A 112,921-nucleotide genomic window follows, 5' to 3' on the forward strand; every position below is an offset into this window, starting at 1 on the left:
CACCCGTGATCGACGTCGTGTAACCGTTCGATGTGGCGGTGGTCTTCAGATCGGATCCGGTGAGGGTATCGGTCACCGGCACGAGTCCCGCAGCGCCGGAGTACAAGATCATCGCTCGGCTCACTGGGTAGCCGTCGGGTAGGCGCCAGTGGACGATCAACTTCGAGTGCAGCAGACCGAGAAGCGACCCCTCGCCAGTGCACTGCGCCGTCGCGACCGGCGCCGGCACCGTGAGCGCGGCGAAGGAGGCCGTACCCCGTTCGGCGTCGCTCCATCCGGCCTCGGTCGCGGCCGGCCTCGGCGCGACGAGCACTGTGAACAGTGCCGCAGCCGCGAGCAGCACCGCGACTCTGCGCCAGCGGGCACCGCGAGGGGCACCGTCTGCGGCGCGGATGCCGCCTGCACCGCGAGCACTGCGGGCACTGGTGGCACCACGGATACCGCGACCATGGGCGGCCCCGCCCCCGCGGTTCCCATCACTGCCGCGCCGAATCCACGGCACCTCATGATCCGGCGCGCTCATCCCGTCGCCTCCGCACCGGCGCCGTCGTTCCGCCCTCGCCCGACCGCGCCCGCGCGGAACCGGCGCGCACCGGCGGCCGCGATCCCGAGCAGCACCGCCCCCGCACCGAGCAGCACGGCCCTTCCCGGCCCGGATCCACCGGTGCCGGGCAGCGGAGCGACCGGGTCGGGCCCGACCGCGATCTCCTCGCCCTGAGCCGTCGCCCGCACCACGAGTTCCACCTCGCCGGCCGCCTTCTCGGGCACGGTCGCGCTGATGCGCAGCCAGAGCTCCCGCTCCATGGAGACCAGCGGCGCGAAGCCGCCGCCCACGTCGACCGGTCCCTGTCCCGAAACCGCCCTCTCCGTTCCGGCGCACGCTCCGCCGACCCAGCGCACGGAGCAGGCCCGCATCTCGAGCTCCAGCCCGAGTTCGGCCGCGCCGGCTGCGGAGAGCGCCATCTCGACCTCACCGGGCTCCGCTCCCTCCAGAGTGGCCCCCAGCTGCCACAGGACCGGTTCGCCCGGCACCATTGTCCGCATCGCCTCGGTGTCGCGAATCGACACGAGCCGCAGGTGCTCACCGCGCACGACCTCCTCACTCGGCGCAGCGTGCGCCGGCGGACCGGTCGGCGCCGTCAGTCCGACCGTCGCGATCGCGATGATGAGCGTGGCTCCGCTGCGTCGCCCGGAAGCTCCATGCCGCGCAGCCGGTCGCTCGGAGCGCTCCGAACGGCCAGGCCGCTCCGAGCGTTCCGAGCGCAACGTCCTCGCAGGTCGTTCCGCACGCGTCTCACGAGGCCAGAACGCCCAGGTTACGAGCGCTGAGGTCGCCAGGGTGAGCGCACCGAGCACCCCGGGGTGGGAGAACCAGACGACGACACTGGCCAGGCCGGGAATCGCAAAGATCACCCGGCGCACGTCGACGATCGTGTAGGGCGAGGGATCCTCGTAGTCATTGGCGTCGCCCTGCATCGTGATCGTCCGGGTGTCACCGGTGCCGCTCACCGAGGTGACCCGGTGGGTAACGGGCAGCGAGCCCGGGCGATCGACGGTGAGCACGTCGCCGACGGAGACGGCGGCGGCCGGGATCTCCCGCACGACGGCGAGGGATCCGGCGGGAATGGTCGGCGACATCGAGCCCGTCTTGAACATGATGAGCGAGATGTTCGCGGTGAAGGCGAGGATTACGAGGACGATGCACAGCAGCCCGCCGAGCGCGGCGAGCGTGAGCAGTGCGTCGCCGACCGCCCCGCCCCGCGTCCGCCTGTGCTCCGCGCTGTTCTTCACGCGCCGTCTCCCGAGTCCCTACGAGTTCGACGTCGCCGTGAACGTCCAGGTCGCGGTGGCGACCTTGCCCTGGGCGTCGTTCGGAGTGCCGGCCGGCAACGTCACCGCGAAGCAGTAGCCGACCGGCGAAGCGCCGGCGACGGCGAGGCTCTGGCCGGAGGCCGCGCCGGCGGTGAGCGGGCTGTTCGCCGCGACCACCAGCGTGCCCGCGCCGTACGTCGTCGCGTTACAGGCGCTCGTGGCCGGGATCGTGCGCACGCCGTAGCGCAGGTGCGTGCCGAGCCCGGTGCCCGTCACGGAGGCCCCTCCCAGTTGCACGGTGCCGGCCACGTCGGTCGTGTTGGTCGTCCGCACTACGAATCGCGCGTAGACCGTACTACCGGGCGATAATGCATTCGGGGACATCGAGAATGCCAGCGCTGCCGGTGTCGTCGGATGCTCGGCGAAGCTTGTTCCGTCGGTCGAGCCGACGATGCCGAAGGTGCTCGCCCTGAAGTCACCGCTCGCGACCTCCTGATCGGTCCAGGACGCGAGCGTGACCGCCGTGCCGACACCCAGCACGAGACCGCCGGCGAGCAGCGCCCGGACCCGCTTGAGTCTCGGCTGTGCGCCGACCTTGCGCTGGGCGCGATGCGCGCCACTGCGGGAGCGCATGAACGCCTACAGCGTGTCGGTCGAGGTCGCCTCGAACTGCCAGACGATCTCGCCGCTCTGCCCGGGCTGCAGGGTCGGCCCCGCGCTCACCCTGAAACAGAGGTAGGCAGGATCCTGCACAGCAGTCAGTGAGAACTCATCGAGGTTCTCGTCGTTTCCGGCGGCGTACGCGTCAGCGTCGCAGGTCTCGGTCGTCGTGTAGCGGTAGCTCGCCGTGGTGCCGGGGATCGCGGCGCTCGCATCCTGCGTCACCTGCACATCGGCCGCGTAGTCGCTCCCGGCGATCAGCTGCACCGCGAAGCCGCCGTAGACCTCGTCGCCGGGAGTCAATGCATCCGCTTCGCCGGTGCCGAGTGCGAACGAAAGGTCCGCGGCCTGCGTATCGGTCGGGTGTTCCCCGAAGGCCCCACCGTTCGCCGACCCCTCGATGCCGAACGTTCCGCTGCCGAAAACTCCGCTCACCCATTCCTGGTCGGTCCAGGCTGCGAGCGTGATTGCCGCGCCGACTCCCAACACCAGGCCTCCTGCGAGTACCGCCCGAGCTTTGGTCCAACCTCGGCGCTTCAAGTTCGAGTCCGCAGTGCGATCGACGTCCTGTTTCTGAGTCATGGCCCCCCCTAATCCACGCGCTCCCCCAAGATGCATGCACTACCGCATTACGCGTCAGGTATAGCATAACTCAAAAAATCGACACTTAACGAAAACTTAGGCGATGCGCTGCGCAACGACCAGGGTGTCGCGCAGCACGGTCTCCGTTCCTGCCAGATCAGTGCCGTCAGGGCCTACCACGGACCGATCGTGCACCTCAGCGATACGCACGCGCCAACGGTTCGGGTCCAGGGCGAGCGTGCTCAGTTCCTGCTCCGGGGTCGGGAAGTCGCCCGGGTGACCCTTCGCCCATGCCGGCGGAGCAGCGTGTGAGACCACCACGAGCAGGCCACCCACTGCGACGCGGGAAGCCGCCGTGCGCAGAATCCGTTCCCGCGGCAGTTCCACCGGAGACTGCAAGAAACTCGCGGTCACCAGGTCGTAGGGCTCGAAGCGCACATCAATCACTGCGGGGCGCAAAACCCAGTCGCCCAGATCTGCGGCGATGAAACGCGTGCGGGTCAGCCCACGAGATCGCGCCTCCTCGCGGGCGCGTGCCACCGCAGTGCGCGAGAGCTCGATGCCGGTCGCTTCCCACCCCTGCTCGGCGAGCCAGAGCACGTCACCGCCCTCGCCGCTGCCGAGGTCGAGCGAGCGCCCGGGCTCGAGCTCTTCCACGACCGACGCGAGTGCCGAATTCACCTGCCCTGACCAGACTCGATCAGACCCCGAATACCGACGCTCCCAGAACTCGAGCGGCTGCTCGCCGGGCCGAGCCCCGAGGTCGTTCGCCCCACTGTGCTCGTGTTCGACACCCTGCTCATGCCTGTGACCGTGCTCGTGTTCATGCACGTGCCCAGGCCTCTCCTCGGGTTCAGGCTGGGCGTCTGTCATCCTCCTATTTTCGCCGAAGCGGAGCGCGGCGTCTAGCGGTGCACCCCGGTCATTGCGCGGGACCCCGCAAGGCGCGCTCACTCGGCCGCGGCGGCTTCGTCGTTTGCGCGCTGATCCGCCAACGCGGCAGCGTCCTCGCCCTCCGGTGCGGCAGGGGCGCCGAGGCTCAGCATGAGCCGGTTCGCCCAGGCGAAGAAAGCCGTGGCCTGGATCACATCCGAGATATCCGCGTCACTGAGACCCGCATCGCGCAATGCCGCCACGTGGTGCGCACCGAAGGCGCTCGGGCTCGCAGTCAGCGCAGCAGCGGCATCCACGATCGCGCGGGTACGGCTCTCGAGTTCCGCCTCCGGCCCCTCGAGGAGCAGCCGCTCCATGGCTTCGGCGTCCCGGGTGTAGGCGACGGTGAAGCGCGCGTGCACGCTTGCGCAGAGTTCGCAGCCGTTCACCCGAGAAGCGACCGTGGCCGCCAGTTCCCGGTCGCCACGGGAGAGCCCCTGGCGGGTGAGGAAGATCGCGCGATCGAGGCGGGTGCGCGCCGACAGCGAGTCGGGGTGCCAGGCCAGCAACCGGAAGTACGGGGAATTCGGCCAGACGCTTGTCTCATAGGCTTCGCGCTGACGCGGGCTCGCGGTCTCCGGGCCGGCCGGCTCGACCCACGCATGCCAGGCCCGCTCCTCCATCGTGAAGTGCCCGCTCATGCCGATGCCTCCTGCAGTACTGCGAGACCCGCGACCACCCGGGTCTGGTAACTGGTGAATGCGATGACCTGCGAGAGCACGACCGTCTCGGTCACGCTCCAGCCCGCTGCGGCGAGCGCGTCGAGATCGTCGGAGGTCGCTGCGGCAGGTCGCTGCACGAGCAGATCGGTGTGACGCAGCAGGGCGCGAATCGACCGATCCGCCGCGCTCGCGACAGGACCATCCGCCCCTTCCAGGGCAAGCGCACGTAGCCGTTCAATGTCGAGGCCGGTTGCCGTGTCGACGCCGTCGACCTCCTCCTCGAGCATTTCGAGGTAGAGGTCGGCGACCGCCGGAGCGCCGTCTGCGTGAGCAGCGCGCGCCGCGGCGAGCAGCCGGTGCTGGCGGCTGAGCCCGGAAGCCTCGTCACCCTCCGGCACGTCGAAGAGCGCGTGCAGGCTCTCCTCTGCCGCCTCGACCGCGTCGGGCCGGTGCCCTCTGATGCGCGCAGAGCTCGCGGCGTCGAGCCCCGCGAGCGCTCCGATCGTGTCCAGCTGAGTCATGCGGTGTGCCCTCCCTGCTCTGAGCCGCGGTCGCAGTTGATGCGTCTCGGCGACCTCTGCGAGCCTATCGCGGATCAGGTTGTGGGCTCGCCGAGCGACAGCATCAATCGATTCGCCCAGTTGAAGAACGCCCCTGCGTAGACGGCATCGAGCATCTCGAGCGCGTCGAATCCTGCTTCCTGCAGTCCAAGAATCTCGGGCTCCCCGAAGCGCGGCGGCGTCTCCGTCAGCGCCGAAGTTGCGTCGATGAGCGCGTTCCATGCGGCACTGAACCGCGCCGACACTCCCGCGTCGAGCAGGCGCTGCACGTCGTCGGAGTCGGCGCCGTACCGGGTGGCGGCAGCAGAATGGACGGAGGCGCAGAACACGCAGCCGTTGAGTCGGGAAGCGGCGGTGGCACCGAGTTCCCGTTCAGCACGACCGAGACCGGCGTCGGGGTTCTGGAAGATGTCGAGGTCGGTGAGGGTGCGCTCGAGCAGTGCCTCAGGATCGCGCGCCAGCAGGCGGAAATAGGGCATGTGCACGCGCTCGCGTTCCACCAAGGCCTCGTAGTGGCGTTCGGTGAAATCGGCCGCGGTCAGCGGCTCCAACCATGGCTTCCACCCCAGTGCGTCTTGGGTGAAGCGCGGCGGCGGAGAAACCCGTGGCGGGCCCGGCAGGGTCTCTGCGCTCGGCGATACGGGCTCCGACTGCCCCGATCGCGCGGTCGCGGCGCGCGCGGTTTCGGCCGCGAGTGCCTGGATCTCGGCCACTCGCCCGCTCGTCTCGGTCCCGCCGATGGCGCCGAGCCCCTGGACCACCCGCAGCTGGAATGCGAGAAACGAGATCAGCTGTGACAGCGTGACGATCCCGGTCGTGCTCCATCCCGATTCGAGTAGGCGCTGCAGGTGCTCGCGGGAGGCGTCGCGCGGGTGCAGCACGAGCATGTGGGCGTGCTCGAGCGCGGCGGCGAGACGGTCGCCCAGCGCGTACGCAGCAGCGACGGTCGACACCTCGTAGACCGGGCCCTCGATGCGATCACGCTGCGCATCGAAGGGCTGCGGGGCGCTGTCGCCGTGGAAGCGCCCGTAAGGGCCTGTTCCCGCAGCCGCGGCCGCTTCGGCGACGATGAGCGGTTCGAGGCCTGCTCCCCCGCCGGTCTCGCGAAGGAGCGCACCGTAGAACTCCACTGCGGCGGGGAGGCCGTGCAGACGGGCGACGAAGAGCGCGACCGCCGCCCGCTCCGGGAGCAAGACCTCTGAGGCATCGATCGGTACGAGCAGTGCTTCGAAGCTGCCTTGGGCGTGCTCACGCGCCTCGGGCCTGCGCGCCCGTGCGGTATCGAGGGAATCGCCCGCGGCAACCCCCGCGAGTACGTCGATGGTGTCTGAGAGCGGCATGGCGTCTTCCTTCGTGGTCGAGATGGATGGTGAAGCGCGGTCGAAATGGATGGTCAGGAGTGGTTGAGGATCTGCGCCCGTGGGTTCAGATGACCCACTGCCCCGAGGTGAGCGATGCACCGGGAATCGCATCGATGAGACGCTGCGTGTACGGATGCTGTGCATCGCCGAAGACCGCTTCGGCCACCCCGTGTTCGACGAGCCGACCGCGCTGCAGCACTGAGACGGTGTCTGAGATCTGGCGCACCACCGCGAGGTCGTGCGAGATGAACACGTAGGTGAGTCCGAGATCTGTCTGCAGCCCAGCGAGCAGACGGAGAATCTGAGCCTGCACGGTCACATCGAGCGCCGACACCGCTTCGTCGAGCACGACGAGTTCGGGTTCGACGATCAGGGCTCGCGCGATCGCGACCCGCTGCCGCTGGCCGCCCGAGAGCTCGCGCGGCCTGCGGTGCGCGAAGTCGGCGGGCAGCGCCACGAGCTCAAGCGCGGCGGCGACGCGATCGGCGCGTTCCGCACGAGACCCGATTTTGAAGTTCTCGAGCGGTTCGGCGAGGGTCTGCCCGATTGAGAGCCGCGGGTCGAGCGAAGCGTAGGGGTTCTGGTAGACCATCTGCACGCTGCGGCGGAACTCCCGGAGGGACTTGCCACGCAGGCCGGCCAGGTCGATTCCGCAGGCCCGCACACTGCCCGAAGCGGGCTTCGCAAAGCCCGCGATAATGCGACCGGTGGTCGTCTTTCCCGAGCCGGATTCGCCCACGATCGCGTGGGTGGTGCCCCGTGCGACGGTGAAGGAGATGTCGTCGACCGCCACGAACTCGTTCGCGCCCCGGCCGAAGACCTGGCGCAGTCCGCTGACTTCGAGGAGGGGCTCCGCACGATCTGACGAGGCAGCCGGCTCGCGCGCAGCCGCGGGCGATGCGATGGTGATGGTCTCGCCTGTGGCGGGCTCCGCCACTTCGTCACCGCCCCGATCCACCAGCCTCCCGAACGCGGGGGCATCGGCCATGAGCTGCTGCGTGTACTCGGATGCAGGATCGGCCAGCACATGTGCCGCGGACCCTTGTTCCTGCACCTCGCCGCCGCGCATCACGACCACGCTCTCGGCTCGATCCGCCGCCACTGCGAGGTCGTGCGTGATGAACAGCACGCCGGTGCCCATCTCCTCGCGAAGCCGGTCGAGCAGGTCCAGTACCGTACGCTGCACGGTGACGTCGAGCGCGCTCGTCGGTTCGTCGGCGATGATCAGCTCGGGGTCGTTCGCGATGGCCGCGGCGATGAGTACGCGCTGCCGCATGCCTCCCGAGAACTCGTGCGGGTACTGCTTCGCGCGCTTGATCGGGTTGTCGATGCCGACTTGTTCGAGCAGTGCGTGTACGCGATCGCGCACCTCTTCACGGCTGCTGCTGCCGTGCACTCGCAGCGATTCGCTGACGCTCTTGCCGATGCTCTGCACCGGGTTCAGCGAGTTGCCGGGATCCTGAGGGATCAGTCCGATGCAGCGTCCGCGAAGATCCTGCCACCGCCGCTCCGAGAGACCCACGAGCTCGGTCTCACCGAGACGGCGTTCGGCGAGGGTGATGCTGCCTGACGAGATGCGGCCGTTCGAGGCGAGCAGGCCGATGACCGACTGGGCCACGGTCGTCTTGCCCGATCCTGATTCACCCACCACGGCGGTCACCTTGCCCGGTGCGACGTCGAAGCTGACGCCGCGCACTGCTCGAACCGGGCCGCGACTCGTCTCGTACTCCACCGCGAGGTCGCGGATGCTGAGCAGACGCTCGGTCATGATTCTCCTCCTGCGCCGATCGCCTGGCTGAGGCGGTTGGTGGCGACCACGACGGCGACCACGACAAGGCCTGGCAGCGTCGTCAGCCACCAGGCGGTAGCGATGTAGTTGCGCCCCTCGGCGATGAGCTGCCCCCATTCGGGCGTGGGTGGCGGTGCACCGTACCCGAGGAAGCCGAGCGTCGCGATCTGCAGGATCGCGGATCCCAGCTGGAGTGCTGCGAGGGCGATCACCGGGGTCAGCGAATTCGGCAGCACGTGCCGGCGCAGCACTCCGAAGAAGCTGCCTCCCGAGCCGTATGCGGCCTCGACGAATTCGCTCGCGCGAACACTCAGCACTTGCGAACGCGAGAGTCTCGCGAACACGGCAACCGATGTCGCACCTACCGCGATCGCGGCGTTCGCGGTTCCGAAACCGAGCAGGATCACGATGCTGAGCGAGAGCAGCAGCGTCGGGATCGCGAGCAGCACATCGACGACGCGCATGAGGATCTCGTCGACTGTGCCGCCGATCGCTCCAGCGGTGACGCCGATGAGCAGCCCGAAGACGAGTCCGACGAGCACAGCAAGCAGTGCGGCCCCGATCGACTCCCGTGCCCCGAAGACGACGCGCGAGAAGAGGTCGCGTCCTGTGGCATCGGTGCCGAACCAGTGGGACGCACTGGGTGCCTGCAAGGCTTCGCCGGCCGAGGACACAGGGTTGTACGAGGTGAACAGCCCGGGAGCCAGCACCCAGGCGAGCGCAATCAGCAGTACGAGCACTGAGACGAGTGCGCCGGGGCGCAGCAGCGTGCGGCGCAGCGCGTCGGCGAGGCGCGCCCCTCGGCCCCGCACGGGAGTGGTGGTGTGGATCGCGGTCATCGTGCGTCCTCCTCGGTCTCGGTGCTCGGCGGAGCGATCACGGCGCTCGCAGCGGACCCGGCCGATGCCTCCGACGGCGCGCTTGAACGAGCCCCACGCCGACCTCGTCCGCCGCGATCACGCAATCTCGGATCGAGTACGGGGTACAGCAGATCGACGATGAGGTTGATGGTGACGAATACGACCGCCGCGATGATGACGACCGCGAGCAGCACCGGGGTATCCCGATGCGAGACCGCCTGAGCGGTGAGGCTGCCGATGCCCTGACGGCCGAAGACGGCCTCCGTCACGATCGCACCGCCCACGAGCTCACCGAAGAGCAGGCCCGCCATGGTGAGCACGGGCAGCAGAGCATTCGGTGCGACGTTTCGCCACAGCAACCAGCTCGTCTTCGCGCCGCGGGCCTTCACGACCGATACGAACGGCAGACCACGAACCTCATCGATGCTGCGCAGGAACACCTGCGCGAGCGGAGCCGCGATGGGCACCATCAGGGTGAGCACCGGCAGGATCAGCGACTGCGCTTCGCTCGCGCCGACCGCCGGCACGAGTCCGAGTTGGAAGGAGAAGATCTGGATGAAGACGATGCCGACCCAGAACACCGGAAGCGAGATGAAGAACGGCGGGATGTTCCGAAAGAAGCCGCGCAGCCACCCGAACGGACCGTAACTCGCCGTGAACGCGATGATGACGGCGAGCACGATCGCCCCGACCAGTGCGACGGCGGCGAGCAGCAACGTGGACGGCAGGGCTTCCGCGATCAAGTCGGAGACCGCCGCGCCGCTCTGCACCGAGTACCCGAGATCGCCTCGGAGGAAGGCACCGATCGAATCGAAGTAGCGGACGATCATCGGCCGATCCGCCCCGTATGAGGCGCGGATCGCCTCGATCTGCTCAGGGCTGAGCCCCAGCTCCGGGTTGCCGTATCGTGCCAGCACCGCATCGCCGGGCAGCGCGGCCAGCAGAATGTAGGCGAAGGTATAGGCCAGCCAGAGCACGAGAATGGCCTGGGCGATCCTCCGCAGCAGCGCTCCCCGACTCACTGCTCAACACTCCCTTCGGGATGGAGATCGAACGCGCTTGCCGCTGCGCAGCAGGCATATGCTCTGCTTCGCAGCGGCAGCGAGCCGATCCGAGTTGGGCGGCTTCGATTCATGGAATCCCTCAGCCGTTCAGCGTGACGCCGTAGAAGACCGGGCGGCCGATCGACTCGGTGCGGAAGCCCTGCAGCTCGGACCGCAGGCCGTACACCTGCGGCTCTTCGAAGATCGGCAGCACATAGGCGTTCTCGGCGAGGTACTGCTGCGCAGCCTCGGACGCCGCCTGCCGCTCCTCAGAAGTCGGCACCGATGCGATCTGCGCGAGCAGGTCGTCGATCTTCTGGTCGGCGATCTCACCGCTCTCGTAGTCGAGGTTCGAGAGCGCGTTGCGGTTCTCGGAATGCAGCTGCGACTTCAGCACATCGAAATCAGCGCGTCCGACCATCGAGTGGTAGACCTGGATGGTGCGCTGGTCGCGCTGCGCCTCATCCTGTGCAGCCTGATCGCCGGCGAACAGCTCCACGCCGACACCGATCTCGCCGAGCTGCTCCTGGATGATCGTGACGACATCCTTCGAGCGCGGCTGCGGCAGTGCTTCGTTGAAGGTCAGTACGAGCTTCTCACCATCCTTCTCACGGATGCCGTCCGACCCGACCTTCCAGCCGGCGTCGTCGAGCAGCGACTCAGCCTTGTCCGGATCGTATTCGTAGTACTCGGAGGTGTCGAGGTAGCCGAGCGCGGTCTTGGCGAGTACGCCCGTGGCGAGCGGGTAGCTGTCGGTGAAGAGCGTGTCGACGATCGCCTCACGGTCGATGCCCGCGATGAGCGCCTGACGCACGCGGATGTCTTCGAGCAGCGGGTGGTTGAAGCGGAAGTTCAGCCCGTTGTTGACACCGTTCGTGGCCGCCGCGTAGAGCTCCAGGCCATCGGCGGCGAACTGCTCCTCGTCAGGAGCGGGAATCGTGCGGGCGATATCGGCCTGCCCCGAAGCGACAGTGCCCACGCGCACGCTCGCCTCAGACGTCACGATGAAATCGACGCCGTCGATCTTCGCCGGCCCCTGCTGCTCCAGCGACGGCGGCGCCCAGTCATAGTCCTCGCGGGTGACGAGGTTCGTCTCGGTACCGATCTCCTCATCTTCGATCACGAACGGACCGCTGCCGATGATCTCGGTCGCGTTGCCCGGGCCGAACTCGTCGCCCGTGCGGTCGAGCGTGTCGTTCGACAGCAGACCCGAGTTGATCGTCGACACGGCCTGCGCGAAACCCGGAGACGGAGCATCGAACGTGAACTTCACCGTGTGATCATCGATCACCTCGCCGCCCTGGTAATTGTTGATGGCTTCCGACACCGGGAGCGCCCGATCTGCGTCACCGAGGCCGTAGAGATCGAAGTTCTTCACCACGTTCTCGGCGTCGAGCGGAGTGCCGTCCGAGTAGGTGACTCCCTCGCGCAGCTTGAACGTGTACTCGGTGGCATCCTCGTTGACCTCCGGGAGCTCCTCCGCGATCCACGGCTCGAGCTCGAGCGTCTCCGGATCCTGATAGAGCAAACGATCAGCGATCTGGTTGATCACACCGCCGTTCGGGTAGAAGCCACCCGACGGCGGATACAGGGTCAGCCAGGCCTGGGGCTCAAGGTAGGTGACGGTACCGCCCTCGGCGGAGTCTCCGCCGCCGCTGTTGGCGGAGCAGCCGGTCATCGCGACGACAACGGCGGTCAATGCTCCGAGCCAGGCGATGTGGCGCTTCTTCATGGGTTCTCCTCGGGGTCAAGATGCAAGGCGCTGATCCGCTTTCGCGCGGGGGCGCAACCTCGCCTATTATTTATGCCTGCCATAAGAAATAGGAAATCGACGCTGTAACATATCACCCTCGGCCGTCACATGCGGTCATCTGATTTCCTCGAACGCAGCCCATCCACCTGAGAATGGAGTCCATGCTCGCCTCGCCCACTCCGACCGGCTCCGCAATCGCACTCATCGGAGCAGGGCCCCGCGGTACCTCGCTGATCGAACGGATCGGCGCGAACCTCGATGATCCTGCTGCTCCATGGCACGGTCACTCACTCGATGTGCACGTGATCGACGACGCCCCCTCGGGGGCCGGATCCATCTGGCGCACCGATCAGACGCGCGAGCTCTGCATGAACACCCTCTCCCATGCCGTGACGCTCTTCACCGAGGCCTCGAGCACCGTCGCAGGTCCCGTCCGCCCGGGTCCTACACTCTACGAATGGAGCGTGCTCGCACTGCACGCCGCCTTCCCCTCCGACGCGACCACCACCGCGATCGCCGGCATTCCGGCGGAACATCAGGAGGATTTCACCCGATTCCCTGCGCGAGCAGGCTTCGCGACCGACTACCGTGCGGAGCTCGAGCAGACAGTACCGGAATCGCACCCGAGCCGCGCCCTGTACGGGGAGTACCTCGCCTGGGCGTACGAACGAGCCGTCGCCGCGCTGCCGAGCTACGTGCGCGTCGTTCGGCATCGCACCCGAGCCCTCGACATCACTCGCCGAGGCGAGCGCGAGCACCTCCTCCTGGCCGACGGCACCAGCGTCCAAGTCGACGCGGTGATCCTCGCGACGGGTTGGATGCCCCGCGCTGCAACCGCATCCGAACGAGAACTGACGACGGCCGTGAGCGAGCGGTCCGAGCTCACCTGGGTACGCCCGGAAAGCCCCGTGAAGCAGGATCTCGAAGCCGTCGCGCCCGGATCCGACATCATCGTGCGCGGACTCGGCATGGGCTTCTTCGACACCATGGCGCTGCTCACCATCGGTCGCGGCGGTGAATTCCTCCCCGACCCGACGACCGTCTCGGGCCTGCGCTATGTTCCCTCCGGACGAGAGCCGATCCTGCACGCAACGTCTCACCGCGGTGTCCCGTTCCGCGCAAAATCGCTCTACCGTTCGCTCCCGCCGAAACCTGCGCAGCGCCTCCTGCGCGCCGTCGATTGGCAGTCGATGCCCCGGCCCATCGACTTCAACCGCGCACTCTGGCCGCGCATCGTCGCCGATGCGCACCTCGACTATCTCGAGACACTGCACCGCATGCGTCCCGACGCTCTGCCCGGAGGCGTCGACGCGGCCCGTCGCGTCGTCATCGACACGCTCGACGCGATCCTCACCGATCCATCGTTCGACGCCGATGACCTCGACACTGCCCCGTCCCGACTCGCCGCCGCCGTCGCACCACTCGTGCCTGACGCTACCGACCGTTTCGACCTCATCGGCGAGATGCACCCGGCGCAACGCACCTTCGCATCGCCCGAGGAATACGACGCCTGGGTCTTCGATCGCACGGCCACCGACCTCAGAGAGGCGGAACTCGCCCGCGACAGCCCCGTGAAGGCCGGGCTCTGGTCGATCAGTGCCGCCCGCGCGGTCGCCTCGACGATCGGAACGAACGGCGGCTTCGACTACGACTCGCGAGCCACCGGCTACCGGCTGCTCATGTCGCTCGGCGGCATGGTGGGCTCGGGCCCGCCCGCCTTCCGCAACCGCCAGCTGCTCGCACTCGCAGACGCCGGACTCGTCCACTTCATCGGCCCCGCCGCAGACCTCACTATCGAGCAAGACGGGTTCTCCGCAGTATCCGACCGCGTCGCGGGTTCCCGCATCACCTCGACCACCCTCATCGACGCATGGATGCACGCCCACGACATCACGGCGACTGATGACCCGCTCGCCCACTCGCTGCTCGCGGCCGGCCGCGCGCGGCCCTTCAACGTCGTCGCTCGTGACGGCGCCGAGCGCCCGACCGCCAGCTTCGATATCGACGCGGCCACCGGAATCCTGCTCCACTCCGACGGCACCGCCGACCCGGCGGTGCACGTGGCCGGCATCCCCGTCGATGACCTCCTGCACGGCACCATCATCAGTCCGATGCCGGGAACCGACCCGCCCATGCTGCGCGAGACCGATCGCGTGGCCCGCAGCGCCCTGACCATTGCCACCCGAGCGGTGGCAGCGAAAGCGGACGGTGCTCATCCTGATGAGCACCGTGCTGATGAACACCGTACCGAAGGGGCCCTCCATGACTGACCGACCCATCGCAATCGTCACCGGCGCTTCCGGCGGGATGGGTGGCGAAATCGTGCGCGAGCTCTCACGCACCCATCGCGTCATCGCAATCGGTCGCAATCAGGATCGTCTCGGCGCGCTCGCAAGCGAGACCGACGGCGAAACCTGGCGTCTCGATGTGACTGACGAGGCCGGTTTCGTCGAGCACCTGGCGCCCCTGGAACGTCTCGACGTGCTCGTGCACGCGGCCGCAGTCTCGACGCCGCAGCGCATCGACTCCGCGACCGCCGAGGCGTGGCAGGCCCAGTTCGCCACGAATGTGATCGCGCCGGTGCTCCTGACACGCCACGCGCTGCCGAAACTGCGCGAGGCCCAGGGCACCGTCATCTTCATCGGTTCGGGCGCATCGACTCGCCCGGTTCCCGGCAATGCCGTCTACACCGCATCCAAACACGCACTGCGGGGTGCCGCTGATGTGCTTCGCATCGACGAAGCACCGCATCGTCTGCGTGTCGCCACGATCGCGCCAGGCCAGACCGACACGGCGATGCTGCGCAGCATGATCTCCGACTCCGAATACGAGCCGGAGCGCTACATCCGCCCCGCATCCGTCGCCGGAGCAGTGCGATTCGTCGTGGATGCGCCGACTGACGTGCACATCACCGATATCGCCGTTCGCCCACGTCAGGAGATCTCGCGCCTCTAACGGCTCGGGCGATCTCCGATCAGAGGATCGCGTCGACCGCGGCGCGCGACACCGAGTACCGCTTCACAACGGCCCCCGCCGCGACATGATCGGGATGCACCGCGTACGCTGCGAGCGCCTCGGCATCGTCATGCTCGCTGAGCAGGGTGACGTCCCAGTTCGCGTCGTGATTCAGCGCATTCCGGAAGACTTCGAGCGTGCGCAACCCCGGAATCGTCTCGAGAAGCGGCGTCAGCGCCGCTTCGATCTCGACGAACTGGGCATCGCGCTCGGCGACACTCTCGCCGCTCAGCTTCCAAGTGACGATGTGTCGGACGGTCATGACGCTCTCCTCGTAAGTCGGAACGGGTTCTTCGATCTCGGGGCCTGCTTCGCCACCCGTTTCGCCGACGCTCGCTCGATCGCGGCGGTCAGACGTTCGGGATCGACCCGCCAGATCGCATGCCGACGCCCCTCGATCCGCACAACCGGAACATCTTCCGAGTGTCGCTTCGCGAGCTCGGTGTCGTCGAGGATGTCAAGCTCTTCGAGCTCAGTCGCGATGCCGCGGGATGCGAGGTCTGCACGCACCGTCTCGATCACGGCGCGCGCGTCAGCGCACAAATGGCAGCCGGTTTTGCCGATGAGAGTCACAGATACTGCGGTCACAGTGACCAGTCTACGTCTCCGACGGTGTTTTCAGGCACGTGAAAGGCGCCGTCCACGATATGGGGACGACGCCGGGCGAAGTGGCGCGAGGCCTACTTCTTGTTGCGACGCTGGTGACGCGTCTTACGAAGCAGTTTGCGGTGCTTCTTCTTCGACATGCGCTTGCGTCGCTTCTTGATGACTGAACCCACGGTTACCTCACAACGTTTTCAGGGGCGCACGTCGCGTGGCCCACAAGACGAACAGTCTAGACGTTCAGGGGTTTCGATGCGAAACCGAACCCCGGCACCGAATCAGGCGCGCAGCTTGAAGCGGGCGACGAGTTCCTTGACACGGTGTTCTGCGCGAGCCGCTGCGCGTCCGAGCTTCACCGCCGTCTCCGTCGCCTCTTCCGAGAGCACCTCGTCCTCGAGTCCGTCTTCGATTCCCTCTGGGCCGGGGAGGCGGCTCCCGTCCTCCGACAGGTACTCGACGGTGACCTCGGTGTCGAAACCCGCCGAGAGGAAGGGGATCACGAAGTCCTCCACCATTTCCAGCGGCTCGGGGTCGAGTGAATAGTAACGGTGCTGGCCCTCCTCGCGCACGCTCACGAGTTCGGCGTCGCGCAGCACCTTCAGGTGCTTCGACACCGTCGGCTGACTCGTCTCCAGCTGCGCCACGATCTCGGACACGCTCATCTCAGTATTCTGCAGATGGCGCTCCAGCAGCACCCGCAGGATGTCTCTCCTCGTCGCGTCGGCGATCACCCCGAAAATGTCTGGCATAGCCTCCAGAGTAGTCGCCCGCCTGTGTAGCATGACAATCGCGTCCGGGATCCGCCCCGGAAACAGCGTTGACGCACGGTGCACGGGCACCGGAAAGAAGGCGAAGTGAGGGCACGCCCCAGCAGAGCACCTGGTGCTTCCGCTCGCCCGGCACCATCGCAGCCCGGCGGGCATTCGTGGTGGCGCGCATTTCTGCATTCCTCGCCGCCGCGCCTCGCGATTCTCGTCTTCAGTTCGCTCATCATCGTCTGGACTGCGCTGCTGTCGTTGCCGATCGCCTCATCGAAAGGAGAATCGACTCCGCTCGTCGATGCCTTCTTCACTGCGGTCTCAGCAATCTGCGTCACCGGGCTCTCAACCGTCGACATGGGTGACCACTGGTCGATTTTCGGCGATCTCGTGATTCTTGTCGGGTTCCAGATCGGCGGCATCGGCGTCCTCACCCTGGCAAGCATCCTCGGCCTCACCGTCATGCGCCGACTCGGGCTGCGTCAACGCCTCCTCGCGGCCGGCGACTCGAATCCTGCTGCGGCTCGCAGGCTCAGCGAGGGCGAGACCGTCGGTCTCGGGAACATCAGCGGCCTGCTCGGTGCGGTCGCGATCAGCCTGCTCGTCATCGAGGGCACGCTCACCCTGCTCATCGCACCACGGCTCATGATCGACGGGGCACCGTTCCATGTCGCCCTGTTGAATGCGTTCTATCTCTCTGCCTCCGCGTTCACCAACACCGGCTTCGTGCCCATGCACGAAGGGCTCGCGCCGTACGCGACCGATACGTATCTGCTCAGCATGCTCGCGATCGGCGTCTTTCTCGGCGCGATCGGCTTCCCGGTACTGCTCGCACTGTTCCGCGTCGTGGCGCGCAAGGGGCTGCGTTCGAACCGTCGTCTCGGCCTGCACTCCCGACTCACCCTCGCGACGACACTTCTGCTCGTCATCCTGGGTTGGCTCGCCATCGCTGGACTCGAGGCGAACAACACCTCCACACTCGGGCACCATCCGGCATGGGAGACGATTCTGAGCGCGGGCTACACCTCCGTCATGACGAGATCCGGCGGGCTCGCGATCATCGACCCCTCCACGATGAACAGCTCAACACTGCTCGTCATGGACATGCTCATGTTCGTCGGGGGCGGATCAGCCTCCACCGCTGGCGGAATCAAGGTCACAACACTCGCGGTGCTGTTCCTCGCCGCCTACGCGGAAGCTCGGGGGTATCGCGACATCCAGGCCTTCGGCCGCCGGATACCCGACAGTGTGCTGCGCATCGCGGTCTCGGTGCTCATCTGGGGCACCACCATCGTCATCGCGGCAAGCGTTGCGCTCCTCCATCTCACGGGAGAATCCCTCGATCACGTACTCTTCGAGGTGATCTCCGCCTTCGGCACCTGCGGGCTCTCCACGGGGCTCTCGCCGAACCTCCCAGACGCCGGCAAGTACATCCTCGCCGCGGTCATGTGGTCAGGTCGGGTCGGTACCATCACACTCGCCGCGGCCGTCGCCTCGACGAACACCACCCGCTTCTACCGTCTCCCCGAAGAAAGGCCGATCGTTGGTTGACATCCGCAGTGACGAACCCGTACTCATCGTCGGACTCGGGCGCTTCGGCGCCTCGACCGCCGGGCAACTCGATCGCCAAGACCGCGAGGTGCTCGTCGTCGATACCGATCAGCAACTCGTGCAGAAGTGGGCTGACCGGGTCACTCATGCGGTGCAGGCCGATGCGCGCTCGATCGAGGCGCTGGAGCAGATCGGCGCGGCCGACTTCCAGATCGCGGTAGTCGCCGTCGGCTCGTCGATCGAGTCGAGCGTGCTCGTGGCGGCGAACCTCGTCGACCTCGGTGTCCCCCAGATCTGGGCCAAGGCCATCTCGCAATCGCACGGCAAGATTCTCGAGCGCATCGGCGTGAACCACGTCATCTACCCCGAGCGAGAGGCCGGCGAACGCGTCGCCCACCTGCTCTCCGGCAGCATGCTCGATTTCATCCAGTTCGATGACAACTACGTCATCGCGAAGATGTACCCGCCCAGGTCGATCCGGGGCAACGCGCTCAAAGACAGCGGCGTGCGCACGCGCTATCGAGTCACCGTCGTCGGAGTGAAGACGCCGGGCCAGCCGTTCACGCATGCCACCGAGCAGACCGTGATCTCACCGCACGACCTCATCATCGTGTCGGGAACGGCGGCCGATGTGGAGCGTTTCGCGTCGATCGCCTGATCCGAGCCTCACGGAGCGTTCTCCACCCGTTCGGAGCTCTCGCGTCTAGGCTTCGCCGGTAAGATGGTTTCCACTCGAGCCGAGCCGGCTCAACGACATCTCCGGAGGCAACGTCCCATGAGCGCAAGCCGCGCCGAGCGCACCGTCGCAGCGGAAGACATCGAGCTGATCGAGGCCGCGCTGCTCGCGAACTCGAATGTCGAGCGGATCATCCGCATGAAGGTGATTCGCACCTCTCCTGACGAGCTCGTCGTGGCCGCGAAGATCGGCGTCGATCCTGGCCTCAGCATGCACCAGCTCTCGGCAGTGCTGCATCTCGCGAACCGCAGAGTCGGAAAGGCCGTGCCGCAAGCCCAGCACATCTACATCGAGCCAGACGTCTATCTCGACCCCGATATCAGTGCGCCGTCGACCAGTTCGATCGTGATGCTCTCGAGCGACTGACCTCCCCGGCCGAGCTGATCGAATGCTCGCAGCGCTCGGACCCAGGGCTCCGTCTCATCGGCGCTGCTCGAAGAAATCCCGCAGCAGCGCGGCGCACTCGTCGGCGCGCACGCCCGACACCACTTCGGGCACGGCGTGCGGCAATCTGCCATCGCGCAGCAGGTCGTAGACGCTTCCGACCGTGCCGGCCTTCTCATCCCAGGCGCCGAATACGACACGACCGACTCGGGCCGCAAGAATCGTGCCTGCGCACATCGCACACGGCTCGAGCGTGACCACGAGCGTGCAATCGGCGAGCACACGGTCTCCGCGGCTCGCGGTCGCCTCGCGAATGGCGAGCACCTCGGCATGCGCCGTCGGATCCTGCCTCTGCTCTCGCGCGTTTCGCCCGCGCCCGAGCACTGCACCCGCGGCGTCGAGTACGACCGCCCCGACCGGAATCTCGCCCTGTGCCGCGGCACAGCGGGCCTGACCGAGTGCAAGCCCCATGGCCGTTCGCTCTTCGGCCGACGGCGGGATCGTCGTCACACCCATGCGACCCCTTCCGCGGAACCGTGCGCTGCAACCGACACGCACCCGTACAATTGAGATCATGCGAGTCTTCGTTGCCGATCACCCTCTGATCACCCACAAGCTTACGGTTCTGCGCGACGAGAAGACCTCGCAGCCGACCTTCCGCCTGCTCATCGAAGAGCTCATGACGTTGCTCGCCTACGAGGCGACCCGCGAGGTGCGCGTCGAGCAGGTCGATATCCGTACTCCTGTCGCGCCGACCACCGGTGTCCGGCTCAGCCATCCGCTGCCGTTGATCGTTCCGATCCTGCGCGCGGGGCTCGGCATGCTCGAGGGCATGGTGAAGTTGGTTCCGACTGCCGAGGTCGGGTTTCTCGGCATGGTGCGCGATGAAACGACGCTTGAGCCGACCACCTACGCGGAGCGTCTGCCCGATTCGCTCGCAGGCAGACAGTGCTTCGTTCTCGATCCGATGCTCGCCACGGGCGGCTCCCTCGCCGCCGCAATCGACTTCCTGTTTGCACGCGGCGCCGACGACATCACTGCGATCTGCGTGCTCGGAACGCCGGAAGGCGTCGAGGCGATCCGCACGGCCGCGGGAGACCGCAATGTAACGCTCGTACTCGGCTCTCTCGACGAGGGGTTAGACGAGAACGCGTACATCGTGCCGGGTCTTGGCGACGCGGGCGACCGTCTGTACGGGACTGCTGAATAACGGTTCACTTGACACATTCGGCAAAGTTCTATTAACTATTGCCATGCATGACACTCTGACGACCCAGTCCGCCTTCGAGGTGAACATTGGGCGTACCGGCATGATGATGGCCGGGTCTGTCATGCACTGTCGAATGTGCGCGTAACGAGCTCACACCGCTGATCACAGCGGCAGCGCGCCGATCTTCTGCATCGAGCGCCTCTCTCGAACACCGCGAACTGGCCTCATCTGACCGGGCCCGTCGCAACGAACCCGCATCAAAGGACTTCATCATCATGACCACCACCATTGCCACCGCCCCGCAGAACGACACCCTCCAGGCCCTCCGTGCCGCTCGCCCCGACCTCGCCGGCGATCTGCCCGAACAGGCGCCGTCGCAGCCCGCTGCCGGACGCCGAGTGCCCGAGGGCACCGAGGTTCGTGGCTTCGCGCTCTACATCGGCCTCAGCGAGGAGAAGATCGCCGAGGGCGATCCGCAGCTCGGCGCGATCGTCGCTCAGCTCAAGAGTCTCGTCTCGCAACTGGCGCCCGCCGCCGACACCTACGCGGCAGTGGCCCTCGCCCCCGAAGGAGCGGGGGGACGCGACGTCGACGTCGTGCGCCTGGCGCTCGGTGACCCCGCAGCTCAGGCCCGCCAGTCGCAGCAGAACCACACTGAGGAAGATGAGCAGGATCGCGCCGCCGGAGGCGTCACGATCGATCTTTCGCGCAAGCGCGTGCTGCTCGACAATGTTCCTGCCGTGCTCACGTTCCGCGAATTCGAGCTGCTGCAGTTCCTAGTCTTGCGCGAAGGCCGGACCGTGAGCCGCGAGGAGCTCATCTCATCACTGTGGGCAGACGCTCCTGCCAGCGAGACTCCGAGCGAACGCACCATCGATGTTCACGTACGACGTCTGCGGGTGAAGCTCGCCCAGTACCAGGACATCGTGCGCACCGTACGCGGAGTCGGGTACCGTTTCGACCGTCACGCCGACGTCGCGATTCTCCACTCCTCGTCACCGAGCCCTGACATCTTCTGAGACCGGTGCCCCCGGGAAGATCCGCTGGTTCTGCCTCTCGGATCTACCCGGCGGCGCCTCAACGCGGTAGTGTCTGAGGAAGCCCTGACTGCAAGGAGGCGCATCATGTCCGCACAGATCCCCGACCCTTCCGGCGAAGGCCGCGGCGAGGACACTACCGCGCAAGGCCGGCCCATGCCACCTCAGCCGCCCATGACAACTCACAACTATGAGCAAGCCGCCGCAGATGGCGCGTACCAGCACGGGCTCGGCGACACGCAGCAACCTGCCGGATCCCATACCGCTCCGCAGGGTGGAGAGCAGGCCGCTCCCGTAGACGCAACGCCCGCGGGAGCGCCGCATGATCCGCCGCCCGCTGGTGGCTACGCGCCCCCTGCCGGCGGGTACGCGTCGCCTCCCGGCGCCACGGCAGCGACCGGCGATCACAGCAGTACGGTCACGCTGAACTACTGGCTGTCGGTATTCTTCGTGTGGATTCCGGCGCTGATCTTCTACCTCATGGAGAAGGACAAGGGCGACCAGCTGGCGAACGCGTACCACCGCGACAACCTGAACTTCTCGCTCGTACGCACCGGCGTGTATGTGCTCACGTGGATCGTGATGCCGATCGACCTGATCGGTTTCTTCCTCGGCAGCCTGCTCGGCCTCGCATCGCTCGTGCTGTTCATCTTCCACATCATCGCCGCAGTCAAGGCGATGGAAGGTTACCGTCGAGGCGCGCAGCCGGAGTTCATCTTCAACATCCCAATGGTCAAGTAGCGTCCCGTTCTGCCTGCTTCCGGGCCCGGCGCAAGCGCCACCACTCCCAGAAGCGGGCGAACGCGCGGCGCAGCCATGCGGTGAGCCGCCTCGCCCAGTGATACTCGGAGCCGAGCACGGTCATACCGATGAAGACGATGAGCCATCCGGGGCCGGGCAGCGGCACGAGGACCAACCCGAGGATGATAATCGCACCGCCGATGACGGTGACGAGTACTTTGTAGACGACGTTCAGCCACGGATAGCGGCGGATGAGTCCGCGCCAGCGCTCCATCAATCGGCCGACCGGGCGGCCGATCCTGTGCGCCCGCTCGAGGTCGTCGGGCGTCGGCTCAGACATGCCTCCAGGCTAGAACGCAAAGCTGGGGCATCGCCTCAAAAGCTGTGGGCCTGAGCGCTCCTCGCTCGTGTTCTCTACACTTGAGCCGTGACCGAACGCTGGAGAACCATCGCCGCAGCAGCGGGCTTGCGTGCCCCCGACGGCGCCGTACGACCGACGATCTTCGCCGAGATGTCCGCGCTCGCTGCGGCGCACGGTGCTGCCAATTTGGGGCAGGGGTTCCCTGATTCCGATGGACCCGAGTGGATTCGACGGGCCGCGGCCGAGGCCATCATGACTGGGGCCAATCAGTATCCGCCCGGCCGTGGCATCCCCGAGCTCCGGAACGCCGTCGCCGAGCATCGCTCGCGCCACTACGGGCTTGACACCGACCCTGACACCGAGGTGCTCATCACTGCGGGCGCGACCGAGGCGCTCACCGCCGCCATCCTCGCCTTCGCCGGCCCGGGAGACGAGGTCGTCACCCTCGAGCCTTTCTACGACTCTCATGCGGCGGCGATCGCGATGGCCGGCGCTACGCACGTGACCGTGCCGTTGCATCCTGGCGAGTACGGGTTCCGGCTCGATCCTGCCGACCTTGACCGCGCTGTCGGAGAGCGCACGCGCATGATCCTCGTCAACACTCCGCACAACCCGACGGGCACTGTCTTGAAGCGTGACGAACTCGAGGCCATCGGGCGCGCCGCCGAGCGGGCCGATGCGATTGTAGTCACCGACGAGGTTTACGAGCACCTCGTCTTCGACGGGCAACAGCACATTCCGATCGAGTCTCTGCCCGGGATGCGCGACCGTACGCTCACCGTCTCGTCATCGGGCAAGACGTTCTCGCTGACTGGTTGGAAGATCGGCTGGGTGACCGGGCCTGCCGAACTCATCGAAGCAGTCGTCGCCGTCAAGCAGTTTCTGACCTACGTGAACGGCGCACCGTTCCAGCCGGCAATCGCGAGAGCCCTCACCGAGGGCGACACCGATATTGCGGAGCTGCGGGAGTCGCTCGCAACCCGACGCGACCTACTCGTCGACGGGCTTCGCGCAGCCGGGTTCAGTCTCATCGTGCCCGACGGTACCTACTTCGTCTGCGCTGATGCATCGCCCTTCATCGCGGGGGTTGCCAGTGGTGGCAGTGCCGGTGATGCGGACCTCGGTTTGGATGCGACCGACGGCGCCTCGTTCGCCCGAGCACTTCCCGAGCGGCTCGGAGTCGCCTGCGTTCCCATCTCAGCATTCTGCGCAGAAGGATCGGCGACCGCCGATGCGCTCCGCAACTGGGTGCGGTTCACTTTTGTGAAGGACACGGAGACCTTGCACCGTGCAATCGCCGCACTCCAGGGCCTACGTGACTGAAACTTGCCATGGGGACTCGGCGAACCGCGGAAACACGCGGAAGACGAGCCTCGCCAATCCCGGGTGATTTCGACAGTGGAGGGATCTTCCCCTAAGATGGTTCACGGAGATATGCCGGAGCGGCCGAACGGACTTCACTGCTAATGAAGGGTCGGGGTTAAACTCGACCGGGGGTTCAAATCCCCCTATCTCCGCCAGAAAACCCCCGCTCACGCGGGGGTTTTCCCGTTTTCAGAGCGCCCTACTCGCTAGAAGACCGTGCGCCCGCCAGAGCACGTCTCATTGCCTGCGAGCTGTCCGGTCACACTCTCCGGCAGCTTGACGCGATCGCCGCCTTCAGTAGCAGGCTCTTCGGTGGCCGCTCCGTCAGTCGACGGCTCAGTGGTTTCCGCGGGAGCCTCCTCGGTCGGAGGCGTCTGCGCACCCTCGTCCTCAGCACCCGCTTCGACACCCTCGCCAACGCTTCCGGGCTCGAAGGGCACGCCCGACTTGACCACGTCGAGCATCACTTGTGCATCGTCGTAGTTCGGTGTGAGACGTCCCTCCTCGTACGGGTGGTTGAACGTCGGGTATTGGATGAAGCCGATGCGATCCACGTCGATGTCCTTGACCGTGCCGGCCACTGCCTGCAGGAACGGCACCGACGCCATGTTCTTCGAGAACAACGCATTCTCAACGCCGGCCTTTGCGAGACTGTACACCTTGCGCGGGTCTGAAAGCGTCTCGGAACTCTGCAGCTGGCGCACGAGCGCCGACATGAATACCTGCTGGTTGCTGATGCGGCTGGTATCGCCGCCATCGCCGACGCCATGGCGCGTGCGGAGGAACTGCAGGGCATCCTTGCCGACGAGAGTGTTCATGCCGGCAGGCAGATCAAGATCGGCCTTCGGGTCGACGATCGGCTGTGCGAGGCACACGTCGACGCCACCGATCGCGTTCGAGACGCCGATGACACCATCGAAGGTGATGAGGCCGGCGTAGGGGATGTCCATGCCGGTGAGCTCAGAGACCGTCTTCACCACGCACGGCAATCCGCCGTAGCCGATTGCGGTGTTGAGCTGCTGCTCGCTCATCGCTGGGTAGTAGTTCGGTTCGCCGTTAGGCCCCGGGCAGCTCGGGATCGGCACCATCAGGTCGCGCGGAAAGCTGATGACCGTCGCGCTCTCATGATCCGCCGACACGTGCAGCAGCAGGTTGACGTCGTTGAGTTCGCCTTCTTCACCGTCATTGATCGACTGCCCGTTCCGAGAGTCAGACCCGACCAGCAGAATCGTCAGCTCACCATCGATGCTCTGCAGACCGGCACCCACTGTGTCGGCCTCGCCCTCGAGCTCGACCGTTTCGACCTTCTGCTGGAGAGCCAGCACCGCGTAGGCAGCGACCGACACCGTACTGAACACTGCGACGAGAGCGGCAGTGAGCGCAACGCGCGCGATATTCGCCCAGGTGTTAGAGCGGCGCAGCCGCGCATGCCGCGCACTGCTCCAGCTCGCGGAATCCTCCGCCATGTCTTCTGCCATGTATTCGTTCCCCGGTGTCGAGTGCAAGCACAACGCCTCGTGCTCGCAGATATCCTTCGAACCTACCCGACTCCGCTGGAAGGGGCCTTAAGCCCCCCCAACACGCCTAGTGAGCGGAGCGGTAGGCCTCGATCACGGCGCCGGGAATGCGGCCGCGGTCGCTCACGGCGTGGCCGTTGTCGCGAGCCCAGGCACGGATTGCCTGCAGCTCTTCCTTGCGTGCCCCCGATGCTGCGCCACTACGACGGCGAGGCTTCGCAGCGGATCCCTCAGCTCGCCTGGCCTTCGCAATGTACGGGCTGAGCGCGTTGCGCAGCTCGCTCAGGTTCTCCTCGCTGAGCTCGATCTCGTAGTCGGCCCCCTCGAGCCCGAACGAGACCGTGCGCGCATTCGGTGCGCCGTCAATGTCGTCGATGAGTTCGGTGATGATGCGCTTCGCCATGGTGATCCTTCGGGTCTATTCGATGCTGTGAATCGATATCGAATTCGAAGGTTCGAATTCGATTCATCTGCACACAGAATAGCGCCCCACTATCTCCGTGCCTGAGAAGAAACAAAACAAATACAGGCAAGGTCGGTACGAGAATAGAGGATCGCCGCAGCTGGATTCGCATGCAGGCTCCCGTCCTGCTGCTATAGTCGCCTATGAGCAGGGGAGTATCCCGAACTCTTCGCGATCGTCATCACGTTCGGCACTGAGACCGGACCGGCGCGAAGGCCCTCTGGGCGGGAGAGACTTGTGCGGTTTGGCGAACGCACCAGGAGGACCCTTTGGAAATCAATGCTCTGACATGGACGCTCACGATCGCTGTGATCGTTGCGCTCCTCCTCTTCGACTACTTCGCACACGTGCGAAAAGCACACGCGCCATCAATATCTGAAGCGGCGGTTTGGTCAGCCATATATGTCGGCGTCGCCCTACTGTTCGGATTGGTGTTCTTCGCCTTCGGCGACACTTCTCATGCGATCGAATACTACGCCGGATATATCACTGAGAAGGCGCTCAGCGTCGACAACCTCTTCGTCTTCCTGGTGATCATGTCGTCTTTTCAGGTGCCTCGCGAATATCAGCAGAAGGTACTTCTCTTTGGCATTACCTTTGCGCTCATCTCGCGTACCGCCTTTATCTTGCTCGGCGCCGCGATCATCGAAGCATGGTCCGATGTCTTCTACCTCTTCGGGCTCGCGCTGCTGCTCGTCGCCGGTCAGCAGCTCAAGGGCGAGCTGACAGGCGGTCCAGACAACTCCGATGATGCAGACAACGTCATGGTGCGGCTCGCGAAGCGCTTCCTCCCGGCTTCTGATCGATTCGACGGTGATCGACTGTTCACCCGAGAGAACGGTCGCCGAGTGATCACTCCGATGCTGCTCGTGATGATCGCCATCGGCGCCACCGACCTCCTGTTTGCTTTCGACTCGATTCCTGCGATCTTTGGTCTGACCCAGGATGCCTACATCGTCTTCACCGCAACGGCCTTCTCACTCATGGGGCTGCGACAGCTCTACTTCCTCATCGACGGCCTGCTGGATCGGCTCGTGTACCTCTCGTACGGCCTTGCGGCGATTCTCGGGTTCATCGGAGTGAAACTGATCCTCCACGCCCTGCATGAGAACAATCTCTTCTTCATCAATGACGGTGCGAATGTTCCGGTCGTGGAGATTCCAACCCCGCTGTCGCTGCTCGTGATCATGGCCGTGCTGACCGTGACCGTGGTCGCATCGCTCCTGAGCCCCAAGGGGCGCGCGCTCCGAGCGCTGCAGAATGCGGAACGCTACGCGCACCGATACACAGAGCTTGATGAGCAGGTGCCGGCCAAGACCCGCGACGCTGCGGCGACGCTCATGGATACGTGGACCTCACGTGCCGAATCCGTGCCGCAGAAGTTCCGTGACGAGCTGATTCCGCACAAGGACCACTATTCGCGAATCATCCGTACGGCGCATGAAACCCGTCTCGCCGATGCTCGCCGCGAGGGCCTACCCGCTCCTGTCTCCGAAGAGATCATCGACAACGATGGCCCAGCAGTCTGAGACCGGGTGCGCGAGCACGTCAGTGATTCTCAATACTCGCCTCAAGGCCTCTTCCGCAACCCCCTATTCCATACTGCACGCGCCTGGCAGGCTTGCTCTCGCAATCGTCCATGGATGAGAGGAGTCGATATGAGTGCATCGGACAAGCTTGAAGCCGGTATGGATAAGCTGAAGGGCAACGTCAAGGAGGCCGCTGGCAAGGCCACTGATAACACGCGCCTCGAGGCCGAAGGAAAGGTCGATCAGGCGAAGGGTGAGGCCAAGCAGGCTGCAGAGAAGGCCAAGGACAGCGTGAAGGACGCATTCGGGGGTTAACTTCGCAGCGCGCCTTTCAGGCCGCAAGAACGTAAGTAGAAAGCCCGGTCAGATCTCAGGATCTGACCGGGCTTTCTCGTGGCGGAGGGTAAGGGATTCGAACCCTTGAGACGGAGTTACCGCCCACTTGTTTTCAAGACAAGCTCCTTCGGCCGCTCGGACAACCCTCCGCCGAAGAGCTTAGCGGATCGTCAGCCGAGCTCGCGCGCTGCCACTCACCCGAGCAGTTCAGGGAAGCGCTCACGCAGCGCTTGGAGTAGCCCGTTCTCTTCGATCGTGCCGGTCACACGATTCGCCGCAGCCCGCACATCCCGATTCGCCTGCCCCATGGCCACCGAATCTCCTGCTCGTCCGGCCCAACGCAGCATAGCGATATCGTTCTGCCCATCGCCCGCGGCGAAGACCCGGCTCCCGGCGATACCGCACCGCGATGCCACGACCTCGAGCGCGCTCTCCTTCGAGACCCCGTCGGGAGCGATATCGAGCCAGATCGTGTCGCCGACCGCGTAGGTCACGTTGCTGAGCCCAACCGACATGGCGGCGTCGATGAAGTCTTCGAGGCGGTGCGAGGGCGACATGACGAGCACGCGCGACACCTGCTTACCGAGCAACTCGTCGAAGGACACCAACCGCTGTTCTACGGGCAGCGTGCCTGACGGAATTGCGTCGGTGTAGAGGAAGGATCCGTCGGCGAGCTCCGCCCCGTAGCGAGCTCCTGCGAGCACCGGCCGCACACGCCGCAGAATCTCGGTCGCGTCAAAAGCCTCGACATACTCGCGCCGGTACCCGCGATCGCCGAGCGCGGTGCGCCGCAGGGTGACGGCGCCGTTCGCGCACACCACCCATTCCGGACGGATGCCGAGCGCTTCGATAATCGGCAGCGTCGCATCGACCGAGCGTCCCGTGGCGATGACGACTTCGTGCCCGGCATTGTGCAGGGTACGGATCGCCTCAGCGAGATCCGGGTCGATGGGAGCGGATGCCGCGAAACCGGTCCCGCCGTCACCGCTCGGCGCACGCTCGCCCACGTGACCGTGATTGAGTACGGTCCCGTCGAGATCGAGGGCGACCAGGTAGCGTGCCGCAGGGTTCATTCGAGCCGTCGTCATTGCGCTCAGCTCTGCTTCGAGGAGTCGCGCTCAGGTTCGAGCACCTCGAGGCCGCCAAGGTACGGTCGTAATCCCTCGGGCACGACCACGCTGCCATCCTCGCGCTGGTGGGTTTCGAGGATCGCCACCAGCCAGCGAGTGGTCGCCAGGGTGCCGTTCAACGTTGCTGCAGGAGCCGTCTTTCCACTCTCCGTGCGGTAGCGCGTGGCGAGACGCCGCGCCTGGTAGGTCGTGCAGTTCGAGGTCGAGGTGAGCTCGCGATAGGTGCCCTGGGTCGGGATCCACGCCTCAATGTCGAACTTGCGTGCCGCACTCGACCCCAGGTCGCCCGCTGCAACGTCGATCACCCGGTAGTGCAAGCCGAGTAGCTGCAGCATCTCTTCCTGCCAGGCGACGAGGCGATCGTGCTCGGCCTCGGCCTCGTTCGGGTCTGCATAGACGAACATCTCGAGTTTGTTGAACTGGTGCACTCGCAGGATCCCGCGCGTGTCTTTGCCGTGCGAGCCGGCCTCGCTGCGATAGCACGTGGACCACCCGGCGTAGCGCAGTGGCCCGTCACTGAGATCGATGATCTCGTCGGAGTGGTACCCGGCGAGTGCGACCTCACTGGTACCGGTGAGGTAGAGATTCTGATCCTGCAGATGGTAGACCTCGTCGGCGTGCTCGCCGAGGAAGCCGGTGCCCTGCATCACTTCTGGCTTGACGAGTGTCGGCGTGATCAGGGGCGTGAAGCCGTTGGCCAGCGCGCGGTCGAGCGCGAGGTTCATGAGCGCGATCTCGAGGCGGGCGCCGACGCCGCGCAAGAAGTAGAACCGTGCGCCCGACACCTTGGCTCCGCGCTCCATGTCGATCGCCCCGAGCAGCTCGCCGAGCTCGAGGTGATCGCGTGGCTCGAAGTCGAACTCGGGCAGATCGCCGTGAGTGCGGAGGGTGACGAAGTTCTCCTCACCGCCCTCGGGCACACCATCGATCACGAGATTCTCGATCGCGAGCGAGAGCCCCGTGAACTCCTCCTCGGCTACCTTCGCACGAGCGTCCGCAGCCTTCACTGCGGCTGCGAGCTCCTGCGCCTTGGCGATGAGCGCCGGCTTCTCCTCCTTCGAGGCGGCCTTCACCTGCTTGCCGAACTGGTTCTGCTCGGCCCGCAGCGTCTCATACTCGGTGAGTGCGGCCCTGCGCGCCGCGTCGGCGGCGAGCGCCCGATCCACGACACTCTCATCGTTGCCTCGGGCGCGCTGGGAACGCTTGACGGTCTCGGGATCATTGCGAAGCAGAACTGGATCGATCACCCCGCCAGTCTACTGAGTGCCGCTTCGGAACACCCTGGCGCTACTCTGGTGGTCATGGCTCCACGCTCCGCGCCTGCTCTGCCGAGCGCTGCCGTCGTCTATCACCCCTTGAAGACCGACATCACGGCACTCCGCTCTGCGATCGCGTCAGAGCAGCAGCGTGCCGGATGGGCGAAGACGCGCTGGTACGCAACCGATGCCGACGACGCCGGCATCTCGGCCACGATGCAGGCCCTCGCCGACGGAGCCTCGCTGATCATCGCGTCGGGCGGTGACGGAACGATCCGCGCGGTCGCCGAGACGCTGAGGGGCACCGGTGTTCCGCTCACGATCGCGCCGCAGGGCACCGGCAATCTGCTCGCACGCAACCTCGGAGTGCCACTGGGTGATGTGTCTGCCGTCGCTCGCGCTGCGTTCCGCGGCACCAATCGTCCGATCGACCTCGGTGTCGTCTCGATCGTGCGGGCCGACGAGTCCGAAGACGAGCACGTCTTCCTCGTACTCGCGGGCATGGGCCTCGACGCTCGCACGATCGGCGCGACCCGATCCACCCTGAAGAAGCGCTTGGGATGGCTCGCATACGTCGATGCCGGGGTGCGCACCATGCTGAAGGATCGGCCGCTCGAAATCCACTACGCAGTCGACGGGTCGGATGTGAAGCCGCTGTCGGTCTACACGGTCATGATCGGCAACTGCGGGCTCATGCCAGGAGGGGTGCTGCTGATTCCCGACGCCGAGATCGACGACGGGCAGCTCGATGTCGTCGCCCTGCGCCCGCTCGGGCCGTTCTCATGGCTGCGGATCTGGAACAAGATCGGGTGGGAGAATGGTGTGCTGCGCAAGTCGAAGGCGGGTCGTCGAATTATCGATCTCGTCAACGACACCCGGAGCGTTTCCTACGTGCGCGCGACAGAGTACGCGCTCGCCGTGACGAAGCCGGAGCCGATCCAGCTCGATGGCGACGATTTCGGTCTCGCGCTGTCGGTGCACGGCACCGTCGACCCCGGCGCGCTCACGGTGCGCGTGCTCAGCGAGTGGCGTCGGGCGAATTGACTCGGCGCCGCGCGCTGACTCAGCGCCGCGCACCGGCGCTGAGTTTTCACACGCACCGGGCTGATTTCTCACGCACATACCGGCGCTGATTTCTCAGGGCAGGATCAGCACTTCGATATGGGATCAGCGCGTAGATATGCCCACTTTCGGTGATTTTGGCATATCTACGTGCTGATCCCATATTGAAGCGCTGCTGCACGAGGCGTTACTGCGCGAGGCGTTACTGCACGAGACGCCGTTGGATCCGAAGAAGCCCAGGGCTCACCGCTCTCAGTCGGTGCCGGTGCTCACCACCGTCAGTCGGTGCCGGTGAGAATCATCCGTAACCAGTCGCGCGCCTCTCGGAACGTCTCGTCGTCGTGCACCGCCTGCGTGACGGGCGCCACCCGGTCGGCGCGCGGGTAGGAGCCGAGGAAGACGACGCGCGGGCTGAAGCGCTTGAGTCCGAGCAGGGCATCGGCGACGCGCTCATCGGTGACGTGTCCCTCGGCGTCGATGACGAAGCGATAGCGCCCCATGCGGTCACCGATGGGGCGCGAGGCGAGCAGCGTCAGGTTCACCCCGCGGGTGGCGAACTGCTCGAGCATCTCGAGCAGGGCACCGGGCCGGTCTGCGGGGAGCTCCGCGATGAGACTCGTCTTGTCGGCTCCGGTGGCACGACCGATCGGCCCGGGGCGACCGACCAACACGAAGCGGGTCTGAGCATCGGGGTTCTCTGCGATTCCGGATGCGAGCACCTCGACATCGTGGTGCGCCTCGATACCGGGAGGTGCGATCGCAGCGTCGATGTCGGCGTCGGACTCGAAGAGATCGACCACCGCCTGCACATTCGAGGCCGCCGGCAAATGCTGGTGACGCGGCACCTGGTCGTCGAGCCACGCGCGGCACTGCCCGTATGCGACCGGGTGGGCGCTCACCACACGAATGTCTTCGAGCTTCGTGCCGGGGCGAACGACCAATACGAAGTTCACCGGAACGAGATACTCGCCAGTGATCCGCAAACCGGGGATCGTCGCCAGCGCGTCCTGTGCGACGGTGACCCCGCCGTCGATCGAGTTCTCGATCGCGATCATCGCCGCATCACTGTCGCCGCTGACGACATCGCCGAGAGCCTCGCCGAGGTTGGCAACCGGGTTCCACTCTTGCCCGACGGCCTCGGGCACCTGCTTGAGTGCGGCCTCGGTAAACGTCCCCGCCGGCCCCAGGTAGGAGTAACGGCGGAGGGTCTCGGGGCGCGCTGTCATGGGTACCAGAGTACCGCGACCGATCTACACGGGCACCGCGGCCGAATTACGCGAGCACCCCGAACGATCTACGCGAGTGCTGCGGTAACGAGCGCCTGCGCCGCCGCCTGCACGAGGGCGAGATGCTCGGGTCCGCGGAAGGACTCGGCGTAGATCTTCATGACGTCTTCGGTGCCGGACGGGCGTGCCGCGAACCAGGCGTGCTCCGTCTCGACCTTCAGTCCTCCGATTGCGGCCCCGTTACCGGGCGCTTCCGTGGAAATCGAAGTGATCGGGTCGCCGGCGAGCTCGGTGTCGGCGACGTCATCGGCGCTGAGCGCACGCAGCCTGGCCTTCTGCTCGGGGGTCGCCGGCGCATCGATGCGCGCGTAGGCCGGGTCCCCGAAACGCTCGGCGAGGGCCCGGTACCGCTCTGAAGGCGCCTGTCCGGTGACCGCTCGGATCTCGGCTGCGAGCAGGCACAGCAGGATCCCGTCCTTGTCGGTGCTCCACGGTGTCCCGTCGAAGCGGAGGAACGAGGCCCCGGCGCTCTCCTCCCCGCCGAACACGACCGAGCCGTCTGAGAGGCCGGGCACGAACCACTTGAACCCCACGGGCACCTCGAGCAGCCGGCGCCCGTGCGCGGCCACGACGCGGTCGATCATCGCGGAGGATACGAGCGTCTTGCCGATCCCCGCGTCGACCGGCCAGTCGGGTCGGTACTCGAGCAGGTAGTCGATCGCGACCGCGAGGAAGTGGTTCGGGTTCATCAACCCCGCGTCGCGTGTGACGATGCCGTGACGGTCGGCATCGGCATCGTTCGCGACGACGAGTTCGAAGTCCTGGCGGTACTCGGCGACGGTCTCCATGACGTGCGCGGATGAGGGATCCATGCGGATCCTCCCATCCCAGTCGAGTCGCATGAAGCCCCACTGCGGGTCGATGCCAGGGCCGAGCACGGTGAGGTCGAGTGCGTAGCGGTCTCGGATCGCCGCCCAGTACGCGGTCGCCGAACCACCGAGGGGATGCGCAGCAAATCGGACCCCGGCATCGCGGATCGCCTCGAGGTCGATGACCTCCCCCAGACCCTCCACGTAGGTTCCAAGAAAGTCGTAATGACCGATGGGCGCGGCCTCATGAGTGGCTGCGGATCTCAAGGATTCCTCGCCGCCGAGCTGCAGGATCTCGTTCGCCCGATCTGCGATCCAATTGGTCGCGTCGGTGTCGGCGGGCCCACCGTGCGGAGGGTTGTACTTGATACCGCCATCGGTGGGCGGGTTGTGACTCGGGGTGATGACGATCCCATCGGCGCGATCCGGGTCGGGTACTTCGCCGGTGCCCACTTCGTCGCCGGCACGTACTTCTTCGGCGGTGCCCGCGGCACGGTCGCGATTGTGGGTGAGGATCGCATGACTCACCGAGGGAGTCGGCACGAAGGCCTCGTCACCGGTGCCAGCGGTGGCGAGCACCCGAACCCCCGCCGCTGACAGCACGGTGCGCGCGGTCGCTTCGGCGGGCCCTGAGAGTGCGTGGGTGTCGGCCCCGAGGAAGAGGGGGCCGCGGATTCCCTGCGCGGCACGGTACTCGGCGATGGCACGACTGATCGCCGCGATGTGCGCCTCGGTGAACGAAGCGGTCAGCGCCGAGCCGCGATGCCCTGAGGTGCCGAAAACGACTCGCTGTGCAGGTACGGCCGGGTCCGGAACCATCTCCGCATACGCCGTCAGCAGCGCATCGACGTCGATCAGATCCTGCGCCTCGGCGGGCATCCCGGCTCTCTCATGCATGCTCACAGTCTGCCATTCGGCCCTGCAGGCTCCCCGTTCCGTGAAACCGTGCGTTCACACAGTGCGGCTACTCTGGCGATATGACCGAGAAGCAGAAACCCGCCCCGGCACCGACGACCGAGGCACTCCTTGCACCCACCCGCGACGGTGTCGAGTACTGGCTCACCGACATGGACGGCGTACTCGTCCACGAGAACCGCGCGATTCCTGGCGCCGCCGAACTGCTGCAGCGCTGGCGCGACACCGAGCAGCCGTACCTCGTACTCACCAACAACTCGATCTTCACGGCGCGCGACCTCAGCGCGAGACTCGCCTCATCGGGTATCGAGGTGCCCGAAGACCGCATCTGGACGAGCGCGCTCGCGACGGCGGCCTTCCTGAAGCAACAGCAGCCCGGCGGCACCGCCTACGTGCTCGGCGAAGCCGGCATGTTCACTGCGCTGCATGACGCGGGCTACATCATGACCGAGACGGACCCTGACTTCGTCGTTGTCGGCGAGACCCGGCGCTACTCGTTCGATGCGATCACGAAAGCGATCCGGCTCATCGATCGTGGCGCCCGATTCATCTCGACCAACCCCGACGCGACCGGGCCCAGCCCTGAGGGCCCGTTGCCCGCCACCGGCGCGATCAACGCGCTCATCACCAAGGCCACCGGCAAGGTGCCCTACATCGTGGGCAAGCCGAACCCGATGATGTTCCGCTCGGCAATGAACCGGATCGGCGCGCACTCGCACAACACCGCGATGATCGGCGACCGCATGGACACCGATATCGTCGCGGGCATGGAGGCCGGTCTGCACACGATCCTCGTCATGACCGGCATCTCGGATCGGGCGGAGATCGAGCGCTTCCCGTTCCGCCCGAACGAGGTGTTGCACTCGGTGGCGGATCTCCTGTAGCCGGGGCGCGGAGCGCGCCGCGCTACGCCCTGCCGGAGCGCAGCTTCCTGAAGAGCATCTGCCCCAGGATGAAGATCAGGTACGCGGAGAACGCGACATTTCCCCAGAACGGGTCGATCCAAGTGGCGATCAGCGTTCCGATCGGCACGAAGATGCAGGCCCCGATGCCGACGACCACGGCTGCCCGAACGTCGATATTCTTGCGCGCCAAGTTGCCAAAGGTTGCGGAGATGGACCCAGGGATCATCATGAGCAGCGAGGTGCCCTTGGCCTCGAGATCATTCGCCCCGAAGAAGAACATCAATGCGGGGACCACGACGATTCCACCGCCGACTCCCAGCACTCCCGAGAGAATGCCGGTGACGAAACCGACCAACATCAACAGCACACTGGTCAGCACATCGATCTGGAGGTGATCGGCGCGCGACGGCACCACGAACCAGAGGCTCACGATCACTCCGGCCAGAAACACCATGAATCCCCACTGAATTGCTGATGTGGGGAGCTTCGCCAGCAGCAATGTGCCCACCTGAGCGCCGGCCACGATCCCGATCGCGAGGAAAAGCCCGGCCATCCACACGACATTCCCCTGGAGCGCATAGCTCGTAGCTCCGACGATGGCGGTCGGGAGAATCGCGGTCACCGAGGTCCCAGCCGAGAGCTTGTGGGGCATGCTCAACCAGAGGACCAGAGCAGGAACGATGATGGTTCCGCCACCGATACCGAATAGACCCGAAAGCAAGCCGCCGGCGATACCGACGAGAAGTAAGGAAAGGATCCCCGGCCTGGATTTGGGTTGATTCTTCATAGTTCTTCCTATCTCAAGGCGTGGCTGAGGAGAACAACGGAATCTCGACCCGTCGTCCGCCGAAGGGCTTCGTTCCGGGATGTTCAGGACTCCAAGACATCGGGAGCAGTGGGTGCCAAGCCGGTCTCAGAACCCGTTGCTCTGGGCCACGTGCGCATCTGCACCTGTCAGAGGTGTGCTCGCGTTGCTCAGGTTTCAGGTAGGTGGTTCGATGCTGACGATGCAGGCTGATCGCGGCCTTTCGGATTTCATGGAGTTCGCTCTCTATCGAGGGAAAGCACCGAATGCGGGATCTGTTCGCGTTGAATCTTCGCCGAGGTCTGCCCCACATGCTCCGCCATCAACGCTGCACTTCGCTCTCCGTCTCGCGCACACAGGGCCTCGTAGATTCCCTCGTGCTCTTGCCAGGAGGAGGGTGCCCTGCGCACCACTACCGACGAGAAGTACCACCGTATCCGCCGACGAAGTCCGACCATCAATCGCTCCATGATCGGATTATTCGCAGCAGCGATGATCACACCATGAAAGCGGTCATTCAGTTCCAAGAGCTGGCGAGTGTCTTCCTCTGCCACGGCTTCTCGTCCCACTTCCAGTAACCTTCGCAGCTCCTCCAGACCGTCCTCAGAGATTCTCGCGGCTGCCAACCGAGCGCAGTCGCTCTCCAAGAGAGTGCGCACGTGGAAGATGTCATCGATCTCCTGCACACTCGGGGAGTGCACGAAGGCGCCTCGCCCGCGCTGATGCTGGACAAAGCCTTCCTGTGCGAGCCGCAGAAGCGCCTGCCGAACAGGATTGCGGCTCACACCGAGTCGACGTGCCAAGTCTTCCTCGATCAAATGAGTCCCAGGAGTCAGAACTCCATCCACAATCGATTGCTCGATGGATTCATACACTCGTTCTGGAAGGGACTTGTCCGGCGTGATCTTCTCGATATCCGCTTGCTGTTCGGCCTGCGATCCTTGAAGCAATGACATTTGACTTACCCTTTTCACAATCGACCTGGCTGAGCAGAAGCGGACCGCCTACACCTATCTGCCGACAGCATAGCCCTGGGCTCCTCTCGGATTGGCTGCAGCCCTGAACCAGTCGCCATCTCGGGCGACAGCGCTCAGGCGCCCCTCCGACCAGGCATTGCGTTCGACCACTCGATGCCCGCGGCGCCGCAGTTCCGAAAGCACCCGGTCACCGAAGCGGCTTTCCATATGGACCTCCCCCGGGTACGCATCGCGCGGATAAAAGGAACTCGGCATGTGGGTCGAATGGAAGGCAGGCGCATCAATCGCTTCCTGCAGATTCATCCCTCCATGCACGACGTTCAAGAAGAACTGGAGCTGCCATTGGTCCTGCGAATCGCCGCCGGGCGTTCCGAAAGCGAGCCAGGGTTCTCCGTTGCGCAACGCGAATGACGGCGTGAGCGTGGTTCGCGGGCGCGCGGAGGGGCGGAGAGAGTTCGGGAGTCCTTCCTCCAACCAGAACATCTGACCTCGCGTGCTTAGGCAGAAGCCGAGGCCCGGAACAGTCGGCGACGCTTGGAACCAGCCTCCGCTCGGCGTCGCCGAGATCATCATCCCCGAACTGTCGACTACGTCGACGTGGCAGGTGTCCCCGCGCGAATCTCGACTCACGCCGACTGTGGGCTCACCGATGCCGCTGGATGACAACCCCGCGCTCGATTCGGTCGGATACCTCGGAAGCCGAGCGGCTCGTCCCCCTGGGTTCCCTGGCTGAAGTTCCAGTGAGGCGGTGTCGGTGACGAGACGTCGTCGTTCATCGTTGTATGCATCACTCAATAGATCATTCAGCGGAATATCGCTGAAATCGGGATCCCCGTACCAGGCTTCACGATCCGCATATGCCAGCTTTCCGCACTCCAGGAGCGTGTGCACCCAGTCTGCGGAGCCAGGGCCCATCCCCTCGAGATCGAATCCTTTCAAGAGCGCAAGTTGCTGCAGCAGCACAGGACCCTGCCCCCAAGGACCCGTCTTGCAGACCGTATACTCTCCGTACTCGATCGTGGCCGGCGCCTCGACGGTCGGCTCCCAAGCAGCCAGATCGTCTCCGGTCAGTTGTCCATGATGCTTCTCACCAGAAGTGTCCATGACTGCGTGGTTGCGGCAGAAATCATCAATTGCCTCCGCGACGAACCCTCGGTACCACACATCTCGGGCAACCTGGAGTCGCTGCTCACGGCTTCCCCCTGCGGCTTCTGATTCTTGGATGATCCTCCGATAGGTGGCCGCCAGAGCCGGACGCCTGAATTTCTCTCCACCCTTCGGGACCTTCCCCTCAGGCAACCATGTTTCCGCAGAAGTCGGCCAGTGCTCCCTGAACATGTCTGCAACAGATCCGAGCGCTTCCGACGCCGTTGCAAGCAGAGGCTGCCCTCGTTCCATGTAATGCAATGCCGGCGCCAACACTTCGGGCAACGATAAGGAGCCGTGCCGTTCGAGCAACAGCGTCCAGGCTCCGAACGCCCCCGGCACCACCACCGGAAGCAGCCCTGTTCCGGGCATCAGGTCAAGATCCAAGCCCGTAAGGCTCTCCACCGTCGCTGTCGCAGCAGACACTCCCTGCCCGCAGATCGAAGACACCTCTTGATCGCGCTCAGACCAGACCAGGATAGGCACCTCACCGCCGGGGCCGTTCAAATGCGGCTCCACGACTTGGAGCACGAATCCGGCAGCGGCAGCAGCGTCTGCCGCGTTGCCTCCTCGTTCCAAGATCGACATACCCGCTGCGGAAGCGAGCCAGTGAGTGCTTGACACCATTCCGAAGTTTCCGACGAGTTCCGGTCGTGTGGTGAACATGTTTCCTCCGCCTCGTTTGGTCTTCATACGGCAGCACCGACCTGCTGGACCGCTTCGGTCACCACTCGTGCGCCTGCCTCGGACGCGACCAGTGGAAGGAGACCCTGCGTCGAAATCACGATCCGCACGTGCTCCCCGGGTTCGGCTTGCGCGTCACCAATCGGTTGATCGATCTGCAGCGCCCGCCCGTTCGGCGCATGCACCTCGCAGTTGTAACGGAAGCTCGTCCCCAGATAGGCACGCGTCATCACTTCGGCTTCCAACACCAGGGCAGCGCTCGAGGGACCTCTCGGCTCCTCGGAAGCGGAGAGTCTGGCATGAGCAGGCCGAAAGCCGATATGGGAGATATCCGTTCTATCCACCGGAACCGGGACGCCCTGATTTCGGCTGCCGTCGGCGATGCTCACGCCCACTCGGCCGTGCTCCACCGCCAAGATGTTCTCAACTCCCATGAAATCCGCGACATAGGTGGTTTCCGGTCGTTCCCACAGATCTTCAGGAGTCCCGTACTGCTCCAGCCAGCCTCGATTCAGCACTGCGATGTAATCGGAGATGACGAGCGCTTCCTCCTGATCATGGGTCACGAACACCGCAGTCTGGCCCAGTTCCTGCTGAAGTTTGCGTATCTCCAGTCGGATCTCCTGACGAAGCTTCGCGTCGAGATTCGAGAGCGGCTCGTCGAGCAGCAGCAGCGAGGGCTGAACGGCTATCGCACGAGCCAGTGCGACGCGCTGTTGCTGACCGCCCGAAAGCTCACCGGGGTATCGCTTGCCCAGTACCCCGATGTCGAGCAGCTCCATCATCCGGTGAGTCCGGGCCGCAATTTCTTTGGCAGGCATTCTCCGAGCTTTCAAGCCGTAGCTGATGTTGTCGGCGACGGTCATGTGCGGGAAGAGCGCGTAGTTCTGAAACACGATGGCCGTATCGCGCCGGTTCGGCGGAGCCGATGTGATGTCTTCCCCTGCGAGCAGAATTCGCCCGGAATCAGGCTCATGGAAGCCTGCGATCATGTTGAGCGTCGTGGTCTTTCCGCAACCGCTCGGTCCGAGCAGGCTCAGCAGTTTGCCGCGCTCGACTTCGAGCGACAGATCATGCAACACCGTGTTCTTGCCGTATGATTTGCGCAGGTGCTGCAGGCTCAAGCCCACATCTTCCCCACTGTACGAACCCATAGGTTTCGTATTCATTGCTTCAATCCTCCGGTAAAGGTTCGGCCAAAACCGAACAACTTGTTTGCAAGCGCGAGCAGCACAACGATCAATACGAGTTGCACGACCGCCACCGCAGCGACCGTGGGATCAAGACGCGTCGCAACGTACTGCATCATGGCTACTGGCAGGGTGGTCTCGCCCGGGGCGATCAAGAAGAGACTGATCTCGAGGTTGCCGAACGAGAAGATGAACGCGAGCACGGCCGACGAGAAGATCGCTGGCTTCAGCAGTGGAAGCGACACTCTCCAGAAGGTCTGGAATCGAGTACGGCCGAGATCCATGGACGCACGCTCAAGATCCTCACTCAACCCAAGCACCCCCGCAGAGATCAGTCGGAAGGTCCAGGGCAGGGTGATCAGCACATGCCCCGCAAGAAGCGTGTAGAAGCTTCCAGCCAGATTCAGCCCCAGCATCTGTCCGAGCCTGAACAGGAAGAGGTACAGGGCCATGCTGAGCACGATGTTCGGCACCGTCAGAGGAAGCGTCATCAGATTCTCGATCAACCCGGTCCGCTTGATGCGCCCATACTTGATCGCCAATGCCGCGAGCACGCCCAGGAGCGTGGCGACGACTGCCGTGACCAGCGCGAGCAGCAGGCTGTAAGCAAGCCCTCCGAAGAGTTCACGCTGCTGCGGAAGCTGCAAGTACCAGTCCAGGGTGTAGCCGCCCGCCGGGGGGACCACCAGATAGGACTGTTTGAAGAGGGAAAACCATACGAGCACAGGCACTGGGAGCAGCGATATGGCGAACACGAATACAGTGATCGACCCCAGGATGGGGCGTTGGATCTTCATGATTTCACCCTCCACTTATCGAAGCGCTGCGACATGAACTTGCCGTACAGACCCGAGATCACGAAGCTCAGTGCCACCACCAGCAGCGCCAGTGCAGTGCCTTGCGTCCAATCGTTGTTCCTGGTCACGATCGAATAGATCTCGGGTGACGCCATGGCGACACGAGAACCACCGATAAGCACGGGAGTGGGGTAGGCATTCACCGTGAGCACAAAGGCCAGAGTCGTACCGGCAACGATGCCGGGCATGATCTGAGGGATCGTCACGGTGCGAAACGCTCGCAGCCGTGATGACCCCAGCGACTGGGCCGCGCGCTCAGTCGAGTCCCCGATGGAATCGAGCGAGCTCAGGATCGAGAGCACGATCATCGGGAGGTCGATCAGCGCCATCACCACGACAATGGTCTGCGGGGTCTGCATGAATTCCAATGGCCGATCGCTGAGCCCCCAGGCCTGCGCCCACTGGCTGATGATTCCTGACGGGCTCAGAATGCCGACCCAGCCGATCGACTGCACGACACCTCCTGCGAGGAGCGGGAACAGCACCAGGATCATGAGGAATCCCTTGAGCTTCGGCCTGCTTCTGGAGATGAAGTAGGTCACGGGAAGCGCCAAGATCAGGGCCAGTATCGTCGTCACGACCGCAATCGCGAAGGTGCGAACGAGCACCCCTCGAAGATAGTCATCCGTGAAGATGTTGAGGTAGTTCTCAAACGAGAATCCGCCATCTGAGAAGCCCGTCGCGCTCGGCTTCCCGAAGCTGAACGGCACGATGCCGATCAGAGGAATGATCAGCATCACGACCAGCAGAAGTACACCCGGCGCCAACAGGAGCCACGAGTACCTCCTCGAATGCGTCCTCCCTGGTGTCATGAACGCGCTGCCTCATCCCACATGCGGCTCTCCTCAGCGAGATTCGCAGTCAGCTCAGGGATGTCTGGCGTATAGATTCGCTCAGACTCGTCATCCGAGAGCGTGATCGCCTCTTGCAGTTCTGGATCGAGTTCTGCATTCGTCACGGCCGGCGCGTAGTACATGTTCTCCGCAAACCCCACTTGGGCCGAAGGATCGAGTACCCCGTTCAGGTACTCGTATGCCGCATCCGGGTTCTGAGAGTTCGCCGGGATGCAGGCGTAAGCGATGTACTCTCGCGTTCCTTCTTCAGGGACCACCGAGACGAACTCGCTTCCGGCCTCCGCACTCCACTGGGCAGCATTGGCCCGCGTATTCACCAGCGCTGCGATTTCTCCGGCGATCAGGCCGGACTTGATCTGCGTGCTGGTGCCATAGGCCTTCATCTTCGGTGCAGCTTCAAGCGCCGTATCGTAGCCCGGTGCGAGGTCAGTGCCCGGGTCCCCTCCCGCAGCAGCAGCTGCCGCTCCGTAGAACACGTAGTCACTCCACCGGTCCCATTGACCGGCCTGCCCCGCATCCGCGATGTCGAAGAAATCGTTCCAGGAAGTCACGTCCTGGTCGACCATTTCAGGGTTGTACGTAATGCCGATCGCGGAATGGAAATGGGGGACGCAGTAGTCATCGACCAGTGATTCATCGATGTTCTCCCAGTTCGAGATCTTGTCAGGATCCAGCTCCATCAACACATCTGCTTCTTTCATGGCCGCAAGGTCTTTATCCGAGAGCATTACGGCATCGAATGTCCCGCTTGCGCTGTTGGCCTCTGCAACGAGCTTGGACTTCAATGTCGCGGTGTCTCCGCTCGAGTACAGGATCTCGGTATCAGGAGTGGCATCGCGCACAAGCGGATCGACGAACTGCTTCAGAAAGACATCGGTGTCGCCACCATACGAACCGACGACCAAGCGATCACTCGCATCCCCACCTCCAGAGGAGCACGCAGTCAGTGCCACGGCACCGCTCATCGCAACGGCAACCATGATGCTTCTCTTCTTCATAACTGATCCCATCTCGTCAACGCCAATGTCGATCGATCTCTGAGTGGTTCGGGGCCATCGCAGGTGTTTCGCACTGCGTCTGCATCCGACCCCAGGAACTCCGCACCTTCGAGGAAGCACCTTTTGAGAACACTATCCAATACTGTATACAATCTCAATGACTTCTTCTGATTCGGGTTCAAGATGCTGCTTCGAAGCTACGCTCTGCCCGAGCGCAGCTTCCTGTAGAGCATCTGCGCCAGGATGAAGAGCAGGAAGATCGAGAACGCGGCGTTGCCCCAGAACGGGTCCAAGCCGACGGCCAGCAGTGTGCCGAACGGCGCCGATGCGCTCGCCGCTATGCCCACCGCGAGCGCGGCACGCAGGTCGACCTTCTGCCGCCGCAGATTGCCGAGGGTGCCCGAGATCGAACCGGGGATCATCATGACGAGTGACGTGCCCTTCGCGATCAAGTCGCTCGCTCCGAAGAAGAACATGAGCACCGGCACAACGACGACGCCACCGCCCACGCCGACGAGGCCCGAGAGCACTCCGGTGGCGAAGCCGGTCAGCACCAGCAGTCCCCCGGTGAGAAGGGTCAGCGCAATGGCGTCGTCGCGAGACGGCACCACGAACCACAGGCTGACGATCACGATCAGCAAGAAGCCCATGAAGCCCCACTGGATCGCCGATACTGGCAGCCTCGACAGCAGGAAACTGCCGAGCTGAGCGCCGGCGACGATGCCGACCGCGAGGCAGAGCGCCGCTGCCCAATCAACGTGCCCCTGCAGTGCGTAGCTGATCGCGCCGACGATCGCTGAGGGCAGGATCGCGGCGACCGACGTGCCGGCCGCCATCTTCTGCGGCATTCCGACCCAGATCACCAAAGCCGGGACGATGATCGTTCCGCCGCCGACACCGAAGAGACCGGAGAGCGCTCCGGCGAACACCCCGACCAGAATGAGCGGGAGAAGTGGGTATCGGCGTTCCCGGGGATGGGGCGCTGAAGAGTCCGTCACGGCCCCGAGCCTACTCCCGTCGGCGAGATACGCTTCCGACGAGAACCCGGGCGCCTGTGCTCACGCGCTACTGCGGATCGAGCCCCAGGTCGGAGAGACCGATCGCATAGCGGTACTCGTATCCGGCTTCTTCGATGCGTGCCTTGGCCGGGGCCTGGCGATCCACCACGACCGCGACGCCCGCGATCTGGGCGCCGACCTTCTCCAGCGCCTCAATGGCTTTGAGCGGCGAACCGCCGGTCGTAGACGTGTCCTCAACCACGATGACACGCTTGCCCTCGAGGTCAGGGCCCTCGACCTGGCGTCCACGCCCGTGATCCTTGGGCTCCTTACGCACCACGAACGAGTCGTAGGTCTTGCCACGCGCCACGCCCTGGTGCATGATCGCCGAAGCGATCGGGTCTGCACCCATGGTGAGACCGCCGACCGCAACCACGCCGTCGACGTCGTCGATGAGGTCGAGCATCACCTGACCGATGAGTGGCGCCGCCCGATGATCGAGCGACAGCTTGCGCAGATCGATGTAGTAGCTCGCCTTCTTGCCGCTCGTGAGCGTGAAGTCGCCGTGGAAGACGGCTTCTTTCGTGATGAGTTCGATGAGCTGGTCGCGCGCAGAGGTCATGTCACCGATCCTATCCGCGTTCAGCTTCGAAGTTCGGGCACCGGGAGCGACGGCGCCAGGAGGCGAAAGCGGAAGGCGGTAGCGTGTCTCTGAGGGACGACAGGAGGAGTCATGACGCAGATGCTCACAGGCCAAGACGGCACTGACGCGCTCGCTGCGCTCTTCGCCGATGCGCCGGTCGCAGTGCTCACCGGAGCCGGGATCAGCACCGACTCCGGGATCCCCGACTACCGAGGCGCGGGTTCTCCCCCGCGCACGCCCATGAGCATCTCACAGTTTCTCGAAGACCACGCCTACAGGCAGCGCTTCTGGGCCGGTGCCAGCATCGGAGCGCTGCGCACGGCGGGTATCGCACCGAACTCAGGACACCGCGCTCTCGCCGAGCTCGAGGCGGCGGGCCGCACCGAGGGCGTCATCACCCAGAACGTCGACGGGTTGCACCGTACGGCCGGATCTCGCACCGTCGTCGAGCTGCACGGCGCCGGCGACACGATTCGCTGTGTGAACTGCGGCCATCGCACCACGCGCCGCCAGGTGTTGGGCGTCTTCGACGAGCTCAACCCCGGTTTCGTCGATGCCAACGCCGACGCCGAGGTCGCGCCCGACGGCGACGCCGTGATCGGTGATTTCCGCGGGGTCACGGTGCCGGTATGTCCGGTCTGCGGAGGCACGCTGCGACCCGACGTCGTGTACTTCGGTGAGACTGTGCCACCGGTGGTTTTCGCCGAGGCCGAGCGACTCGTCGCTCACGCGAGTGCGCTCCTGCTCGCGGGCACCTCGCTCGCGGTGAACACCGGCATGCGCCTGGTGCATCGAGCTGAACGTCGCGCGATTCCGATCGCAGTGATCAATCGCGGGCCAACCGCCGTCGACCACCGTGACTCGGTGCGGGTGCGCATCGACGGCGGCACCTCAGAAACACTGGACGCGCTCGTACATCAGCTCGATTGATAGAGCGCGGGCGCTTGCGGATGGAACCTCGTGAACCTTATTCAGGCGTGTTCCACATGAAGTGCCATAGACTGAAGATCTTGGCACGCGTGGTCGACAAGCGTTGTCGGCTGTGCTCACCCGGGGTGCGAAACCGCAGGATCCCGGACGATCGACAGCCGCCCGTCGTGTCATCTCAATGGGGAAGGAACAGCGACAGTGTCCAATGGAGCGCTCCACCGCCGGATCATGGCCGCAGTCGTCGCGAGCGGCATCACCGCCCTCTCGCTGACTGCCTGTTCGCCGGGTGGTGCGACGGACTCCACGGTCGCCGAAGACGGCTGCACCGCCATCACCGTCGCCACATCGTCCGAGAAAGTCAACCTGATGGCGGACCTCGGCGAGAGGTTCAAGGAATCTTCGGAGCACGATGGCCTGGAAGAGTGCGCGACGGTGCGCCCCGTCAACGTCGCCTCCGGCAAAGCCGCCGAGTACCTGTCGGACTCCACGAAGGAATGGGCGCTCGGCGCTGACACCGCGCCATCGGTGTGGTCGCCCGCCTCGACGGTGTGGACCGACCGCGTCGCCTCGATCGCAGGCGAGAAGGTCGTCGCGGGAGCTGAGAGCTTCGCGAAGACGCCCATCGTGTTCGGGATGCCGGAATCGATGGCGAAAGCACTCGGCTATCCGGGTAAAGACGTCAGCATCACGCAGATTCACGACCTCATCGAGGATCCGGAAGGCTGGGGCGCGGTGGGCAAGTCGATCTGGGGGTCTTTCAAGATCGCCAAGACCAACCCCAATAGTTCGACCACCGGCCTCTCGACGCTGCTCATGCAGGCCTATGCGGCGTCGGGTAAGGAGAAGGACCTGAGCGCCGACGACGTCGCATCCGCCGAGAAATTCTCGAGCGGCTTCGAGTCAGGTGCCATCCACTACGGTGACACCACCGGCAAGGTCCTGCAGAACCTCGCAGACAAGAGTTCTGGCAGCGGATCCTCCTATGTCAGTGCGATCGCACTCGAGGAAACTTCGCTCTACAACTACAACATCGGCAATCCCGACTCACACACCGTGCAGCCCGGCGAGACGCTCACCCCGCCCGATGAGAAGCTCGTCGCGGTGTATCCGAGCGAGGGGTCGATGTGGAGTGACAATCCTGCGGTCGCACTGAGCGCCGACTGGGTGACGCCCGAGCAGAAGGATGCGGCGGCGGCCTTCGTGAAGTTCCTGCACACCGATGCGGCCCAAAAGACCTTGCCGGAGTACGGTTTCCGCCCCCTCGATGACAGCATCGATGTGAGCGGTACTCTGAACAGCGACGTCGGCATCGATCCCGAGCAGCCGAAGACTTCACTTCCACAGCCGGCCCCCGAGGTGGTGTCCACCGCTATCGACCAGTGGGCGCAGATCCGCAAGCCCTCGGCGATCTTGCAACTCATCGACATCTCGGGGTCGATGGATGAGGGCATCGGTGGCGGTAAGAGTCGCCTCGACGGCGCCATCGAGGGGTCGACGACCACGCTCGGCGAGGTGCGCTCGACCGATGAGATCGGCGTCTGGGCCTTCACCACGGGCCTCACCTCGAACATCGATGACGAACAGGTCGACGGCATCGGCGTCGTCCGCCCATACGGCCAACTCGGCGGAGACAAGGAGGGCCTGCAGGGCGATATCCAGGATCTCGCCAATGCTCCGCGCTCGGGCACGCCGCTCTACGACGCGATCAACACCGCCTACGACTACATGCAGCAGCACGCCGAGACCGGCCGTATCAATGCGATCGTGGTGCTCTCAGACGGCGAGGACACGGATTCGATCACGCAGCTCGATTCGCTGATTCAGAAGATCAATGCAGATCAGCAGGAAGGCGGCAACGACAAGCCGGTACGCATCTTCGCGATCGCGTACTCGTCAGCCGCCGACCTCGACTCGCTTGAGAAGCTCGCTCGGGCATCCGGCGGACAGGTCTTCGACGCGACCGATCCGACGAAGATCACCGAGACCTTCCAGTCGGTGATGAACAACTTCTAGTCGGGAGATTCCACCGGGTTCCGCACGGATCCCGGTCAACCACAACGAGACTTCGAGGAGGCGCGGGTGTCCGATATCGATACGATCATCGAGACGTGCGGCAATCAGCCCGTGTGCCTGTACGACGGCGCCTCGATCTCGAACGCCGCCGAGTTGCAAGGAGCGCTTCCCGACGGAGTGCAGGTAGTCGTGATCCCGCAGCCGGATCAGGCCGAGAGCGTTCAGTCCAGCGCCATCGCGAGCGGAGTGCAGCAGGCGACCGGATCCGACACCGTCATCGTGATCGAGGATCGGGCGCAGGATCGCTTCGCGGTCTCCTCCGATCAGGACGCCGCAGCGATCAGCGAATCGCTCTACTCCCAGGGAGAAGCCGACGGAGGCGTCGCGGTCGCCTCCGTGGCGGCGACGCTCAATCCCTCCGGCGGATCCGGTGACGGAGGCGACGGGCTCCCAGTCGGCGGGATCCTATTCGGGATCATCGGCGTTCTCGCTGTCGCGGGCGCGATCACCGGCCTCGCGCTCGGCCTGCGCAAACGGTCGAGAAACCGCGCTGGAAAGGCCCTCGCCGCGAACCGGAAGCTGCAGAAGGAACTCTCCGACGCACTCGACGGAGAAGACGGCGAGTTCGTGGAGGACGCGATCGAGAGGCTCGTCGATCGGGCCGAGGCACTACCCGACCTGGCTCCGCGCATCCTGGGACTCCAGGGGCACGTTTCGGAGCTGTTCGTGCGCGTTCGCAAGCGTGGCACGAACCAGCAGGTGCGACTCCTGCAGGCGCAGTACAAGGATACGCTCTCAAAGCTGCTGAAGGCGCTCGACGACGACTACTACGGCGACATCCTCGCGAACCCCCAATACTGGAGCCACCCGGAAGCACGGCTCACCGAGGTGCAGCGCGCCGTCGATTCGGTCGACCAGCAGGCGGTCGAGAACATCCGGCAGGTCAACGAGTCCCGCGACCTCGAATTCCAGGTCGCACTCGACTCGCTCATCAAGACCGTCGACGAGGCCAAGCTGTCCGATGTCTACAGCGATCGCGGCGAGGGCGGCTCAGCCGGGCCCAAGCGGCAACCGTGACGAGTAACCCGAGATCCAGTCCACGCACCCAGGAGGAAACCGATGTCAGAGGAGACCGTAGCGGTCGATTTCGCCGCGCTCATGGAGCCGGCCGACACGCAGAGCGACGAGGTGCAGGGCACCGCCCTCGAAAGCGCGATCGCCGATGTGGCGAGCACCGATGTCGAAGCGGCACGACCAGAGGATGCGGCGTTCAAGTTCCGTAGTCTGCTCACCGAGAAGCAGCGAGCCGATCTCGAGCAGGGGGCACCCGGTCTTGCGAAGAAGTTCGTAGCCGATGTGAACCAAGTGGTCTCGTTCGGCGGCGGCGTGATGCAGAAGATGAACTCCGCCTCCACGCAGTTGCTCGAAGCGCAGAGGCAGATCAAGGTGCCCGAAGCAGATCAGATCGTCAACGACATGCTGCGCGAGATGGACGGCTTCGAGAAGAAGTGGCGCTCCGTGAAGCTCGAGAATGCGGTCGAGTCGGTCAAGGGCTGGTTCAAGAAGAGCAAGTACACGCTGAAGACGATGGTGCGCGAGTCGAAGCCGATCGTAGACAAGATCGACCTCGCAGAGGTGAAACTGCAGGAGATGGAGTCGGCGCTCGCCGACAATATCTCGCGCGGGCAGCTGCTGCACAAGCAGACCCTGTCGCACATGGACGATGTCGTCGCCGTGCTCGCCGCGCTCGAGCAGGTCATCGAGGAGTTGCGCAAGGAGTTCGAGGGCGCCGACTCGGCGCTGCGAGCTGCAGAAGCGTCGGGATCGGATTCCGTCGACTACAACGGCGAGACGATCTCGACGAGCGAGTTGCGCGAGATCCACGCGAACCTCTCATTCGTGCTCTCGGAGACCGAGAAGACGTGGTCGGACTGGCGTTCGCAGTTCTTCCTCGGCTTCGCGCATGCTCCCGCAACCCGCAATCTCGTCGTCACGACGTTCGCACTGCGCCGAAGGCTCGCCGCCTTCCGCACCATGGGTCTTCCTTCGGCCAGGCAGTCGCTGGCGCTGTGGCAGCAGGCGGCCTTCGCGAAGGAAGGGGCTCAGCTCGGCGAGTCCGTGCAATCCGGCACGAACAAGCTCATCCAGGGCGCCTTCAGCGAGACTGCGAAATCAGTCGAGGCGGTTGCCAACGCGGCGCAGGCGCCGATCATCACGGAAGAGACGATCTGGACGGTCATCGACTCCGTGAAGTCGCAGTGCAACGCAATCGTGCAGGCGGACAAGACAGGTCGTGCGCTGCGCGCGCGCAATCTGCAGGCGCTCGAGAAGGGCGAGAGTCAGATCGAGGACGCCGTGATCGCGTCGCAGCGCGCCATCGCCGACGCGAGTCGCAACGGGTCAGTCGCGGGGGCGGCCGTCACCGGCGCATCCGGTTCGGAATCGGCGCCCGCTGGATCGGGGTCTTCCGATCCCGGCGACGACCTGCTGAACAAACTCACAAACTGAATCCCGGAGGCCTTCCGACTATCTCAGGTCCGCTGAGATCTGCCGCGCGGCGCGCATGCCGCTTTCGATCGCCCCGTCGAAGAAGCACGGCCAGAGGTTCGCCGTGTCTGCGCTCGCAAAATAGAGCGCACCTTCGTTGCGCTGCAGCTCGGCCTGGCTCGACGAGTACATGCCCGGCCGATGCATCATCCAGGTCTCGCGCGCGTAGGGGTCATCAAGCCAGCGGTGCGCGGCTACTTCCAGCACCTCGAGGTCATCACGCCAGAGCTTGAGTGCCTCGTCGACGTCTTCAACGCTGTCGACGTCAATACGAGACCCGTCGGCACCGAATGCGACGACCACGGTGTCCTCGTCACCGACGAACTCCGTGCGGATCGCGGCGATCGGATGGTGTTGCGTCGCATACGCGCTGAATGGGGCAACCCTGCCCTTCAGACGAATCCAGAGCTTCATCCCCTTCGACGCGCTCCCCTGGCGACTGGCCGCAAGCTTCACCGGATGCAGTGGGGGTTCGACTGGCAGCTCGTGCAGAATATTCAGCGAGAGCGTTGAGATCACGCGTGCCGCCCGGTGCACGGTGCCGTCGGCAGTGTCGACCTCCGCCCAATCCTCTCCGTGGCGAACAGCGACTACGGGCGATTCCAGCCGGATCTCGCCTGGCCTCGCAGCACCGCCGTTCGCCCCGGTGAAGTCGGCCGCCATCGCTTCAAGCAGCTGATGGTTACCGCCCTGAATCCGATAGGTGCCGCTCGCGGCATGCATGGCACGCCACTGCCCTTCAACTGCCGCGGCCCAGCGCAGGGCGGCAGTGTAGGCCACATCCTGGAGCAGACCGTTGCAGTGCCCCACCCACACCGACTCGCTGAGATCACGAACCTCGTCATCGAGGTCCAACTCATCGAGCACTTCTTGCAAAGATCGCTGGTCGGCCGCCGTCCAGGCCTCGCTCGTCTCGATCCGGTCAGGCCGAGGAAGCAGTGTTGCTGCGTCCCGCAATAGTGCATGCATACCCGGGGCAATACGGTCCATGTATTCGGAGGGTGTGCAGCTTCGTGTTGCTTCCCCGACCTTCCAGAACACGCGCTCATTCTGCGGGCCTCGGTCGACGGGCAGGCCATACCGGGTGATCTCGGCCCACACATGCGGCTGCATCCAGTGCACCCAGTTGCCGCCGAGCTCGAGCTGCTGGCCGAGACCGGGCGCGGTGTAGACCCGGCCGCCGAGACGGCCTCGGGCCTCAAGCACCAGGACCCTGTATCCCTCCCGCCCGAGTTCGCGGGCGGCAGTGACGCCCGCGAGGCCGGCGCCGATCACGATCACGTCGTGCTGCGTCATCGCATGACCTCGCAGCGCAGCGGCTCGCCGAGCACTGCGCGCGCCGCCTCCTCGGCTGCGAAGAGTCGCATGTTGCTCAGGGAACGCTCTGAGTAGAACGCCGCGTGAGGTGTGAACAGCGTCCGAGGCGCGGTACGGATCGGGTGCCCGGCTTCGAGCGGCTCGGTCTCGAACACGTCGAGACCGAGCCCTCCGAGGTGTCCCTCATGCAGGAACTCCGCCGCCGCGACCGTGTCCAGCAATGGGCCCCGAGCTGTGTTCACCAGCGTGACTCCAGGCTTCATCGTGGCCAGCTGCTCACGACCGATGATGTGACGCGTTTCAGTCGTGAGCGGAGCGTGCAAGGAGATGATGTCGGCCTGCTGCACAAGCTCGTCAATACTGACGAGCTTGATTCCGAGCTCCGCCATCGTCGCGGAATCGACATATGGATCACTCGCGATCACCGTCGCGCCGAAGGCCTGCATACGCTTCGCCACGTGTCGGGCGATCTGACCCGACCCCACGAGGCCGTAGACCGCGTCGCCGAGATCGATCACGGGGCCGAAGTCGATGGCATGCGCCCAACCATCCTCGGCACTCGTGATCGCACGGTGGTGCTCGAGAGCCTTGCGGTGCACGGCGAGCGCAAGCATCACCGTATGGTCGGCGACCGTGCTCGCCCCATAATCAGGCACGTTGCACGCACGCACGCCCTGCTCTCGCACGGCCGGCACATCGATGTTGTCGTACCCGATGCCCGTGCGAATCACCACGGCTCCCGGGGCGAGGCCTGCCGCAACTTCACCGTCGATCGGCGCGTAGTCGATGACGACGGCGTCGGCACCACGGGTGGCTTCGATCACCGCAGCCTTGTCGGTGACATTGTGCACCTCGAGTACCGCTCCGACCTCGGCGGCGATGCGTTCGAACTCCTCGAGGGTGTCGAACTCGTGGTCCGTGATGACGATTCGCTTGGTCATGCGCGTAGGGAGTGCCTTTCTAGGAAGAGATGAACGCCATCGACAGCCACGGGATGAAGCTGACGACCAGTGCGACACCGATGAGCAGGAGAAGGCCGGGCACGATCGCTATCACGACTTCCTCGCTGCGTACCTTCGCGGTGTTCGACGCGATGAACACGTTCGGCCCGAACGGCGGAGTGATGAAGCCGATCGCGAGCTGCACGGTGATGATGACGCCGATGTGGATCGGGTCGAGGCCGACCTCCATGAGTACGGGGACGAGCACGGGCGAGGTGAGCAGGATCGCGGGGATCGTGTCCATGAAGGTGCCGATGATCAACAGCATCAGGTTCGCCAGGAGGATGATGATGATCGGGTTGCTACTCAGCCCGCTCATCGCTGCCACGATCGCCTCTGGCACCTCTTCGATAGTGAGGAAGTATCCGAAGGCCACGGCTGCCGCGACGATCACCATGAGGCCACTCGTCGAGATCGCAGCCCGACCGAAGGTGGAGAGAATGTCTCGGAGCGATGCTTCCCGGTAGAACACCAGACTGACGACCATGCCGTACACCACCGCGACAACCGCTGCCTCGGTCGGCGTGAACACACCACCGTAGATGCCGCCCAGAATGATGATGGGCATGAGCAGTCCACCGATTGAGCCGATGAAGGCCTGCACGCGCTCACGACCGGTGCTTCGGGTGCTCGCCTGAATATGATTGCGCCTGGCGTGCACGATCACCCAACCCATGAGTGCGAGGCCCATCAGAATGCCCGGCATGATGGCCGCGATGAAGAGGTCGCCGATGCTGGTGCCGGTGACGACACCGTAGAGGACGAGCGGAATGCTCGGCGGAATCACGATGCCGATGGTGCCGGCGGCCGCGATGAGCGCAGCCGAGTACTTCTTGGTGTATCCGACCTTCACCATCTCAGGGATCATGATGTTGCCGACAGCTGCCACCGTGGCGAGGCCCGATCCCGAGATCGCAGAGAAGAACATTGCCGTAAGCACCGCCGCGACTCCGATACCGCCGGGCAAGTGCCCCACGAGTGCGTTCGCGAGAGCGAAGAGTCGCTTCGAAATGCCGCCGCGGCCCATGATGAGGCCCGCGAGAATGAAGAACGGCACCGCCATGAGCGGGAACGAGTCCACCGCCGTGGTCAGTGACTGTGCGACGAAGGTGAACGAGACGCCGGTGTCAGCGACGAGGATCGTCACCGCGCATGCCAGCAAGAAGGCGTAGACGATCGGAATACCGAAGGCGAGGCCGACCAGCAGAGCCAGTGTGAGGATGAGCGCAGCCATGATCAGGCCTCCGCTTCTTCGTCGAAGGGATCGGTTTCGGGGTGCGGACGCCAGATGGCGACACTCGCCTGGACCGCCCGCACCGAGGCGAGCAGCAGTCCGACGGGGACTGCCGCGTACACGACCCACATCGGGATCTGCAGCGCCGGCGAAAGCGCGCCGAGCTGCGCGACTCTCGCCACGAGGATCGTGCCGTACACGACCAGCACGATGTTGAGTGCCAGGATGACGAGCTGGATGCCCTGCTCCCACCCCTGCTTCATGCGTCCCTTGAGACGGGAGACCAGAGCGTCAACGGTCACGTGCTGGGCCTTCAGCACGACGGCGCCGAGTGTGATGTAGATGAGCCAGATGGCGCAGTACCGCGCAAGCTCCTCACTCCAGGAGAACGCATCTCCGAAGACGTATCGAGCGACGATCTGCAGGAAGATCGCGACGACCATGACGCCGAGCAAGGCGCCTCCGAGGTATTCCTCGATCGATCCACGCTTCCACCAGACCTTCGGCTGGCTGAGACTGATGAGCGTCGTCTTCTCGGTCATTGCCGTTCCTCCTCGATCGCGGCTTGGAGGCCGTCAACGGGCTCGTCACCGACCATCTTGCGGAGATACGGCAAGGCAGCGTCCTGCATCGTCTCCCTGAACGCTTCTCGTCCCTCGGCAGAGGGTTCGACGACCTCGACGCCGGCATCCTCGATGACCTGCGCCGAGTCGAGCTCGGACTGCGCCCCCAGCTCGCGGTTGAACTCGATGCTGTCGAGCGCGGCGTCGGTGACGACCTCTTGGAGATCGCTGGGCAGACCGTCGTAGAACTTCTTCGACATGATGAGAGGTACCGCCGAGTACGCGTGCCCGGTCAACGTGACACGGTCCTGCACCTCGTAGAAGCGCGCGTCGACGATTACGGAGAGCGGATTCTCCTGGGCATCGATGGTGCCCTGCTGCAAACCCGTGTAGACCTCGCCGTAGGCCATCGGAGTCGGATTCGCACTCGTGGCATTCCAAGCCTGCAGCTGCAGCGGGTTCGGCTGCACGCGAAGCTTCACCCGATCAAGGTCATCGGGCCCGTCGATCTCGACGCCCTTCGATGTGATGTGGCGCATGCCGTTCTCCCAATAGCCGAAGCCGATGAGATCGACCTTCTCGAGATCCTCGAGCAGACCCTGGCCGTACTCGCCGTCGAGCACGCGGTGCGCGTGATCGACATCATCGAACAGATACGGCGTGTCCCAAACGTTCATGTCGCGCGAGAACTGCGCGAGCACACTCGTCGTAGGGGAGGTCATCTGGATGCTGTTGAGCTGCACAGACGTAATGAGCGAGGTCATGTCGCCGAAGAGCTCGTTCGGCACGACCTTGACGCCGATCCGCCCATCCGATTCCGCCTCGACCTGCTCCTTGAAACGCAAGTAGGTCTCATGGTTGTAGTGGGCGGTCTGATCTTCGTGTCCGATCACGATCGAATACTCGGGGCCACCGATAGCCGCGGCTCCATTGGAGCACGAGGCGAGCAGTGGCAAGATCATGCCGATTCCGAGTGCGGCGAACAGTCGCCGCCTGGTCTTTCGCTGGTATGTCATAGACGCCCTTGTCCGAGAAGTGCTGATTTCTAAATTAGTCAACGGTTAACCGTTTGGAGTGCGATCATAGTCAACCATTCCCCGCACCCTCCGTCAACCCTGAGTCGTTCTCAAGAGATGAAGCTGTTCCGAGGCACCGGATCCTTCGCAAAGACCCGTTGATACTTCACGGCATCCTCGATCACCATGCCTCCATCGTGCTGCCCGACGGTGGCGCGATGGATCTCTTGCCAGGGTGTCTGCGACGGCGGATACCCGTACCCGCCGTTGCGCTCGAACGCTTCGCGCCGCCGCACGATCTCGTCGTCTGAAAGCAGCACATCGACTCTTCGTCGACGCAGATCGACACGGATCCTGTCTCCGTCTTGCAGAAGCGCCAGAGCGCCACCGACAGCCGCTTCGGGTGCGACGTTCAGAATCGAGGGAGTTCCTGAGGTTCCTGACTGCCGTCCATCTCCGATGCACGGGAGCGACTGGATGCCCGCCTCGATGAGCCTGGCGGGAGGATCCATGTTGACGACCTCAGCCGAACCGGGATAGCCCACCGGGCCGGTGCCCCGCATGACGAGGATGCTGTGCTCATCGATCGGCAGCTCGGGGTCATTGATACGGTCGAGATAGTCCTCCGGCCCATCGAAAACGAAGGAAGAACCGACGAACGCGTCAGGATCGTCGGGGTTCGACAGGAAGCGGCGACGGAAGTCGTCGGAGATCGCGGAGACCTTCATGATGCCGGATTCGAACAGGTTCCCCGTCAACACACGGAACCCGGCGCGTTCGAGCAGCGGCCGCTCGAACGGCCGGATGACCTCGCCGTCGGCCTCTCGCGCGTACTCGTCCAGATTCTCACGCATCGTGCGCCCGTTCACCGTCAGCGCCTCACCGTGCAGGAGCCCTGCCGAGAGCAACTCATGCAGCACCGCCGGGACTCCCCCGGCGCGATGGAAGTCCTCACCCAGGTACTTACCTGCTGGCTGCATATTCAGCAGCAACGGCACGTCCTCTCCGATGCGCTGCCAATCCTCAATCGAGATGTCAATGCCCGCATGACGCGCCATTGCCGCGAGGTGAATCGGGGCGTTCGTCGATCCGCCGAGCGCAGACACCAGCATGATCGCGTTTTCGAACGCCTCGCGCGTGAGAAGATCCGAGGGCTTTCGATCCGCGTGCACCAGCTCCACTGCTCGGCGACCCGTCTCGTATGCGATGGACGATCGTTCCCGGTATGCGGCGGGAATCGCCGCGCAGCCGGGCAGACTCATGCCGAGCCCCTCTGCGATCGAGTTCATGGTCGTCGCAGTACCCATGGTGTTGCAATGACCGACCGACGGAGCACCGCGCACAACGGTGTCGAAATACTCATCCTCCGTGATCTGACCGGAGACGAACTTCTCCCGGGCCTTGAAGAAGACCGTGCCGGTACCGACGCGCTCCCCATCGAGCCAACCGTTCAACATGGGCCCGCCCGAAAGCACGATGGCAGGGATGTCAACCGTCGCTGCCGCCATGATCGCCGCGGGCGTCGTCTTATCGCAGCCCGTTGTGAGCACGACACCGTCGAGCGGATAGCCGTGCAATATCTCGACCAACCCCAAATAGGCGAGGTTGCGATCGAGCGCGGCCCCGGGGCGGCGACACGACTCCTGGATCGGGTGCATCGGGAACTCGAACGCGATGCCGCCCGCTTCACGGATACCCTCACGCAGACGTTTCGCAAGATCAAGGTGGTGCCGATTGCACGGCGAGAGATCCGAGCCCGTCTGTGCAATGCCGATAATCGGCCTCCCCGACTGCAACTCCTCACGGGTGAGCCCGTAGTTCAGAATGCTCTCCAGATACAGCACGTTCATGCCGGGCTGATCGGGGTTATTGAACCAGTGCTCCGAGCGAAGTCGCCTGTTTTCCGCACCACTGCCATTGGGTTGCATCGTTCGCCGTCCTCCAGGTCGTCGTCGACCAGAGCGCGCGGGTCCGAGCCATGGGCTTGCACGCTCCCCAGCAAACGGTTGACCGTTTACCGTTAGAGGTATCCAAGCAGGCCGCATCCAACGAAGTCAAGGCGACCGCCGATTGGAAGCGCGGACGAGTCTCCGCCGGGCCTACTCCCCGGAAGAACCCTCGCGGCCCCAGTGACCGCCGAAGCGTGACAGCAGCCCCTCGTAGCCCTCGTTGAGAGACTGGCGGAGCAGTTCAGGCCACCGTGGGTCGCCGGCTTCGATGGCACCCAGCAATTGTTCGTGCTCGACCGCAGTGCTCAAGAGACCATTCCTATCGAGATCGGGATTCATCTCGAGCAGGATGGCGAGCGTGCGCTGCAGCGAACGATACGTCTCCAGGAGACGTCGTTGCGGAGTAGCCTCCAGCAGCCCGTTGTGGAAAGCAAGATCCGCTTCCGCGAACGCCTGCAGATCATCACGCTCGACCGCCGCGAACATCTGCTTCACCGCCGCTCTCGAATGCGACCAGTCAGGGTTTCGCTTCAAGGCGCGTTCAACCGCGAGCGTTTCGAGCGCCAATCGAATCTCGACGAACTCGACGATGTCCTCCGCCATCACGGCGCGCACACGGTAGCTGCGTCCGTTCTGCTCGATGAACCCTTCCTGATTGATCTGGTTCAACGCGTCGCGCACCGGCCCCCTACTGAGCCCGTACTCCTCGGACAGAGCCTTCTCGATCAGCAGCTCACCTGCCGCCCGAGTCCCCGTCAAAATATCGCGTCGGAGCTCTCGAGCAACCTGATCGCCGAGGGGTTCGTTCTTGATCACCATGTGGGTTCGGGCTCCTCCGATGCGCATTGTCTGAGATAGAGCCTACTTTCTCCTCGGGGCGCCACGGCAGGATGCGGTCTCGGCGCGTGGTTTACCCGCAAATTCCCGCATCGATCCTTGCGGTGATTTCGCCGCCGACTCCCGCGTCGGGGCATTGTGTCGGGCCTGCCGGAGCAATAGCATCGGCTGAGCGGCCTGTGCCCACCGGCCCCGACACATCTTCAAAGGAGCATCTTCCATGTCTCAGACCATCAGCCTCGTTCGCGGTGCCGAAGCGGAACAGGGTTCGCGCGGCGAACTCGACCTCGTCAGCTGCGATTCGTACTCGCTGCACTTCTGGCAGCTGCGCGACTTCAAGGGCGACGTGCACAGCAACAACTACGATCTCGCTCTCTACGTCACCGCGGGCACGCTCTCGGTGTTCGATGCCGACGGAAACGAGAACCTGGTTCACGCCGGCGACAGCATCATCATTCCGGCTGGTACGAGCTACTCGATGGCCGCCGAGTCGTTCGATGCGGTCGAGACTCGCAACCCCAAGAACTAGCCCCAAGGCAATGCAATAGGGCGCGTATGGTCGTTATCCCTCAGGGGTGACGACCATACGCGCCCTATTGCATTGCGCCAGGAAGAATCTGCATTGCGCCCGAAGGAATGCCGCGCCCGGAGCGGCCCTGCGCAGTAGAGAAGTTACTCCCCGCGGGAGATGCGCGTCATGTCGTCGCGCGGCACGACCTTGACTCGCGTGCGCCCCTCGCTCTCTCCGAGGGAGAGCTCGTGCTCGTCCAGACGGTGCCACCCCTCGATCGTGGTGTACGGCACGTCACGGTCGCTCAGCAGCGCAGGGATCGCATCGCTGTCGGGGTCGGCGGGCTGCCACCAGGTCTCGGCGTCAGCCATGAGGCACTCGAGGGTCTCCATCGCGTCAGACTTCGTGTGGCCGATCAGCCCGACCGGGCCGCGCTTGATCCAGCCCGTCGCGTAGATGCCCGGCATGCGCTCTCCGGCCTCGTCGAGTACGCGCCCGGCTTCGTTCGGAATGACGCCGCGCATCTCGTCGAACGGAATGCGGTCGAGCGGTGAGCCGTAGTAGCCGACGGCGCGGTAGAGCGCCTGCATCGGGATGACTTCGAACTCACCGGTCTCGATGACCCCACCACGGCCGTCAGGCGCGGTGCGGGCGACCTTGAGCCCGGCGACGCGCCCATCCTCCACGACGACCTCGACGGGCTTCGACCAGAAGTGCATGAACAGGCGGCGCGACGACGGCTCCACCTCACCGGCCTCCCGGGCCTTCTGCTCATCACGCCACTTGTTCATGATGCGGGTCATCACGACGACCTGCTTGTTCTTCGACAGGTTCTCATCGACGTACGGGTCGTCGAGGTCGAAATCGCGCTCGTCGAGCACCATGTCGACATCGCGCACCTCGCCGAGCTCACGCAGCTCGAGCGGAGTGAACTTCACGTACGCGGGCCCCCGGCGCCCGAAGATATGCACTTCTTCGATCGGGTTCGCCTTGAGTCCCTCGTACACGTTCTGAGGAATCTCGGTCGGCAGCAGGTCGTCTGCGTGCTTGATGAGCATGCGCGAAATATCGAGCGCCACATTGCCATTGCCGACGACGCCGACCTGCGCGGCCTCGAGCGGCCAGGTGCGCGGTACATCGGGGTGACCGTCGAACCAGCTCACGAAATCGGCAGCACCGTACGACGACTCGGCGTCGATACCCGGGATCTCGAGCGCCGCATCGCGCACCGCTCCGGTCGAGAAGATGACGGCGTTGTAGTGCCGCTTCAGGTCGTCGAGCGTGATGTCTTCGCCGTAGCGCACATTGCCGAAGTAGCGGATGCGCCCGCTATCGAGCACCTCTCGCAGTGCCGTGATGATGCCCTTGATGCGGGGATGATCGGGCGAGACGCCGTACCGCACGAGACCATAGGGGGCGGGCAGCTGCTCGAACAGATCGATCTCGACTTCGAAGTCTCGTTCGGCTTTCAGCAGCAGGTCCGCTGCGTAGATTCCCGCGGGGCCCGCGCCAACGATCGCCAGTCGCATCTTGCTCATGTGGTTCTGCTCAACCTTCCCTGTTCACGATCGATTCGGCCATGCGTTCAAGACCGCGCTTCACGACCGAACGCGGCAGCACATCGAGTACGTCGACGGCATCGGCCGCCCACCGGCGCGCGGTGGCTTCGGTCTCGCGGGTGACCTCGTGGTTCCTGAGCGCTTCGACCTCAGGATCCAGCAGCGAGTCGTCCTCACCCTCGGAGATACGTGCGACACCCGCCTCAATACGCGCCAGCAGCTCGGCGTCGGCGGATGATCCTCCCTGCGCGACCCTGGCTTGCAACAGCAGCAGCGGCAGTGTGGCGACGCCTGCGCGCAAGTCGGTGCCGGCACGCTTGCCGGTGCGCTCCGCTTGCGGCGAGAGGTCGATCACGTCATCGATGAGTTGGAAGGCGACGCCGATGCGCTCGCCGTACTCCATGACGGCGTCCGCGTACTCGACCGGCGCGTTCCCGAACATGGCACCCATACGGGCAGCCGAGGCGATGAGGGCACCGGTCTTATCCGCGAGCACCTGGATGTAGTGCGCGATGCGGTCGTCGTCGGGCTGGGGGCCGACAGTTTCGTGCAGCTGCCCGAGGCAGAGGCGCTCGAAGGTGCGGGCCTGCAGCTGAATGGCTTCCTCGCCCATGCCCGCGACGAGGCTCGAGGCGCGGGCGAACAGCAGATCACCGGCGAGGATCGCCACCGAATTCGACCAGACCTTCTGCGCGGAGGGGACGCCTCTGCGCAGATGCGCCTCGTCCATGACGTCGTCGTGGTACAGAGACGCAAGGTGCGTGAGCTCGACCGACTGCGCGGCGCGTCGCACGAGGTCGCTCGGCCCGTCACCGAGTTCGCTCGTGAGCAGGGTGAGCATCGGGCGGATCCGCTTCCCACCTGCTTCCATGAGGTAGCGGGCCGGAGCGTCCGCGACCGCCGAGGCGAACCGCAGATGCTCGAGCAACTCGGTCTCGATGATCTCGAGTTGCTGCTGCATGCGTCTCGCCTGACGTACGTCGCCGGGGCCTCGGAAGAGCCTGAGCGGAAGTGCTTGCGTCGCGGTGTCTTCGGCGATCGGCCGACTCATGCGGTTCCTCCGGAAGAACGGGAGGGATCACCGCAGCCCACGGAGGGCGCGGTGACGAACCCTCGGTGCAGCGCAACGATCCCGAAGGTCAGGTTGCGATAGGCGACCCGTTCGAACCCGGCGTCGACGAGCCAGGCGGCGAGTTCGCGCTGATCGGGCCAGGCCTCGATCGAATCGTTGAGGTAGCGATAGGCCTCTGCAGCGCTGCGGTTGATGATGCCCGCGATGCGCGGCAGACAGTGGCGACCGTACCAGCGGTAGGGGGCGCGAATCAGCTGCGACGGCGGCGTCGAGAATTCTGCGATGACGACGCGACCACCCGGACGCACGACACGGTGCATCTCTGCGAGCGCGCGCTGCGGATCCTGCACGTTACGCAGCCCATACGAGATGGTCGCAGCATCGAAGCTGTCGTCATCGAACGGGAGATTGGTGGCATCGGCCCAGACGAAGTCGATGAGGTCGTTGTCGGCGTGCCGCCTACGTCCCTCTGCGAGCATGCCGTCAGAGAAGTCAGCCGCGGTCACGTGAGCTCCGTGCTTCGCGATCGCGGCGGAGGAGGTGCCTGTGCCGGCCGCGAGGTCGAGCACGCGCATACCGGGACGCGGTTCGATCGCGCGGATCGTAGCGATACGCCACAGGCGATCATTACCGACGGTCAGCACGTCGTTGATGAGGTCGTACCTGGGCGACACCTCATCGAACATCGTCGAGACCTCGGCGGCCTGCTTGGTAGCGGTATCGGGTCGAGTCACACCCCCATGCTAGTCGTTCGTTCCCTACTGCCCGCCGGGAGTGCGCGGGCGTCCGAGTCTCCAGCCCGAACGGGTACATTGTCTTGAGTGACGACTGCCCTGCCCCGACTGCGTGCGATGACTCGGCGCCTTGCAGAGGTGCCCGACATCCTGGCACTGGTCGACCCGGTCGATCCGCTGCTGTGGACGAGAGAAGATCGCGGATGCGTCGGGATCGGCCACGTTCTGCGCCTCGAGTTTCGAGGCCCCGACAGGTTCCAGGAGGCCGCACGCACCTGGCGGGAGATTGCGGCGCTCGCCATTGTCGACGATGAGGTTCGTCTGCCCGGCACGGGACTGCTCGCGCTCGGCACCTTCGCGTTCGCCGATGACAGCGCGTCTTCGAGCGTGCTGATCGTGCCCCGCACCGTGGTCGCGCGGCACCGGGGCACGGCCTGGATCACAGAGATCTCGGAGATCGCCGAGTTCGCGGGCGATTCCGGGATTGCAGGAGACTCGGAAGTCACGGAAACCACGGAGAGCGGAGGACACCCCGTAGCTTCGGCCGCTCCAGAGGCCCCCACTCCTGCGCCCTCCGGCACTTGGGCGGGCTTGGATCTCGATCCGGCCGCCGATCTCTCTTCCGAGGATCCTGGCACGCTCGCCTATCTCGACGGCGTACGCGAGGCCAGCACTCGCATCGCACGGGGCGATGTCGAGAAGGTGGTGCTCGCTCGACAGGTGCGCGGTGAGATCGCAGAGGAAGCGGATCTGCGCGTGCCACTCGGCCGTTTGGCCGACGATTATCTCGACTGCTGGACGTTCGCGATCGACGGCCTCGTGGGGGCAAGCCCCGAGACGCTCATCCGCTCGACCGATGGCGCGGTGTCGGCGCGCGTGCTCGCGGGCACTCGCGCCCGTCGCGACGAGCCCGCAGCTGATCTGCGCGCTCGCGATGAGCTGCTGACGAGCGCGAAAGATCAGCATGAACACGCCTTCGCGGTGCAGAGCGTGGTTACCGCGCTCTCGCCCTATCTTCCGGATCTGCGCACGAGTGAGGAGCCATTCGCTCTTCGCCTTCCGAACGTGTGGCACCTCGGCACCGACCTCGGCGCCACGATCGGAACACCGCGCGCTGCGGCACCCGAGCAGGCGCCGGAAGCCGCGAACGACCAGCCCTTCTCACCGACATCAGCAGGTGGACCCTCGACCGTCAACGCGATCGAACTCGTCGGCGCCCTGCACCCCACCGCCGCGGTGGCCGGCACGCCGACCGCCGACGCCGTCGCCACGATCGGCGAGCTCGAGCCCTTCGATCGCGGCCGCTACGCAGGTGCCGTCGGCTGGATCGACGCCGACGGTGACGGTGAATGGGTCATCGCCCTGCGCTGCGCTCAGGTGGAACGAGCGGAGGGCGGTCGACGTCTCGTCACGGCCACCGCCGGCGGCGGCATCGTTGCTGGATCCGATGCGGCGCACGAACTCGCCGAGACCGTGATCAAGCTGCGCCCCATCACCGAGGCATTCGCCTAGGCCGGTGGTGTCAGTGCGACCTTGATTCGCCCCTTGCGAGGTGCCGCATAGCTGCGGAACGCCTCATCAACGCGGTCCACCGGAAAGACATCAGTGACGTAGTCGCGTACGAGCTCCGGGTGGTCGAACAGATAGGCCTGCGCTTCGCGGAGGTACTTCTGCCAGTCGCGAGTGGTCCCGGCCCACAACGTGAGGTTCTTTCGGAAGAACTTTCGCATCGGGAAGACGTAGTGATCCTCCGGCAATCCGAAGAGGATCAACTGGCCTCCGTCACGAACTGCCTCAACCGCATCGACGACGTACTCCTGGCGATGCCCGATCGCCTCGATGACCAGATCCGGAGCCTCCGTCGGGTCGAGGTTCTCCGCCCACGACCGAACATCGCTGCGCACGACCTCGTCGATTCCGAAGCGCTCGGCAACGTCCGAGCGATCGACCCGATCCACCCCGATCACATGCGCGGCACCGAGTGCCTTCGCCACATGCGTGAACAGCAACCCCAAAGGCCCGAGACCGAGCACCGCCACCCGAGCACCCTGGAGCTTCGTCGCGTGGGAGAGAGTGCTCAGCACGGTCGAGACGGGCTGAATCACCGTTGCAGCAACGTCATCCAGCCGGTCGTCGACTGGCACGAGCATCCATCCCGGGTTGCGAATCACCTCGCTGAGCCCGCGAGACCCCTTGATGATCCCGACCACACGCTGCCCCGGCTGCAAGGCGTCGTCTCGACTCGACTCGATGATGCCGACCGCCTCGTGTAATGGGGCGCCCGGATGTCCGGTATCGAGATTGTCGGAGTCGATATGCCCCAGGTACTTCGGTACATCACTGCCGCAGATCGCACCCGCCCTGAAACGGATCAGCACCTCACCCTCAACCAGTTCGCTCGGCTGAGGAGCCTCGGTCTCGATCCGAGCGAACTCGGTGGGTGCCGGCTGGTAGTACTGCCACATCTCCTGTTGTTCTCCAAATAGTTCGATACTCGGATCAGCGAGGATCCGGCATCAGCGTTTCGCCGAGCAGGGTCCCATCGATCTCAGCGATCGAGGCGATACCGCAGAGCGCCATTGTTTGTTCGAGTTCACTTCGCAGCGTACTCAGCACGGTCTCGACCCCGTCGGCGCCATCGGCACCCAGACCCCACAGCACGGGCCTCCCGATGAGTACAGCCTGGGCCCCGTGAGCGAGTGCGACGAGAATGTCGGTGCCGCTCCGGATTCCCCCGTCCACCATCACGAGCCCTGAGTCACCGACTGCGTCGGCGATCCCTCGCAACTGCTCAAGCGGCGCGGGCAACCCGTCGAAGTTGCGACCCCCATGGTTGGAGACGATCACGCCGGCGAGCCCCGCATCCAACGCACGTCTTGCATCAGTTGGCCGCAAGACCCCCTTGCCGAGCACCGGAACGCTGGTCAAGCCAGCGATCCTCTCCACATCATCCCAGGTCAACCCATCCCAGGTATAGGCTCCCCACGAACCGTCTCCTGGAGGCATCATGGGACGCTCGAGATGATCGGGGAACGTCGGCATGGCGACTCGTTGCCGATAGCGCGTTCCCGGAACCGGGGTGTCGAGCGTCAGGACGATCGCCCGTGCACCGGAATCCTCGGCAGCTCGGACCAGCTCCTCGACGACCGACTGATCGCGTTGAGGCGAGATCTGGCACCAATGCCGCTCGGCACCGACCTCTCCCCAAGCGATCGTCGATTCCATGCTGAGTGTCAGCGGAGTTCCCGTCCGCCGAGCACCCTCGGCGGTACCGCGCTCGCCTGCCGGATGGAACAGCCGATGGCTTGCCATCGGCGCGACGACGAACGGGTGCGGGATCTCCTCGCCGAGCAACGTCGTTCGAGTCGATACTCCGCTGACATTCCGGCATAAGAAGGGCAGAAGCGTCGCCCGCTCATATGCCAACCTGCTTCTGAGCGCAGAGCGCCCGTCTCCGGCCGAGGCCATGAGATAGGCCCAGGCCGCCGGAGCGATCCGCTGCTCCGCGCGAGCTCTGAGGATCTCGAGAGGAAGCGCTTCGGCCTCGAGATTCCGCAGCTCAGGGGTCAGCATCATGGTCAGTCTCCAACCCCGACCAATCCGTGGTTGCGCAGAGTTCGACGCAGTGCCTCGAGCTCCTCTCCCTCAACGGGCTTGCGCGGGAATCGCGGGTAGCCGCCCGGCTGGCCGAGCAAATTGACGATCGCCTTCAGCTGGCCGGGAATGCCCCCGAACAATCCGTTGCCGTCGACGTCGTTGAGCGCCTCCTGCAGAGAAACCAGGCGGTCAATGAGCTCACGCGCATCGTCGGGTCGACCAGCAGCTGCCGCGTCGAATGCTGCAGCGAGTTCACGGCCGAAGAGCATTCCGCTGCCGATGTAGCCGTCTGCGCCCCAGTCACTCGCGATCAGCCCGAGGCCTGGCCTGTTCATCAGGTTGCCGAAGATCCTGAGCCGGTCGCCCGCAAGCCGGCAGGTCTCATAGAGCTGGCGGTCGTCACGAGTGCTCTCCTTGACGGCAACCACTCGGTCGATGTCCGCGAGTTCACTGATCAAGCTCGGCGACATGTCCGTCGCGACGTCTGACGGGATGTTGTAGAGCATCATCGGAATGTCTGCGGCTGCGGTCTGGCGCCGGTAATAGTCGACGATCTCTTCGTGGGTCAGTCGCCACCCTGGTGGAGGCGACAGCATGACTCCGTCAGCCCCGATCTCCGCCGCATGACGGATCAAGCGAGAAGTGACCTCGTGCTCGATACTCGATACTCCGATGATGACCGGAAGCTCACCGTTCGCTTCCTCGACGGCGACCGCCGCCACGCGCTCGCGTTCCTCGGGCTGCTGCGCGTACCATTCGCCGCTGCTGCCGTTGACCACAAGTCCGTGAGCCCGCTCTCCGATGTAATAGCGGACCACGCCCCTCAAGGAGTCGAGGTCGACCTCCCCATCAGCGGAGAAGGGAGTGGGAATGGCTGCGAAGTAGCCTCTCCATGACACATCTGTGTCTCGCATTGCGTGTTTCCTTTCGAGTTCCGGCAGGCACCACACCTGCCGGAGGTTGAGATGACTAGGCTTTCGCCGCGTGCTCGACCCAGCGCAGCGGCCGCTTGAACAGCCACGCCAGCAGTCGGTCGCTCAGGAAGCCCAGCGCACCGAGGCTGATCATGCACGCGACGACGTAGTCGAAGCGGAACTGGTTATAGGCGTCCATCAGTACGTATCCGAGGCCGGAGCGCGCACCGAGGATCTCCGCCACGACAACGGTGGTCCAGGCAAGCGCGAGGGCCACTCGCATACCGGTCGCGATCGACGGCAGCGTCGCCGGGAGCGTCACCCGGATCAGCATCTGCCACTTGTTCGCGCCGAGCATGGATGCTGCTCGCAGCAGACGCCCCTCCGCCGACATCGCACCGATCAAGGTGTTCACGTACACCGGGAAGAAGGTCGCCATGCTCGTGAGGAAGATGGCCGGTGCGTTGCCGATCCCGAAGAAGATCAGCGCGAGGGGAATCCACGCGGTGATCGAGATCGGACGCAGTGCATCGATCATCGGGTTCACGAGCTGCCGCACGACCCGGGAGTACCCTGACAGCAGACCGAGGACCACTCCGAGGGCCGAGCCAATCAAGTATCCCGAGAGGATGCGCTGCGAGGAGTCGAGTACCGAGGTCCCCCAGTCACCGGAGTACGGTGCACTCTGCTCCGCGGTTGCGAAGAGGAAGTCTCCGAACGCGGCGACCGAGGCCGTGAAGCTCGGGAACAGGCCATCGGCGATCATCCTCTGGCTACCGGTGTATTGCCAGATCGCAATGACGATCAGCGGGAGGATGATCGGTAGGAGCACCTTGCCGGTGGTCGACCCGTTCCCGTGATTGTTCTTGCGCTTCTTGGTCCCCCGCTGGGTCGGTACAGCGACGGCTCGAGTCGCCTCACCGATCCCGCCCTGGGCTGCAGTGGTATCTGTCATGCGTCTAGTTCCCGCTCGACTTGCCGAGTTCCTCGGGCGACTTACCCGTCGCCTTCGAGAGGAAGTCGTAGTTGATGCGTTCGAGCAGCTCGGAGCTCACGTCATCGGACACGGTGCCGAATTCGGCCATGGCCTTGGCCATCGTGCCGATCTTGTCCTGTTCCATGTAGTACCAGGGCTCGTCGTTCTCGATCGCGGAGAGCAGCAGGTCGCGGTCGCCGGCCTGGTACTCGAGTGCCGTATCAACCCAGACGTCCTTGTCCTCGAACTTCTCGGTTTCGGCAACAAAGGTGTCGACGACTGCCTGCACGGCATCCGGGTCGTTCTCGATGATGTCGTCGCTCGCGTACACACCGGTCGGCACGCTCGCCCATTCGGTGAGCTCGGCGTTCATCTCTTCCGGCATCACGGCGATGCCGTCGGCAACCGCCTGGGCCGTGTAGGGCTGGTAGGTGACGGAAGCATCGATGTCACCGTTACGCAGCGCGAGCAGCAGGTCGGCTGAGGCCTGCAGCGTCGTCACCTCGGTCTCGGATTCCATGTCGATACCGGCGTTGGCCAAGGCAATCTTGAAGATCAGCTCATCCGTTGAACCGCGGATCACGCCCAGGTTCTTCCCCTTGAGGTCGTCCCAGCTCTCGATACCTGAATCCTCCGCAACGATGAGCTGCGATCGACCCGGCGAGATTCCCGCAACCATCTGCATCGGCACGTCGGGGTTCTCGGCAAGGCCGTTGACCATGACGTTCATGCCCATGGATGCAATGTCCAGGTCACCGCTGCGCATTGCGATGAACACGTCGGCAGAGGATTTGAACTGCACGACCTTGGCATCGACGTCACCGTCGCCCTCTTCGAGCGCAGTATTGGTTGCCGACCATGCGGCCCAGTAGAGCGCCGGCACGTTGCCGAGCGTCACCGACCCGCCACCGCCGTCACCACCGCTCCCGCCGCTGCTACTGCAACCGGTCAGTCCGAGTGCGAGTGCCGCGACCCCCGCAGCAAAGAGGGTCATTCCTTTTTTGATATTCATCGGTTCTCTCCTTCGAGTGATGGTCTCGACCGCTTCATTCGGCGTCGCGACTGTTGTGCTGTGAAAAACTGGTGCGCGGTTCAGGCGCTGGCGATGCCTTCGGCCTTTTCAGACTCGCTATGGAGCTCTGCGAGCAGGTGGCGTCGCATGGCGAGGAAGTTCTCGTTCTCGGTGACCTCGAAGGTGCGGGGCCGCGGCAGGTCGACCTCGAGCACTTCCTTGACCTTTCCGGGGCTCGCAGACATGACGACTACACGGTCGCCGAGCAGCAAGGCTTCGTCGATGTCGTGCGTAACGAAGATGACGGTCTTGCGGTCGCGCTCCCAGAGCTCGAGCAGCAGCTCCTGCATCAGAATGCGGGTCTGGGCATCGAGTGCGCCAAAAGGTTCGTCCATGAGCAGAACCGACGGATCGTTGATCAGCGTGCGAGCCAGACCCACACGCTGACGCATACCGCCGGAGAGCTCGAGCGGGAGGTGCTGTTCGAAGCCCGTCAGCCCGACGCGTTCGATGAGCTCCGCGGTGCGTTCGCGCAGATTCGGTGAGTTGCGCTTCAGCTTGGGCCCGAACTGAATGTTCTTCTCGACCGTGAGCCACGGGAAGATGTTGGCGTCCTGAAACACGACACCGCGTTCCGGAGCCGGACCCTTGATCGGCTTGCCATCGACGAGCATCGTGCCGCCCGTCGGCTCCAGGAAGCCGGCGACCACGTTCAGGGCGGTCGACTTGCCGCATCCGCTCGGCCCCAGGAGGCAGACGAACTCCTGATCGGCGATCCGCAAGTTCATATCGCTCACCGCAAGACGGGGCGGGCGCCCGCGCGGGCCCGGGAACTCGACACTCATGTCTTCGAAAAGCACTTCTGGCATACAAACTCCATCGTTCGACATAGCCGAACGTCATTCGGCCTGAAGAAAAACCTATGCACATATCGAAAACAAGTCAACCAATTTTCGAAATTAACGTATGCTGTTCGGTATGAACGAACTATTGGGCGATAAGCCGGTACAGCGAGCCGGTCAGGTACAGAGCGTTGCCCGCGCATTGAGCATTCTGAACATGCTGGGCGACCCGCAGCACTCCTCAGGCCTTGGTCTTACACAGATCGCCCAAGAGCTCGGCGTCTCCAAGAGCACCGCCCATGCACTGCTGCAGACACTCAAGCAGTATGGATTCGTCACCCGGATTGAGCCAGGCCCGCGCTTCCTGCTGGGCATGTCGCTCATGCGACTCGGCGAGAAAGCTCGCAAGCGCATGCCCATTATTGATGCGGCCCAGCCAGTGCTGCAGTCGCTTGCCTCCGCCACCCGCACCACCTCCCGGCTAGCCGTCGTCGACCACGGATACCCGCTGTATGTTTCCTTCGTTGAGCAGCCAGGCAATATCCAGTTCACCGCCCAGATCGGCAAGCGCGAACGCCCCCACACGACTGGCGTCGGCAAGGTGATCCTCGCGTCGATGAGCGACGACGAGGCTCTTGCGCATGTTCTGAAGAGCGGCCTCGACCCCATCACCCCGCACACCATTACCGACCCCGATGAGCTCGTCGCCGAGCTCCATCGGATCCGCGACAGGGGCTTCGCCGTGGATCAAGAGGAGGAATCAATCGGCATCAAATGCGTTGCCGCCGGATTCTCGGACCCCGCGGGCCACTGCATTGGCGCTATCAGCGTCTCGGGCCTCGCCGTGCACATGACCCCCGAGCGTATCGAGGAGGTCGCAGTGATTGTGAAGGATCACGCAGAACGGCTCTCTGCCTCGCTCATGTGAACAACGCAGAGAGCCGTTCGGTGAATGGGATGTCCCGCCGCTCAGCCGTTCTTGGCGGCGAGTTCCCGGGTAATTGCGGCCGTACGTTCGGCACTCGCTGTGACACCAGCGCGCACCGCATCACCCATGTCGCGCGCATCGAACACGTCGAACGCGGCCGCAGTCGTGCCACCGGGAAGCACCATCTCCTCGCGCAGGGCCGCAGCAGCGCCCGCGTCGTGCTCGATCTCCTGCTGCACGATGGTCGCAGCCCCCAGTAGCGTGTCGATCGTGAGCTGCGCAGCGACCTCGGGTTCGAAGCCCAGCTCGACGCCGGCGGCGGTCATGTGCTGGGCCACGTAGTAGAGGTAGCCCGGCCCCGATCCGGCAAGGCCGCAGAACGCATCCATCATCGACTCGTCGATGACGTGCACCCGGCCGCCCGGCGAGAAGAGCTCGCGCAGCATCTCCACCTGTGCATCGGTGACACTCTTGCCTCGAGACAGGCCGATGGATCCTGACCCCACCGCCAACGGCGTGTTCGGCATCGTCCGCACCGCCGGCTGGCCGTCGCGCAGTGCGCCCTCAAGAGTCGCAACGGTCACGCCGGCAGCCACCGACACAACTACCGCATTCTGAGCGACCGCATCCGCGATCTCCGCACACACGCTGCCGACGAGCGGCGGCAGCACTCCGACGAACACGACGTCTGCGCCTTCGACTGCGACCACGTTGGCGTTCGCGTTCTCCTCTGACGACAGCACCCGGATGCCCAACGCATCAGCCTTGGCTGCCGCCGACTTCGCACTGTTCGTCGTGCCGATCACGTTCTCCGGGCGCACGCCGGCGGTGAACAGACCCCGCAGAATCGCGGCGTTCATCGACCCCAGACCCAGCATCGCAACCCGCAGGTCTCCGAAGCTCTGTCCACTCGCACCCTGATCGCTCACCGCGCACTCCGTTCTGCGCGCTTCGCAACGCCGCGCGCTTCAGCCGCGACCCGCCGAAGCGGGCCCGGTCACTGCCGTTTCCACACATCACCCTAGCGGGCGAGCGGCACTTCGACGATACTCGGCCCCGTCACCGGCGCGGTGAACAGGCGCTCGAGTTCCACCCGGGTTTCGACCCGTCGGTATTCCCAGCCGTAGGCCGAGGCCAGGCTCTCGATCTCGACCGACTGCGGTGTGTACATGACCCGCTCGAACGCCGCACGGTCGGCCGAAGCCGCCACTTCCAGACCATCGAAGATGGTCCCGCCGCCATCGTTGCCGACGACGAGCTGAATGCGGGGTCGTTCCTCGCCATCCGCAAGCAACAGTGATCCGACATCGTGCAGCAGCGCCAGATCGCCGACGAGCACGCGAGTCGTGCCGGCCGCGAGCGCAGGCTCGTCATCCGACTGACTCGCGACGGCGATACCGAGCGCCGTCGCAATCGTGCCATCGATGCCCGCGAGCCCTCGATTGGCGCGCACCTCGAGCCGCCGCGTCGGCGCAAGCCCATCGAGCACCCGCACGAGGCGCGAGGCCGCGAGCACGAGACGGTCGTGCGGCCAAGTCGCGCGCCACACGCTCTCCGCGAGCAGCTCCCGCGTCACCGGTTCGCGCATCGCCGCGACTTCGGCGCGCGCGTATGCGTTGCGCTCCTTGTACCCGGTCGCGAGCGCTGCCTCGAAATCGGGCTCGTGCACGGTGGTGCGAGCGGCGCGCAACTCGCGGTCCGGAACGACCCAGGCGCCGAGCCACCGGCGCATGACACGAGGGTCGTAACCGTCTGCCGTCCTCACCGATGCGACGACCCGCGCTCCGCCGGTCGGGTCATAGTGGTCCACAGCCGCGCCGACGTAGGGGTCGACGACGATCACCTCGACATCCTGTCGCCGGAGGAGGCTCGGCACCTGCCTGGTGAGCGTCGGATGCCCGAACACGATCGCGCGTTCCACGAGCCCCCCGACCTGCGGGTCGTCGATGAGGGTGGCATAGGCCGTGATCGCCTCGCGCCCGAAACGCGCTCCGCTCACGACTTCGGCGAGGAGCGGGAGGCCTGCAGCATGGGCGAAGGCCTCAGCCTCGGGGCCGGCGCCCTCCCCCGCGATGACAACGGTCAGCGCGTCGTCATCGTGCACGTACCCCTCGCCCGAACCGGTGCCCGCATTCTCAGCCGCAGCCTTTGCTGTTCCGCCATCGGCATCGCGAGCTTCGACGCAGCGTGCGAAGAACTCTTCGATCTCCGCGTCGCCTCGTGCGGCTGCGCCGGCGTCAGGGTTGGCGTCCGGGTCCGTCGCAGCATCTGCCGCTGTCACAGGCGCTGCCTCCGTCACCGCCTCGGTGAACCCCGAAAGCGGTTCGCGGAATGCCACGTTCAGCTGGACCGGCCCAGGCGCACCGCCCCCGTACGCACCTCGCGCAGCAGCAACGGCCGAAGCGGCCTGCTCCTCAATATGGACCTCGACGACGTCCTGAGGCGTCGCCTCGTCGCCAGCTGCGGCAATATCCAGGGAGAGGCGCGCGATCGATCCGAGAATCCCCGCCTGCCGGGTGGTCTGATTGCTGCGGATGCCCCGAAGTTCGGCCGGGCGGTCCGCGGTGAGCAGGATCATCGGCGCCCGCCCCTCGTGCGCCTCGAATGCGGCGGGCACCAGGTTCGCAACCGCGGTGCCGCTGGTCACCACGATCGGGGCCGGCATACCGGTTTCACGTGCAACACCGAGCGCGAAGAAGCCTGCGCTGCGCTCGTCGATCCTCACATGCACGCGCAGCGCACCAGCGCGTTCCGCCGCCGCGGCGGCGAGCGCCAGAGCCTGCGATCGTGACCCCGGGCACACCACGACATCGCGCACACCGAGCCTGATGAATTCGGCGAGCAGTCGCACAGCCCGCTCAGTCGACGCGACCAGACCGGCCGGCACCGGGTTCTCGTCAATCACGGTCGGTCGGTATTGCTCGGCCCAGAATTACTGGAGCCGGTGCCGTTCGTGTCGGCGTCCTTCGGGTCGGCATCGACGTCAGCACCATCCACATCGGCAGCGTCGGACGCCTCCGAGGCATCAGAAGCCGCTGACGGGGGCGTATCTGCCCTACCGCCGGCATTCGAGGCACCGCTCTCGCCCTGCGCGCTGCTCTCGCCCGGGAACACCTCGTCGTCGAGTTCGCGCAGACGATCCTCGAGGTCACGCATGTGGGCGTCGAGGTCGGCTTCCGAGAGCCTGGTGCCGGAGAAGCGCGGGTCGTCGTCGGGTGCACGAGCCGGTCGTGCCGGGGCAGGCGAGCCCTTGCCGATCATGAACCACAGCACACCGCCGATCACCGGCAGTACGACGACCAACACGACCCAGACGGGCTTCGGAACACCGCGCGCCCGCGACGCATCGCTCATCGCCGCATCCACCAACGCGTAGAGAGTGAACGCCACGGCGATGACGATTCCGATGATCACCAGTCGCACCATGCCTCAATGCTACCCGGCGGGCGCTGAGGGGGTCATGCGTACCGTGCGCTCAGCGCGACGCAAGGACCTCCTCACCCGCTCCCACGAGCTCGGATGACGCATCGGCCCGGCGTTCAAAACGGACCATGACCGCCTTGAACCCCGGAGTGTTCGACTCCCTGGCAACCAGGTCCTCGTGCACGAGCGGATTCGCCTCGGGGTAGTAGGCGGCAACGCACCCGCGGGGAGTCGAGTACGGCACCAGCTTGAAGTTCTCGGCTCGTCGTTCCGCTCCCTTGTGCACCGAGACGACGTCGACGTACTCCTCCCCGCTGAACCCGCTTTCGGCAAGATCCTCGGGGTGAATGAGGATCACCCGGCGCCCGCCCGACACACCGCGATAGCGGTCGTCCAACCCGTAATAGGTCGTGTTGTACTGATCGTGCGACCGCATGGTCTGCAGCACCAGGTACCCCTTGGGCGGCTCGAGATACTCGAGAGCGCGCACCGTGAACTGAGCCTTACCCTGCTCGGTCTCGAACTGCCGCCGATCGCGGGGCGCGTTCGGCAGCACGAAGCCGTACCGGGTTCTCACACGCTCGTTGAAGTCCTCGGTTCCGGGAATCACACGCGAGCAGTGATCGCGAATCACGTCGTAGTCGTCGGCCATGGCCTGCCAGTCGACCACGTGCTCCGGGCCGAAGATCGCCTGCGCCATCCCCGCAAGAATCGTGGGCTCGCTCCGCAAGAGGTCCGAAACCGGCTTCAGCCTGCCCTGCGTACGGCTCACCACCGACATCGAGTTCTCGACGGTGAGGAATTGGATGCCGTCAGGGTGCTGATCATCGCGGTCGGTGCGTCCGAGGGTGGGCAGGATCAACGAGGTGCCGCCGTGCACCACGTGCGATCGGTTCGGCTTCGTCGAGATATGCACCGTCAGGCCGGTGCGCTTGAGGCCCGCCTCCATCATCGCCGTATCGGAGTTGGCCGAGGCGAGGTTGCCACCGAGCGACACGAACACATCGACGTCGCCCTCGGCCATCGCCCGCATCGCCTCGGTCGAGTCGTACCCGTGCTCCCGCGGCGAATCGATGCCGAACTCGGCGTCGAGCTTCTGCAGGAAGTCTTCGCGCGGCTTCTCCCAGATGCCGAACGTCCGGTCGCCCTGAACGTTCGAGTGACCGCGCACCGGGCAGGCGCCGGCACCGGGCTTCCCGAAGTTCCCCTGCGCAAGCAGCACGTTCACGATCTCTTTGATCGTGTCGACCGAGTGCGGCTGCTGCGTGATGCCCAGCGCCCAGCAGATGATCGTGGACTTCGAGGAGGCCAGCATGTCGCCGATGTGCTCGATCTCCGCACGCAGCAGGCCCGTGGCCCGCTCGACCTCATCCCAATCGATCTCGGCGCGGGCGGCCGCATACGCTTCGAAGCCTTCGGTCACCGACGCGATGAAGTCGTGGTCGAGCACGCTGCCCGGATCCTCAGCGTCCTTCTGCAGGAGCAGATGCCCCAGCGCCTGGAACAGTGCCTGGTCACCGCCGACCCTGATCTGCAGATACTCGTCGCTCACCCGCTCACCATCGCTCAGCAGCCCCTTCGGCGTCTGCGGATCCTTGAAGCGCAGCAGACCGGCCTCGGGCAGCGGGTTCACCGCAACGACCTTTCCACCGTTCTTGCGGCACTCGACGAGCGAGCCGAGCATGCGCGGATGGTTGGTTCCCGGGTTCTGCCCGACGACGAAGACGAGCTCGGCTTCCTCAATATCTTCGAGCGACACGGTGCCCTTGCCGACGCCGATCGTCGGCAGCAGAGCAACGCCCGAAGACTCGTGGCACATGTTCGAGCAGTCGGGCAGGTTGTTCGTGCCGAGCGACCGCGCCAGCAGCTGGTACATGAACGCGGTCTCGTTCGGGGTGCGTCCCGACGTGTAGAACACGCAACGATCGGCGGTCGTGGCCCGCACATGCTCGCCGACGAGCTCGTAGGCCTCGGCCCAGCTGATCGGCTCGTAGTGAGTGCCGCCCTCGCGGATCACCATCGGGTGCGTGATCCGCCCCGATTGACCGAGCCAGTAGTCCGTCTTGCCCTCGAGCTCAGAGATGGGATGATCGGCCCACCACTGCGGCGAAGCCACACGAGTCGTGTTCTCTTCGGCGAGCGCTTTCGCACCGTTCTCGCAGAACTCGATCCGCTTCCGATCGCCGGTGATCGATTCGGGCCATGCGCAACCGGGGCAGTCGACACCGTTCGGCTGATTCACCCGGTACATCGAACGCACCGTGCGCGACGCGCCACCCTGTTCGAGGCCGCGCTCGAACGCGACCGCCACCGCCTTCAAGCCTGCCGCCGCGCGCTTCGGCTTCGAGACTTCCAGATTCTTCTCGTCGATGTCTTCGAACTCGACTCGGCGTCCGCGTACGTGTGCCATCGTGAACACCCTCGTCCTTCTCATGCCGGTGCTGCAATGCCTGAACAGTACCAATCATGACGGTGTCGACTCAATGAGAAGTGGACTTGCCGGTCCAGTCGGGTCGGGGTCGTCAGGTCCGGTCAGGTGAGATCAGATCGAGTTGGGGTCGGTCGGGGCACGTCGAGTCAGGTCAGGTGCGACGCGAACCGCGATCGCTCAGCTCGAGGCGATTAGAATCGGCGACGTGAAACAACGCACTGCCTGGACCGTCTACATCGCGCTACGGCTCGTGCTCTTCGCTGCCCCCTTCGCTGTGCTCTACGCGATCGGCTGGCCCTGGTGGCTCGCCGCCATCACCGCGACACTCGTGGCCGTCTCGCTCTCGGTGATCTTCCTGCAGAAGCCGCGAGAGACCGCAGCACAGAGCATCTACGAGTGGCGCAATCGCGACCGCACCGAGGATGAGATCGTCGAAGACGAGATGCTCGACGACGGGAAGCCGACGCGAGAGCGCGTCGGCAACGAGACTCCCGGAGCCGCCGGAATCGACGATGAGGCGACGAGTCAGCAGGCTCCCTCCTCCGGGGATGGTCTCGGTTCGGGTGAGGATCCCGCCGCTTCAGGCGAAGAACCTCCGACCGGTCGTTAGCCCGGCGCCAACCCAGGCGCAGCTACCCACGCAGGCGCCGCCACACGCGCAGCCGCGGCCGCCCACGCAAACACGCAGACTAGACAGAGCAGACAGAGGAGTCTTCATGGCACAGCACTTCGATCAGATCGTCATCGGCGGCGGAGCCATGGGGCTTTCGACGACCTGGCACCTCGCGAAGCGCGGCGCCAAGGTGCTTCTGCTGGAGCGCTTCGCGGCCGGGCACACCCGCGGTGCATCGCACGGCGCGACCCGCAACATGAATCCGGGGTACGACGATCCCGACTACCTCGACCTCTTCGAGGAGGCGAACGGCCTCTACTCGGAGCTCGAGGAGACGACCGGTACCAGGCTGATCGAGCGCTGCGGCCTCGTGAATCACGGCGATCCCGAGCGTGTGCTGCCCGTGGTTGCCCAGCAAGAGGCGCGCGGCTTCGATGTCGAGAGGCTGTCCGCTGATGAGGCCGCGCGCCGCTGGCCCGGCATGCGTTTCGAGGGCGAAGTGACGTTGAGCCGGCAGGCCGGTCGCATCATGGCGTCCCGCGTACTCGAAACTCTCGCCTCCGAGGCCGAGAAGTACGGAGCAGACATTCGCTTCGAGCACCGTGTGCTCGAATTCGACGTGCGCGACGACCGCGTGGTCGTTTCAGTGCTGAACCCGTCGGGCGGCTTCGACTACTTCGAGGCCGACGGCATCGTGGTGACGGCCGGCGCCTGGAGCTCGCAGCTGCTCGCAGGTGTCGTGGATCTCCCCCGGCTCACGGTCACCGAGGAGCACCCCGCGCACTTCCAGGTACGGCCCGAGTTCGCCGAGCACGAGGCGGCCTGGCCGTCATTCACGCACCGTCTGAACCCCGAGCAGCTCGCGACCTACGGCGCCCCCGTGTACGGCATGCTGTCGCCGGGCGAGGGCATCAAGGTCGGCTTCCACAAGGTGGGGCCCGAGATCGAGGCCGATGGGCGGAGCTTCCGCGGCAGCGACGAGCGTCGAGCCGAACTGCGCGACTACGTCGAGAAGTTCTTCCCGGGGCTCGATCCTGATTCCGCGGAAGAGATCAGCTGCACCTACACGACCTCCGAACGCGGCCAGTTCGTGCTTGACCGCGTCGGTCGCGTGACCGTGGGAGCGGGCTTCGCTGGCGAGGGATTCAAGTTCGTGCCGGCAATCGGCCGCGTGCTTGCGGATGCCGCGCTGGGAACGGCACTCCCGCCCGAGCGGTTCCGCCTCGACGCGCACCGCTGATCCCGAGCGATCTCACGGGCCCGGGCAGACCCGCCGCCCCAATCTTCATTGCCGAGATGAGCCTCGTTGTTGCTTCAGCGACTGGAAGCAACAACAAGGCTTGTCTCGCAGGATCGCGACACCCCGGATAGCGGCGCCCGAGATCGCCCGTGGCGACATGCAGGCCGGCTCAGGCAGGCCCGGTAACGCCCGCCCGCAAGACCCGCCCAGCTAGAACGCGAAGGCGAGCCCGATCGTGACGCCGTATGCGAGCGCGGCGAGACTCGTCAATCCGAGGGCGAGGATCAGCTCGCGCGCGGTCTTCGCCGTCAGCACGATGATGCAGCAGGGGATCGCGACGAGCAGCACCATGAGCGCGAGCACCATGCCGGGATGGAAGATCCAGTAGATCGCCGGTACCGCGAACGGCAACAGCAGGCAGAGGACATAGAGGATCCGTGTCGCACGGTCTCCGATGCGCACGGCGAGGGTCTTCTTGCCCGCCAAGCGGTCGGTCGGGATGTCACGCAGGTTGTTGACGACGAGCACCGCGACTGCGAAGAGCCCGACGCCGGCCCCTGCAACCCAGGGCTCCTGCGTCTCGATGTCGGTTTGCAGGTAGACGGTTCCGACTGTGGCGACGAGGCCGAAGAAGATGAAGACGACTACCTCGCCGAGGCCGGCGTAGCCGTAGGGGCGCTTTCCTCCCGTGTAGAACCAGGCGGCGATGATCGCGATCACGCCGAGTGCGAGGAACCACCAGCGCTCGCTGAGCAGCACGGCGACGAACCCGGCAACCGCAGCGAGCGCGAAGAACACGAGCGCCGTTGCGAGCACCCGTTTGGGGTTGACCAGTCCGGAGCCGGTGAGTCGTGCAGGCCCCACTCGGAATTCGTCGGTGCCGCGCACTCCGTCAGAGTAGTCGTTCGCGTAGTTCACGCCGATCTGCAAGAAGGTCGCGACTGCGAGCGCGAGCAGCGTCAGCGGCCAGGAGAAGTCACGCACCATGTGCGCGATGCCGGCGCCTGCCGCGACGGGTGCCACGGCGAGCGGCAGGGTGCGCAGGCGCGCACCGCCCACCCAGTTGCGCCAGGTGATGCGCGGCGGCGCTCCGGCGGCGGTCTGCCGCTCCGCCGCGGCCCGCACCGCGGGGTTTCCCGACCTGCGCCTATCGGTGGGCTTGCTCACGGTCACTCCTACTCACTGTCGTTACTTCTCGCTGTCTACTACTACGCACCGTGCCGGGCCCGCCGCGGTTCCTGCTGCGGCCGATCCGTATCGACTCCAGCCGATCCGTCGTCGGCAACACCGTGCCGGCCGGTGCCGCGAATCTCACTGAAGCTCGAGCGCAGCCGCCGCAACCACTCCTCGATCGCCTGCAGGTCGGGCTTGCCGCCCGCGAGCCTCGGCAGCTGTTCGGTCTCTGTCGCCCACAGCGGGGCCGCGGCGGCGCCGAGCCGATCCTGCACGGCCGCACGCACATCGTCGAAGGCCGCAGCACCGCCCTCGATCTCGACCGCGAGCGCCGGGCGCTCCCCCCATTCGGGGTCGCTCATACCGAGCGCGACCGCGCTCCCCCACCCCGGGAACTCGCGCACGACTCGCTCGACCTCGTCGAGCGACACGTTGACTCCACCGGAGATGACGACGCGGTCGAGGCGTCCGGTCACCGTCAGCATGCCGCCGAGCAGCGATCCGGCATCACCCGTACGGTACCAGCGGGTGCCCTGATCATCGATGAAGCGCGCGTCGGTCAGTTCCGGATCGCCGACGTATCCGAGGGCCAGCGCTGTGCCGGCCAGCTGAACCTCGCCGTCACGCACGCGCACGCGCGTATCGCCGATCTCGACGCCGTCGTAAACGCAACCGCCGGAGGTTTCGGTCATGCCGTAGCTGCGGCGCAGCTCGATGCCGTGCTCGTGGGCACAGCGGCGCAGTTCGAGTGTGATGGCTTGCCCGCCGACGAGCACGGCGTCGAAGCTCTGCAACGTCTCGAGCGCGGCTCGGTCGCCGGCGGCGTTGGCGGCTTCAGCGTGATCAAGCAGTCGGCTGAGCTGCACGGGCACGAGCGAGACGTATCGGCGAGGAGCTTCCATCCGATCAGCCGCTGCGAAGAACGCCTCCGGGTCGGATCCGACCACAAAGACCGGGTCGATGCCTGCAACGATGCTCCGCACGAGCATCTGCAGCCCTGAGATCAGATGCCCGGGAAGCGCGACAAGCCATTGCCCGGGGCCGCCGAGAGTCTCATGCGTCGCCTCGGCACTTGCCCGCAGCGCCTCGGCGGACAGCGCCACGGACTTGGGCACGCCGCTCGACCCGGAGGTGCGGATCACGACCGCGGTACCGTCGGGCAGCGCAGTCTGCTGCAGATCGGCAATGATCTCGGGATCAACGCCCTCGGCCGTCGGGAGCACGGGGATGCGGCCGTCGAGCGCATCGGTGAGCGCGGCGAGCAGCCACGCCCGATCGTTCACCGGAACGGCTCGGAGCCCGGGAGGAGTATTCATTCCACCAGGGTACTGCCGGGCCCGGAGAGTTTTCCCCTGGCCCGGCAGCCCGTGTTCGTCTACTCCGATTCGCGGCTCGCCGCACCGACGGCGTCGGCGACTGCGGGGGCTACGCGCTCGTCGAGCGGGCTCGGCACGATGTACTCGGCCGACAGGTCGTCGCCCACGAGGCCTGCGATCGCCTCTGCCGCCGCGAGCTTCATCTTCTGGGTGATGCGGCGCGCGCCGTTGTCGAGCGCTCCCCGGAAGATGCCGGGGAAGGCGAGCACATTGTTGATCTGGTTCGGGAAGTCGCTGCGTCCGGTTGCCACAACGGATGCGTGGCGGTGCGCGACCTCCGGGTGGATCTCGGGGTCCGGGTTCGACAGCGCGAAGATGATCGAGCCCTCGGCCATGGTCTCCACGATCTTCTCGGGGATCTGCGCCAGGGAGACGCCGACGAATGCGTCGGCGCCGTTCATGGCCTCCTCGATGCCGCCGGTGAGTCCGCGCGGGTTGGTGCGATCGGCGAGGTCCTTCTTCGTCGCGGGCAGCGCTTCGCGACTCGGCTCGATGATGCCGGTCGAATCGACGACCACGACGTCGGAAACGCCGGCGCCGAGCAGCATCTCGGTGACCGCGACGCCGGCGGCGCCTGCACCGTTCACGACGACCTTCAGGCTCTCGATCGGCTTGTCGACGACCTTGGCCGCGTTCAGGAGCGCGGCGAGCACCACGATCGCGGTGCCGTGCTGATCGTCGTGCATGACGGGCATATCGAGCGCCTCGATGAGGCGACGCTCGAGCTCGAAGCAGCGCGGCGCCGACACGTCTTCGAGGTTGATCGCGCCGAAGCTGGGGGCGATCCTGACCATGGTGTCGACGATCTCGTCAACATCGTTCGTGTCGAGCACGATCGGGATCGAGTCGAGGCCGGCGAAGCGCTTGAAGAGCGCGCTCTTGCCCTCCATGACCGGCAGCGAGGCGCTGGGGCCGATGTTGCCGAGGCCGAGCACCGCCGTACCGTCGGAGACGACCGCTACGAGACGGGAGGCCCAGGTGTGCGTCTTCGCGAGCTCCGGATCGTTGTGGATCGCGCGGCTCACCTGAGCAACACCGGGCGTGTACGCGATGGAGAGGTCGCGCTTGGAATCGAGAGGCTGCTTGAGCTCGACGGAGAGCTTGCCTCCGACGTGCTTCTCGAAAATCTCCTGCTCGGTGATCGCTGCGTTATCCGCGGGTGTTCCGGTCATTGGCGAGGGCCTCTCATTCGGGGTCGGTCCGTAAGATGCAGATGCAGTGGGCACGGGCGGCGTCGATCACGAGCCGGCCTTCGCCCACTGCATCTGCGTGTCTGCGTTGCTTGGGTCCCGCGTCACGTATCGCGGGGTCGGCGTTACGCTGCGCGAGTGCTCTCGGCGGCCGACTTGTAAGCCGCGAGCAGTCGATCGGTGTCTACCAGCTGATCTTCCCATACGACGCGAACGATGTCGATCACGTCATTCGCTTCCTGAAGACCGGCGAGATACGCCTGCACCGGAGCAAAGCCGTCGGGCGCGGCCTCGTGAATCTTGATCATCTCGACGACGCGCTTCGCCTGCGTGCCGTAGACGGGAATCTGCGGGCCGCGCGGAGCCGACATGCCGATGTAGTAGAGCTTCTCGAGCCCCTTCGGCACGATCCCCGCCGCGTAGCGCAGCGGCACACCGTTGCTGCGCTCGACGAGGGAGCTGTCGACGAACGGCACGCTCGCGTGGAAGCCCGTCGCCCAGAGGATGGTGTCGTACTCCTTGGAGGATCCATCGGAGAAGTGGACCGTCTTGCCCTCGAAGCGCTCGATGCCGGGAACGATGCCGATGCGGCCGTGGTGGATCCAGTACGGCAGAAGCGTGTTGACGACGGCCCGACCCTCGGCGAGGGTGTGCGCCTTCGGCGCGGGCATGCCCGGGTAGTTCTTCGCCTCACCGACCGACACCTTGGCCAGCATGCGCGCCAGGAAGTCCTGCTCCTCGGGCGAGAACTGCGCGAGCCACGGCACCTCCTGACGCGGCACCCCGAAGTACATCTTGGGCTGGAAGTGGGTGCCCTCGCGCATCACGATGTCGGTCGCGAAGTGGTTCTGCGCGGCATCGACTGCGAGATCGCAGCCGGAGTTGCCGACACCGACGACGAGTACGCGGTCGCCCTCGATGTCGCGGGTGTTCTTGTACGACCCCGAGTGGATCGTCTTGCCAGTGAACTCACCGGGGAAGTTCGGCACCTTCTGGTCCCAGAGGTGCCCGTTGGCGATGAGCACGCCGTCGTATTCCTTGGTCTCACCGGTGCTGAGGGTGACCCGCCAGCCGGCCGAGCCGACGGGGCCGTCGGTCTCGATCGGGTCGACCGACTCGACTGCGGTGTTGAACTGGATCTTGTCGTAGTACCCCTGCGCCTTCGCGAAGGACTCGAGGTAGGCGACGACCTGCTTGCGGCTCGGGAAGTGCGGGTAGTCGGCCGGCATCGGGAAGTCCTCGAAGTGCGTCATGTCGCGCGAGGTGATGAGGTGCAGCGCGTCGTAGTCGTGCTGCCAGTGGCCGCCGACCTTGTCGCTCTTCTCGTAGCAGTCGACGTCGAATCCGGCTTTCAGCAGCTGCTGCAGCGCGCCCATGCCTGCGGCGCCGCCGCCGATGATGCAGTAGGTGGTCATGATGCTCCTTCGTGGTCTTCGCGGTCGGTGCCCCGGCTGCGGGTGAGTGCTGTCATTCTGTTGAGGATCGGCCCCGCGCGGACCGTTCTCGCCGTTGATTCGAAGTTACGCCAGCTCAGTCAACAGGAAAAGACTCGTTTTGATGGAATCGCTCTAGGTTTTTCCTATTGCCGGTGGGGGATCGCCGGATCCTTTCCCGCCGTCCGTCTCCCAGAGCAGGCGCCAGAACGTTCCGCTGGCGCAGATGTAGCTCAAGGTCGCGTTGTGACCTCAATCTGCGCCAGCGGAACGCCCCGAGAGCAGCTCGCCTCCTCCGAGCCGAGCGGCCGCGGCACGAAGCGCGTCGAACTGCGGACCGCGAGGCGGCGGGAACGCGCCCGAGGTCGCGCCGATCCCACGCCCCTCGAGTTCGAGCAGCAGGAGCGCGTGCTCCATCGCGAGTCGACTGCAGTCGATCACCGGCACGTCTGGGTGGTCTCCCACATGCGTGTAGCCGGCGCCAGTGAAGATAGGAGCCAGATAGCCGCAGCCGACGACGATCGCATCGGCCCCGTCCTCCTCGACCGCACGTCGGGCCACCGCATCGAAACGGGCGATCATTGCGCTGGGGTCGTCGAGCGCATCCACGAGATCGTCGTGAGTCGACTCCGGATCGTAGGCGCGCACCGGAGTGGCCTCATGGAAGCCCGCCGCCTGAAGCCTGCGCAGATCGTCCTCGAAGATCGGAACCAGCGCCGGCGAAACCGTCACCACGACGGCCTTCCTGGCGAGGCTGCCCATCAGCCGGGCCGCCGCATCCGGGAGACTCGTCACGGGGATGCGGCGATCCGGCCCGTTCAGAGCCGCCCGCACGACCTCGGTCGGCGCACCCCAACAGCCGATCACCGTCGCATCGGAGAGTCGGCCGTCGTCAGCGGAGTACGCGCGATCCGGAAACGCACGGTCTGGATAAGCACGATCGAGCGCCGCGGCAAGCACTGCCGTGTCGTTCATGAGCCGGTTCGCAGGAGTGCGGATGCCACCCGTGACCGTCGGCAGATGGACGAAGTCGATCTCGGCGCGACCAGCGGCGAGCGCCTCGACTTCCCGACGCAAGTAGTCCCAGAGTCGCTGGTGGCGCGGGTTTCCGGCCGTGGCCTCGACCCAGGTGAGTATCGGCAGGGTCTGCGTGGCGCTCATCGCTCGAGCCCGACTACGCGGTGAGGCCGCCGTCGATCGTCATCGACGACCCGGTGACGAACGAGGCGCGGTCGCTGAGCAGGTATTCGATGAGCGGGGAGATCTCTTCGACCTGTGCACGGCGACCCATCGGGGTGCCGCTCGACGAGCCACCGACGGGCTCGAAGTCGTTCATCGGCGTCGAGACGCCTCCCGGGCAGATCACGTTCACGCGCACGGCCGGGGCATACTCCTTCGCTGCGACCTTGGTGAGCGCGATGATCGCCGCCTTCGAGGCCGAGTAGGCGCCGTATCCCGCGGAGCCCACGAGTGCGGCGGTCGAGGCGACATTCACGATCGCCCCCTTGCCGTTCTCCACCATGATCGGCGCGAGCGCCCGGATGCCCAGGAACGTGCCGTGCACATTGACGCGCTCGTGCAGCTTCCACAGGTCGAGGGAAGTCTCTTCGAGCGACGAGAAGCGCAGGATGCCGGCGTTGTTGACCAGCCCGGTGAGCGGGGCGTCGCTGCCGGCCAACTCCTCGGCGAGCTTCGCCCAGTCGTCCTCACTCGACACGTCGAGGTGACGGTAGTGCGCATCGGCTCCGGCGGCGCGCAGCGCGGCAGCGGTCTGCTCGCCTTCCTCGTCGAGCAGGTCGGTGAGGATCACCCGCACGCCGGGCTTGGCGAGGAGTGAGGCATGGGCGGCTCCCTGGCCGCGCGCTGCGCCGGTGACGACGACGGTGTATTCGGAGTTCATGGTGATGGGTCCTTACGTTCTGAGTGGTGGTGCTGGTGATGGGCGCTGCAGGTGCAGTTGCGAGTGCAGGTGCGAATGCGGCGGTGCTGGCAAACGAGATGCGGGTTACTGCCGGATCTGCGGCTACTGTCGGATCACTGCACCGCCTGAGATCGTGATCGTCTCACCGGTCAGAAAGCTCGTGAAGCGGGGCGATGCGAGCAGCAGCACCCAGTCGGCGATCTCCTTCGGCTCGGCGACCCGGCCCACCGGAATCGTCGGCACGACTTCGGCCATGCGTCCCGTTGCGGCATTGCCCGGCGTCGCAACCCATCCGGGGGCGATGCCGTTCACGCGAATACCGGCCGGCGCGAGCTCGAGTGCGAGTGACTTGGTGAGCATGACCACGGCGGACTTCGAAGCGCCATAGAACAGCTGCCCGCGCGACACCTCGAAGGCATCGACCGAGGCGAAATTCACGACGGCCGATCCTTCACCCATGTACGGGCGTGCGGCTGCGATCACGTTGACGACGCCGAAGACGTTGATGTCGAAGATGCGTCGGTAGGTCTCTTCGTCATAGCTGTCGAGCGTGGTCGGAGGGTAGACGCCCGCGATGTTCGCGACGGCGTCGATTCGGCCGCCCTCGGGGAGCGCTGCGGCGAGCGCCTCCTCGACCGAGACTCGGGATCGCACATCGGCAACGGCGGGTACGAAATTGCCGGCTGCGGCGCCTCCTACCTGAGCGGCGTCGGGTGCGACGATATCAACGGCGATGACGTTCCACCCCTCCTGCAGGAAGAGTTCGGCGGTCGCCTGGCCCATGCCCGATGCCGCCCCCGTCACCACGATCGTCCGCGTGCTGTTCTCCGTCATGTTCTGCCTCTCTCAGGTTCGGCGCGCTCGCCGCTGGTGCCGCGCCCGCGGCTCTGATCTCCATTGGAGCAGCGTCCGAGATTCCAGGACAAGACTTATTGATCTTTGCTTGCTCAAGGTTTTTCCTAGTATGATCTGCTGTCGCCCTGAGAACGGGTGATCCGGCAAGATCTCATCGCCGCATCGGAGCAGGAAGGCGCACATGGCACTCCCCACGATCAGACAGCTCGAATACTTCGTCACCGCCGCGCGCGTAGGCACCTTCGCCGGCGCCGCGACCGAGCATCGCATCGCGCAACCGAGCCTCTCCGAGCAGATCGGACAACTCGAGCAGACCCTCGGAGTACCGCTCTTTACCCGCACCTCGCGAGGGCTGCAGCTCACCGATGCCGGCAGGCAGCTCCTGCCCCAAGCCGAGCAATCGCTCATGAGCGTGCGCGAACTCTCCGAGTGGAGTCGTCGCCTGCGCACGGTCGAATCCGGCCGGGTCACCTTCGGCACCTTCAACAGTGCGCACCTGTACCTGCTCACCGACCTCGTCCGCGAGTTCCGCGCGGTGCGGCCGGGAGTGCAGATCCAGATCCTCGGTGCGAACTCTTCAGGCGTCGCCGAGCAGGTGCGCGACGGCGCCATCGAGGCGGGCATCGTGCAGCTGCCCGTCGACGACCGCGGGCTGCAGGTCAGCCCGACGATGTTCGTCGACCACGTCGTGTACGTGTCGCGAGACCCGATTCCCGAGGAGCACCTCGTCGACGGGCGACTCGACATCAGCTCACTGCCCGATCGCCCGCTCATCCTCTCCGAGACCAGCTGGGCGATGACCGACCCACTGCGAGTGACGCTGCTCGAACGCGCGCAGCGAGCCGGGAAGTCGCTCGAACCCGCCGTCGAAGTCGAATTCCAGACGCACGCCCTGCAACTCGCGGCCGAAGGGCTCGGCGACACGTTCGTCTCGTATCACGTCGCCCGCTCGACCATCGAGGAGCAGGGTTTGCACTGGGCTCCGGTGACCCCCGTGCTCGAAGAGCACTACGCGTTCATCACGCGCAAGGGCGGCGGCGTCTCACCTGCGACCGGCGAGTTCATGCAGATCGCGCACCGTCTGTTGCGGCAGCTCGCGGCCATGCAGCCGCTGCCTCGCTGAGCGAGCGGGATCACCGCGGTGGGATCACGGCGGTGGAATCACCGCGATCGGGATCACGGCGGTGGGTATCGCTCCGCCTCTCCCCTTCTCAGCTGGCGCAGAGTGTGATCAAAGCCGATCGTTGATCACACTCTGCGTCAGCCGAACCGCCGATGGACGGACGCGAATGCGCGGCACGAGGCGCTGCATACCCGAAGCGGCAGGTGGGTCGCTCAGTAGTGGTACGGGAACGGCGACCAGTCGGGGTCTCGCTTCTCGAGGAACGAGTCGCGCCCCTCAACCGCCTCGTCGGTGCCGTACGCGAGACGGGTGGTCTCGCCGGCGAACAGCTGCTGCCCCACGAGTCCGTCGTCGACAGCGTTGAACGCGTACTTCAGCATGCGGATCGCGGTCGGTGACTTGCCGAGGATCTCGCGCGCCCACTCTATGCCGGTCGCCTCGAGCTCGGCGTGCGGCACGACCGCGTTCACCGCGCCCATCTCGTATGCACGCTGCGCCGAGTACTCCCGGGCGAGGAAGAAGACCTCGCGGGCGTTCTTCTGCCCGATCTGCCGGGCGAAGTAGGCGCTGCCGTAGCCGGCGTCGAAGGATCCCACGTCAGCGTCGGTCTGCTTGAAGCGCGCATTCTCTTGCGAGGCGATCGACAGGTCGCAGACCACGTTCAGCGAGTGCCCGCCGCCCGCCGCCCACCCCGGAACGAGGGCGATAACCACCTTGGGCATGAAGCGGATCAGACGCTGCACCTCGAGGATGTGCAGCCGTCCGGCTCGAGCCGTGGCCTCAGGCCCCACGGCGGTCTCTGAATCGCTGTATTTGTAGCCGTCACGTCCACGGATCCGCTGATCGCCGCCGGAGCAGAACGCCCAGCCGCCGTCTTTGGCGCTCGGGCCGTTGCCGGTCAGCAGCACGACGCCGACGCGCGGGTTCACGCGTGCCCGCTCGAGCGCGTCGTAGAGTTCGTCGACGGTGTGCGGTCGAAAGGCGTTGCGCACCTCGGGGCGGTCGAAGGCGATGCGCGCGATGCGTCCGTCACGACTCAAGTGCGAGGTGATATCGGTATAGGTCTCGGCCCCGGGAGCGGTCTCCCACTCGGCGGCGTCGAAGATGTCGGAAACCGGCGTTGTCATGGTTCCACCCTATTCGGCGCGCGGGCCGCTACTGCGCCTGCGGTCGCTTCGTGCTCACCGGATTCTTGGTCTTCTTCGACTTCTTCGGCTTCGGTGCCGGCAGTTCCGCGGCCGTCAGGTCGATGAGACCCGTGAGCCAGTCGCGATCCTCCCATCGGTCGCCAGACACCCTGAAGTACAGCTTGGAACCGGGGTACGCAGGAGCCTCATCGGGCACACCGATGTAGGCGCGCCCGGCGTCTGTCGGCTTCACGAACAGCTCGTCATCGCACACGAACGCAACCGGCTTGTCGTCGAGGTACACGCAGTACTCGCCGAACATCATGCGGGTGCGCACTGTCGGCAGCGCGCTCAGCTGGTCGAGCAAGAATTCGACGGTCTCGGCTCGCGTACTCATACAGTCACGGTACTCCTCACGGCATCAGGGGCACCATGATGCCGGTCAAGATCAGCACGACCACAAGGTTCGCGAGCAATACGGTGCGAATGATCCTGCCCGTATCGGCGACCGCGCCGGGCGAGACCTGCTTCGCAAGCCCCGCGACGAGCTCGATTCGCGCCGGTGTCGCCATGATCGCAGCTCCGGTGGCCACGTTCTGCGCGCCGAGTGCGATGTTCGGATCGGCTCCTACCGTGGCGCTCGCCTCGTGGATTCCGTAGCTGACCATGGCCGAAGCGGCCGTGTTGGATCCGGTCACGTACCCGGAGACGAAGCCGACCAAGGGCATCAGCACGAGGAACCATCCACCGAGCAGTGCGGACGACACCGCGAGTGCTTCGGTCATCCCCGATGCAGCGAGCAGCGCACCGAACGCCACGTAGAGCATGGTCACGAAGCACACGGGCGCCCAGACCCTGACCCCTTGGATAGCCGCGGCCACCACATCGGCCCGTGCCATACGAAAGACGACCGGAGTAATGGCGGCTGTCACGGTGAGCCACAGACCTGGGCTCGTGACCATCGAGTGCCACTCGCCGAGATCGACGATCGCGGCGATCCCGATGACTGCGAGCATGACGCCGATCAGCAGCGCGTAGGGCAGGAAGGCCAGGCCGACTTCGCGGGTGAAGCGCGGCGGGCGGCCGCCTTCCCAACGCGCGAGCCCGAGCAGCGTCACCGCACCGGCGACTCCGCTGAAGATGCCTGCGAGAGCCGGGCTGATCCACGCGTTACTCGCCCACAGCACACCCCACATCACGAGCACGGTGATCGCGAGCTCACCGATCAATCGCCCGCGCATCACCGGCCCGACGCACACGAGGTAGATCGCGGATCCCATCACGAGAAGCACCGGCAACGTCAGTATCGCGGTCGCGACGCCCAAGCCGTGCAGGTCGAGATCCGCCACTTCGGCGGCAAGCAAAAGCCCTGGTCCGAGTGCTCCCCACGGATACAGCACCAGACCGAGCAGCGCCGCCGCGCCGGCCTGCGTCGCATTGAGGCCGATCCGCATGAGCAGCGGAACGACAATGATGACCCCGACGCCCCAGCCGATGATCGATTCGATGATCGGGATCACGGCGAGCGCGAACAACAATGCCGCGCGCTCCCGACCATGCGCCGCACCGGCGAGCCACCCGCTGATCGTGTCTTGCGCACCCGAGACCGAGAAGAACGCCGAGAGCACAATGCCGCCCAGCATGACGAACACGATATTGACGACCGCGGCAGTCATGGAGTGGGCGACGCCGAGCAATTCATCACCCGCGATCGGAAACCGGAACCCGAGCACGAAGACCGAAGCGATCGCGATGAGCGCAGCCGGCAGCGCACGCACGCGCAGCGCAAGCAGACCGATGAGCAGCACGATGGGTACTCCGGCGAGCAGCAGGTCGAGTGCTCCCATGCGTACCCTCCAGGTCTGTGCGCTCCCCTTCGAGCCGCAACGACGCCAGTGTGTCACTCGAGGCGCGCCCGCGCCAATCGGGCGATTGCCGGGCTGCGTGCGGCTCCACGCGCATGGGTCCATGGCAGGATCGAGGATCATGACCGTCCCCGCGTCGCACGTCCCACCACTCGCCGATCTGCCAGGTCTGCGAGACCTCCTCGATGCTGCGCGCGTGGTCGCGATCCCGACTCGCACGCGCTTCCGCGGAGTGACGGTGCGCGAGGCGGTCGTGTTCGACGGGCCAGGTGGCGCCACCGAGTTCTCTCCGTTCCCGGAGTATGCCGACGACGAAGCCTCGGCCTGGCTCGCGGCCGCGATCGACTTCGGGTGGGGCGAGGTGCCGAGGCCGCTGCGCGACTCGATCGAGGTGAACGCCACGGTGCCAGCGGTGCACGCCGAGGAGGTCGCGGCGGTGCTCGCGCGCTTTCGCGGCTGTCGTACCGCCAAGGTCAAGGTCGCAGAAAGCGGGCAGACGCTCAGCGACGACATCGCGAGGGTGCGGGCGGTGCGGGAGGCGCTGGGAGACGACGCGCTGATCCGTGTCGACGCGAACGGCGGCTGGCCAGTCGATCAGGCGCGCGAGGCGCTCACCGCGCTCTCCCAGTTCGGCCTCGACTACGCCGAGCAGCCGTGCGCGACGGTCCCCGAGCTGGCCGAGCTGCGGGGGTGGCTGGGCGGCTGCGTCCGTATCGCGGCCGACGAGAGCGTACGCAAGGCCGCCGATCCCCTCGCCGTCGCGCGCGCCGGGGCCGCCGACCTGCTGGTGATCAAAGCTCAGCCGCTCGGCGGCATCGCGAGAGCACGCGACATCGTCGAACAGGCGGGACTGCCTGTGGTGGTGTCGAGTGCGCTCGACACATCGGTCGGCATCTCGATGGGGCTGCATCTCGCTGCCACACTCCCCGGCCCGTTGAGCGGAACCCCGGCGCATCTCGCCGGGGCCTGCGGACTCGGCACCGCTGCGCTCCTCACCGGCGACGTGACCGCCGATCCGCTGCTCCCAGAGGGGGGCAGGATCGCCGTGCGCCGACCACGCCTCGACCACGCTCGGCTGGATGAGTTCGCGGCCGATCCCGAGCGCACCACCTGGTGGCTGGAGCGCATCGAGCGCTGCTACCGCCTGCTTGCGAGCTAGCCCGCCAGAGCCCAGTCATAGTATGGAAGGGATGAGCGACACCTCCGCAACCTTCATCGGCTTCCTCGTCATCGGAGGGCTGATCGCCCTGATCGGGCTGCTGATCGTCGCGATCGCACGGCCCATCGCTCGCAGCCTGCCTTCCTCCCCGGTGGTCGAGTTTCTTCCTCCGCAGCAGGGGAACATTTTTGAGCACGGCCTCGCGCTCCGCGCCGACCGTCGGGTGCTCTCAGCCGCACTCATCGACCTCGCCGTGCGCAATCGGGTGCGTGTGCTCACCACGGGCGGACGAGCCGGCCGCCGCCGCGGTCCACTGGCGATCGAGGTACGGCGCGAGGCTTCGCTGACGACCGATGAGCGATTCTTCCTCGACGCCTTCCGCCCAGGAACGATGAAACCGAGGCAGCAGCGTCGCTATCTCCGGGCTCTGGCCGACATCGGCGTCTCCGCAGAGCGGCCGGAGGATGCACCCGAAGTCATCTTCCTCAGGGGGCGCGGATCCTTCCGCCATTACCGACGCCGTCGCCTACGGCAGTTCTTCGATGCGACACGGGCACGCATGGCGACGGACGGGTTCACCCACCGACGCGAGAACTCCGTCCATCTCGTACTGCTGTCGCTGCTGTTCCTCGCGACCGCCGCCGTCGGCCTCATCATGCTGATCGGCGGAATCGTGGCGGGAGACTGGCTCTCCATCGTCGCCGTGCTCATCGACATCGCCCTCGTTCTCTGGGTGCTGACCCTCGCCCCGCCACCCCTGCTGAGATTCACTGAGAGCGGGCGGCAACTGCGACGCCACCTCTCCGGGCTGCGCAGATACATCCGGCTGAGCGAGCAGGATCGTCTGCGCATGCTCCAGTCGCCCGATGGCGCCCTGCGCACGCCAGCCGGCGCACTGACCCCAGGCGGAGCGGCCCTCGGACTCCGACCGCAGCCGGTGGTCGGCGATCCGGTCGCCCAGTCACAACTCGATCGGTTCGTGCTGATCGAGCGTCTGCTGCCCTATGCGATCCTGTTCCGGCAAGAACGGGCCTGGCAGCGGGAGTTCGAGCACCTCGGCGGCCCGATCGAAGTATCGCAGAACCTGCGCGTGCTCGGTGGCACGCTCGACGGCGTCGTGGCAGTACTGGAGGTGCTCTCCATCATCGGTCAGGTGATCCGTGTGATCGGCGGGGTGTTCTCGTTCTTCGGCCGGCTCTAGCGGGTGCGGGGCGGCTTGCCTCGCCCGGTGCTGTCTCGTACTCACTGACTTCACCCGGCACCGATTCACCCGGCACCGATTCACCGAGATCAGCCGCGTTGTTCCTTCAGTTGCGGTCAAGGAACAACGCGGCTGATCTCGATGAGGATCGCGTCCGCCCCGCCGCTACCCCTTGAGGCCGGGGAAGTCTTCCTCACGCCACTCCGACTCGATGCGCTCGCCCGCTTCGAATGCCGCGACCTCGCGGTTCCGCAGTTCGACGCGGCGAATCTTGCCGGAGGTCGTCTTCGGCAGCTCGGCGAACTCGACGCGTCGCACCCGCATGTAGGGCGGCATGGCTGCACGGGCGTGGGCGAGGATCGCGCGCGCCGTCTCAGCGTTCGGCTCGGTGCCTGCGGCGAGCGCAACATAGGCCTTCGTAACGTTGAGCCGGGTGTCGTCGGGGGCGCCCACGACCGCGGCTTCGGCGACTGCGGCATGCTCGAGCAAGGCGCTCTCAACCTCAAACGGCGAGACTTTGAAGTCGCTCGATTTGAAGATGTCGTCGGTGCGCCCGACAAACGTCAGCACCCCGCCGGCGGTGCGCTGCGCGACATCTCCCGTGTGGAAGTACCCGTCGCGCATGGCGCGCTCGGTCGCCTCCTCATTCCCGAAGTAACCGAGCATGAGGTTGCGCGGAGGTACGCGGCCCGTGAGCCGCAGGCAGATCTCGCCCTCTTCGCGTTCCTCGCCGGTCGACGGATCTATAAGGGCGACGTCGACACCGGGCAGCGGCCGTCCCATAGCCCCGGGAACAATCGCGTCGCCGGGCATCGTCGCAATGAGCGCCGTGGTCTCGGTCTGCCCGTAGCCGTCGCGGATCTCAAGCCCCCACCACTCACGGATGCGAGCGATCACCTCGGGGTTGAGCGGCTCACCCGCAGAGACGACCTCTCGCAGCGCGCTCGGCTTCTGCTCGAGGTCTGCCTGGATGAGCATGCGCCAGACCGTCGGCGGGGCGCAGAACGTGCTGACTCCGGCGCGCTCGAGCTCGGCGACGAGCTTCGCCGCGTCGAAGCGGGTGTAGTTCGAAACGAAGATCGTGGCTCCGACGTGCCAAGGGCCGAAGAAGCTCGACCACGCATGCTTCGCCCAGCCGGGCGCGCTGATGACGGAGTGGACGTCTCCGGGGCGCACGCCGATCCACGAGAGCGTGGTGAGGTGACCGGCAGGGTAACTGGTGTGGGAGTGGACGACGATCTTCGGCAGGCTGGTCGTGCCCGAGGTGAAGTAGATGAGCGCGGGATCCGCACTCTGGGTCCGCTTCTCGACTGGTGCGAGGGACGCCGCGCTCGACTCCTCGTAGCGCAGCCAGTCGTAGAGCGCGGCGCGCTGATCCTGGCTTCCGGCATCGAAGCCAACACCGATACCGCGGTACTCCCCCGGCACGTCCGCGAACTTCACGGCGTCCTCCGGCCCGGCGAACACGAAGCGCACTTGCCCGCGGGTGACTCGATCGACGAGCTCGTGGGTGCCGAGCACGACCGAGGTCGGCAGGATCACGACGCCGATCTTGAGCGCGGCGAGCATGATCTCCCACAGCTCCACGCGGTTGCCCAGCATGAGCATGGCGACGTCTCCGCGCTGCGCACCGTTCGCGAGCAGCCAGTTCGCGACCTGATCGCTGCGCTGCTTCAACTGTGCGAAGGAGCGCTTCACCTCGGTCCGAGTGGATCCCGCGGCATCGTCCTCGGCGATCCAGAGCGCAATCGTGTCATTGCCCTCGGCGATGCGATCAAAGACGTCGTGCGCCCAGTTGAATGCGTCGCCGAGATCGGGCCACACGAAGTGCTCGCGAGCGTTGCCCGGATCCTCAGCGAGCTCGAGCAGGTGATCTCGTGCCGCAAGGAACGCAGCACCTCCGTCGATATGATTCATGCCCTCAACCTCCCTGGCCCTCGATCCACCGCCTCAGGCCGCACGCGTCAGCTCTGGAATACCGTGTGCAGCGAGAGCCCGTCAAGGGTCTCTCGCCCACCGAGGCCGGCGATCTCGAAGAGTACCGCACTGCCCACGACGGTGTAGCCGAGCTGCGTCATCAGTTGCTCTGCGGCCTTCAGCGTGCCACCCGTTGCGAGCACGTCGTCGATGAGGAGCACGCGCGTTCCCGGATCGAAATCGGCGTGCGCTTCGATCACCGCCGTGCCGTACTCGAGCGCATACTCGACGGACGCGGCGGGCTGCGGCAGCTTGCCGACCTTGCGAATGGGCATCAGGCCGGCGCCGCTCGCATAGGCCGCGGCACTCGCGAACAGGAATCCGCGCGCCTCCAACCCTGCTATGACATCGAACTCGCCCGCGAACGGGGCGATCAGCGCATCGACGGTCGCCCGGAAGGCGGGGCCATCGCCCAGCACCGGGGTGATGTCGCGAAAAAGGATGCCCGGCGCGGGGTAATCGGGGATCTCGCGGATCAAGCCCTCGGCGCGCACGAGTTCGGCAGACATGCCACTCTCGTCGACGGTTTGATCGGAGGTCTCTGACATCGCTGGTCCTTCACTATCGGGGGTGCGGCAACGCTCTCGTGCGTAGCCGAGGGACGCCGATCAAGCGTACCCTGAGCGATGCGAGTCGATTTTTGTTTTCGGTCGACTTCGGGTAATGTTTTCCGAGTTGGGAAACCGACGTGCGCCCCTAGCTCAGCTGGATAGAGCATCTGACTACGGATCAGAAGGTCGGGGGTTCGAATCCCTCGGGGCGCGCTTTTGTGATGAGTCGGGACATGTGTCTCAGATGAGTCGCCTCCTGCAGCACCAAGAACCGCGCGACTGCGGAAATGCATCACCTGTCGGCCTGAACCGCTGGATCAGCCGGAGGCAAAGCACACCGCCCCGGTACGGGCAGGGTGTGTACGCGATCTGATCGATCATCCGATCCGCACCCATCCTGGGGCCGCACCGAAGCACATGCTTCTTTTCGAACAGCCGATAGCGCCAAGCTGAGGAGCCGCATCACCCGGCCGGCAACAGACCCCGAAACATCAAGGCCCCCTTCGCGGGCGGCCCATGTTCAAAGGCACACCACCGTGAGATGACTTGGCGCCAATGTCGGGCGCCCTCATCTTTCTACACGACCTCCGTAGTCCAACCGAAGATATCCTCAGCCGTGCCCCGCTGAATGCCGAGAAGCCGTTCGCGGATTTCTTGCGCAACTCCGCCTAGGCTTCCATCTCCGACAGTCCAGGCCTCGTCCTGAGTATGCACTGAGCCGATCGAGACCAGCACTGCAGCGGTACCGCAAGCAAAGGCTTCGAGAAGTTCACCGCTCCGAGCCATTTCGCGCCAGTCATCCAGGGAGATCCTGGTCTCTTCTACACGGAGACCGAGCTTCGGAGCGAGTTCGATGATGCTTCGTCTCGTGATGCCGGGAAGGAACGTGCCGGTGAGCGCCGGCGTGAGCAGAGTAATCCCGTCCCCCCGATCGGCAACCAGGAAGAGGTTCATAGCTCCCGCTTCCTCGATCCACTTCTGTTCGGCGGCATCGAGCCAAACCACCTGGTCGCAGCCATGATCCGAACTCGCACGAAGCCCCAGTAAGGCCCCTGCATAGTTCGCACCTGCCTTGACATCCCCGATGCCGCCTCGCGCGGCACGCACGTAGTGCTCTTCGACCCACACCGAGATGGCTTTCTGTTCACCGCCGAACCACCCAGCAGTCGGAGATGCTATGACCGCGAAGGTATACGTGGAGGACGCCTTGCCCGCCCCCAGAACAGTGTCGGTCGCGAACGCGAAGGGCCGAATATACAGCGACTGACCCGGGCCGCTCGGAACCCACCCGGCGTCCGCCCGTACCAGCCGCTTCACTGCGGCAACGAATAGTTCAGTGGGCATCTCAGGCATGGCGAGGCGGCGCAACGAACTGTTAAACCTCTCAGCATGCTGTTCGACTCGGAAGAGCGCCACGCTCCCGTCATCGCGTGCATGCGCTTTCAGCCCCTCGAACACCTCCTGCGCGTAATGCAGCACAGCGCTCGCCGGGTGCAATGAGAATTCTCTCAACGGGCCGACAGTGGGCGAGTGCCACCCCGCCTCGTCCGTGTACTCGATCGTCACCATGTGGTCAGTGAATGTCTGACCGAACCGTGGATCGCGCAAGAGTTCCTCTCGGAGCGCTGTCGAAGCCGGATCGGGGTGCGCAACTACGGTGAAAGCAGAATCATCCGTCCATGAACTGACGGTCATCACGATCTCCTCAAGATCTCTGCAGGGAAAGGCCGGTGGTCATTCACGCGGCCACGACTCGGGATCAGAAGATCTCGTCGAGCGAAGGATAGTTCTCCACACGGAAGACCTCGACCTGCGGGCTCCGCTGTTGCACGAGGATTGCCCCGTCCACCACCAGGGTGCTTCCCGTCATATATGCGGCGTCATCGGAAGCGAGGAACGCTGCCGGGCCCGCGAGATCCTCCGGCGTTCCGCCTCTTCCCCAGGGCACCGTACGGTCGCGCACTTCGGCTGCCGGGCCTTCCAGATGTTCGGGTCGCGAAGCGATGAGGCCCGGAACGATAGCATTCACGCGAATTTTATACGGGGCAAGTTCTAGAGCCAGTGCACGGGTCATTCCTTCGACTCCCCCCTTGGACGCGTCGTATGCCACCATTCCCCGATGAGCGCGAGTAGCACCGCCGCTCGACATGTTGATGATCGTTCCTCCACCAGCACGCGCCATGATCGGCGCAGCTTTTCGAATGGTGAGGAACTGGCTCTTCAGATTGGTGTCCTGGAAATGATCCCACCAGGCTTCATCCGTCGTGAGGAAGTGCTTCAGGACGGTCACATCACCGGCATTATTCACGAGAATGTCGATCTGGCCGAATTTCTCTATCGTGGCATCGATCAGATGAGAAATCTGCTCCGAGGACTTGACATCACACGTCACGGCGTACGCCGTACCACCATCAGCATTGATCTGATCTGCTGCTTGCTCGGCTGCTTCACCATTGAGGTCCGAGAGCACTACTGACGCCCCCTCGGCCGAGTATCGCCTGGCGATCGCCAGGCCGATACCGTGAGCCGCACCGGTGATCACGGCAACCTTGCCAATAAACCGCTTCATATCTGACACGTTTTCTCCTTGGTTGTTGAGTGAGGAACTTAAACTCCGTGGCATCGCTAAATAATCAGAGCTTCGACCCGGTCGACCCCCTCAGCGAAGCGACGGGCGCTCATCTGCGAAAGGTCGAGCGTCGGCTCGAGATCCGAAACGAGCTCAGCTAGATGCTCACCGACGGCCGGTGATTGCATGAAACCATGCCCCGAGAAACCCGTCGCGTAGAACAATCCCGAAATCTCAGAGGCGCCGACCATCGCATTCCGATCAGGACTCATGTCATAGTTTCCCGACCAAGACGTCTGGATCGATGCATCCTCCAATGAAGGAAGTCGCTTCATGGCGTACTCCGAAAGCGATTCGAGATCACCCTCAGGGCCTGAGAAAATAAGGCCCTCGCCTTCTCGGTGGAAATAGAAGTTGGTCGCGACATCGACTGTGAGCGGGGCGCGTGCGGGAACACCCACCGCATTCCCGCTGAAATAGATCGTGCGGGCCTCGGCGGAGACCGGGAGATCAAGGCCTACCGACGCCGCGAGATCACGACTCTGAACGCCTGCAGCGATCACTACTCGACGCGTACGGATGATCTCCCGAGAAGTACGCACACCCGATACGCCTACAGAGTCACAAAGGATCTCAAGAACAGGAGCGTTCGTCTCGATCCTCCCACCACCGCGACGCGCGGCCGACGCATAGCCCTGCACCACAGATTCCGGAACCGCATACCCCTCAATCGGGCAGAATGACGCGCCGACCAGGTCATCGACGGAGAGGCCGGGAAGAAGTTCCCGAATGCCGTCGACGCCCAGGATCTCGGTAGGAGCGCCGAGTGCCCGTTGAGCAGCCGCAGATGCGCGGAACCGTTCCAAGTCACTCGCGCTATTAATGGCAAAGAGATACCCGACCTGCTGAAAACCACTCGGCACTCCCGTACGTTCTTCGAAAGACTGGAACTCCTGAATAGACCGCAGAACGATACGAGTATTCAGCTCATCACTGTGTTGCACCCGGACCCCGCCGGCGGCTTTGCTCGTGGATCCGCTACCCAGGGTCTCAGACTCGAGCAGGACCACATCCGCGATACCCATACGGACAAGGTGGTAGAGGGTGCTCGTGCCGATGCATCCACCACCAATTACAACTGCATCTGCAGTACGCATCTCAATGGCCCCAATCTTGATGTGACGAGGAAACAGTTCTGCACCCTCGAGTCAGTGCGTTGCAGTGAGCACTTCGGGGCGCACTATCTCGAGCGCCGGGAGCCGGAGAGCTCCCCGCTTCGTCGCCCCTCTTCTTCAGAAACCGGGCCCGGCCGGCGCTCCTGGACTTCATACCTCTCACCACTGGTTACTCGGGAGAATCGCGACAGTTCTTGAGACGCCGCGTCCTTCTGCAAGCATACGAGCGACAGCAGATTCCTTCGCTTCGTATCGAGTTCCGATTTTTCTTCCGACCGCTTCGTAACGCAAAGCGCCTGCGGGCGCGACGGCCTTTCCCTCTTCGGTGCCCCGACGGGGCGCGCCGGTATGAGCAGTGCCGACAACGCCGAACTCGTCCAGAACAGTCGACCCGGTACTCACCAGGTCCGTGATCCCAAGGAACCCTGCAGTCGCTGAGGCCCCGGACATCAGTTTCCGAACCGCAGCAATGTGATGACTATGTGTCGTCCGGAGTGGCCCAAGTCGGGCTCCTACAAGTTCTTGTTCCGTCGCCACACGCTGCCCCTTCGCACTCTTGCCGGTGATTGTTCAACACGTTACACTAATCATCGAACAATACAAGGTAACGACGGGCGCAATCTTCTGAACCCGAGAAGCACCTTCACCTCGTTCCTCCAACGCTGTGCTCCGCCGCCGTGCGAGAGTCATGTACCTATCCGGGAAGGAAACTCATGAGAGTGCAACCAGCCGTCATCAACGGCGAAATGGTAGGAACCGAGGGAGGCGACTACATCGACGTCCTCGACCCCTCTACGGGAGAGATCATCGGATCCACGGTGCGAGGCACGACCGAGCACATCGATGCCGCGGTCCAGGCCGCAAGGGCCGCGTCCGTCACGTGGTCGAGCACACCCACAGTAGACCGGTCGCGCATTCTGCGAAACATCGGCGTTCGGATCCAGGAAGAGCGAGAGGAACTGGCGTTCCTGGAGAGCCAGGACACCGGCAAGCCGCTCTCTCAAGCGCGTGCCGATGTCGATGTCGCAGCACGATACTTCGAGTTCTACGCGAACACGATCGAGGCTTTCTCCGGTACGAGCCTACCCGCTAATGGTGACTTCGTAGCGGAGACGAGACATGTACCGTTCGGGGTGACGGGCCACATCATCCCCTGGAACTATCCGCTGCAGATAGGTTGCCGTACGGTGGCTCCCGCTATCGCGGTTGGCAATTGCTCAGTCGTGAAGCCCGCAGAGGACGCACCGCTTTCCGTCGTAAGGCTCGCACAACTGGCGCTCGAAGCGGGTCTGCCCGCCGGCGTGCTGAACGTCGTACCGGGCCTGGGAAGCGAGGCGGGCGCTGCGCTATCGAGGCACCCGGGGATTGATCACCTGTCGTTCACCGGATCCGCGCCGGTCGGCATCACCGTTGCGCAAGCAGCTGCCGAGAATGTGACCCCGGTTGCGCTCGAGCTTGGAGGCAAGTCACCAAATATCGTCTTCAACGATGCGGATCTCGATGTGGCCGTTCCCGTGATAGTGAAGTCGATGATCCAGAATGCCGGCCAGACATGTTCCGCCGGATCTCGCATTCTGGTTCAACGGGAGATCCATGAGGAAGTCGTCAGCCGCCTTGAACGCTCCCTCGCGAAGATCTCAATCGGAGAGGGGCGCGGAGACCCGGATCTCGGTCCGCTTATCTCTCAGAAGCAGCTCGCACGCGTGACTGAGATCGTGTCTCGGGCGCAGGCGAGCTCAGCGCGACAGATCGGCGGTCCCGGCAATATCGATGTACCCCAGTCCGGGTTCTTCTTCCCTCCGACGATATTCGTCGATGTCGCCCCCGAAGAGGAGATTGCACGCGAAGAAGTGTTCGGACCAGTCGCCGCGCTCACGGTATTCGACTCCGTCGAGGACGCGGTTCGGCTGGCGAATGGCACCGACTATGGCTTGATCGCCGCGGTCTGGACCACCAACGTGAATATCGCGCACGCTCTGAGCAACGAAGTCACAGCCGGACAGATCTACATCAATACTTACGGCGCAGGCGGTGGAGTCGAGTACGCATTCGGCGGCTTCAAGAAGTCGGGGTACGGGCGGGAGAAGGGCTTCGAAGCACTCCAGGAGTACTGCCAGACCAAATCGATCGTGACAAAGATCCTCCGATGACCGGCTTCGACGCTGCGCCATCAATGCCCAGAGCACAGCGCGTATCGGATCTGCGACCAGAAGGGATGCACATGAATTCAAGAGAGTTGTCCGATGCGATCGCACAAGAACTGGCACGGGCAGGCGTAGACCGGCTCTTCGGCATGCCGGGGGGTGGCAACAACCTCAATCTCATTGCTGCCGCCTCCGACTCAGGCATTCCATTTGTCCTCGCTCATCATGAAACCTCAGCGGCGATCATGGCGAGTGTCTACGGCGACCTCTCCGACGTGCCGGGAGTCTGCGTTGTGACGCGTGGGCCCGGCGCAGCGAATGCTGCGAACGGTGTGGCAAATGCGCAGCTCGATCGGCAGGCGCTCTTGCTCATCACAGACACGGTGAGCGCTGCTGACACCGAGCGCATCGCACACCAGCGACTGGATCAACGAGCGCTCTTCGGACCACTGACCAAGTGGAACGCGACCGTTGGAGGGTTCGGGGACCCTGCGGCTACCACTCGACAGGCCTTGCGAACGGCTGTGAACGCCCCTCGGGGTGCCGTACATCTCGACTTCGATCCCTCGGCTGATGCCACCGCACCCGCGGAGGCGAGCACCTCAGTCTCATCGATGGAGAACGACCTGCAACGCGCAATCGATCTTGCCCGGGAGGCCAGACGCCCGGTGTTCGTTCTCGGCGTCGGTGCTCGGCAATCTGCCGCGCCGTTGCGCGCAGTACTCTCGGCGACGGACGCTCCCGTTCTGTCTACCTACCGCGCTAAGGGCGTCATCCCAGATTCCTGGGAGAACTATGCCGGCATCATGACGGGCGCGACCACCGAAGGACCCGTACTGGAGGCGGCAGACCTCATCGTGCTGGTGGGTATGGACACAGTCGAACTCATCCCGAACCAGTGGGAGTACAGTGCCCCCGTTGTCTCACTCGCAAGTTGGGCCGAGACAAGCCCGTATCTTCAGGCTGAGGTCGAGGTCGTCGGCGACCTGGCGATCCTCATTCAGCGCCTGGGCGAGTGTCTGCCAGAGACCACCTGGCCAAGCGGTTTCGCATCAGATCATCGATCTACCGAGCTCGCGACATTCTACGAAGCCGGACGAGACGAAGTCGCCACCGGAGCCATTGCGCCGCAGGATGTCGTCGCGTCCTCCCGTGCAATTGCGCCGGCCGGTTCCATCGCTACCGTGGACGCAGGAGCCCACATGTTCCCCTCAACCATGCTCTGGGAAGTCGAGAACCCCGACGAGCTATTGATCTCAAGCGGACTAGCGACAATGGGGTTCGCATTGCCGGCTGCAATTGCGGCAGGGCTCGCGCGCCCCGGGCGCCGGGTGGTGAGCTTCACGGGCGACGGAGGCTTGGGTATGTGCATCGGGGAACTCGAGACTCTTGCGCGCCTCGACCTTGATGTGACGGTAGTCGTCTTCAACGATGCAACATTAAGCCTCATTGACATCAAAGCGATTCGGGGCGATGACCCGGAGAAGAAATCCGTGAAATTCACTCATACGGACTTCGCTCGCGTCGCCGAGGGTTACGGCCTCCAGGCTTACACAGTGCGCACAGGATCGGAGCTCCGCACGGCGCTGGAATCGTCGTTCGCGCACCGCGGGCCTTCGCTCATCGACGTCACTGTCGATCCGAATGGCTATCCGCAGGTCATGAATGCCGTTCGGGGCAAACGGTGAGCATGCACACACGGAGGGGCGGAGCTCGTGGACAACGAGTTCTCCGGCCCGTGCGCTCCACGCATATCAGAACTGAAGGGGGCGTAGCTCACGGCTTGGCTCCGAAACAGGATGAAGGCCATCGCTGAGGCGCTCGGTGCTATGCCGATGCAGTTGGCCGCGGAGCAACGGCTCAAAGCCAATGGCAGTTTTCGACGGCCACTATCCTGCGGGTCAGCGGAAGGGTTCGGTCTTGGAGGCGCCGTTGATCGTCGCAGCCAGGAGTCAGGCTAGGGAGGAGCTAACTGCGGTCACCGGATACCGACGGCCTACTCTTCCCGGTTCCATCCATCTCGGCAACCTCATCAGCGAGGCTCCCCAGATAGAGTTCGATGACCTTCGGATCCTTCAACAAGGCCTCACCGGATCCTTCGTAGGCGGTACGACCTTGTTCGAGCACATAGGCGCGGTCGCAGACCTGGAGGCAGCGCCGCGCGTTCTGTTCGACCATGATCACGCACACACCGGACGACCGGATATCATGCACTCGGAGAAATGCTTCATCTTGACGCACCGGGGATAGGCCTGCGGAGGGCTCGTCCAGTAGCAGCACGGTCGGCTCGCTCATCAGAGCTCTCCCCATTGCGACCAGCTGGCGCTCTCCTCCTGATAGTGCGCCGGCGCGACGCTTTGCGATCCTCGTGAGTTCAGGAAGTGTTTCCATGACCCGGTCGTAGCGCTCAGCGAACTTCTTCGGCGACAGATGAGCTCCGAGCTCAAGATTCTCGTGAACAGTCATAGGCGGGAATACGTTCTCGGTCTGCGGCACAAACGCCAGCCCCGCCTGCACCAGCCTGTTGGGAGCAGCATTCGTCACATCCTGCTGTGAGATCGTCACCGAGCCGCTACGAATACTCACGAGGCCGAAGATCGCCTTGAGCAAGGTTGATTTTCCCGCACCGTTCGGTCCGACGATGCCCACAAGCTCACCATCAGAAGCGTGCATCGAACTTCCTTGAAGAATGTCGACACCCGGGAGGTAACCTCCGAACACACTGTCTACGACAACCCTCGTTGACGCGAGTTGCTGCGCCGGCGTCGCCGAGTCGATCACAGTTGACTGGTTCATGACTGAGCTCCCGGAGTTCGTCGTGCCTGGCGCTGCGCGATGACATCACGCAGATCTACATCATGATGAGTACCGAGGTACGCGTCGACCACAGCTTGATCGGTCAGCGTTTCATGCGGAGTACCTTGGGCAACAAGTTTGCCGTCTGCCATTACGACCACGTGACCCGCCATCCGCTTCACCACATGCATATCGTGCTCAACGAAGAGCACCTCGATCCCTTCTTCTGGAAGTCGCATGATGTGCTCGACCAGCGTTTGCGTGAGAGCGGGATTGACTCCCGCCATCGGTTCATCAAGCATGAGGAGCTTAGGACGTGCCATAAGCGCCCGAGCCATCTCGAGCAGCTTCCGCTGACCGCCGGAAAGACTGGCCGCATAGTCGTCCTGTTTCGCTTCGAGTCCAAAGCGCGCCAGTAGCTCCCGTGCCCGCTGGAGATACTCGCGGTGCTCTGCGATCCAGAGGGGGCGCAGCAGCGCTTGATCCAGTCGTTCTCCGCGCTGTCTTGATCCGAGCAGCATATTCTGCAGCACGGTCACCTTGCCGAGCACCTTAGTGAGCTGGAATGTCCGTACCATCCCAAGTCTTGCGATCTGATAGGCGTGCTTGCCTTGCAAGGGCTGGCCGTTGAATGACCATTTGCCAGCATTCGGGGTGTCGAAGCCAGTGAGCAGATTGAAGAGCGTCGTCTTACCCGCACCATTCGGGCCGATCAGGGCCGAGATCTTTCCTCGAGGTACTTCGAGATAAGGGATGTCGACGGCGGTGAATCCACCGAATCTGCGGACTACTCCCTCAGCACGGATCAGTGGAACCTCGACGGCTACGTCATGTGCGGTCAAAGGAAAGCTCCTTCCGGTTGCCAAACAGACCCTGAGGTCTGAAGAAGATCAGCAGTACGAGGGCAAGTCCAACGAGTACATACCGGAGTTGCGCCGCGTCAGCGAAGAAAGCCAGTGCCCCCGATGAGGACCCAAGCACGATGAGTCGATCAGTAAATTGGAGGAGCACCCAGAAGAGCATTGACCCGACGATCGGCCCGAACACCGTCGCTGCACCTCCCAGGAGCACGATGGTGTACAGGTTGAACGTCATTCGCGTCGCATAGTCTGGTGGATACACAGATCCGGGCATCACATAGAGGATCCCCGCGATGGCGCCGATCAATCCACCAATGATAAGCGCCTGCATCTTGATGGATGTGACATTCTTCCCCAGGCTCCGCATTGCCGCCTCGTCCTCGCGAACGCCCTTCAGGGTGAGCCCCCAAGGACTCCGAATGAGCAACCAGAGCACGAAGGCGACGACGGCTACGATCACCCAGGTGACGAGCGACCACCAGAGAGAGGTCGTCGTCAATGTCCAGGGGCCAATCGAGACTCGTCCCTCCCCGAACGGGTTGAACGCAGCGAGTTCCGATGAGTAGTCAGTGCCCTGGGACGGGTTGTTCGAGATGCCCTGCGGCCCTCCCGTAATCGTGCCGAACACTGAAGAATTCATGGTGTACCGGAATATCTCCGCAGCGGCGATCGTGACGATTGCTAAGTAGTCTCCGCGCAGACGTAGCGTAGGGATGCCGAGCAACAGCGCGAAGAGGACCGCTGCGAACATCGAGATGAGCAACCCTACCGGCCACGGAGCGCCGAACTGCACGACCGGAATAGCGAAGCCGTACGCACCTATGGCCACAAATCCTGCTTGTCCGAAATTGAGCAGTCCGGTGTAGCCGAAATGCACATTCAGTCCGATTGCGGCGAGCGCAAATGCTGCAGTGATGGGCGAGAGGATCTGCCCAAACGACCCAATGATGATGTTGAGAAGATCCATATCAGCCGACCCTTTCCGCTTGACCGAAGATGCCCTGCGGACGAACAAGGAGCACAAGAATCAGCACCACGAGCCCGCCCACAAACTTCATGTCAGACGGCATCCAGATCACAAGAACTTCGGTTAGTACGCCGACGATGAGCGCACCAAGGACAGCACCACGGGTGCTTCCCACACCTCCGAGAATCACCGCCGCAAAGATCACCAGGAGCGCTTTGAACCCCATATCCCATGCGACGTCATTCAGAAATGCCATAAGGATGCCAGCGAGGCCCGCGAGTGCTCCGGAGATGATCCAGACCAATCGGAGTGTACGGTCGATGTTCACGCCGGTTGCGGCGGCGAGCGGACGATTCGCCGCTACTGCGCGGATTGCGCGTCCTGAGCGCGATCCGCGCAGCCACCACGTCACGGCGATCAGCACGATGATGGCGATACCAGCGCTGTAGTAGACGCTGACCGGAAACACAACCGGCCCGATACTGGTGCTGGGTATGGTGTCTGGGGTTACACGCTTGGACGAGCCCCCGTAGAAGGCGTATCCGACGTACCGAATGATGAACCCCACACCGATCGTCGCGATCATCAAAGGGACGATGGAGATCCCCCGCCTGCGTGCGGGACTCCAGAGCACTGCATCGAGGACGAAATGGATAAGGGCACCGGCCGCGATCGAGAACATGCCGGCGATCCAGATGGGGAGGCCCAGCACGATGGAGACGAAGTAGGCGACGAGCGCACCGATGGTGAGCGAGTCACCGTACGCGAAGTTCGTGAGGCGCGTGGTCCCCATAATCAGCGTCATACCGAGTACGGCAATCGCGAGAATGAGTCCGAGATTCACTCCGTAGATAACTTGCCGTGCCACTTGCTTAAACGACACGTTGTAGGAAGAGTCCTGAGCAGTTTCATCTAACTCGACATCGCCGTCGTTCGCCGTTTCTCCGAGATTGATGAGGATACGCTGCACCGGGAGTGTGTTCGCTTCTCCGAGAGTGTGTGCAAGCGCGTAGATATTACCTCCGACGAAGCTCTCATCAATGTCCGAAGTATCGGCTGTGATGATATACGTTCCCTCATCTGGAACTCCGATGCCGCTGCCAATTCCGTTCTCCTGGGTCACCGTCGATCCGAGCACTTCGCCCGATTCATCGCTGACGGTCACTGACACGCCGACTACGCCCTCGCCCTCCTCATTGATCACGCGGGGCGTGTACCCCCATTCAAGTTCATCCGGGCTTGTGGATCCGGCATCGGCGGAATCTTCTTCGATTCCCTGCGCGATGAAGGTCGTCGCACCCGCCGCGGTCGCGGGAACCACGACTAGCAGGGCCACGACCGCGAAGAGCGTGAGAATTGCGAGGTAGGCGGGCGTGTTCGCGCCGCGACGTCGAGACAGAGAGACTATTCGGTGCACAGGATTCCTCACTGCGGGGATCGCATGCTGTCTACGCGATCCCCGCGCGATGATGAATGAGTATCTGAGTTACTGGACTTCGTACGTGCCGTCGGCCACGTACTTGAAGAGCAGATAATTTGTCTCGCCGACGTCGTTGTTGTCGTCAAACTCGATAGGACCTGTGATTCCGTCATAGTTGATGGTGCCCCCGCCCTGAAGAATCTCTAGACAGTCGGCATACGTCGTGCACTGCTCCCCACCGCCATCCTCACGGCTGATCTGTGTGAGCGCCGCGCCGATCTCATCGGGGTCGGTGGACTGTGCGGACTCAGCCGCGAGCGCGCCGAGGATTGTCGCATCATAGGTCGATGCGGCATAGGCGAACGTGACAAGACTTGGCTCGAGTTCTCGTACAGCGGACTCGAATTGCGCCTGCTCCTCCTCAAGAGCCCCTGGTTGATACGCCTGCACACCCTCGAGGAAGGAAAGATCCGACAGGCTGTCCTCATACTGACCAATGGTCGAACTCGAAAAGTAGACGTTCTCGGAGGGGAAGTCGTTCGTCCCGATCAATGACTCGACCATGGCCCCGGTATGCACCGCATAGGAGAGGAACACCACGGCATCGGGGGATGACGCGACCGCTGCATTCACCTGCGCATTGAAATCCGTCTCTTCCACGTTGTAAGGCTCATTGGCGGCAATGCTGATTCCCGCAGCCTCGAGATTCTCGACGATCGATTCTTCGAAGGCCTTGCCCCACGTGTCGTTCTGCCAAATGAGCGCAACTGAAGTGTGACCTTCGCTAGCAATCAGGTCGGTGAGCCGCGCGGCTTCGAGAGCGTCGGTCGGGGCGGTACGGAAGTAGCGTTCGCTCATTCCTGTGAGCTCAGAGGAGGTGTTCGAGCCGGAGATGTTGATCATTCCGGCTTCGGTGATCGGACCGATGAGCGCCGCACTCATGCCGGATGTGTACGGTCCAACAACGATATTCGTATCCGAGTTAATGATCTGGTCGGCAGCGGCAAGCGCCGTTTCGTTGTCACTTGTGGAGTCGACCTCCATGAACTCGACATCCTGACCGAACACTCCTCCGGCTTCGTTGATGTGATTGATAGCGAGTTGCGTCGCTGCAATGATCGGCTCCGAGCCCGAGGCATGGGGGCCTGTCTGCGCGAAGAACGACGCGACATGCAGTGGCCCATCGGCCGAGGGCTCAGCATCTCCAGCATCTGAACTGTTCGAACACGAAGTAAGCAATAGCGTTGCGGCGGCTCCGAGTACAAGCATTTGGGAAGTGCGTCGACTGAATGACATTTCTCTTCTGCCTCTCTGACAAATCGTCCTTGATTTGCCGTTCATTGTTGAACAATATATATTATCGACACAACTCGCGCCACCTAGATTGGATTGTTATCGTTTCGTGTCCTTTGACCCTTCAGGCCCGCCCTCCGATCGAAGCAAGCAGACACTGCGCTGTGGCCCACTCCATGACGCCCCTCAAGCTACACACCATTCAGGACCTCATCGCGCACCGCATCCATCAGGGTGCGAACACTCGCGATGATTCCCGCGCCGATTGGACGGAAGGGTCCCCTAAGTAGATACCGACGGCAGACATATAATGAACAAAACGCTAAAGAATGTTCAATAATCTCAAGGCAGGTTCGCGAGTTTCGTCGCGGCGACCGTACGCTTCGCACACAGTCAGAGATCGAGGAAGCCGAGCTTCGCACAATGACTCCAGGGGCGGGGCCTCCGTGGAGAAGCAGCGAAGCCTTCCAAGCGGCGAACCTGCAGTACCGAAAACCAGGATTCCTGTTCATCAGCAGGTGGCGCTGAGCGCAACCGGAATGTATCGAAGGAGAGTGCCAGATGGCCATTCAGGAAACCCCAAAGATCTCTGAGCAGCTTGCGGCGCACATCGTCGGCCTGCACGAGCTTGATCCGGATCTCGTCAGGCTCATCGACACGTTCGTCTTCGACTACCTGGGAGTGACGGTCAATGGAACGGATCGACCTTCCGCCGAAGCTGCTCGGCGGGCGAGTACACTGGCCGAGTCACCTGATGATCTGCGAGCGTCGCGGATTCATGGACTCGACCAGTGGGGGATTCTGGAAGAGGCCGCACTGGTCAACGGGATAACGGCACATGGCCCTGAACTCGATGACACCCATGAGCAGGCCTCTCTGCATCCAGCGGTTGTCGTGATGCCTGTCGTCTTCGCTTATTCGGATGCCCATCAGGTCACGAGCCGCACTGCTTACCGCGCCATAGCCGTTGGATACGACGTGATGACCGCGGTCGGAACCTTGCTCGGCGCGGCAGAGAGCTACCGTCGAGGTTTCCACCCGACAGCAGTATGTGGAACTGTTGGTGCTGCTGCGGCCGCCTCGGTGATCATGGGCCTCGACCACGATCAGGCCAAGAACGCTGTGAGTTTGGCCGCGAACATGTCAGCCGGAAGCCTGGAGTTCCTGAGTGACGGTTCGTGGACCAAACGTTTGAATCCTGGCCACTCAGCGGCGACGGGGCTACGAGCGGCACGCCTCGCACAGGCGGGCTTTGCAGGGCCAACCGAGGCATTCGAGGGACGTGATGGATTCCTCCGGTTGTTCGGAGAGGGACCGTCGAGCTCTCGTCACCTGGAGATCGAGTTCGGCCGCGGAGTGTCTGACACCAGTATCAAGATGTACCCCTGCTGCAGGTATATGCACGGAAACATCGACTTACTTCGCGCTATTCATGCCGAACTCCCCGACCTCACGCTTGAGGAGGTTGAAGCAATCGAATGCGGTGTGATCACTGCAGGTGCCGCCCTCATATCGCTTCCGCCGGAGCGCAAACTGATAGTGAGCACTCCCGTAGACGCGCAGTTCAACATGCCTTTCGGCGCCGCGGTCGCTCTCACCAGCGGTGACGCAACCGTGGACCAGTTCGCGAATGCCGCCGAGTTGGCGAAAGATCTCCACGGATGGATGGAGAAGGTCGTTTGCTATGAATCCCCGAGAATCGAAGCGGCATTCCCTGCGTCATGGCAAGCAGAAGTGCGAGTGCGTCTCGCGGACGGACGCGTCGTAGAGAAGTATGCTGAAGCATACATCGGGTCGCCCCAGCGTCGCGCATCAGAAGCCGAGATTGCCGCGAAAGCCGCTGCGCTCGTCAGCAAAGAATGGGCCGAAGCTGCGCTGCGCAATATCGGTGATCTGGAACCAACTTCCCGATTCTGCTCAGATGCCATTCTGCCCTGATCGCACTCGTCCGCCTGAGTGTCGTCCTCAACTGACGTCTCGGGCCCTCGAACCAGATCAGGTCAGTCCCTCGGCCGTTGAAACCGTGGAGCCGGTGCCAGTCGTAATTCCTTCGGTCGAAGTGATGCGACCGGGACTTTCCCGCATCAGGTCTCGTGTCCAGGCTTAGCCAGCGGTATGACACAAGGCTCACACAACAGTCAGTAGCGGTGCGCTTCATGACCAGAGATTCGCAAGGCGATCACAATCGATCCTAAGGTGTCGAACTGCGAATGAGTTTCAGGCTCATCCCATCTTTGTCATTGAACAAAAAATATAATATCGTTCAACTATATGGATGTCTGTACCCACCAGCCTCACCATCCATGAACTACTATGAGGTGCCGTGAATACTCTTGCAGCTGGTCCCCATGACGCCTTCAATGGGTCATCGCCGCGCGAGAACAGGGGTCCAGGTCCCGATCTGATCGAACGAACAGCGGACGTTCTCCGCGGACGATTGATCGAGGGTCAGATACCATCCGGGGAACAGCTTCGAGAGACTAGTCTCACTCAAGAACTTGGGGTATCTCGCAACACCCTGAGAGAGGTCTTCCGCATCCTGATCCACGAGAGGATCCTGGAACGTTCTCCGAACCGGGGAGTCTTCGTGCGGACACCCACTGCACTCGATGTCATCGACATCTACAGAGTACGACGAATGATTGAAGTGTCCGCGATCCTGCAAGCGGTTCCCGGCCATCGAGCAATCAGAGCGGCGCGGAAGGCAGCGGACGATGCTCGAGCGGCTCGCGAAGCGGGCGACTGGGTGCTCGTCGGCACGAAGAATCTCGAGTTCCATACGGCGATCATTGCCCTTGCCGATAGCGCACGTCTCAATACGTTGTTTGCGCACCTGCAAGCTGAGGTTCGGCTCGCACTCGCTGCGGATCCGGAGCAGGTGTACGGTCCGTTTCTGGAGAGCAACGAGCTCATCGCCTCACTTCTTGAGCAAGCAGACTTCGACGACGCAGCGGCCCAACTGAGCGAGTACTTCGACCGCGCTGAGCGTATGGCTCTCGCTTCTCTGGCAAATCCCTGACCTACACCGGATTCCGGTGGGTGGTCCAAGCCGTTTCGCATACTGTCAGTCGACAGGGGCAGTAGAGAATAGTACGCACTTCGGCAAGGAGGAGAAGGACCCAATGAACGGCTTGAGGTTATTGAAAGGCATTCGCATCATTTCGCTCGAGCAGTTCATCGCAGGCCCGTATTGCACGTCAATGCTGGCGGATGCCGGAGCTGAGGTGACAAAGATCGAGCGCCCCGGCACCGGAGACCCCCGCCGAACATACGACCCCCTCATCGGTGACGGTGAGCAGCGCATCAGCGGCGGTTTCGCCTCCTACAACAGAGGCAAGCACTCAATCGAGCTGGCGCTCGACACTCCGGAGGGCCTGTCCGCCTTTGAGTCGCTGCTGGAGACCGCCGACGTTCTGGTCTCCAACCTTCGCCCCGGTTCCCTGACACGCCTCGGGCTCCCGCCAGAGCTCTTGCGCCAACGCTATCCCCAGCTCGTGATCTGTGAAATCACGGGTTTCGGCACCACCGGAGGCACCTCGGCCGAGTGGCCCGCTTTTGATTCCGTGATTCAGGGCATGTCCGGATTCGCGAGCCTGCTCGGCGATGAGGACGGATCTCCCGCACTTGCTCCGATGGGCACGACTGACATGCTCTCAGCCATCTACGCGGCAGTCGGGATTCTCATGTCGCTCGTTCAACGCGAGCGCACGGGCGAAGGAAGCTATGTGGACGCAGCGATGCTCGACATTACAGCCGCCTTTCTCGAACGCCCTCTGACCCTCCACGAGTTCACTGGAAGCACACCGACTGATAGGACCGATAGATTCAGCCCGGTCGGCCTCTTCCGCGCCGGGGATGGCGGCTGGCTATCCATTGTGATCCCCACAGATGAGATGTGGCGACGATGCGCAGTCGCCTTAGGGAAACCCGAACTCATTCACGATCCGGATCTCGACACCACCATGAAGCGAGCCGACCGCATGAAGAGCCGGATCATCCCAGAACTGGAGTCATGGGCCGCAGGAATGAGCTGCGAGAGAACGGCGGCCGCATTGCGCGCAGCCGGTCAGCCTGTGGGTATTGTGCAGAGCATCGCAGAGGTTCGCCAGAGCGAGCAACTTGCCCACCGCGAGCTATTCGTACCCATGCAGGATGCGGGGGCAGTACGTGAGAACGGTGAACGTCTCAGCCTTCCACGGCTCCCGCTCCTGTTCGACGGTCAGCACGCAGTACCGGGAAGAGTACCGAAACTCGGTGAGGACAATTCCTAGAAGGAAATACTCCTTTCGCGGGGCGGTGACGCGATCCATCACCGCGCGCACGCCCTTCTCATTGGCCTCACCAATAACCTCGAAGTCGGCAGGATCCGCGTCAACAGCCGCGAGATGCAGGGCCAGAACTCCCCTGTCCACAAAGGCTCACCTGTGGCCTTTAATACCTCCTGCACCAGAAGAACTCCATTGATATGTAGATAGATTTGAGGAACCATGACGTTCTTTCGGAGAGTTCAGGATCCTTCCGGCACTTGGTTCATGCCGCTGGCAGACGCCTCAAGCCGGTGGACCGGAAAGCATGTTCGCGGGCCGGCCGTCACATCCCTACTGACCGTCGGGATTGAGCAAGAGCTAGGTTCGGCTTTGGAATGGCGACCCATCCGAATGACGTTCGAGCTCCATAGCCCCGTGGAACTCGCGCCTTGTCGGTTGCGGAGCCACATTCTGAAAGAAGGCAGAACACTTTCAATTGTCGAGTCTGAGCTGGTTGATGGAGAACAGACGCGTGTTCTGGCCCGCTGTCGAGCTGCGGTGATCTCGAATCCCCTGCATACTCCCCACTCGTCCGAGATCGACCCCGTGTGGACACCTCCGATTCCTGCGGAATGCGTTCCACCAAATAAGGAACTCAGGAGTTTGGCTGCGCACGGCCGACTGTATAAGACAACGCACACTGAATGGTCGGGATCCCGAGTAGCCCACCTCAACGCAGACCGGCACCTTGTCTGGTATTTCGACAACGCCATCATTGAAGACGAGGTACCGACACCGTTGCAGTGCGCTGCCCGAGCTGCGGATCTCGGGAACTACGTCATTAATGCCGGCAGCAATGGGCTCGGATACCTGAACGTCGACGTCACCCTCAGCCTGTCCCGGCCCCCCACGCAGGGGGGCATCGGGGTCTGCAGCGAGTTACGGAGCGCTCACAGTGGAGTCTCTGTAGGGACAGCGCATATGTTCGATACTTCTGGTGCATTTGGTACGACTACAGTCACAGCGGTGAAGAACTCGAAGAAAGAGCTCAACTTTCAGGGCGACAACCCCGTTTAGAGCGATGGTGCCGACGCCGGAGAGTCA

105 protein-coding genes and 3 tRNA genes (2 of these 108 only partly in view) are annotated in these 112,921 nt (G+C 64.3%); 33 read left to right on the plus strand and 75 right to left on the minus strand.

Annotated elements, in window-relative coordinates; genetic code table 11:
- The 12 genes from ACUYV6_RS08770 to ACUYV6_RS08825 form a co-directional block, all read right to left on the minus strand.
- A protein-coding gene (locus tag ACUYV6_RS08770) for a hypothetical protein (protein WP_449278283.1) crosses the window boundary here: on the minus strand, positions 1-523 show its 5' portion. It extends 155 nt beyond the left edge of the window; only the first 523 of its 678 coding nucleotides appear in the window; the start codon lies at positions 521-523; its stop codon lies beyond the left edge, outside the window.
- Positions 520-1,791 (minus strand): signal peptidase I, encoded by a 1,272-nt coding sequence (locus ACUYV6_RS08775; RefSeq protein WP_449278284.1) that lies wholly within the window; start codon positions 1,789-1,791, stop codon positions 520-522. Before ACUYV6_RS08775 ends, ACUYV6_RS08770 begins: the two co-directional genes overlap by 4 nt.
- A gap of 18 nt (positions 1,792-1,809) precedes the next feature.
- Positions 1,810-2,445 (minus strand): SipW-dependent-type signal peptide-containing protein, encoded by a 636-nt coding sequence (locus ACUYV6_RS08780; RefSeq protein ID WP_449278285.1) that lies wholly within the window; start codon positions 2,443-2,445, stop codon positions 1,810-1,812.
- Positions 2,446-2,451: 6 nt separating this feature from the next.
- Positions 2,452-3,054: a SipW-dependent-type signal peptide-containing protein gene (locus ACUYV6_RS08785; protein WP_449278286.1), complete on the minus strand. Its 603-nt coding sequence runs from the start codon at positions 3,052-3,054 to the stop codon at positions 2,452-2,454.
- 96 nt (positions 3,055-3,150) lie between these two features.
- The gene (locus tag ACUYV6_RS08790) at positions 3,151-3,927 is read right to left on the minus strand and encodes a class I SAM-dependent methyltransferase (protein WP_449278287.1); all 777 of its coding nucleotides are present in this window, start codon (positions 3,925-3,927) and stop codon (positions 3,151-3,153) included.
- 77 nt (positions 3,928-4,004) lie between these two features.
- The gene (locus ACUYV6_RS08795) at positions 4,005-4,628 is read right to left on the minus strand and encodes a peroxidase-related enzyme (RefSeq protein ID WP_449278288.1); all 624 of its coding nucleotides are present in this window, start codon (positions 4,626-4,628) and stop codon (positions 4,005-4,007) included.
- Entirely contained in the window at positions 4,625-5,170 is a 546-nt protein-coding gene (locus ACUYV6_RS08800; RefSeq protein WP_449278289.1) for a hypothetical protein, read from the minus strand. The genes ACUYV6_RS08795 and ACUYV6_RS08800 overlap by 4 nt, the downstream gene beginning before the upstream one ends.
- 74 nt (positions 5,171-5,244) lie before the next feature.
- Positions 5,245-6,549, minus strand: coding sequence for an alkylhydroperoxidase domain protein (locus ACUYV6_RS08805; protein WP_449278290.1), 1,305 nt, complete (start codon positions 6,547-6,549; stop codon positions 5,245-5,247).
- Positions 6,550-6,634: 85 nt separating this feature from the next.
- Positions 6,635-8,338, minus strand: a complete 1,704-nt coding sequence (locus tag ACUYV6_RS08810; protein ID WP_449278291.1) for a dipeptide ABC transporter ATP-binding protein — start codon at positions 8,336-8,338, stop codon at positions 6,635-6,637.
- A complete protein-coding gene (locus ACUYV6_RS08815; protein ID WP_449278292.1) occupies positions 8,335-9,198 on the minus strand; it encodes an ABC transporter permease in 864 nt (287 codons plus the stop codon). Before ACUYV6_RS08815 ends, ACUYV6_RS08810 begins: the two co-directional genes overlap by 4 nt.
- Positions 9,195-10,241 (minus strand): ABC transporter permease, encoded by a 1,047-nt coding sequence (locus ACUYV6_RS08820; protein ID WP_449278293.1) that lies wholly within the window; start codon positions 10,239-10,241, stop codon positions 9,195-9,197. Before ACUYV6_RS08820 ends, ACUYV6_RS08815 begins: the two co-directional genes overlap by 4 nt.
- Before the next feature lie 121 nt (positions 10,242-10,362).
- Positions 10,363-11,994 carry a TIGR04028 family ABC transporter substrate-binding protein gene (locus ACUYV6_RS08825; RefSeq protein ID WP_449278294.1) on the minus strand — a complete coding sequence of 544 codons (1,632 nt, stop codon included), beginning with the start codon at positions 11,992-11,994 and terminating at the stop codon, positions 10,363-10,365.
- 182 nt (positions 11,995-12,176) lie between these two features.
- On the opposite strand from ACUYV6_RS08825, the gene ACUYV6_RS08830 reads away from it, so the two are divergent.
- The gene (locus tag ACUYV6_RS08830; RefSeq protein ID WP_449278295.1) at positions 12,177-14,285 is read left to right on the plus strand and encodes an FAD/NAD(P)-binding protein; all 2,109 of its coding nucleotides are present in this window, start codon (positions 12,177-12,179) and stop codon (positions 14,283-14,285) included.
- Positions 14,278-14,970 (plus strand): SDR family oxidoreductase, encoded by a 693-nt coding sequence (locus ACUYV6_RS08835; RefSeq protein WP_449278296.1) that lies wholly within the window; start codon positions 14,278-14,280, stop codon positions 14,968-14,970. Before ACUYV6_RS08830 ends, ACUYV6_RS08835 begins: the two co-directional genes overlap by 8 nt.
- A gap of 19 nt (positions 14,971-14,989) precedes the next feature.
- Here ACUYV6_RS08835 and ACUYV6_RS08840 read toward each other — a convergent pair whose 3' ends face one another.
- The 4 genes from ACUYV6_RS08840 to ACUYV6_RS08855 all read right to left on the minus strand — a co-directional run bounded on the left by ACUYV6_RS08840 (position 14,990) and on the right by ACUYV6_RS08855 (position 16,382).
- Positions 14,990-15,292, minus strand: coding sequence for a Dabb family protein (locus tag ACUYV6_RS08840; protein WP_449278297.1), 303 nt, complete (start codon positions 15,290-15,292; stop codon positions 14,990-14,992).
- A complete protein-coding gene (locus tag ACUYV6_RS08845; protein ID WP_449278298.1) occupies positions 15,289-15,618 on the minus strand; it encodes a glutaredoxin family protein in 330 nt (109 codons plus the stop codon). Before ACUYV6_RS08845 ends, ACUYV6_RS08840 begins: the two co-directional genes overlap by 4 nt.
- Positions 15,619-15,710: 92 nt before the next feature.
- On the minus strand, positions 15,711-15,809 hold the full coding sequence (locus tag ACUYV6_RS08850; RefSeq protein ID WP_005504750.1) for a 30S ribosomal protein bS22: 99 nt from the start codon (positions 15,807-15,809) through the stop codon (positions 15,711-15,713).
- A gap of 102 nt (positions 15,810-15,911) precedes the next feature.
- On the minus strand, positions 15,912-16,382 hold the full coding sequence (locus ACUYV6_RS08855; RefSeq protein ID WP_449278299.1) for an ArsR/SmtB family transcription factor: 471 nt from the start codon (positions 16,380-16,382) through the stop codon (positions 15,912-15,914).
- Between the two features lie 192 nt (positions 16,383-16,574).
- Between ACUYV6_RS08855 and ACUYV6_RS08860 the strand changes: the two genes are divergently transcribed.
- The 3 genes from ACUYV6_RS08860 to ACUYV6_RS08870 all read left to right on the plus strand — a co-directional run bounded on the left by ACUYV6_RS08860 (position 16,575) and on the right by ACUYV6_RS08870 (position 19,044).
- Positions 16,575-17,942, plus strand: coding sequence for a TrkH family potassium uptake protein (locus ACUYV6_RS08860; RefSeq protein WP_449278525.1), 1,368 nt, complete (start codon positions 16,575-16,577; stop codon positions 17,940-17,942).
- Complete coding sequence (locus ACUYV6_RS08865; protein ID WP_449278300.1) at positions 17,935-18,600, plus strand: potassium channel family protein; 666 nt, start codon at positions 17,935-17,937, stop codon at positions 18,598-18,600. The genes ACUYV6_RS08860 and ACUYV6_RS08865 overlap by 8 nt, the downstream gene beginning before the upstream one ends.
- Positions 18,601-18,717: 117 nt before the next feature.
- Positions 18,718-19,044, plus strand: a complete 327-nt coding sequence (locus ACUYV6_RS08870) for a cation transporter dimerization domain-containing protein (protein WP_449278301.1) — start codon at positions 18,718-18,720, stop codon at positions 19,042-19,044.
- 54 nt (positions 19,045-19,098) lie between these two features.
- On the opposite strand, the gene ACUYV6_RS08875 is transcribed toward ACUYV6_RS08870, so the two are convergent.
- The gene (locus tag ACUYV6_RS08875) at positions 19,099-19,533 is read right to left on the minus strand and encodes a nucleoside deaminase (protein WP_449278526.1); all 435 of its coding nucleotides are present in this window, start codon (positions 19,531-19,533) and stop codon (positions 19,099-19,101) included.
- Positions 19,534-19,636: 103 nt separating this feature from the next.
- Between ACUYV6_RS08875 and upp the strand changes: the two genes are divergently transcribed.
- The 3 genes from upp (at position 19,637) to ACUYV6_RS08890 (ending at position 22,050) form a co-directional block, all read left to right on the plus strand.
- Positions 19,637-20,272, plus strand: a complete 636-nt coding sequence (gene upp / locus ACUYV6_RS08880) for a uracil phosphoribosyltransferase (protein WP_449278302.1) — start codon at positions 19,637-19,639, stop codon at positions 20,270-20,272.
- 275 nt (positions 20,273-20,547) lie between these two features.
- Entirely contained in the window at positions 20,548-21,291 is a 744-nt protein-coding gene (locus ACUYV6_RS08885) for a winged helix-turn-helix domain-containing protein (RefSeq protein ID WP_449278303.1), read from the plus strand.
- 105 nt (positions 21,292-21,396) lie between these two features.
- Positions 21,397-22,050: a DUF4870 domain-containing protein gene (locus tag ACUYV6_RS08890; RefSeq protein ID WP_449278304.1), complete on the plus strand. Its 654-nt coding sequence runs from the start codon at positions 21,397-21,399 to the stop codon at positions 22,048-22,050.
- Here the strand turns inward: ACUYV6_RS08890 and ACUYV6_RS08895 are convergent.
- Positions 22,043-22,390, minus strand: a complete 348-nt coding sequence (locus ACUYV6_RS08895) for a TIGR02611 family protein (protein WP_449278305.1) — start codon at positions 22,388-22,390, stop codon at positions 22,043-22,045. The two genes, ACUYV6_RS08890 and ACUYV6_RS08895, sit on opposite strands and share 8 nt — an antisense overlap.
- Positions 22,391-22,477: 87 nt before the next feature.
- On the opposite strand from ACUYV6_RS08895, the gene ACUYV6_RS08900 reads away from it, so the two are divergent.
- Complete coding sequence (locus ACUYV6_RS08900) at positions 22,478-23,734, plus strand: aminotransferase class I/II-fold pyridoxal phosphate-dependent enzyme (RefSeq protein WP_449278306.1); 1,257 nt, start codon at positions 22,478-22,480, stop codon at positions 23,732-23,734.
- A 105-nt stretch (positions 23,735-23,839) separates the two neighbouring features.
- Positions 23,840-23,931 (plus strand) — tRNA-Ser (locus ACUYV6_RS08905).
- A 51-nt stretch (positions 23,932-23,982) separates the two neighbouring features.
- Here the strand turns inward: ACUYV6_RS08905 and ACUYV6_RS08910 are convergent.
- Together ACUYV6_RS08910 and ACUYV6_RS08915 are read right to left on the minus strand one after the other, a co-directional pair.
- Positions 23,983-25,254, minus strand: coding sequence for an LCP family protein (locus ACUYV6_RS08910; RefSeq protein ID WP_449278307.1), 1,272 nt, complete (start codon positions 25,252-25,254; stop codon positions 23,983-23,985).
- A gap of 106 nt (positions 25,255-25,360) precedes the next feature.
- Positions 25,361-25,696 carry a histone-like nucleoid-structuring protein Lsr2 gene (locus tag ACUYV6_RS08915; protein ID WP_449278308.1) on the minus strand — a complete coding sequence of 112 codons (336 nt, stop codon included), beginning with the start codon at positions 25,694-25,696 and terminating at the stop codon, positions 25,361-25,363.
- Positions 25,697-26,025: 329 nt separating this feature from the next.
- Here ACUYV6_RS08915 and ACUYV6_RS08920 point away from each other — a divergent pair, with 329 nt between their 5' ends.
- Both ACUYV6_RS08920 and ACUYV6_RS08925 read left to right on the plus strand, forming a co-directional pair.
- Positions 26,026-27,285 (plus strand): TerC family protein, encoded by a 1,260-nt coding sequence (locus ACUYV6_RS08920; protein WP_449278309.1) that lies wholly within the window; start codon positions 26,026-26,028, stop codon positions 27,283-27,285.
- A gap of 129 nt (positions 27,286-27,414) precedes the next feature.
- Entirely contained in the window at positions 27,415-27,600 is a 186-nt protein-coding gene (locus ACUYV6_RS08925) for a CsbD family protein (protein WP_449278310.1), read from the plus strand.
- Between the two features lie 79 nt (positions 27,601-27,679).
- Here the strand turns inward: ACUYV6_RS08925 and ACUYV6_RS08930 are convergent.
- The 3 genes from ACUYV6_RS08930 to serS all read right to left on the minus strand — a co-directional run bounded on the left by ACUYV6_RS08930 (position 27,680) and on the right by serS (position 29,998).
- Positions 27,680-27,770 (minus strand) — tRNA-Ser (locus ACUYV6_RS08930).
- 45 nt (positions 27,771-27,815) lie between these two features.
- Positions 27,816-28,709 (minus strand): HAD family hydrolase, encoded by an 894-nt coding sequence (locus ACUYV6_RS08935; RefSeq protein ID WP_449278311.1) that lies wholly within the window; start codon positions 28,707-28,709, stop codon positions 27,816-27,818.
- A gap of 5 nt (positions 28,710-28,714) precedes the next feature.
- Positions 28,715-29,998 carry a serine--tRNA ligase gene (gene serS / locus ACUYV6_RS08940; RefSeq protein WP_449278312.1) on the minus strand — a complete coding sequence of 428 codons (1,284 nt, stop codon included), beginning with the start codon at positions 29,996-29,998 and terminating at the stop codon, positions 28,715-28,717.
- 54 nt (positions 29,999-30,052) lie between these two features.
- On the opposite strand from serS, the gene ACUYV6_RS08945 reads away from it, so the two are divergent.
- Positions 30,053-31,051 (plus strand): diacylglycerol/lipid kinase family protein, encoded by a 999-nt coding sequence (locus ACUYV6_RS08945; protein ID WP_449278313.1) that lies wholly within the window; start codon positions 30,053-30,055, stop codon positions 31,049-31,051.
- A 296-nt stretch (positions 31,052-31,347) separates the two neighbouring features.
- Here the strand turns inward: ACUYV6_RS08945 and pheA are convergent, their stop codons facing one another.
- Positions 31,348-32,295 (minus strand): prephenate dehydratase, encoded by a 948-nt coding sequence (gene pheA, locus ACUYV6_RS08950; protein WP_449278314.1) that lies wholly within the window; start codon positions 32,293-32,295, stop codon positions 31,348-31,350.
- 68 nt (positions 32,296-32,363) lie between these two features.
- Positions 32,364-34,061, minus strand: coding sequence for a phosphoglucomutase, alpha-D-glucose phosphate-specific (locus ACUYV6_RS08955; RefSeq protein WP_449278315.1), 1,698 nt, complete (start codon positions 34,059-34,061; stop codon positions 32,364-32,366).
- Positions 34,062-34,141: 80 nt separating this feature from the next.
- On the opposite strand from ACUYV6_RS08955, the gene ACUYV6_RS08960 reads away from it, so the two are divergent.
- A complete protein-coding gene (locus ACUYV6_RS08960; RefSeq protein WP_449278316.1) occupies positions 34,142-34,963 on the plus strand; it encodes an HAD-IIA family hydrolase in 822 nt (273 codons plus the stop codon).
- A 22-nt stretch (positions 34,964-34,985) separates the two neighbouring features.
- Here ACUYV6_RS08960 and ACUYV6_RS08965 read toward each other — a convergent pair whose 3' ends face one another.
- The 9 genes from ACUYV6_RS08965 to pyrE form a co-directional block, all read right to left on the minus strand.
- A complete protein-coding gene (locus ACUYV6_RS08965; RefSeq protein ID WP_449278317.1) occupies positions 34,986-35,771 on the minus strand; it encodes a sulfite exporter TauE/SafE family protein in 786 nt (261 codons plus the stop codon).
- A 248-nt stretch (positions 35,772-36,019) separates the two neighbouring features.
- Positions 36,020-36,745, minus strand: a complete 726-nt coding sequence (locus ACUYV6_RS08970) for a GntR family transcriptional regulator (protein ID WP_449278318.1) — start codon at positions 36,743-36,745, stop codon at positions 36,020-36,022.
- A gap of 54 nt (positions 36,746-36,799) precedes the next feature.
- A complete protein-coding gene (locus ACUYV6_RS08975; protein ID WP_449278319.1) occupies positions 36,800-38,578 on the minus strand; it encodes a gamma-glutamyltransferase family protein in 1,779 nt (592 codons plus the stop codon).
- Positions 38,579-38,601: 23 nt separating this feature from the next.
- Entirely contained in the window at positions 38,602-39,765 is a 1,164-nt protein-coding gene (locus ACUYV6_RS08980) for an ABC transporter ATP-binding protein (RefSeq protein WP_449278320.1), read from the minus strand.
- Positions 39,762-40,583, minus strand: a complete 822-nt coding sequence (locus ACUYV6_RS08985; RefSeq protein WP_449278321.1) for an ABC transporter permease — start codon at positions 40,581-40,583, stop codon at positions 39,762-39,764. Before ACUYV6_RS08985 ends, ACUYV6_RS08980 begins: the two co-directional genes overlap by 4 nt.
- A complete protein-coding gene (locus tag ACUYV6_RS08990; protein WP_449278322.1) occupies positions 40,580-41,380 on the minus strand; it encodes an ABC transporter permease in 801 nt (266 codons plus the stop codon). The genes ACUYV6_RS08985 and ACUYV6_RS08990 overlap by 4 nt, the downstream gene beginning before the upstream one ends.
- Before the next feature lie 71 nt (positions 41,381-41,451).
- Complete coding sequence (locus ACUYV6_RS08995) at positions 41,452-42,495, minus strand: ABC transporter substrate-binding protein (protein ID WP_449278323.1); 1,044 nt, start codon at positions 42,493-42,495, stop codon at positions 41,452-41,454.
- Positions 42,496-42,692: 197 nt separating this feature from the next.
- Positions 42,693-43,493 (minus strand): sulfite exporter TauE/SafE family protein, encoded by an 801-nt coding sequence (locus ACUYV6_RS09000; RefSeq protein ID WP_449278324.1) that lies wholly within the window; start codon positions 43,491-43,493, stop codon positions 42,693-42,695.
- Between the two features lie 67 nt (positions 43,494-43,560).
- On the minus strand, positions 43,561-44,115 hold the full coding sequence (gene pyrE / locus ACUYV6_RS09005) for an orotate phosphoribosyltransferase (RefSeq protein WP_449278325.1): 555 nt from the start codon (positions 44,113-44,115) through the stop codon (positions 43,561-43,563).
- A 111-nt stretch (positions 44,116-44,226) separates the two neighbouring features.
- Between pyrE and ACUYV6_RS09010 the strand changes: the two genes are divergently transcribed.
- From ACUYV6_RS09010 to ACUYV6_RS09025, 4 genes are all read left to right on the plus strand, one after another.
- Positions 44,227-45,066, plus strand: a complete 840-nt coding sequence (locus tag ACUYV6_RS09010) for a Sir2 family NAD-dependent protein deacetylase (RefSeq protein ID WP_449278326.1) — start codon at positions 44,227-44,229, stop codon at positions 45,064-45,066.
- A gap of 198 nt (positions 45,067-45,264) precedes the next feature.
- The gene (locus ACUYV6_RS09015) at positions 45,265-47,079 is read left to right on the plus strand and encodes a substrate-binding and vWA domain-containing protein (protein ID WP_449278327.1); all 1,815 of its coding nucleotides are present in this window, start codon (positions 45,265-45,267) and stop codon (positions 47,077-47,079) included.
- A gap of 66 nt (positions 47,080-47,145) precedes the next feature.
- Positions 47,146-48,156 (plus strand): hypothetical protein, encoded by a 1,011-nt coding sequence (locus tag ACUYV6_RS09020; RefSeq protein ID WP_449278328.1) that lies wholly within the window; start codon positions 47,146-47,148, stop codon positions 48,154-48,156.
- Positions 48,157-48,198: 42 nt separating this feature from the next.
- Positions 48,199-49,587: a toxic anion resistance protein gene (locus ACUYV6_RS09025; protein WP_449278329.1), complete on the plus strand. Its 1,389-nt coding sequence runs from the start codon at positions 48,199-48,201 to the stop codon at positions 49,585-49,587.
- Positions 49,588-49,605: 18 nt separating this feature from the next.
- Here the strand turns inward: ACUYV6_RS09025 and ACUYV6_RS09030 are convergent, their stop codons facing one another.
- From ACUYV6_RS09030 to ACUYV6_RS09060, 7 genes are all read right to left on the minus strand, one after another.
- Positions 49,606-50,922, minus strand: a complete 1,317-nt coding sequence (locus tag ACUYV6_RS09030; protein WP_449278330.1) for a flavin monoamine oxidase family protein — start codon at positions 50,920-50,922, stop codon at positions 49,606-49,608.
- The gene (locus tag ACUYV6_RS09035; RefSeq protein WP_449278331.1) at positions 50,919-51,884 is read right to left on the minus strand and encodes a C-terminal binding protein; all 966 of its coding nucleotides are present in this window, start codon (positions 51,882-51,884) and stop codon (positions 50,919-50,921) included. The genes ACUYV6_RS09030 and ACUYV6_RS09035 overlap by 4 nt, the downstream gene beginning before the upstream one ends.
- A gap of 19 nt (positions 51,885-51,903) precedes the next feature.
- Complete coding sequence (locus ACUYV6_RS09040) at positions 51,904-53,178, minus strand: TRAP transporter large permease (protein ID WP_449278332.1); 1,275 nt, start codon at positions 53,176-53,178, stop codon at positions 51,904-51,906.
- A gap of 2 nt (positions 53,179-53,180) precedes the next feature.
- Positions 53,181-53,720 (minus strand): TRAP transporter small permease, encoded by a 540-nt coding sequence (locus ACUYV6_RS09045; protein ID WP_449278333.1) that lies wholly within the window; start codon positions 53,718-53,720, stop codon positions 53,181-53,183.
- Positions 53,717-54,757, minus strand: a complete 1,041-nt coding sequence (locus ACUYV6_RS09050; protein WP_449278334.1) for a TRAP transporter substrate-binding protein — start codon at positions 54,755-54,757, stop codon at positions 53,717-53,719. Before ACUYV6_RS09050 ends, ACUYV6_RS09045 begins: the two co-directional genes overlap by 4 nt.
- A gap of 110 nt (positions 54,758-54,867) precedes the next feature.
- Positions 54,868-56,685, minus strand: a complete 1,818-nt coding sequence (locus tag ACUYV6_RS09055; RefSeq protein ID WP_449278335.1) for an IlvD/Edd family dehydratase — start codon at positions 56,683-56,685, stop codon at positions 54,868-54,870.
- A gap of 171 nt (positions 56,686-56,856) precedes the next feature.
- Positions 56,857-57,525: a GntR family transcriptional regulator gene (locus ACUYV6_RS09060; RefSeq protein ID WP_449278336.1), complete on the minus strand. Its 669-nt coding sequence runs from the start codon at positions 57,523-57,525 to the stop codon at positions 56,857-56,859.
- A 238-nt stretch (positions 57,526-57,763) separates the two neighbouring features.
- Here ACUYV6_RS09060 and ACUYV6_RS09065 point away from each other — a divergent pair, with 238 nt between their 5' ends.
- Positions 57,764-58,072 carry a cupin domain-containing protein gene (locus ACUYV6_RS09065; protein ID WP_449278337.1) on the plus strand — a complete coding sequence of 103 codons (309 nt, stop codon included), beginning with the start codon at positions 57,764-57,766 and terminating at the stop codon, positions 58,070-58,072.
- A 143-nt stretch (positions 58,073-58,215) separates the two neighbouring features.
- On the opposite strand, the gene ACUYV6_RS09070 is transcribed toward ACUYV6_RS09065, so the two are convergent.
- The 3 genes from ACUYV6_RS09070 to ubiE are packed head-to-tail and all read right to left on the minus strand — an operon-like array spanning position 58,216 to position 61,419.
- Positions 58,216-59,592 (minus strand): pyridine nucleotide-disulfide oxidoreductase, encoded by a 1,377-nt coding sequence (locus ACUYV6_RS09070; RefSeq protein ID WP_449278338.1) that lies wholly within the window; start codon positions 59,590-59,592, stop codon positions 58,216-58,218.
- A gap of 10 nt (positions 59,593-59,602) precedes the next feature.
- Positions 59,603-60,664, minus strand: a complete 1,062-nt coding sequence (locus tag ACUYV6_RS09075; protein ID WP_449278339.1) for a polyprenyl synthetase family protein — start codon at positions 60,662-60,664, stop codon at positions 59,603-59,605.
- Entirely contained in the window at positions 60,661-61,419 is a 759-nt protein-coding gene (gene ubiE, locus ACUYV6_RS09080) for a bifunctional demethylmenaquinone methyltransferase/2-methoxy-6-polyprenyl-1,4-benzoquinol methylase UbiE (protein ID WP_449278340.1), read from the minus strand. The genes ACUYV6_RS09075 and ubiE overlap by 4 nt, the downstream gene beginning before the upstream one ends.
- Before the next feature lie 117 nt (positions 61,420-61,536).
- Here ubiE and ACUYV6_RS09085 point away from each other — a divergent pair, with 117 nt between their 5' ends.
- Positions 61,537-62,931, plus strand: a complete 1,395-nt coding sequence (locus tag ACUYV6_RS09085; RefSeq protein WP_449278527.1) for an isochorismate synthase — start codon at positions 61,537-61,539, stop codon at positions 62,929-62,931.
- Here the strand turns inward: ACUYV6_RS09085 and ACUYV6_RS09090 are convergent.
- From ACUYV6_RS09090 to ACUYV6_RS09115, 6 genes are all read right to left on the minus strand, one after another.
- The gene (locus ACUYV6_RS09090) at positions 62,928-63,884 is read right to left on the minus strand and encodes a zinc-binding dehydrogenase (RefSeq protein WP_449278341.1); all 957 of its coding nucleotides are present in this window, start codon (positions 63,882-63,884) and stop codon (positions 62,928-62,930) included. The genes ACUYV6_RS09085 and ACUYV6_RS09090 overlap by 4 nt on opposite strands.
- A 34-nt stretch (positions 63,885-63,918) precedes the next feature.
- Positions 63,919-64,995, minus strand: coding sequence for an alpha-hydroxy acid oxidase (locus ACUYV6_RS09095; protein WP_449278342.1), 1,077 nt, complete (start codon positions 64,993-64,995; stop codon positions 63,919-63,921).
- A 2-nt stretch (positions 64,996-64,997) separates the two neighbouring features.
- Positions 64,998-65,930: a dihydrodipicolinate synthase family protein gene (locus ACUYV6_RS09100; RefSeq protein ID WP_449278343.1), complete on the minus strand. Its 933-nt coding sequence runs from the start codon at positions 65,928-65,930 to the stop codon at positions 64,998-65,000.
- A 55-nt stretch (positions 65,931-65,985) separates the two neighbouring features.
- Complete coding sequence (locus ACUYV6_RS09105; protein WP_449278344.1) at positions 65,986-66,885, minus strand: ABC transporter permease; 900 nt, start codon at positions 66,883-66,885, stop codon at positions 65,986-65,988.
- 4 nt (positions 66,886-66,889) lie between these two features.
- Positions 66,890-67,918 (minus strand): ABC transporter substrate-binding protein, encoded by a 1,029-nt coding sequence (locus tag ACUYV6_RS09110; protein WP_449278345.1) that lies wholly within the window; start codon positions 67,916-67,918, stop codon positions 66,890-66,892.
- An 80-nt stretch (positions 67,919-67,998) separates the two neighbouring features.
- Positions 67,999-68,787: an ABC transporter ATP-binding protein gene (locus tag ACUYV6_RS09115; protein ID WP_449278346.1), complete on the minus strand. Its 789-nt coding sequence runs from the start codon at positions 68,785-68,787 to the stop codon at positions 67,999-68,001.
- A 109-nt stretch (positions 68,788-68,896) separates the two neighbouring features.
- Here ACUYV6_RS09115 and ACUYV6_RS09120 point away from each other — a divergent pair, with 109 nt between their 5' ends.
- Entirely contained in the window at positions 68,897-69,688 is a 792-nt protein-coding gene (locus ACUYV6_RS09120) for an IclR family transcriptional regulator (RefSeq protein ID WP_449278347.1), read from the plus strand.
- Positions 69,689-69,729: 41 nt separating this feature from the next.
- On the opposite strand, the gene ACUYV6_RS09125 is transcribed toward ACUYV6_RS09120, so the two are convergent.
- From ACUYV6_RS09125 to ACUYV6_RS09140, 4 genes are all read right to left on the minus strand, one after another.
- Complete coding sequence (locus tag ACUYV6_RS09125; protein WP_449278348.1) at positions 69,730-70,617, minus strand: pyrroline-5-carboxylate reductase family protein; 888 nt, start codon at positions 70,615-70,617, stop codon at positions 69,730-69,732.
- A gap of 92 nt (positions 70,618-70,709) precedes the next feature.
- Entirely contained in the window at positions 70,710-72,593 is a 1,884-nt protein-coding gene (gene menD / locus ACUYV6_RS09130) for a 2-succinyl-5-enolpyruvyl-6-hydroxy-3-cyclohexene-1-carboxylic-acid synthase (RefSeq protein WP_449278349.1), read from the minus strand.
- Positions 72,590-73,114: a PLDc N-terminal domain-containing protein gene (locus ACUYV6_RS09135; protein ID WP_449278350.1), complete on the minus strand. Its 525-nt coding sequence runs from the start codon at positions 73,112-73,114 to the stop codon at positions 72,590-72,592. Before ACUYV6_RS09135 ends, menD begins: the two co-directional genes overlap by 4 nt.
- Positions 73,115-73,163: 49 nt before the next feature.
- The gene (locus ACUYV6_RS09140; protein WP_449278351.1) at positions 73,164-75,521 is read right to left on the minus strand and encodes an FdhF/YdeP family oxidoreductase; all 2,358 of its coding nucleotides are present in this window, start codon (positions 75,519-75,521) and stop codon (positions 73,164-73,166) included.
- Positions 75,522-75,747: 226 nt separating this feature from the next.
- On the opposite strand from ACUYV6_RS09140, the gene ACUYV6_RS09145 reads away from it, so the two are divergent.
- Together ACUYV6_RS09145 and ACUYV6_RS09150 are read left to right on the plus strand one after the other, a co-directional pair.
- A complete protein-coding gene (locus ACUYV6_RS09145) occupies positions 75,748-76,152 on the plus strand; it encodes a DUF4229 domain-containing protein (RefSeq protein ID WP_449278352.1) in 405 nt (134 codons plus the stop codon).
- 106 nt (positions 76,153-76,258) lie between these two features.
- Positions 76,259-77,395 (plus strand): FAD-dependent oxidoreductase, encoded by a 1,137-nt coding sequence (locus tag ACUYV6_RS09150; RefSeq protein WP_449278353.1) that lies wholly within the window; start codon positions 76,259-76,261, stop codon positions 77,393-77,395.
- 210 nt (positions 77,396-77,605) lie between these two features.
- On the opposite strand, the gene ACUYV6_RS09155 is transcribed toward ACUYV6_RS09150, so the two are convergent.
- The 7 genes from ACUYV6_RS09155 to ACUYV6_RS09185 form a co-directional block, all read right to left on the minus strand.
- Positions 77,606-78,562 carry a 1,4-dihydroxy-2-naphthoate polyprenyltransferase gene (locus tag ACUYV6_RS09155; RefSeq protein ID WP_449278354.1) on the minus strand — a complete coding sequence of 319 codons (957 nt, stop codon included), beginning with the start codon at positions 78,560-78,562 and terminating at the stop codon, positions 77,606-77,608.
- Positions 78,563-78,603: 41 nt separating this feature from the next.
- Positions 78,604-79,884 (minus strand): AMP-binding protein, encoded by a 1,281-nt coding sequence (locus ACUYV6_RS09160; protein WP_449278355.1) that lies wholly within the window; start codon positions 79,882-79,884, stop codon positions 78,604-78,606.
- Between the two features lie 59 nt (positions 79,885-79,943).
- On the minus strand, positions 79,944-81,116 hold the full coding sequence (locus ACUYV6_RS09165) for an NAD(P)-dependent malic enzyme (protein WP_449278356.1): 1,173 nt from the start codon (positions 81,114-81,116) through the stop codon (positions 79,944-79,946).
- Between the two features lie 143 nt (positions 81,117-81,259).
- Complete coding sequence (locus ACUYV6_RS09170; protein ID WP_449278357.1) at positions 81,260-82,549, minus strand: flavin-containing monooxygenase; 1,290 nt, start codon at positions 82,547-82,549, stop codon at positions 81,260-81,262.
- 270 nt (positions 82,550-82,819) lie between these two features.
- Positions 82,820-83,728, minus strand: coding sequence for an aspartate/glutamate racemase family protein (locus ACUYV6_RS09175; RefSeq protein ID WP_449278358.1), 909 nt, complete (start codon positions 83,726-83,728; stop codon positions 82,820-82,822).
- Positions 83,729-83,741: 13 nt separating this feature from the next.
- Positions 83,742-84,467: an SDR family NAD(P)-dependent oxidoreductase gene (locus ACUYV6_RS09180; RefSeq protein WP_449278359.1), complete on the minus strand. Its 726-nt coding sequence runs from the start codon at positions 84,465-84,467 to the stop codon at positions 83,742-83,744.
- A 123-nt stretch (positions 84,468-84,590) separates the two neighbouring features.
- On the minus strand, positions 84,591-85,322 hold the full coding sequence (locus ACUYV6_RS09185) for an SDR family NAD(P)-dependent oxidoreductase (RefSeq protein WP_449278360.1): 732 nt from the start codon (positions 85,320-85,322) through the stop codon (positions 84,591-84,593).
- Positions 85,323-85,524: 202 nt separating this feature from the next.
- Between ACUYV6_RS09185 and ACUYV6_RS09190 the strand changes: the two genes are divergently transcribed.
- The gene (locus tag ACUYV6_RS09190; RefSeq protein ID WP_449278361.1) at positions 85,525-86,466 is read left to right on the plus strand and encodes a LysR family transcriptional regulator; all 942 of its coding nucleotides are present in this window, start codon (positions 85,525-85,527) and stop codon (positions 86,464-86,466) included.
- 212 nt (positions 86,467-86,678) lie between these two features.
- Here the strand turns inward: ACUYV6_RS09190 and ACUYV6_RS09195 are convergent, their stop codons facing one another.
- From ACUYV6_RS09195 to ACUYV6_RS09205, 3 genes are read right to left on the minus strand one after another with little or no spacing between them, the layout of a single operon-like run.
- On the minus strand, positions 86,679-87,593 hold the full coding sequence (locus ACUYV6_RS09195) for a 1,4-dihydroxy-2-naphthoyl-CoA synthase (protein WP_449278362.1): 915 nt from the start codon (positions 87,591-87,593) through the stop codon (positions 86,679-86,681).
- 28 nt (positions 87,594-87,621) lie between these two features.
- On the minus strand, positions 87,622-87,990 hold the full coding sequence (locus ACUYV6_RS09200) for a TfoX/Sxy family protein (protein WP_449278363.1): 369 nt from the start codon (positions 87,988-87,990) through the stop codon (positions 87,622-87,624).
- Between the two features lie 16 nt (positions 87,991-88,006).
- Positions 88,007-89,440, minus strand: a complete 1,434-nt coding sequence (locus ACUYV6_RS09205; RefSeq protein WP_449278364.1) for an L-lactate permease — start codon at positions 89,438-89,440, stop codon at positions 88,007-88,009.
- Positions 89,441-89,579: 139 nt separating this feature from the next.
- Between ACUYV6_RS09205 and ACUYV6_RS09210 the strand changes: the two genes are divergently transcribed.
- Together ACUYV6_RS09210 and ACUYV6_RS09215 are read left to right on the plus strand one after the other, a co-directional pair.
- Entirely contained in the window at positions 89,580-90,617 is a 1,038-nt protein-coding gene (locus tag ACUYV6_RS09210) for an o-succinylbenzoate synthase (RefSeq protein ID WP_449278365.1), read from the plus strand.
- Between the two features lie 31 nt (positions 90,618-90,648).
- The gene (locus ACUYV6_RS09215) at positions 90,649-91,818 is read left to right on the plus strand and encodes a DUF2207 family protein (protein ID WP_449278366.1); all 1,170 of its coding nucleotides are present in this window, start codon (positions 90,649-90,651) and stop codon (positions 91,816-91,818) included.
- 165 nt (positions 91,819-91,983) lie between these two features.
- Here ACUYV6_RS09215 and ACUYV6_RS09220 read toward each other — a convergent pair whose 3' ends face one another.
- Both ACUYV6_RS09220 and ACUYV6_RS09225 read right to left on the minus strand, forming a co-directional pair.
- Positions 91,984-93,735: an AMP-binding protein gene (locus ACUYV6_RS09220; RefSeq protein ID WP_449278367.1), complete on the minus strand. Its 1,752-nt coding sequence runs from the start codon at positions 93,733-93,735 to the stop codon at positions 91,984-91,986.
- A gap of 47 nt (positions 93,736-93,782) precedes the next feature.
- Positions 93,783-94,343 (minus strand): adenine phosphoribosyltransferase, encoded by a 561-nt coding sequence (locus tag ACUYV6_RS09225; RefSeq protein ID WP_449278368.1) that lies wholly within the window; start codon positions 94,341-94,343, stop codon positions 93,783-93,785.
- A 142-nt stretch (positions 94,344-94,485) separates the two neighbouring features.
- Between ACUYV6_RS09225 and ACUYV6_RS09230 the strand changes: the two genes are divergently transcribed.
- Positions 94,486-94,559: transfer RNA gene (locus tag ACUYV6_RS09230), tRNA-Arg, on the plus strand.
- A 363-nt stretch (positions 94,560-94,922) separates the two neighbouring features.
- On the opposite strand, the gene ACUYV6_RS09235 is transcribed toward ACUYV6_RS09230, so the two are convergent.
- From ACUYV6_RS09235 to ACUYV6_RS09245, 3 genes are all read right to left on the minus strand, one after another.
- Complete coding sequence (locus ACUYV6_RS09235; protein WP_449278369.1) at positions 94,923-96,041, minus strand: branched-chain amino acid aminotransferase; 1,119 nt, start codon at positions 96,039-96,041, stop codon at positions 94,923-94,925.
- Positions 96,042-96,105: 64 nt separating this feature from the next.
- Positions 96,106-96,915 (minus strand): SDR family NAD(P)-dependent oxidoreductase, encoded by an 810-nt coding sequence (locus tag ACUYV6_RS09240; protein ID WP_449278528.1) that lies wholly within the window; start codon positions 96,913-96,915, stop codon positions 96,106-96,108.
- A 56-nt stretch (positions 96,916-96,971) separates the two neighbouring features.
- Entirely contained in the window at positions 96,972-98,072 is a 1,101-nt protein-coding gene (locus ACUYV6_RS09245) for an NAD(P)/FAD-dependent oxidoreductase (RefSeq protein WP_449278370.1), read from the minus strand.
- A gap of 731 nt (positions 98,073-98,803) precedes the next feature.
- Between ACUYV6_RS09245 and ACUYV6_RS09250 the strand changes: the two genes are divergently transcribed.
- Both ACUYV6_RS09250 and ACUYV6_RS09255 read left to right on the plus strand, forming a co-directional pair.
- Positions 98,804-100,240, plus strand: coding sequence for an aldehyde dehydrogenase family protein (locus tag ACUYV6_RS09250; RefSeq protein ID WP_449278371.1), 1,437 nt, complete (start codon positions 98,804-98,806; stop codon positions 100,238-100,240).
- Positions 100,241-100,311: 71 nt separating this feature from the next.
- Complete coding sequence (locus ACUYV6_RS09255; protein WP_449278372.1) at positions 100,312-101,922, plus strand: thiamine pyrophosphate-binding protein; 1,611 nt, start codon at positions 100,312-100,314, stop codon at positions 101,920-101,922.
- A 280-nt stretch (positions 101,923-102,202) separates the two neighbouring features.
- On the opposite strand, the gene ACUYV6_RS09260 is transcribed toward ACUYV6_RS09255, so the two are convergent.
- The 5 genes from ACUYV6_RS09260 to ACUYV6_RS09280 form a co-directional block, all read right to left on the minus strand.
- Entirely contained in the window at positions 102,203-103,030 is an 828-nt protein-coding gene (locus ACUYV6_RS09260) for an ABC transporter ATP-binding protein (RefSeq protein WP_449278373.1), read from the minus strand.
- Positions 103,027-103,872 carry an ABC transporter ATP-binding protein gene (locus ACUYV6_RS09265; RefSeq protein ID WP_449278374.1) on the minus strand — a complete coding sequence of 282 codons (846 nt, stop codon included), beginning with the start codon at positions 103,870-103,872 and terminating at the stop codon, positions 103,027-103,029. The genes ACUYV6_RS09260 and ACUYV6_RS09265 overlap by 4 nt, the downstream gene beginning before the upstream one ends.
- The gene (locus ACUYV6_RS09270) at positions 103,859-104,857 is read right to left on the minus strand and encodes a branched-chain amino acid ABC transporter permease (protein ID WP_449278375.1); all 999 of its coding nucleotides are present in this window, start codon (positions 104,855-104,857) and stop codon (positions 103,859-103,861) included. Before ACUYV6_RS09270 ends, ACUYV6_RS09265 begins: the two co-directional genes overlap by 14 nt.
- 1 nt (position 104,858) lies before the next feature.
- A complete protein-coding gene (locus tag ACUYV6_RS09275; RefSeq protein ID WP_449278376.1) occupies positions 104,859-106,274 on the minus strand; it encodes a branched-chain amino acid ABC transporter permease in 1,416 nt (471 codons plus the stop codon).
- 69 nt (positions 106,275-106,343) lie between these two features.
- Positions 106,344-107,546 carry an ABC transporter substrate-binding protein gene (locus ACUYV6_RS09280; protein ID WP_449278377.1) on the minus strand — a complete coding sequence of 401 codons (1,203 nt, stop codon included), beginning with the start codon at positions 107,544-107,546 and terminating at the stop codon, positions 106,344-106,346.
- A gap of 585 nt (positions 107,547-108,131) precedes the next feature.
- On the opposite strand from ACUYV6_RS09280, the gene ACUYV6_RS09285 reads away from it, so the two are divergent.
- From ACUYV6_RS09285 to ACUYV6_RS09300, 4 genes are all read left to right on the plus strand, one after another.
- On the plus strand, positions 108,132-109,508 hold the full coding sequence (locus tag ACUYV6_RS09285; protein ID WP_449278378.1) for an MmgE/PrpD family protein: 1,377 nt from the start codon (positions 108,132-108,134) through the stop codon (positions 109,506-109,508).
- Between the two features lie 385 nt (positions 109,509-109,893).
- Entirely contained in the window at positions 109,894-110,589 is a 696-nt protein-coding gene (locus ACUYV6_RS09290) for a GntR family transcriptional regulator (RefSeq protein ID WP_449278379.1), read from the plus strand.
- A 103-nt stretch (positions 110,590-110,692) separates the two neighbouring features.
- Positions 110,693-111,841: a CaiB/BaiF CoA transferase family protein gene (locus ACUYV6_RS09295; RefSeq protein ID WP_449278380.1), complete on the plus strand. Its 1,149-nt coding sequence runs from the start codon at positions 110,693-110,695 to the stop codon at positions 111,839-111,841.
- 261 nt (positions 111,842-112,102) lie between these two features.
- Complete coding sequence (locus tag ACUYV6_RS09300; RefSeq protein ID WP_449278529.1) at positions 112,103-112,894, plus strand: acyl-CoA thioesterase domain-containing protein; 792 nt, start codon at positions 112,103-112,105, stop codon at positions 112,892-112,894.
- On the opposite strand, the gene ACUYV6_RS09305 is transcribed toward ACUYV6_RS09300, so the two are convergent.
- A protein-coding gene (locus tag ACUYV6_RS09305) for a hypothetical protein (protein WP_449278381.1) crosses the window boundary here: on the minus strand, positions 112,891-112,921 show its end. It continues 380 nt past the right edge of the window; only the last 31 of its 411 coding nucleotides appear in the window; its start codon lies off the right edge, out of view — the gene reads right to left on this strand; it ends in the stop codon at positions 112,891-112,893. The two genes, ACUYV6_RS09300 and ACUYV6_RS09305, sit on opposite strands and share 4 nt — an antisense overlap.

Source organism: Leucobacter sp. GX24907 (assembly GCF_053567335.1).

Excerpts from the sequence above, each read along its gene's own strand:
- ACUYV6_RS08780 (WP_449278285.1), bottom strand. The coding sequence starts at position 2,445 with ATGCGCTCCCGCAGTGGCGCGCATCGCGCCCAGCGCAAGGTCGGCGCA.
- ACUYV6_RS08785 (WP_449278286.1), bottom strand. The coding sequence starts at position 3,054 with ATGACTCAGAAACAGGACGTCGATCGCACTGCGGACTCGAACTTGAAG.
- ACUYV6_RS08790 (WP_449278287.1), bottom strand. The coding sequence starts at position 3,927 with ATGACAGACGCCCAGCCTGAACCCGAGGAGAGGCCTGGGCACGTGCAT.
- ACUYV6_RS08795 (WP_449278288.1), bottom strand. The coding sequence starts at position 4,628 with ATGAGCGGGCACTTCACGATGGAGGAGCGGGCCTGGCATGCGTGGGTC.
- ACUYV6_RS08800 (WP_449278289.1), bottom strand. The coding sequence starts at position 5,170 with ATGACTCAGCTGGACACGATCGGAGCGCTCGCGGGGCTCGACGCCGCG.
- ACUYV6_RS08805 (WP_449278290.1), bottom strand. The coding sequence starts at position 6,549 with ATGCCGCTCTCAGACACCATCGACGTACTCGCGGGGGTTGCCGCGGGC.
- ACUYV6_RS08810 (WP_449278291.1), bottom strand. The coding sequence starts at position 8,338 with ATGACCGAGCGTCTGCTCAGCATCCGCGACCTCGCGGTGGAGTACGAG.
- ACUYV6_RS08815 (WP_449278292.1), bottom strand. The coding sequence starts at position 9,198 with ATGACCGCGATCCACACCACCACTCCCGTGCGGGGCCGAGGGGCGCGC.
- ACUYV6_RS08825 (WP_449278294.1), bottom strand. The coding sequence starts at position 11,994 with ATGAAGAAGCGCCACATCGCCTGGCTCGGAGCATTGACCGCCGTTGTC.
- ACUYV6_RS08830 (WP_449278295.1), top strand. The coding sequence starts at position 12,177 with ATGCTCGCCTCGCCCACTCCGACCGGCTCCGCAATCGCACTCATCGGA.
- ACUYV6_RS08835 (WP_449278296.1), top strand. The coding sequence starts at position 14,278 with ATGACTGACCGACCCATCGCAATCGTCACCGGCGCTTCCGGCGGGATG.
- ACUYV6_RS08840 (WP_449278297.1), bottom strand. The coding sequence starts at position 15,292 with ATGACCGTCCGACACATCGTCACTTGGAAGCTGAGCGGCGAGAGTGTC.
- ACUYV6_RS08855 (WP_449278299.1), bottom strand. The coding sequence starts at position 16,382 with ATGCCAGACATTTTCGGGGTGATCGCCGACGCGACGAGGAGAGACATC.
- ACUYV6_RS08870 (WP_449278301.1), top strand. The coding sequence starts at position 18,718 with ATGAGCGCAAGCCGCGCCGAGCGCACCGTCGCAGCGGAAGACATCGAG.
- ACUYV6_RS08875 (WP_449278526.1), bottom strand. The coding sequence starts at position 19,533 with ATGGGGCTTGCACTCGGTCAGGCCCGCTGTGCCGCGGCACAGGGCGAG.
- upp (WP_449278302.1), top strand. The coding sequence starts at position 19,637 with ATGCGAGTCTTCGTTGCCGATCACCCTCTGATCACCCACAAGCTTACG.
- ACUYV6_RS08885 (WP_449278303.1), top strand. The coding sequence starts at position 20,548 with ATGACCACCACCATTGCCACCGCCCCGCAGAACGACACCCTCCAGGCC.
- ACUYV6_RS08890 (WP_449278304.1), top strand. The coding sequence starts at position 21,397 with ATGTCCGCACAGATCCCCGACCCTTCCGGCGAAGGCCGCGGCGAGGAC.
- ACUYV6_RS08895 (WP_449278305.1), bottom strand. The coding sequence starts at position 22,390 with ATGTCTGAGCCGACGCCCGACGACCTCGAGCGGGCGCACAGGATCGGC.
- ACUYV6_RS08910 (WP_449278307.1), bottom strand. The coding sequence starts at position 25,254 with ATGGCAGAAGACATGGCGGAGGATTCCGCGAGCTGGAGCAGTGCGCGG.
- ACUYV6_RS08915 (WP_449278308.1), bottom strand. The coding sequence starts at position 25,696 with ATGGCGAAGCGCATCATCACCGAACTCATCGACGACATTGACGGCGCA.
- ACUYV6_RS08925 (WP_449278310.1), top strand. The coding sequence starts at position 27,415 with ATGAGTGCATCGGACAAGCTTGAAGCCGGTATGGATAAGCTGAAGGGC.
- ACUYV6_RS08935 (WP_449278311.1), bottom strand. The coding sequence starts at position 28,709 with ATGACGACGGCTCGAATGAACCCTGCGGCACGCTACCTGGTCGCCCTC.
- ACUYV6_RS08945 (WP_449278313.1), top strand. The coding sequence starts at position 30,053 with ATGGCTCCACGCTCCGCGCCTGCTCTGCCGAGCGCTGCCGTCGTCTAT.
- pheA (WP_449278314.1), bottom strand. The coding sequence starts at position 32,295 with ATGACAGCGCGCCCCGAGACCCTCCGCCGTTACTCCTACCTGGGGCCG.
- ACUYV6_RS08955 (WP_449278315.1), bottom strand. The coding sequence starts at position 34,061 with ATGCATGAGAGAGCCGGGATGCCCGCCGAGGCGCAGGATCTGATCGAC.
- ACUYV6_RS08960 (WP_449278316.1), top strand. The coding sequence starts at position 34,142 with ATGACCGAGAAGCAGAAACCCGCCCCGGCACCGACGACCGAGGCACTC.
- ACUYV6_RS08965 (WP_449278317.1), bottom strand. The coding sequence starts at position 35,771 with ATGAAGAATCAACCCAAATCCAGGCCGGGGATCCTTTCCTTACTTCTC.
- ACUYV6_RS08970 (WP_449278318.1), bottom strand. The coding sequence starts at position 36,745 with ATGTCATTGCTTCAAGGATCGCAGGCCGAACAGCAAGCGGATATCGAG.
- ACUYV6_RS08975 (WP_449278319.1), bottom strand. The coding sequence starts at position 38,578 with ATGTTCACCACACGACCGGAACTCGTCGGAAACTTCGGAATGGTGTCA.
- ACUYV6_RS08980 (WP_449278320.1), bottom strand. The coding sequence starts at position 39,765 with ATGAATACGAAACCTATGGGTTCGTACAGTGGGGAAGATGTGGGCTTG.
- ACUYV6_RS08985 (WP_449278321.1), bottom strand. The coding sequence starts at position 40,583 with ATGAAGATCCAACGCCCCATCCTGGGGTCGATCACTGTATTCGTGTTC.
- ACUYV6_RS08990 (WP_449278322.1), bottom strand. The coding sequence starts at position 41,380 with ATGCTGATCATTCCTCTGATCGGCATCGTGCCGTTCAGCTTCGGGAAG.
- ACUYV6_RS08995 (WP_449278323.1), bottom strand. The coding sequence starts at position 42,495 with ATGAAGAAGAGAAGCATCATGGTTGCCGTTGCGATGAGCGGTGCCGTG.
- pyrE (WP_449278325.1), bottom strand. The coding sequence starts at position 44,115 with ATGACCTCTGCGCGCGACCAGCTCATCGAACTCATCACGAAAGAAGCC.
- ACUYV6_RS09010 (WP_449278326.1), top strand. The coding sequence starts at position 44,227 with ATGACGCAGATGCTCACAGGCCAAGACGGCACTGACGCGCTCGCTGCG.
- ACUYV6_RS09025 (WP_449278329.1), top strand. The coding sequence starts at position 48,199 with ATGTCAGAGGAGACCGTAGCGGTCGATTTCGCCGCGCTCATGGAGCCG.
- ACUYV6_RS09030 (WP_449278330.1), bottom strand. The coding sequence starts at position 50,922 with ATGACGCAGCACGACGTGATCGTGATCGGCGCCGGCCTCGCGGGCGTC.
- ACUYV6_RS09035 (WP_449278331.1), bottom strand. The coding sequence starts at position 51,884 with ATGACCAAGCGAATCGTCATCACGGACCACGAGTTCGACACCCTCGAG.
- ACUYV6_RS09040 (WP_449278332.1), bottom strand. The coding sequence starts at position 53,178 with ATGGCTGCGCTCATCCTCACACTGGCTCTGCTGGTCGGCCTCGCCTTC.
- ACUYV6_RS09045 (WP_449278333.1), bottom strand. The coding sequence starts at position 53,720 with ATGACCGAGAAGACGACGCTCATCAGTCTCAGCCAGCCGAAGGTCTGG.
- ACUYV6_RS09050 (WP_449278334.1), bottom strand. The coding sequence starts at position 54,757 with ATGACATACCAGCGAAAGACCAGGCGGCGACTGTTCGCCGCACTCGGA.
- ACUYV6_RS09055 (WP_449278335.1), bottom strand. The coding sequence starts at position 56,685 with ATGCAACCCAATGGCAGTGGTGCGGAAAACAGGCGACTTCGCTCGGAG.
- ACUYV6_RS09060 (WP_449278336.1), bottom strand. The coding sequence starts at position 57,525 with ATGGTGATCAAGAACGAACCCCTCGGCGATCAGGTTGCTCGAGAGCTC.
- ACUYV6_RS09065 (WP_449278337.1), top strand. The coding sequence starts at position 57,764 with ATGTCTCAGACCATCAGCCTCGTTCGCGGTGCCGAAGCGGAACAGGGT.
- ACUYV6_RS09070 (WP_449278338.1), bottom strand. The coding sequence starts at position 59,592 with ATGAGCAAGATGCGACTGGCGATCGTTGGCGCGGGCCCCGCGGGAATC.
- ACUYV6_RS09075 (WP_449278339.1), bottom strand. The coding sequence starts at position 60,664 with ATGAGTCGGCCGATCGCCGAAGACACCGCGACGCAAGCACTTCCGCTC.
- ACUYV6_RS09085 (WP_449278527.1), top strand. The coding sequence starts at position 61,537 with ATGACTCGGCGCCTTGCAGAGGTGCCCGACATCCTGGCACTGGTCGAC.
- ACUYV6_RS09090 (WP_449278341.1), bottom strand. The coding sequence starts at position 63,884 with ATGTGGCAGTACTACCAGCCGGCACCCACCGAGTTCGCTCGGATCGAG.
- ACUYV6_RS09095 (WP_449278342.1), bottom strand. The coding sequence starts at position 64,995 with ATGATGCTGACCCCTGAGCTGCGGAATCTCGAGGCCGAAGCGCTTCCT.
- ACUYV6_RS09100 (WP_449278343.1), bottom strand. The coding sequence starts at position 65,930 with ATGCGAGACACAGATGTGTCATGGAGAGGCTACTTCGCAGCCATTCCC.
- ACUYV6_RS09105 (WP_449278344.1), bottom strand. The coding sequence starts at position 66,885 with ATGACAGATACCACTGCAGCCCAGGGCGGGATCGGTGAGGCGACTCGA.
- ACUYV6_RS09110 (WP_449278345.1), bottom strand. The coding sequence starts at position 67,918 with ATGAATATCAAAAAAGGAATGACCCTCTTTGCTGCGGGGGTCGCGGCA.
- ACUYV6_RS09115 (WP_449278346.1), bottom strand. The coding sequence starts at position 68,787 with ATGCCAGAAGTGCTTTTCGAAGACATGAGTGTCGAGTTCCCGGGCCCG.
- ACUYV6_RS09120 (WP_449278347.1), top strand. The coding sequence starts at position 68,897 with ATGAACGAACTATTGGGCGATAAGCCGGTACAGCGAGCCGGTCAGGTA.
- ACUYV6_RS09135 (WP_449278350.1), bottom strand. The coding sequence starts at position 73,114 with ATGGTGCGACTGGTGATCATCGGAATCGTCATCGCCGTGGCGTTCACT.
- ACUYV6_RS09140 (WP_449278351.1), bottom strand. The coding sequence starts at position 75,521 with ATGGCACACGTACGCGGACGCCGAGTCGAGTTCGAAGACATCGACGAG.
- ACUYV6_RS09150 (WP_449278353.1), top strand. The coding sequence starts at position 76,259 with ATGGCACAGCACTTCGATCAGATCGTCATCGGCGGCGGAGCCATGGGG.
- ACUYV6_RS09160 (WP_449278355.1), bottom strand. The coding sequence starts at position 79,884 with ATGAATACTCCTCCCGGGCTCCGAGCCGTTCCGGTGAACGATCGGGCG.
- ACUYV6_RS09165 (WP_449278356.1), bottom strand. The coding sequence starts at position 81,116 with ATGACCGGAACACCCGCGGATAACGCAGCGATCACCGAGCAGGAGATT.
- ACUYV6_RS09170 (WP_449278357.1), bottom strand. The coding sequence starts at position 82,549 with ATGACCACCTACTGCATCATCGGCGGCGGCGCCGCAGGCATGGGCGCG.
- ACUYV6_RS09175 (WP_449278358.1), bottom strand. The coding sequence starts at position 83,728 with ATGAGCGCCACGCAGACCCTGCCGATACTCACCTGGGTCGAGGCCACG.
- ACUYV6_RS09180 (WP_449278359.1), bottom strand. The coding sequence starts at position 84,467 with ATGAACTCCGAATACACCGTCGTCGTCACCGGCGCAGCGCGCGGCCAG.
- ACUYV6_RS09185 (WP_449278360.1), bottom strand. The coding sequence starts at position 85,322 with ATGACGGAGAACAGCACGCGGACGATCGTGGTGACGGGGGCGGCATCG.
- ACUYV6_RS09190 (WP_449278361.1), top strand. The coding sequence starts at position 85,525 with ATGGCACTCCCCACGATCAGACAGCTCGAATACTTCGTCACCGCCGCG.
- ACUYV6_RS09195 (WP_449278362.1), bottom strand. The coding sequence starts at position 87,593 with ATGACAACGCCGGTTTCCGACATCTTCGACGCCGCCGAGTGGGAGACC.
- ACUYV6_RS09200 (WP_449278363.1), bottom strand. The coding sequence starts at position 87,990 with ATGAGTACGCGAGCCGAGACCGTCGAATTCTTGCTCGACCAGCTGAGC.
- ACUYV6_RS09205 (WP_449278364.1), bottom strand. The coding sequence starts at position 89,440 with ATGGGAGCACTCGACCTGCTGCTCGCCGGAGTACCCATCGTGCTGCTC.
- ACUYV6_RS09210 (WP_449278365.1), top strand. The coding sequence starts at position 89,580 with ATGACCGTCCCCGCGTCGCACGTCCCACCACTCGCCGATCTGCCAGGT.
- ACUYV6_RS09215 (WP_449278366.1), top strand. The coding sequence starts at position 90,649 with ATGAGCGACACCTCCGCAACCTTCATCGGCTTCCTCGTCATCGGAGGG.
- ACUYV6_RS09220 (WP_449278367.1), bottom strand. The coding sequence starts at position 93,735 with ATGAATCATATCGACGGAGGTGCTGCGTTCCTTGCGGCACGAGATCAC.
- ACUYV6_RS09225 (WP_449278368.1), bottom strand. The coding sequence starts at position 94,343 with ATGTCAGAGACCTCCGATCAAACCGTCGACGAGAGTGGCATGTCTGCC.
- ACUYV6_RS09235 (WP_449278369.1), bottom strand. The coding sequence starts at position 96,041 with ATGACCGTCAGTTCATGGACGGATGATTCTGCTTTCACCGTAGTTGCG.
- ACUYV6_RS09240 (WP_449278528.1), bottom strand. The coding sequence starts at position 96,915 with ATGAAGCGGTTTATTGGCAAGGTTGCCGTGATCACCGGTGCGGCTCAC.
- ACUYV6_RS09245 (WP_449278370.1), bottom strand. The coding sequence starts at position 98,072 with ATGCGTACTGCAGATGCAGTTGTAATTGGTGGTGGATGCATCGGCACG.
- ACUYV6_RS09250 (WP_449278371.1), top strand. The coding sequence starts at position 98,804 with ATGAGAGTGCAACCAGCCGTCATCAACGGCGAAATGGTAGGAACCGAG.
- ACUYV6_RS09255 (WP_449278372.1), top strand. The coding sequence starts at position 100,312 with ATGAATTCAAGAGAGTTGTCCGATGCGATCGCACAAGAACTGGCACGG.
- ACUYV6_RS09260 (WP_449278373.1), bottom strand. The coding sequence starts at position 103,030 with ATGAACCAGTCAACTGTGATCGACTCGGCGACGCCGGCGCAGCAACTC.
- ACUYV6_RS09270 (WP_449278375.1), bottom strand. The coding sequence starts at position 104,857 with ATGGATCTTCTCAACATCATCATTGGGTCGTTTGGGCAGATCCTCTCG.
- ACUYV6_RS09280 (WP_449278377.1), bottom strand. The coding sequence starts at position 107,546 with ATGCTTGTACTCGGAGCCGCCGCAACGCTATTGCTTACTTCGTGTTCG.
- ACUYV6_RS09285 (WP_449278378.1), top strand. The coding sequence starts at position 108,132 with ATGGCCATTCAGGAAACCCCAAAGATCTCTGAGCAGCTTGCGGCGCAC.
- ACUYV6_RS09295 (WP_449278380.1), top strand. The coding sequence starts at position 110,693 with ATGAACGGCTTGAGGTTATTGAAAGGCATTCGCATCATTTCGCTCGAG.
- ACUYV6_RS09300 (WP_449278529.1), top strand. The coding sequence starts at position 112,103 with ATGCCGCTGGCAGACGCCTCAAGCCGGTGGACCGGAAAGCATGTTCGC.